Consider the following 103,344-nt stretch of genomic DNA (forward strand, 5'->3'; position numbering starts at 1 on the left):
GAATAGGTTACGAAAGTTCCTGATAATGCAGGCCATTGGTTTCTGTAGTTAACAGCAAATCGTGGACAACCATGACTTCCTGCAAAGGCCGGATTCAAATATATCGGATTCGCATAGAACTGCGAAAACTGAGGGTCTTGAGCATATGCTTTTGAAGATAGTCCGCTAATTGTGAGGACTATAGACAGTAGCAATAGGGTTAATAAATTATTTTTAAGCATAGTTTACTTTTACATAATACACAAACAACTTTCAATTTTACGAAAAAATTCCCTTATAGTTACAAAAAAAACAAAGTTCTTTTAAAATATGTTGACGATGTTTGCGTTTGATTATTGAAATTAACGCTCCACTTTTAAACTTTTTTATGAGCTTTGGCGTTTTGTATTAAATATAGAATAGAATGATGGACCTAATTTATAAACGTTCAATTTGTTTTTGGTTACTACTTTTTTCATTTTACAGTTTCGGCCAACAAGAAGTTGATGTCCAATTGAACTGGAATGAAACTCCAGGAGTGATGACGAGCTCAACCAAAGAGTACCTTTATCCAGGCCTTGAAAATTCATTTGTGAGTGAAAATGAATTTTTATTTCTTCAAGAGTTTAAAAGGTCGAACGCGTCTTCTCAATGGCGTTTTGAAATGTTGAGCTATCAAACTGCTTCAGTCAGTCAGATAACTAAAGATTTTTTGAATACTTTTTCCATTCAGGTTGAACCTGTTCCTGTATTTGAATTAAAAAATAACAGTAGGCAGGGTAAGTCTACTGCGGTTCTTTCTATGGTCCCTTTTGTGATGGTGAATGGTGAGGTGAGGAAAATTACTTCGATTACTTTTAAGCACTCTACTTATTCCTTGAATGTCAATAAAGCTACGACTTTTGCCGCTTCATCAGTTTTAAGAAGTGGAAGTGGGCAGTGGTATAAGGTTTCGGTAAAAGAGGATGGCGTGCACAAGATGGATTATACTTTTTTGAAATCCATTGGAATTGATGTCGATAACTTGAATCCTGACGATATCAATATCTATGGTAATGGTTTTGGAAAACTGCCAGAATTAAATAGTGAATACAGACCTGATGATTTGTTGAAAAACGACATTGTTGTGGTGGGGGATGGAGATGGGTCTTTCGATGCTGGAGATTACATTTTGTTTTATGGAAAAGGTCCCGATAAATGGGAGGTCAGCAGCGGTGCTTTTGTTAGGGTGCTAAATAATTATGCAAGATATTCTGCCTATTATATCAATGTTAACACGAATGAGCCACCGGCTAGAGTTCAAAACGCAGTGCTGACAAATCAACCTGCTTCTCATGTGGTAACTAATTATGATTCTTATGCCATTCATGAAAAAGAAACCATAAATTTAATGAAAACTGGACAGCGTTGGTATGGTGAAACCTTCGATGCTAATCTAACCCAATCATTTTCTTTGAATATCCCGAATTTGAACCCTAGTGAACCCGCTAGAGTTCGAGGATTTATGGCTGCAAAAAACGGCAGTAACAACGGGAATACGAATTTTCAAGTACGCTATAATAATTCCCTTGTAGGAACGGCAATTTTGAACGGTACGAGTGACGATAGTTATTCTAGAGGAGGTTTTGTTTCTGCGCCTGGAGCATTTAATCCTAGCTCTAGTACTTTCTCGCTTCAAGTGAGTTTTAATCGTGTCTCCCCATCTGATGCTGGATATTTAGATTTTTTAGAGGTAAATGCAAAAAGTTATTTGAGGTATTTTAACGGTGTTCAGTTCAGGGATTTAAGTTCGGTTGGAGCAGGGAATGTTGCAGAAATGCAAATATCTAATTTTCCTAATAATGGGAAGGTTTGGGAGATAAGTAACCCTACGACACCTCGATTGGTTTCAGGAACTTTAAGTGGTAGTACCTACAGTTTTAAGGTGAATGCCGATAGCTTAAGGAGTTTTATTGCTTTCGAAGGTACGAATTTTAAAGTGCCTACCTTCGTGGGGCGTGTTGCTCATCAAGATTTACATGGCTTAAGTCAAGCTGATTATCTTATCGTTACACATCAGTCTTTTTTAAGTCAAGCGAATAGATTAGCAGATTTACATAGAAATAATGGGTTGACGGTCCATGTTGTGACGACAAACCAAGTTTACAATGAGTTTTCAGGAGGAACTCAAGATCCAACGGCAATAAAGTTTTTCGCTAAAATGTTTTATGATAGGGCAGGAGGGGATCCGTTATTGCAACCAAAGTATTTAACCTTGTTTGGAGACGGAACTTATGATCCTTTGAATCGAGTGAGCAACAATAATTATATGGTTCCTGTTTATGAAACTGTCAATTCTGAAAATTATACAGCAGCTCTTGTTTCTGATGACTACTTCGGATTTTTAGATGATTCAGAAGAATTTTCACCCAATGATTTATTGGATATCGCTGTAGGTCGTCTGGTTGCCACAACCCAAAAGGATGCTGTAACTTTAGTCAATAAAATCGAACATTACATGAAGAATGGTTCTGAAATTTATTCTGAGGACTTGGCTTGCAGCGAAGACGGTTATATCACAACCCATGGAGACTGGAGATTGAAATACACTTTAATCGCAGATGATGAAGAGAACGGATATTTTGTTAATCTAGATCTAGAACCAGCATCAAATTATGTTGCCACAAATCATCCGGAAATGAATGTGAAAAAGATTTATGCAGATGCGTATACCCAAATTACAACCGCAGGAGGAGAAAGGTATCCAGAAGTGAATCATGAAATCAATAGAAGTATTGAGTCAGGTGCTTTGGTAACATGTTTTGTAGGGCACGGAGGTTCAAAAGGTGCGGCCCAAGAAAGAATTATGACCATTGGAGAGGTGCAAGCTTATCAAAACATTGATAAATTGACCCTTTTTGTTTCGGCAACTTGTGAATTTGCACGTATTGATGATAATGAAATGGTTTCAATTGGTGAGTGGATGGCGTTAAACGAAATTGGTGGTGCAATTGCCCTAATGACAACGACTAGAGCGGTGTATTTTTCAACAAATTCTGTAACAACGGCTGCGTTTTTTAGTAATGTGTATACACGTGACGCAAACGAATCGCCCCTTACCTTTGGTGAAATTATTTTAAGAACTAAAAATGGTGTTTTGGGAGGTTCGAATAATAAAAGAAGCTTCATGCTTCTTGGGGATCCTGCTTTGAAAATTGCATTGCCTTACGAAAAGGTTGTCCTTGACAGTATTAATAATGTGGATGTGAATATCGAAAATGATACCATTCGCGCCTTGTCAAAAGTGAGGATGCGTGGTCATATTGAAGATCAATATGGAAACCATTTGACAGGGTTCAATGGAGTGATTCAACCTTCTGTATATGATAAAGTAAGACAAAGGTCGACTTTGGGGCAAGACGCTACTTCACCTGTTATTCCTTTTGATGTGCAAGAGAATGTGCTCTTTAAAGGGAAGGCGACAGTGAAGAGCGGAGTTTTTGATTATGAGTTCATTGTGCCAAAGGACATAGACTATAATTATGGTAAAGGAAAAGCGAGCTTCTATTCGTGGAGTAATGGAAATGTTAACGCAGGTGGGTACTCTACTGACTTTTTTATTGGTGGAATTGATACCACAGGGTTGAACGACCAAGAGGGACCACAAATTGAACTGTTCCTTAATGATGAAAGTTTTGTGAATGGTGGAATTACGGATGAAACGCCAATTCTAATTGCGCATTTGTATGATGAAAGTGGAATCAATACTGTAGGGAATGGAATAGGACACGATATCACCATGATTCTTGATGCTAATACGAGCGAAGCAAGGGTGTTAAATGAGTTTTATGAGTCTGATTTAGATACCTATAAAAGTGGAAAGCTGCGATATCAAATGAGTCAATTGACACCAGGTTTACATACTTTAACCTTTAAAGCTTGGGACGTCAACAATAATTCTAGTGAAAAAACAATTGAGTTTACAGTGCATGAGCAGAAAGAAATTGCTTTAGATCATGTTTTAAACTATCCAAATCCATTTACAACACATACCGAATTCTTCTTCGAACACAATCAAGTTTGTGCGGCTTTAGAAGCGCAAATCGAAATCTATACGGTGACTGGCCGTTTGGTAAAAACAATCAATCAAACGGTTGAAACTAGAGGGTTTAGAACAGAAGGGATTCCGTGGGATGGAAGAGATGATTTCGGAGACCAATTGGCAAAAGGTGTTTATGTTTACAGAGTAAGCATCAAAAATCCCGATGGAGAGAAAACGCAAGAAATGCAAAAATTATATCTTTTGAAGTAAAACACAATAAATTTTTAGGGTTTACGTATATTTGTAACCTTCAAGTAAAATGTTGTGTTTTGGACTAAAATTTTTGATCAAATCAATAACAATTAAAAGTTGAATAATTTAAATTAAATGATAAAAAAATATTTTCTAACTGGTTTAACAACGTTGGTAACTGCAGTAGCGATGGGTCAAAGTGGAAACACACCAAAAGACGCTTCTGAATTACAGTTAAACACAATCACCACAGCAGTTCCTTTCTTGCAAATTACCCCTGATTCTCGATCAGGTGCGATGGGAGATGTGGGAACAGCAATAAGTCCGTCATCCAATTCTTTTTTCTGGAACACTTCCATGCTTTCCTTCTCAGAAGAAAAGTCCGAAGTCTCACTTTCTTATTCGCCGTGGCTGCAAAATCTTGCTTCTGATATTAATTTATCTCATTTGGCAGGTTTCATTCGTTTGAATGATAGAAACGTGGTTGGTGGATCTTTGCGTTTTTTCAGCTTAGGAGAAATTTTATTTACAGACAATACTGGAGCACCAACAATGCCCCATACTCCAACAGAATTTGAGTTGCTTGGAGGATATGCTTTCCAATTGAACGAAAGATTCTCTTTAGGATTAAACGGAAAGTTTATCTATTCTAATTTGACCTCAGGTGCAATGGTTGATGGGGCAGAAAGTTCTGCAGGATTAGCAGGAGCAGCGGATGTGTCATTCTCTTATTTTAACGATGATATCCGATATGCCGGTAGAAGAGGTTCTTTGGCTTTTGGTGTAACTTTGAACAATATCGGAAACAAAATTTCCTATACGGCTGAAAATGACCGTGATTTTTTACCAACCAATTTGAAAATTGGAACGGCGATGACTATGGATTTAGATAGTTACAACAGTTTGACTTGGGCTATAGATGTTTCTAAGTTGTTGGTGCCTACTACACCGATTAGAAATAACATCAGTGGAGATATTATGTCGGGGTATGACCAAAACATTGGGGTAGTGCCTGGAATGCTACAATCGTTTTACGATGCGCCAGGAGCTTTGGCTAAAGATGAAAATGGGAACTATATCCAAAATCCAGATGGTACATACCAGACTGTTAAAGGAACAAAGTTCAAAGAGGAGTTAACTGAAATTATGATTGGTACAGGGCTAGAGTATTGGTACAATGATTTGTTTGCTGCACGTGCTGGATATTTCTATGAAAACTTAAACAAAGGAGCTCGTCAACACTTGACCTTCGGAATTGGTTTGAAATACAAAATGTTCGGAATTGACTTTTCTTATTTAACTTCCTTAAGAAGAAATAATCCACTTCAAAACACCATTCGTTTTACATTAAGATTGCATTTAGGAGGAAGTGAGAATGATTCTGGATCTGTAAAACCTGAATAATGAAAATAAAAATAGGATTTGGTGTTGATGTGCATCAACTTGTGCCAAATCGCGATCTAATTATTGGAGGAGTTACCATTCCCGCACCATTTGGAGCACTCGGACATTCTGATGCTGATGTACTTTTGCACGCCCTGTGTGATGCAATGCTAGGGGCGCTCAACTTAAGAGATATCGGATTTCATTTTTCTGATACCGACCCAAAATACAAAGACATAGATTCTACAATCTTGTTGAGGGATTCTTTCAAGTTGATTAAAGATAAAGGTTATGCCATTGGAAATATCGATGCTACGGTAATTCTTGAGCAACCTAAGTTGAATCCTCATATTCCTGCCATGCAAAAAATCATTGCTGATATTCTTGAAACAGATCTCGATAACGTTTCTTTAAAAGCAACAACACACGAAAAAGTAGATTCTTTCGGAAACCAAAAGGCAGTAAAAGCTTATGTTGTTTGTTTGCTGACTGGAGTTTAATTAGGGAGTTTTACCCCAATCTTTTGGCACCACAAAACGTACATTGTTGTCGTCAAAGAGCACTAATTCTGGTTGTACAAGAGGTTCGTTAAACGTTGTAGTATGAAAATATCCATTGTTTTTTTTGGGGTTTGTAGCAGAAAGCCAGTTGGGTTTGGGTAAAATTTCTATGGCTTGTGTCCGGAGTTTTTGTACCGCAGGTTGACGAATGAATTGAAAGGTGTTGCCATTGGTGATTAGATTCTCCTCTATTTTGGTTTCGGTAAAAAACAATCCTTTTAAAAAAAGATAAGAAGTATTTACTGTCCCTTGGATTTTTTGTTGAATTTCTTCTCGTTTCCCCAAAGGTAATTGATGATAGATTAATCTGTTTAATTTCAGTCCAAGGTTGTCTTTTAAACGAGGTCCAACCCATTTTGATGCGTCATTTTGTTGTTGTCTGTCTTTTAGCAAATAATACTTTACAGCACATTCGATATGCATTACTTTTCCCTTGTATTCAATGATAAAGTCAACTTCTCCAATTGTTTTCTGGGCATCAATGATTTGAAAGTTCTGAAGCAATAACTCTATTTCACGAAAAGTCTGAAAAAAGAAAGAGAGTAAAGCTTCAGCATAAAACCCCAAACGCTTGTTCTTTTTTCTGTCTACAAATTGATTGATCGAGTGAGGATTTTTATCGAGCTCCAAAAAGTATTCAGTGGATAGCGCCTCCCATTCATTAAGCACTGTTTGCGGAAACAATGCGTAGGGCGATAAATCATAACTCGGGTGAAGTGGGGATTCAGAAAATAAAAGCCAGTATAAATCGCGAACCTTTGGAGAGATTAATCGGTAATAAATCGAATGCTGCATGGATTAAAATTACACATAAATTTTTTAATGCTGATGTTTTACGTCATACTCCTATGAATGATGTTAGAATTAAAAAAACCGTTTCCTTTTGCCAATCCTAATTGAATTGATATTTTTGTGCTGAATTATTCACCAAAAACAGAATAATATGAGAATTGTAGATACAATACCGCATGAGCGGTTCAAAATACAAATTTTTTCGTACAACTCTAAGTACACTGTAAAGATAGAGTTAGGACAATTCGAGCAAAGCTATAAAATAGGAGAACTCGATGTAATGGGGGTAGCAGATGTTAAAGCAATGATCACCCCAGAATTCCTAAGTAACTGCCTTAAGCGCTTTGTTGATATGCGTACAGATTGGAACGAAGCTTTTATAAATAAGAATACTAACATAACAAATCAATAAACCCGATGAAAAGATTTTTATCTATTGCAACTTTAGGATTAGCCTCCTCACTTTTTATTACCGCGTGCAACAATAGTAATGAAACAAAAACTGCTGATGAAGAAGTAGCAACACCTGTTCAAAAGAAACAAATGGGTGATGACGACACCGGTATTGCGATGGCTTTTTATTACCAAGACAGTATTGCAACGCAATTCAATTTCTATAGAGAAATCGATTCAATCTTGAAAGTAAAGGAAACCAACTTCCAAAAAGAATTGGAAGGAAAGTATCGTGCTTATCAAGCTTATGAGGCGGATATTCAAAAAAGAATGCAAGCCAATGAAATTACAGGCTACCAAATTGAAGAAATTCAGCAAACTGCAATTCAAAAACAACAGTCTATTCAACAGTTTGAACAACAACGTGGAGCAGCACTTCAAAGAGAATCAATGGAGTATCAAACGGCTTTGATGAGTAAAATAGCTGAAGCTGGAAAGGAGTTTTCTGATAAAAAGAACATCGACTTATTGTTCTTTTATCAAAAAGGAGGACAAATTACTTTCATCAATAATGCTTATGATGTGACAGAAGTATTTATTCAATTCTTGAATAAAAGAGAAGACGAATTAATGTCTGGTTTTCAAGAAGAAGTTGAAGAAAATCTGAATGAATCAGCGGAGTAAGTTTAAATACATCGATTATTACTTGATAAAGTATGTTTATAGCGCAGGAAAAGTTACAAAGTAATATTGCTGAATACGTCATCTACATGTATCAAGTGGAAGACATGATTCGTGCATATCGTTTCGATATTGATAAGATTCGTGAAAACATCATTCGTCCACAGGTGAAAAGTGAAGCCTTTGAAAATGAAGCAGTAAAATGGTATGAAGAGCTTATTGCTGAAATGAAAAGCAGAGGATTAGAGAAAAAAGGTCATTTACACCGATTAGGAGAAGTTATTACAGAGTTGATTTACCTCCACAATACATTAAAAGATGTTGTTGAAGACAAAAAATACCTTGGGCTTCTTGAAGCAGCCAATGAAAATGTAGAGGCCTTTCAAAAGAAAAGTGACCTGGGCTCATTGCACATGATAGAGGTTTGTTTTCAAGCTTTATACATGAAGCTACTTTTAAAGTTACAAGGTAAAGAAGTTGGTGCAGAATCTGAAGCAGCGTTCGATACCATGAGAATTATTTTAGCTTACCTCACAAAAGCGTATCATCAAATGAAAGCTGGTGATATGAGCATGTTTCAAAAAGAAAAATAGTGGTAAGAAAAGGATTGCCAAGAAGTGTGAATAAATGAGTTCTGTTTTATTGGTCCCGGAAAGAGTTGTAACTATGTTCCCAATTGACCATCGGAATTAGTGCATCTCGCTTTAGCTTCTAAAAATCTGATCACATATTAGGCATTAGATGTTAGACCAAAAGTCTAATGTCTAATGTGTATTTTTATTACACTTAAAGAGTTTTATTCTAAACCTATGGCACGCTCAGTCCATTTTGATTTAGTCTCTCTTTTTAATTTATAAATCCGTGTAATCTACACCCTAAACTTTTCGTTAAACTTCTCAATTTGCTTCTTTCGTAGTCCGTCAAGATCCTCTGGAACTGTTCTTTTCCAACGTTTATGCGACCAAATCCAATATTCAGGAGCTTCATGAATGGTTTTCTCTAGAAGATGTACAAATTGTTCTGTGATTTCTCCATACTTTAATTCTTGTGGGCTTGAAGTAATTTCTTTTAATCGCATGGTGTAGTGACCACGTTTGATTTTGTGCAGACTAAAATAAACCACGGCTTGATTGTATTTGTTGGCCAACATTTCAGGGCCAAAAACAATTCCCGAAGTCTGATTCAAAAACTCCATCCAATAACATTTGTTTGAATCACCTGGTGATTGATCTGCTAAAACTAATGTAGAGGTTGTTTCAGTATTCTTCTTGAAAAAATCATGAACAATCTTCGAATGAATGACTTTCATTCCAAAGCGTGACCTTCTGGCGTTTAGTTTTTTGTCCCAAAATCCATTCGATAAAGGCATTCCGATACCAACAGCTTGGTGGCTAAACAATAAATTTTGTCCAGTAATCAACCATTCCCAGTTGTTGTAATGCCCTGAAACCAATAAAACACTTTTCTTTTGGGCATAAAGCTGTTCCATTACTTCAGGATTTTCAACTTTAAATCGCTTCAATAATTGACGTTTAGAAATACTTAAGTTTTTGGCTCCTTCAGCAAGTAAATCAGTGAGGTGACGGTAAAACCGACGTTCTATCTTGCGTTTTTCTTTTGTGGTTTTATTCGGAAATGAACGTTCGATATTTCCACGCACTACTTTTCTACGGTATGGAATAACTGTAATGAGTAAAAGGTAAAAAAAATCGGTGAATAAGTACATGATCCTTAGCGGAAGTAAGGAAAGTGGATAAATCAATACGTAATAGGCCAATGCGCTAAACATGTACTTTTTTTGGTAAAAATATGAAAATTAAGACGCAATGAACAGTGATTAAATGTTAATTATTGAGGAAAAGGGTGATCTTTTTTAGGCCACCATTCCTGTCTCCGTCCTTTAGTTTGCTTTCTTTTTTTGACTACCAATTCATTTGGCTTAGGCTTCTGTTGTCGCCATGCAAAATGTTTGGTAGGTAGAAAAAAAATCTGCGCAAAGCTATCGGAGCTACACCAGGGTGGAAGTAAATCCTGCTTTCTTAGCGTTTAGCCTTGCAATGACAAGGAATTCTCTTGTCTTTCAATGGTGTGATTAAAAACTTTAAGTAAATAAATCTCATTATTTTAGCATAAGAAAATAATATAGCTATCTTTGCAGCTGTGTTAAAAGTAACACGTACATAAAAATCATTAAAATAATATTGGAATGTATTTATCAACAGAAAAGAAAAAAGAGATTTTCAAAAAGCACGGTAAGTCTGAAAACGACACTGGTTCTGCAGAAGGGCAGATTGCTTTATTCACTTACCGCATCAGCCACTTGACTGAGCACTTGAAGAAAAATCGTAAAGATTATGGAACGCAACGTGCACTTCAGTTGTTAGTAGGTAAGAGAAGAAGTCTTTTGGATTACTTAAAGAAAAAAGACATCGTACGTTACCGTGAGATTGTTAAAGAATTAGGATTGAGAAGATAATTCTCGATCAATAAATTTATAGGAAAAGGGGGGCAGTCGAAGAGATTCGAAGTTCCCCTTTTTTGCTAAAATGAAAGTTAGGGAAACTAAGTTCTTTAATTTTTTGATAAGAAGTTTTTAAAAGGCAAGGCATGTGAAGTCTTTTTAGTGGTGGAATCCCGACTGTAAACGTCTGAATGACCGCAATAAAAAACACTTGTGCTGAGCGTGCCGAAGTAAGTATAACACAGAGTTTGAAAACTTGTTATAAAACAAAAATGTAAATATATAAATATGAATATAGGAATAAAAAAGTCCATCACTATTGGAGGTAAAGAGATCTCTGTAGAAACGGGTAAGCTTGCAAAGCAGGCCGACGGTTCGGTAGTGTTACAAATGGGCAACACAGTTTTATTAGCTACAGCTGTGTCTTCAAAAGAAGCTAAAGAAGGAATTGATTTCCTTCCATTAACAGTTGATTACCGCGAAAAATTTGCGGCAGCTGGACGTATCCCTGGTGGGTTCTTACGTCGTGAAGCGCGTCCTTCTGATATGGAGGTCTTAATTATGCGTTTAGTAGATAGAGCATTGCGTCCATTGTTTCCAGATGATTATCATGCTGAAACGCAGGTGATGATTCAAATGATGTCTTACGATGGTGAACATATGCCAGATACATTGGCTGGATTTGCTGCTTCTGCAGCTTTAGCTGTTTCAGATATTCCATTTAACGGACCTATGTCTGAAGTACGTGTAGCACGTGTTGATGGTGAATTTATCGTTAACCCATTGGTTTCTGAATTAGAGAAAGCAGATATGGAGTTGATGATTGCAGGTACAATGAAAGACGTTGTAATGATCGAAGGTGAAATGCATGAAGCGCAAGAATCTGAATTGATTGAAGCGATTAAAATTGCGCACGAAGCGATTAAGCTACAATGTCAGTTCCAAATCGATTTGGCCGCTGAAGTTCCTGCTTCATCTCCAAAACGTGAGTATAACCATGAAGATAGTAACGCAGATTTTGAGAAGAAAATCCAAGACTTTGCTTACGCAAAATGTCAAGAGGTTGCACGTCAAGGTTCTGCTGATAAAAATAAACGTTCTGAAGGATTCAAAGCAATCAAAGAAGAGGTTAAAGCATTGTTTACCGAAGAAGAATTGGCTGAAAACGAAAAGTTAATCGGTTCGTACTTCTCAAAAACAATGAAAGAGGCTGTACGTGATGTAATCTTAAATGAGCGCATCCGATTAGATGGTAGAAAGTTTGATGAAATTCGTCCAATTTGGAGTGAAGTAGATTACTTACCAATGGTTCACGGTTCTGCTGTGTTTACACGTGGTGAAACACAATCATTGACAACACTTACATTAGGGGGTAAGATGCAAGAGCAAATGATCGACTCTGCAACAAAGCAAGGAACAGAAAAATTCATGCTACACTACAACTTCCCGCCGTTTAGTACGGGAGAAGCTTATCCAATTAGAGGGGTTTCTCGTCGTGAAATTGGACATGGTAACTTGGCATTGCGTGCATTAAAGTATGTATTGCCAGAAGACAATCCTTACACCATTCGTTTGGTTTCTGAAATTTTAGAATCTAACGGTTCTTCTTCTATGGCAACTGTTTGTGCAGGTACTCTTGCATTGATGGATGGTGGTATTCCAATTAAGGCTCCAGTATCTGGAATCGCGATGGGATTAATCATGAACAAAGAAGGAAAATACGCTGTATTGTCTGACATCTTAGGAGACGAAGATCACTTAGGAGATATGGACTTCAAAATTACAGGTACGGCAAAAGGAATTACGGCGTGTCAAATGGACATTAAAGTTGATGGATTGCCATATGAAGTATTGACTGAAGCTTTAGAACAAGCAAAAGCTGGACGTCTTCACATCTTAGGAGAAATCTTGAAAACGATTGCTGAGCCAAGAGCAGAACTTAAACCTTACGCTCCACGTGTTGAATCTATTCGCGTTCCTAATGAAGCGATTGGTGCAATCATCGGGCCTGGTGGGAAAATCATCCAACAAATTCAAAAAGATACAGGTGCAACTGTAATGATTGAAGAGGATGAGAAAACAGGAGAAGGTATTGTTCAAATCTTAGCAGAAGGAGCTGAGCCAATGAATGCGGCAACGAAGGCAATTCGTGATATCGCATTCCCTCCAACTGTTGAAGAAGGTGAAATCTATGAGGGGAAAGTGAAGTCTGTGCAGGCTTACGGAGTTTTCGTTGAAATCTTACCTGGTACAGATGGTTTAATCCACGTTTCTGAATTTGCAAATGAACGTATTACTAAAATGGAAGATGTTGCCAAAGAAGGTGATGTGCTGAAATTTAAAGTAGTGGGTCGTGATCCAAAATCTAAGAAATGGAAACTTTCTAGAAAAGTACTTTTAGAAAAAACAGAAAAGACTGAGGATTAATCCTTATTCTTGATCAAATAATTAACCTCAACAGCAATGTTGGGGTTTTTTTATTCAACCTTTTTGACTTGACTTACGTCTGTATTTCTAAACAGAATTGTTTATATTTATCACAGATTGAAAAACACTACACAAAATAACTTAATGAAATTCATCAACGTCTTCGTTGCTGTCCTCTTTGTTGTTCAGGTTTTTGCACAAGACATTCATTTTTCACAAATGAAATTCGCGCCTCTTAATGTGAATCCAGGTGCCGCAGGATTGAATGGAAAGTACAACGCAATTGTCAATTATCGAACGCAGTGGAATAGTGTGGCCGATCCATTCACCACCATGGGCGCTTCTTTTGATATGAAGTTTGAAGAACCTCGAAGAAATAAAGGCTTTCTAGCAGCTGGTATTAATTTCTATCATGATATTGCTGGAGATTTACGTATGACTACTTCGAATGTTAATCTTTCTGTGGCTTATCATTTGAGAATTAACCGTTCTAGCACTTTTGGTTTAGGGCTTCAGGCAGGATATGGACAGCGCGGTATTGGAAGTGTTGACGGTCTGTATGCAAGTCAGCACAATGGAACAGATTTCGACCAAAATATGATCAGCGGAGAAAGTTTCAGACAAACAAGTTTTGGATATGTTGATGTGGGAGGTGGATTTGTTTACAATCACAATTCACTAACCGAAAACACCTTTCGATCAGATGGCTATAATTTGACCATTGGGGCTGCTGCGTATCATTTAACAAGACCAGATTACTCTTTCTTGCAGGGAGGGAATGATGATTTAGAAATTCGATTTACAGGATTTGTTGAGTCAGAATTTGTTGTTGATCGCTCACCCATTGCGTTAATGCCTGCTTTGTATTATCAACGTCAAGGTACGCACCAAGAAATTTATCTTGGGACTTACATCAAGTACCATATCATAAAATCATCGTCAAGAACAAGCTTGAGAGAAGGTTTTTCTATTGCTTATGGACCATTCTACCGTTTTGGAGACGCCTTCGTTAATAAATTACTGATTGACTACAACGGATATGCTTTAGGAATATCTTATGATTTGAACTTGTCCTCACTTACTCAGGCCAGCAAAGGACGTGGAGGTATCGAATTTATGTTTAGATATACCTTGTTAGAGAAACACCAAACCAGAGCAAGAATCCATTAATAAGCGCTAAGACTTTTCTGTAATTTTATTGCGTAGGTATGATTAAATGAAATGTGTTGTAACTATTTTTCTTTGAATTGGTTATAGTCATTTTTAGAAATAAATCAAAAATAGTATGAAATAAGCAACGCAGACTAAAAGTCTGTCGTTAAACTATATAGAAGGTTGTAATGTTTTTATTACCTTCAACATGTTCTAATCAAAATCTCTACATAATGAAAAGACTACTACTATTTTTTATCCTTTTCGGCAATGTGTTAATTGGGCAGGAAATATGTGATAATGGAATCGATGATGACGGAAATGGTTTAATTGATTTAAACGATACCGCTTGTGATTGTGAGGGATTTGGAGTTCCTCAGAATATTCCTTCCTTAATTCCAAATCCATCCTTTGAAGACCGAAATTGTTGTCCTTCTTCTTTCTCGCAATTGAGTTGTGCAGATACGTGGATTCAAGCAACAACAGCAACTTCCGATTATTTTAATTGTGGATATAACTTCCCTGCTTTTAACAATGCAGGCTTAACACCACCCGATGGTGATGCCTATGTTGGAGCGATCTACTCTGATGGTTGGAAAGAATATATCGGTTCATGTTTAATCAGCCCACTTTTAGCCGGTGAAACTTACACTTTATCTTTTCAAATTGCATCTTTTGGAATAACAGGAATGGGTGGAGCTTGTACTAAAACATATGGTGATGTTGATGTGTCAATATTTGGAGCGGCCAATTGTGGTTCCTTACCTGTAAATACAACCAATTGCCCTTCTTCTAGTGACCCAAGTTGGACGTTAATAGGGTCTCAAACGTATACTCCAATGGGAGCATGGGGGGTGATTACTATTGACATTACCCCAGCTACAGATATTAATGCAATCATGATTGGACCACCATGCGGACCGCTGCCTGGCGATTATGGAGGGGGGTGTTATGCTTACTTTGTGTACGATAACTTGATTTTAGCTTCAAATAATTTCTTTAATACGATAACCATTGAAGAAACAGGTAGTTTTTGTACCAATGACGTTACATTGACTGCTGAAGCAGATAGTGTAGGAGGAACTTGGCAATGGTATTATGAGGGAGTAGCGCTTGTAGGAGAGACAGATTCTATTCTTAATATTTCTGCCAATGGATTACAAGCGGGGGAGTATAATCTGAGGTATACTATTGGTGCACGTTGTGAACGTGTTGATTATGTTGTAGATCCTCCTGTTTATCCAACCGCTCTGTTTGATTTTAATATCGTCTGTGAAGGAGATGTAACACAGTTTTCTGATTTGTCTGTCCCTGGTGATTATCCAATTTATGATTGGGAATGGGACTTTGACCAGGACATGATTGATGATGCCACAATACAAAATCCATCACATATTATTCCTACGTCAGGTGGAAATGATATTCGACTTCGTGTTACTGATAGTATTGGATGTGAACATGATACCATAGTGTCTGTTTTTGTCAATCCTAATCCAAGTGTTGATTTCAATTGGGATGACGAATGCTTAGGAGATACCACGTTTCTTGTGAATCAATCCAGTATCTCAATTGGTCAAATCGATTCTTGGAATTGGGATTTCGATGATGGGAATACTGCAACGCTGTTCAGTCCAAGTCATGTTTATGCAGCAAGTGGAAACTATAACGTTCAGCTAACAGCGGTCTCTGATAGTGGCTGTGTTAACGATACAGTTCATTCAGTGGAGGTGTTTATTAATCCTATTGCTGATTTTAACTTTACTAATGTTTGTGATGAACAAAGTATGTTGATCGAAAGTACTGCCCTTGCCAATGGTGGTACAATTGCTGATTATTTTTGGGACATCACAAGTGATGGAAGTGTAGATTATTTTGTAGATTCATTTAATCACGTTTTTCCAAGTGATGGCTTCTATGATGTAACACATATTGTTGAAACTTCTAACGGTTGTCGAGATACCTTGATGCAACAAGTGACGGTTTATGCATTGCCAGAAGCTCAATTTACTGTTGATGCAGTTTGTGAGGATACAACAACGACTTTTGTTAATCAATCAAACGTTGTTCCCGTAGATGCTGATGCAATTGTCGATTACGCTTGGAGTTTCGGAAATGGAAACACTTCTAATATTGAAAATCCTACTCATAATTATAATGTTGAAAATGTTTATGATGCGCAATTGGTCATCACAACCAATTATGGATGTAAAGATTCGATCACGCATCCTGTAGAGGTTTATCCATTGCCAGTACCTGACTTTACACCAACAAATGTCTGTCTTGAAGACGTTAATGAATTCTTTGATTTGTCTACCGTCTCCAATGATCATACGACAAATAATGTGGTGCAATGGTCTTGGGATTTTGGTGATGGCTCATACAGTGTTCAACAAAACCCAATCAATGCTTATACTGCTGATGGAGCTTATAATGCGACATTGGAAGTAGTTACCAATAACGGATGTCGCGAAGAGATTACAAAAACAGTAACCGTACACCCATTGCCTGTAGTGAGTTTTTCGGGTGTTAACTTGACAGGGTGTTCACCAATTTGTCCAGAAGTCTCGAGTACTACTACGATAAATTCACCTTCTACATTAGATCAGTTTGAATGGACTTTGTCAAATGGAGAAACGCATAATGGACCAGTGTTGAATGATTGTTATAACAATCCAACGGGCGAAAATATTTATTATGGATTGACTCTGACAGTTACATCGAACGAAGGCTGTGTGAGGTCGCATTCTGAGAATAGCTACATAGAAGTTTATCACAATCCGGTGGCTGATTTTTATTATGAACCGAATGATCCTGATGTGATAGATCCTGAAGTAGAGTTTTACAACACTTCTTTATATGCTGATTATTACAATTGGACCTTCGGAAATCAAGGTTCTTCAACTGTAACGAATCCAATCTTCGAATTTAGTCCAGAACCATTAGAGCATAGAGTGAGGTTAATCTCAAGTACAATTGAGGGGTGTATTGATACTGCTTATGCAGTTGTGGATGTAAAGGACAAAATAATATTTTATGTTCCAAATACTTTTACTCCAGATCAGGATAAGTTCAATGAAACATTCAAACCGGTTTTTACCCATGGATTTGACCCTCAAAATTATACTTTGTACATCTTTAACCGATGGGGAGAGCTGGTCTTTGAGTCTCATGATACCGATATAGGTTGGGATGGAACCTACGGAGTAGAGGGCAGGAAAATCGTTAAAGAAGGGACTTATGTATGGAAAATTAAATTCAAAGAAACAATGTCAGATAAACATCATACGCTTACCGGACATGTTAATTTATTGAGGTAAATTACTCAAGGATAAATCCTGTGAGAACAGGAATCAATTCTTCGTGTAAAGGCAACTTAGGGTTTAAGTAGGTTTGAATATTTTCTTCCCTATTCTCAGAAGCAGCTTTAAAAATGTGATTCATTCCATCAATGATTTTTAATTCTGCTTCGGGATTTGCTTCATGCTGTAATACAGCGTCCTCTTCAGAAACTTGAATGTCTGATGTTCCATGCAATATCAATGTTGGAATGTTGAGCTTTTGAATTTCTTCTTGTGGCGAATATTTTAACCAAGAAATTAAATAGGGTTGGACACTCTTACGAAATAAAGAAGCTAAATCTGTATTGAAATCATCTACTTCTTCACCTTTTTTAAGTTTTAATAAAATGCGTTTAACTTCTTCAGTATACCCAGGCGATTGTGCTGTGATTTGTTCAATTAACACTTCATCTATACTTCTACCTGTTCCAGCGAATGAAATGAACTTACTCACTTCGCGTTGTTGGGCTGCCAACATGCCAATCAATGAACCTTCAGAATGACCGATTAAAATAATATTGGTGTATTTCTTCTTTTTTAAATAATCAATGCATGCGTTTACTTGGTCAACATTGTCTTGAAATCGTAGATCACCTTCTGATTTATCGCTTTTACTTTTGCCTACCATTAATTTGTCATAGCGTAAACTAGCAATGCCATGTTCGGCTAATTCCTCAGCCAACATGCGGTAACTATTGGCTTGAACCATCATGCTGTTTCCGTTTCTGTCTGTCGGACCAGAACCTGGAATGATGATTACCACCGGTGCTTTTGATTTTTCAGAAACACTGATTAAACTCCCGTAAAGTATTTCGTCCTCCATTTTAACTTTGACTTCTTTTTCTTTTTGGGCAATTGAAAAAAGAGGAATTGAAAAAATCATGACAACTAGAATGGACCAATTTAAATGCTTCATGTTATTATTTATTACTTTCGTATTTGCATTGTAATAATAAGGAATAATTTTTTTGATGAAAAATATCTTTACCTTTTTAACGAATAACAAAAATGAATCGCTTCTTGCATTTGATCCTATAGAAGTGTTTGAATGTGAAGAAGAAAATTGCCTTGAAAAGACAGCTTCATTTATTGAAAAGTTTGAAGATGACTATCGTTTTGGATTCCTTTCTTACGATTTGAAAAATGACATTGAAAATTTAAAATCTGAGCATTCAGACCGAATTCAATTTCCAACAGTTGGTTTTTTTGTGCCACGTTATGTTGTGAAATGGGACGAAAATGGGAATCCAGTTTTTCTGAAAGGTTCAGCAGATCAAAAAGCCATTGATTTTATTGCCTATTTCCTTAGTCAGCAAGAAGTAAAAGCAGAAAACAAAGTTGAGTTGACAGCAGGTTTAAGCAGAGAGTCTTACATTTCTACCATTGATGAACTCCAAGGAGAAATTCAAATGGGAAATATTTATGAGGTCACATTCTGTCAAGAATTTTATGCTGAAAATTGTAAAATTTCACCTTTACCCACTTATTTTGCTTTAAATAACATAACGAAAGCTACCTTTTCATGTTTTGTTGAATGGGAGGGGAGGTATTTACTTTCGGCCAGTCCAGAACGGTTTTTAAAACGTGAAGGCCATCGCTTAATCACCCAACCGATTAAAGGAACAGCAAGAAGAGGAACTACACCAGTAAAGGATGAACGGCTTAAAACAGAATTGCTAGCCAGTGAGAAAGAACGTGCAGAAAATGTGATGATTGTTGACTTGGTCCGAAATGATTTATCTCGAATTGCTGAACGTAACTCGGTTCAAGTTGATGAACTTTTTGGAGTCTATACTTTTGAAACGGTGCACCAATTGATTTCTACCGTTTCAGCAACAATCAATGAGGAGGTGAGCGTATTGGAAATTCTAAAAGCACTTTTCCCAATGGGAAGTATGACGGGAGCGCCAAAAATCAGTGCAATGAATTTGATTGAAAAGCACGAAACCTTCAAAAGAGGACTTTATTCGGGAAGTGTTGGCTATTTTAAACCCAATGGTGACTTTGATTTCAATGTGATTATTCGCAGTATTTTGTATAATGAAAAGTTAAAAAATATCAGTTGTCCAGTGGGTGGCGCTATTACCTTAAAATCTTCGCCTGAAATGGAATACGAAGAATGTATGATTAAAGTCAAAGCATTAAAAGAAGTACTGAATTCAGATGAATAATGCTCCGACATATTGGGTAGCTTGCAGCGGTGGAGTCGATTCTATTGTGCTGTTGCATCTTATGCTAGAAACAAAGAATAAAAACGAAGTTGGAATTTTACATTGTAATTTCCATTTGCGTGAGCATTCATCGAATGAGGACGAGTTATTTGTGCGAAAACTAGCAAGAGAACTCAATGTGCCAATACGGGTACAAGATTTTGATACGAAGCAATATGCGAAAAGTCATCGTTTAAACACTCAATTAGCAGCCCGTGAATTGAGGTACAATTGGTTTGATCAAATTATTCGAGAAGAGCAGGCGGTGGTACTATTGGGGCACCATTATGATGATCAGCTCGAAACTTTCTTTTTGCAATTGCGCAGAGGAGGTAGGGTAAAAGGACTTTCTGGTATGCCTGAATACAGAGCAGGCTATTTACGGCCATTGTTAAAACACACCAAGGAAGAGCTGATTTCACTAGCTCAGCAACACGATTGGAAATGGCGTGAAGATGTCACCAACGCATCGAATGATTATACTCGAAACTGGTACAGGAATGAAGTATTGCCCTGTTTGCAATCTGAAGGATTCCCAATACATGAACTTGTTCCCTTAATGCATTCTTTTCAATCGGTTCTGTGTTTTTTAAAAAGTATAAAAATTCCTGATTCAATTCTGATTGAAGATTGGAAAAGTTATCCTGTGTGGATTCAACAGCATATTTTGTCAGAACAAGGCCTGGGAGAATATGCAGTAGACGAAATTGTTCGACTCACAAAGTCAGAGAAAGGAAAGTTTATTGGGAATGACCATGCGAAAGCTTGGAATGAAGGAGATGCTCTTGTTTTTGTGAAAGAATCAAGTCAAGCCGTTGAGTATAAGTTAGCCATTTCGAAACATCCAACAGGAACCATAAAACTCAATCCAAGCGATTTATTTTTGGATACATCTAAAGTAAAATTACCACTAACAATACGGAAATGGCAAGCAGGAGATTATTTTCAACCCCTAGGAATGAAAGGGTTGAAATCAGTGGGGAAGTTTTTAAGGGATAGAAAAGTACCTGCGCATCAAAAAGAACAAGTGCGTATTTTATTGGATTCAGAAAATCATATTCTAGGCGTCTTTGGGTTTGGTGTCGATGAAAAATACCGCTTAAATAACAGTACCAAAGAACTTTTTAGGGTTCGATTAATTAAAATGTTAACTAAGATTGTTTAGCTTCTTATAAAGATCAATCAAGCTCTTCAAAAGGCATCAAAGCCAAAAGTTCTTTTTCGATATGGGGTTTAAATACATCATGACCAAAAGGAATTTTCGTTAAGGCTTCTTGCTGGTTAATTTTCTCTAAAAATTGAGTAGCACTTTTCGGGGTAATGATTTTGTCATATTCACCAATAATAAGGTTGAAATGGACATTGTATTTTTCTAAAGTGGCTTTTACTTCTTCATCAGAGGGTCTTAAATCTCTAAAAGCACTCCATGTTTTGTATGCAGTTTCAAACTTCTCATGATCAGAAGTATAGAAATCCAAGAAAGTAACAATTTTCGGGTCAATTATTTTTACTTTGGCCAACCCTCGAGAAATATTCATCAATTCATGCGGTTTATTTACCCAGCGTTGGAATAGTTTTCGTGTAAACCATTGTCGCTGGGTCCAACTGTAAAAGTTTTTATCATCCAATCCATCCGGAGCAATTAAAAACAAACTTTTTACCCTGTGGGCAAAAGCAGGAAAAGCACTTAATGTAAATCGTCCACCTTGAGAATATGCCACCCAGTGAAAACGGTCTACTTTTTCTTTTGTTAATAATTTTTCCAACAATTTTTCAACATCTTTCGAGGTGATTAAGTCTTCATGAATTCTACTGGGAGAAAAGGTGGAGTAGCCATGTAAAAACAAGTGAATGGAAATGATTTTTCGTGTCTTTCTTTCTAAAAATTTAAAGTCTTCTGCGGACCTACCGTTCCCATGAAAGCAAAGGATTACAGTGTTTCCTTCCCCATAAACTTCATAAGAAAGTTTGAGGTCTTGCAAGGTAACACTTTCGATTTTTCTTTCCATTAGTACTGATATCTGAATGCTGAAAAAGTAAAATAATAACTAAAACATTTTTAGGGATTCCAATTTATGTCAAAAAATAGCCATAAATATCCTGTGCATACCTATAAAAGTAGTAAAAATGAATTAAATTTGCGTTCAATTTGTATCACGCTTTTACATCATAAGCATAAAGAAAAATTGGAATGCCTAAGAACGAGAAAATTAAGTCAGTTTTAATTATTGGAAGTGGACCTATTGTAATTGGTCAAGCCTGTGAATTTGATTATTCAGGATCGCAAGCAGCGAGATCTTTGAGAGAAGAAGGAATAGAAGTCACATTGATCAATTCGAATCCAGCGACCATCATGACCGATAAAGTAGTCGCAGATAATATTTATCTAAAACCACTAGAACCTGAGAGCATTCGAGAAATTATAGCCAACCATAACATTGATGCAGTTTTGCCAACAATGGGAGGGCAAACAGCTTTGAACTTAGCCATCAAATGTGATGAGCTAGGAATTTGGGAGGAAAACAATATAGACATCATTGGAGTTGACATTGCGGCTATTGAAATTACTGAGAACCGCGAGGCATTCCGTAACCTGATGGAAGATATTGACGTTCCAATGGCTCCGCAAAAAACAGCGAAATCTTTCTTAGAAGGAAAAAGTGTTGCACAAGAATTTGGTTTTCCATTGTGTATTCGATCTTCCTACACTTTAGGTGGAGCAGGAGCAGGAGTGGTGTATGATGAAAATGAGTTTGATAATTTATTAGACGCTGGTCTTCATGCTTCTCCAATTCACGAAGTAATGATTGATAAAGCTTTAATGGGATGGAAAGAGTATGAATTAGAGTTGTTGCGAGACAAAAACGATAATGTTGTAATTATTTGTTCTATCGAGAATTTCGATCCAATGGGAGTGCATACAGGAGACTCAATCACTGTTGCTCCGGCAATGACAATGTCAGACACCACCTTCCAAAAGATGCGTGACATGGCCATTAAGATGATGCGTTCTGTAGGGAATTTCGCGGGAGGATGTAACGTTCAGTTCGCTGTTTCTCCAGATGCTGAAGAGAAAATCATTGCCATTGAAATTAACCCTCGTGTATCACGTTCATCAGCATTAGCGTCTAAAGCAACGGGTTACCCTATTGCGAAGATTGCTGCAAAATTAGCGATTGGATATACATTAGATGAATTAGACAATCAAATTACGAAAACAACTTCAGCTTTGTTTGAGCCGACTTTGGACTATGTAATTGTAAAGATCCCACGTTGGAACTTTAATAAATTCCCAGGAGCAGACCGTAAATTAGGACTTCAAATGAAATCTGTAGGTGAGGTAATGGGAATTGGTCGTTCTTTCCAAGAAGCACTACAGAAAGCTTGTCAATCCTTAGAAATTGGTAGGAATGGTTTAGGAGCAGATGGAAAAGAAATCACCGATCAAAATCAAATTTTAGAAAGTTTAGAGTTCCCAAGCTGGAACAGACTCTTCCATATTTATGATGCGATTAAACTAGGAATTCCGTTTAAACGTATTCAAGAGAAAACAAAAATCGATGAATGGTTCTTACGTCAAATCGAAGATTTGATCAAATTAGAGCGTAAAATCGAGAAGTTCTCATTGGACAGCATTCCAAAAGAAATGCTCTTTGAAGCCAAGCAAAAAGGATATGCTGACCGTCAAGTAGCGCATTTATTACGTTGCTTGGAGTCAGAAATATATGCCAAAAGAGAAGCGTTTGGAATTCAACGTGTATATAAAATGGTAGATACATGTGCCGGAGAGTTTCCAGCGCAAACACCATATTATTACTCAACATTTGAATTGGAAAATGAGAGTGAAGTTACTGACAAAAAGAAAATCGTTGTTTTAGGTTCTGGTCCGAATAGAATTGGACAAGGAATTGAATTCGATTACTCATGCGTACATGGTGTATTGGCTGCCAAAGAAGCAGGTTATGAAACCATCATGATCAATTGTAACCCTGAAACCGTTTCAACAGACTTCGATACTGCAGATAAGTTGTACTTTGAACCTGTATTCTGGGAACACATTTATGACATTATTCGTCATGAAAAACCAGAAGGTGTGATTGTTCAGCTGGGGGGGCAAACAGCCTTGAAATTAGCGGAAAAACTAGAGCGTTATGGCATAAAAATTATGGGTACGAGTTATGACGCCCTTGACTTAGCCGAAGACAGAGGACGATTTTCACAGTTGTTGAAGGATAATGACGTACCTTATCCACAATTTGGTGTAGTAGAAAGTGCTGAACAAGCATTAGAACTTTCAAACGATTTAGGATTCCCATTATTGGTGCGTCCTTCTTATGTTTTAGGAGGTCAGAAAATGAAAATTGTGATCAACAAAGAAGAACTTGAGCACCATGTTGTAGATATTCTTCATGAAATGCCTGAAAACCAAATTTTATTGGACCACTTTTTAGGCGGAGCAATAGAGGCAGAAGCCGATGCGATTTGTGATGGTGAGAACGTGTACATTATTGGAGTAATGCAGCACATAGAACCTGCAGGAATTCATTCAGGTGATTCGTATGGTGTTTTACCTCCGTACAACTTAGGAGATCTTGTCATGCAACAAATCGAAGACATCACCAAGAAAATTGCAGTAGCATTAGAAACGGTTGGATTAATTAATATTCAATTTGCAATTCAAAACGATAAGGTATATGTAATTGAAGCTAATCCTAGAGCCTCTCGTACAGTTCCTTTCATTGCGAAAGCATACGATGAGCCATATGTGAATTATGCAACCAAAGTAATGTTAGGAGAAAATAAGGTGACAGACTTTGATTTCCGTCCACGTAAAGAAGGTTATGCGATAAAGATTCCAGTTTTCTCATTCAATAAATTCCCTAATGTGAATAAAGAATTGGGACCTGAGATGAAATCAACGGGAGAAGCAATTCACTTTATTAAGGACTTGAAAGATCCTTTCTTTACGAAAATATTTGCTGAACGTAATTTATATTTATCTAAATAACACCGAACATGGTTTTACTTAGCGTGACGGGTACTGTTAGAATGATTTTAATCATCATTGCTGTTTTTGTAATTGTTCGGTTTATTGGACGATTACTAGTAGCAAAACGCAATTTAGATGAAGAAAAGCGTTACAATCAGAACAATGATGCATTCAAAAAGGCGAAAGAAAAAAGCGCGAATGAGAAAGGAAAAGTTCATATTGTAGAAGGAGGTTACCGCGATGCAGAGGATGTCGACTATGAAGAAGTAAAAGAAGATTAATTTTAAAGGAGGTATACTCCATAGAATAAAATCACAAAAGCAGTAGCGAATTTCGTTACTGCTTTTGTATTTTCTAAAGTTAAATTTAATGATGAGCAATTGGGTTTTTCAAATTAGAAATCATTTTATCAACTGTACCATTTGACGTTCATTTGAGGAAAGCATTATAATCGTTTGAAATAACTCAAAAAAAGATAAAACTTAAAAGACTGAATTTCAAGACTCTTTCATGAAAGATAAAAAAAAGATTATTTTTTTTCAAAAAAAGCATTGCGGATGTAAAAAAGTTCTCTATATTTGCACTCGCCTAACGAAACAACACAGGCCCTTACAACGGTAAGGAAAACAAGAAAAGATAAAAAAAGTAAATTGCGAAAGCAAGTGAACAATACAAAATTTAGTAGTTAATTTACATTAACTATAGTTGACTGTCGTCAGCACCTTCGAAAGAAGATATATAGGTTTTGGTCTGGTAGTTCAGTTGGTTAGAATACCTGCCTGTCACGCAGGGGGTCGCGGGTTCGAGTCCCGTCCAGACCGCTAAGTCTCTATTAACCAAGAGCAAAGAAACGAAAAAGCCCCACTTTATGGGGCTTTTTTCATTTACAGGTTTTTGTTTTCACTCCATTTCCACCATTATCTAGTGGTTTAATCGTGGGACTAAAACCAAACTCCAAAAAGTCCCACGAGAATGATTCTTTTGCTTTGTTATTCAAGGTTTTACATTTTATGAAACGAACCGAAAGCTCTAATTTTAACCCATAAAATATAGAGATATGAAAAGAGCAACATTCAACATCCTATTCTTTGCAAAGTGGAAGAAACTATTAAAGAACGGAGAAGCACCAATTTACATGCGCTTAACAATTAATGGTACAGTAGCAGAAATATCATTAAAACGAAGCATAGACCCCAAGTACTGGGATGCACCACGCAACAAAGCAAAGGGAAAATCCCAAGCAGCAAGTAATCTCAACGATTACCTATCAAGTGTACGAGGACAAATCTACACCCACCACCAAACACTCCAGGAGCGAGGGAAAGTAATAAACGCGAAAACCTTACTAAACGTATTCTTAGGAATAGGAGAGAAGCAGTGGTCGTTAGTAGAGTTATATCAGCAGCACAATAATGATATGGAGAAGCTTATCGGTATAGATTACTCTCCATTAACTCTCCAACGTTATAAAGCAGGTTTAAAACACATAAGAACATTTTGTAAACTCAACTATAAAAACGAAGCGCATCCTTTAATGGAAGTAGATGCGAAGTTTGTCAAAGAGTTTGAATTCTACCTCAAGTCAGTAGCGAAGTGTCAGCACAACTCAGCAATGAAACATGTGAAAGCATTAAAGAAGGTCATTCGCATAGCGCTAGCAAATGAATTTATTAAGAAGGACCCTTTCTTTAATTACAAAATCACACAGAAAAATGTTGAGAGAGAAGTTTTAACTGAATACGAACTTACCCAATTGGCTGAAAAGGATATTGATATAGAGCGTATTGATATTATTCGTGACTTGTTTCTTTTCCAGTGCTACACAGGTTTATCTTATAAAGATTTAGCAACCTTAGAAGCAAACCATATCCAAATCGGAATAGATGGAAACAAATGGATTGCTAAGAAAAGAGGGAAGACAGGAGTTTCTTTTCGTGTTCCTTTATTTCCAGTATCGGAAAGAATAATTAAGAAATACCAAGACCATCCGTGCAATTCAATTGAAGGTAAAATCCTACCTGTTCCATCCAATCAGAAAATGAATGCGTACTTAAAGGAGCTTGCTGATATATGTGGAATCAAAAAGAAACTTCACACCCACTTAGCAAGGCATACGTTTGCAACAACTGTAACCTTGGCAAACAATATACCTATGGAAACAGTCTCAAAGCTTTTAGGACATACTAAGATGCAGACAACTCAAATATATGCGAAGGTACTTGAAACTAAGATTTCTGATGATATGGAGGCGTTGAGGCAAAAACTAGGCTAGAATTTTTGTATATTGAGCCTCAAATTTGTGCGTATGTCTAACTTTAATCATTCAATAGATAAAATGGTCAAGGAAAAATTCTTGGCCATTTATAGTGATGCCTTAGATAAAGCTGACAAAACGTTCAATAATGAGTATTTACCTCAAATAACTGATTTATCATTTTATGATCAGATAAAGTTTCTAAATGAGCGAAAGGAAGAGATAAAAAATAAAAAGGATGATATTTCTATTTCAGCTTACTTCAAAAATTCAAATTCAGAAGAATGGCTACTCAAACTTTTTTCTTCTAGGACATCTATATTAAATGTGGATGATTCTAAAGAATTACGACAAGCAGTTTATCTAGGAAACCTAAGAAGCAAGATTACAGAATATCTCGGTTCTTTAAAAGATAAAATCCCTCCTTATTCATATGAGCTTTTTAACAAGGGTATATCTGACCCAATTCTATTTGACTTGAACTACTCTTTTCACGTTGAGGATAGCGATGATTTTTTAAAAATCAGACACTGGCAAGCGCAAAAAGTACTTAAAGTAGTTTCTTTCGAAACCACAAATATCATTAAAGGAGTACAGAATAAATTAAAAGATGATCCAGAAGGTTTGTTGATAATAGAAAATGACGTCAAACATTATGATAAGTGTATTTCGGGAAATTCATTTCACAAGGTAGAAGACTTGATTGAAAAGCTGAAACAATTTTCGTTCATGTCTGAATACGAATTTGATAAAATCGATACTTCAAGTTTGATTGATGATTTTAATAAATTTATCGATGGTGATATGCAATGGTCTAAAATCACACCTGAATACTCCGATCATTTAAAAAAGAGATTAAAGACAAGTAATAAAACGTTTCCTTTTTCTGACAGTCCAATGATTTTCTATACTATCTTTCAAACAATAAGATGGATGAAAACTGTCTTGAAAAATAAGTCTCTTAATGATTCTTTTAAATTTCCTGATTTTAAAGCTTTAGTGGTTAAAGCAATGGAGGAAGCAGAAAAAGAAGCAGTAGATTCAATTGATGATTTCAATGATACAATAAATATTACTAAGATTACAGCAGAACAAGCAGAAGCAAAATACATAGATGCTTTAGAGGGGTTGCGACATGATTATAATAATTCTGAAGATGTTGTCAAAGAATATTTTGCTTCATTACAAAGAGGGGGTCATACAGAACATATTTTTGAATTAAATGCTTTTTTCTTTGATTTAGAAGACCATATTCAATATTTGAAAACCGCCTATATACTTAGAGAGAGAATACACTATTTTATTGCATGTTGTCGTGAATACGGAGGTAAAAACAGAGTGGAATATCCTAATTTAGATGATGGGGCTGGTGTTTCTGAAATAATGTACTTAGCACATAATATGGTTTTGGACAATGATTTACATGAAAGGTTGTCTAAAATCATGGATGATTTTATGTTGTATACTACAGTCTATTGCATGCCCTTTGATATTGCATTGCAAAATGTCCGAGAAGAAATGCATGATCTTTTTATTCAGTGTGTTGATAGACTTCTAAATTATTTAGAGGATGCAGACCCAGAAAACAAAGTAATGTACATTCAAACTAGGTTAAAACAGCTTAAGCATAGAGAATTAAGTTTGAAGAATTTATCAAACAATTATAATGAAGAACGTAAACCCAGATACACTTCTTTACTGAAAGAATACCTAGAAATTGAAGCAGAGTTCATCAAAGAAACAAAAGACATTTCATTCTTCCAGCAAGCCAAACCCATAAAACAAATTCAAGTTGAATCATCTAACACCTCCAAAAAAACGATAGAAAAAACATTCAGTTTTGGTTTTAAATCTTCTGAAGATTCGTTGAAGTCATTCATTTCAGAGCTTAATCGACAAATATACCTACTTAGAGATGATGTAGCTGCAGTAGATGATCTTGTTACAGTTCTTACCGCCGAGGATCTAAATAGTGATTTACCGTCCATTACATTCAACTGCGAAACCACACAACTGTATTATATCTTCAATAAGCTAAAACCATATTTCAACAATTTATCATTTAAAAACATTGAGAAATCTCAATTATTCTTCACTAAAAATGGTAACCTATTGAAAGCACAAAACCTTTCAGCAAGTAAGGTTGATTTCCCAAAGAATTATGAAGAAATTGACAAGGCTTTCACTCTTTTACAATAAAAATCATTGAGAACATTGAGATAACTTAATACCACCTCAATAACTCAATATACACCTGCTTCAAAACTCAGAATTTAGCACCAGAATTAATTATTAAACTTTAAAATTCAGAGTTATGCAAGTGATTACTATTGAATCAGAAGCCTTTCAAAAATTGGTAAACCAATTGGAAGCAATTCAACAAAAGTTGAACCAACAAAAAGAAACAACACCTTTATCTGATGTCTGGATGGACAATCAAGACGTGTGTGCGTTATTACATGTTAGTAAAAGGACATTACAACATTACAGGGATTCGGGAAAACTTCCGTTTTCTCAAATAGGGGCGAAGATCTATTATAAAGCATCTGATGTGGATGATTTTCTTGAAAGTAATTATAAAAAAAAAGTTGGATAGACTCTAATCCCTACTTGAAGGTTCCAGTCGCCATGTCTATTTGGGTGGCAGCAAATAATAAGGAAAATGAATTTCAGTTTTTTCTATTACTAAAGCTCCTGTTTAGGCATGGCAAGATGGAACGTAGCGCAATGGAAACTGAAGCTTTGAAAACAATTTTGGGTTTCAAACAAAAAAAGTCAGTCATCAATTTATTTGAAAGAGTTATTCAATTAGGCTGGATAAGGAAAAATGAAAAAACTGGTTACTACATTATAAAGTCTTTTGACAAATTAAGAATAGAAAATTTATGGGAATCAAGGGTAAGTACATTAATTACATTGAGCGACCTCAATCATCTCAATGCTCATATCGGAGCAAGTTTGTATACTTACCTACATAAAATATTTTGGCACAAAGTAAGGCGAGAGAAAAGCATGCGAATAAAGGGAAGCATCTTTCATTTTCTCTCCCTTACTTTTAATTACCTCAACGAGCCAGCTCCCATTGCAACAACAGGAGTAGAATCACTTTACAACATTTCAAAATCTAAAGCTTCTCGCTTAAAACTTGCAGCATCAAAATTGAAACTCATTGAAGTTAAAAAGAACTACATCAAACAAGATTATTCTGAAGCTGAAATAAAGATAATGATTAAGTATGATTTAATTCCCACATATGTTTCTAAATACAATGATTCGTTTTTTTTGCAGTCAATTGACCTTATTACACCCAAAATAAGTCTTTATAAGCGTTGTTCATTGGGAACATAAAGAAAGGGATATATAAGGGAAAGGGATTATTTCAAATAATAGTATATTGCAATAAAAAAAACAATAATGAGTAAGGATAAAAATATTTTAAACTTTCATATATATAGGTATCACTTGTTACCTATATCGCAAGATTCTGTGCAGACATCATTGTTTCCTAAACAAACTTTCACCCAAAAAGAAATCATTGAACGTAAAAATGAATTTTTCAAAATATCATTAGTTAACATATCTGAAAATAAAAAGATTAGAACACCAATGATTATTCATTGGCAAGATGAAGATTATTTTGTCCTAAAAGTTGCTAACAAGAAAGTTACTACAATTTACAAAGACTTTAAGCCATCTGACCATCCTACAGAACCATTTGTTTATGTATTAATTAATAATGACCCGAAGGTTCAAAAAATTGGTATTAGCGAGAATATTCAAGCTTTTTCTAATCCAATGGTTGTAAAAAATGTTTTAAGTAAAGTTTTTAATAAGGAGTTAGAAGATCTCGGTCTTAGTATCACTATTAAAAATTTATTCGACAAACAGGATTTTTGGAAAATCATTGAAAACAACTCAAACAAAATCACATATATCGATTTTCAATTTGTAAGACCTAACTTGGCTAAAATTTCTAAAAGTTTGAATGAAGTGTTTAGAAACTTTTCAAAAGATTTAAATAGTCATGAAAGTCATCTTTCAGTTAAATCACCTACTAATGGTGTGCTTGAAAACTTGGATAAAGATAACGACACATTGAAAGGTTTAACAGAATATTCTTCAAATGGAGGTGGTAATGTGAAAATAAAGGTAAAAGGAATTAGAAAGTTAATTAACACCAACGAAAAGCCTGTTACAGTTGAAGTAGATGAAGTAAATATTGAGGGAGTAGCAGATCAAATTTTACCAGTAATTAAATCTATAATTGGAGATGGAAACAATTAAAGACATATCAATGTATCTTATTTTGTCCATAGTAGCAACAGTATTCTGCTACTGGCTGGAATCATCTTTTCTATTTGATTACCTACAAAATAATATTATTGGGCTTTTAATAACCCTGTTAGCAATAAATACGGCTACTTCAGGATTGGTGGCCTCAAAAATGCAAGATCTTAAATTACAGAAACCACAGATTGATTTAAAAGAACCAATAAAACAAATGAAATTATCACTAGTTGAGCAAATAATTCTTATTGCTGTAAGTATAATATTCATGACCATTCTGAACAGCTCTTTAGTCAACTTTGATTACAAGGAACATCTGTTCAATGGGGGCTTAATATTTGTATTAATTTATGCATTAGCAATCTTAATGGATACAGGGAAAGCCGTGTTCACAATGATTGAAGGTTTGCAGAATATAGATAAATAGAGTTGTATTTAGAGTAGATGTCAAGCAGCTTTTAATTCCTACAATCAACAACAACAGTTCCCCCTCTATTTATATAAACATCTCTCACTCTATCATCCCCATAATAACTCACCAATCCATCCTTACTGCGTACTTCCCAGTAATTCTCACCATTACTTTTCTTATGATGGACATTCCTGGCAAAAAGCCCTTCTGTTCTTGGTCGGTAAAACATTTTTTCATGTCCTGGAGAAGATTCTTTCTTCACCGGTACTAAATCTTCCGCCCCCGAAAGTATAAACACATCCTGACTATCACTATAAACAGGAATCCCCCTAGAAGTTTTTCGAGTAATTCCCGGAATCCCCAATGCCCATCCCAAACCAAAAGTACCGTTCCCATTCCCCGAGCTATACCCCAAAGTAAGTTCCGGCTGAAAGCCATTCCTTCCCGGAGGTACCGCAATAGGCACACTAAAATTCCCCGTACCCGTAAAAAGGTCGGGAGAAAATTTTTCTCCGAGTCCGCTTTGCGCTCCGCCACCCTGAGGTGCTACTATTGCTGAGGTTCCTTTAGTATTAGACATAGTTTTTATTAATTTTTCATACTTGAATAATCAATTTCCCATTTTAAATTTTTCACTCATCACTTTTCACTTTTCATTTATATTGAGGTTCCTTTGGTATTGGACATTTTGGTTGTTTTTTTAGGTTATTCTTTAGTTAAAATTATCATTATTTTCCTGTCCATTTCACTTACTGAAGATACTATCTTGTATCCTTTTGATAACCAATTGTTTATTTCTTTTTGAATCAAAATGGTATTCTGTTTCAAATGTTCATTGTAGTTTTTTATGTCGGTTATTTTTAAAGGTACAGTTGATGTGTTACCCTCTGGATCTACTGTTAGTATCTGTGAGGTAATTCTGTCAGAAGAACTCGTAGTAATTCTTATTATTACACTAGAAGCCTCTTGAGCCTTCCCTTGAAAACTAACCACGAACATCATCAGTGTAAGCAACGCTATTAAACTTATTTTTTTCATATCAATTTGTTTTTTAATTTAATTTTCATTTTTCTCTTAGTGCTCTTTGCGCCTTTACCTCGGTAAACTCGGTACAACGCTTAGCGCAACTCTGAGGTTAAATATCTACAAAGGATAATTCGGAAGTTCAGCTCTACAACTCATCAACAACAAAATATCCTGTACTTTTTCTTCACTAAACAATTCACGATTGATTACCGTATTATCAAAATACAACCTCAAACTATGATACCCCCAAAGGTTGGACAACTTTTAACAGTTTCTTAGTTTGATGCTAAGATGCTACTTTTTTCTTAAAATACAATTCATCTGGTGGTACTTTTCCTATTTCCGTATGCCTTCTTTCAGAATTGTAAAATTTAATATACTCATGAACATGATTTCTTAAATCAACACCGCCATTTGTTGGGTTTATATAAATTTTCTCATATTTTATTGACCTCCAGAAGCGCTCGATGTAAATGTTGTCTATTGCTCTTCTGCGTCCATCCATTGATATTAATCGCTTCAATAGCCACCTTTGCCTTGAAAGATGCACTAAATGTTCTCCTTTTATTTCTCATATTTATTGTTTAAAATTACAACTTAATATGTTGTCCTAAAAATGGGGAGTACTATAGAAAACATAAGAGGGAATGAACGAGCGTCCAATTCCCTCTTAATAATCAACCTAACTAACCACCTAAATCGGGACCAAACTAATCAAATTATTCAATATTTCAAACCATACATAAATAAACTATTAGACCAGTAGAATAAAAAGTATCGTGGTTTCAATTCTCTTTTTTTCTTATCTTTCCCACTCGAATTAAAACAACCATGTCAGAAGATCAAAAGAAAATACTAGAAACCCAATTATGGGGTATCGCAAACCTATTAAGAGGTAAAATAAGTGCAGACGATTACCGAGATTACATATTAGGATTTATATTTTACAAATACCTATCTGAAAAACAATACCTCTATGCAAACGAGTTACTCGAAGGAGAAAAAATAACAGACTACCGTAAATTAAAAGACCAAGAAAGTTTAGATGCGATAAAAGAAGAATCTTTACTAAAGCTAGGTTACTTCTTGACACCAGATCAGTTATTCTCCGTTATGGTTGAAAGAGGAAATGCCGATACAGAAGAAGAGAGTGATTATATTCTTGAAGACCTAACAGCAGTTTTAAATCACATTGAGCAAAGCACAATGGGTACTGAATCTGAGGATGATTTTAATGCCTTGTTTGAGGATTTAGATTTAAACTCAAGTAAAATTGGTAGAACAGTTGGTGCGAGAAATGAAATCATTGTTAAAATATTAACGCATTTAGATAAAATAGATTTCAAACTAAAAGACATTGAGTCTGATGTGTTGGGGGATGCTTACGAGTATCTTATTGCAAAGTTTGCAGCGGGTGGTGGAAAGTCCGCAGGAGAGTTTTATACTCCTCAACAAGTTTCAAAGATTCTTGCAAAATTAGTAACTACTGGGAAAAAGAAAATCAAAACAGTGTACGATCCAACCTGTGGGTCGGGGTCTCTTTTGTTACGTGTTGCTAAAGAAGCTAAAGTAGGGGAGTATTTTGGTCAAGAACTTACAAGAACAACCTACAACCTGGCACGAATGAACATGATACTTCATGATGTGCATTTCCGTTCTTTTAATATTGTTCAAGACGATACATTAGAAAATCCAAGGCATTTAGATATGCGTTTTGAAGCCATTGTTGCTAATCCTCCTTTTTCTGCACACTGGAAAGGGAAAGACAACCCACTAAACAGTACAGATGAACGTTTTAGTCAATATGGACGTTTAGCGCCTAAAACAAAAGCTGATTATGCCTTCCTTACACACATGCTTTATCACTTAGCTGACAATGGTATTATGGCAAGTGTATTTCCACATGGTGTATTATTTAGAGGTGCAGCTGAAGGAACTATTCGTGAATACATCATTAAAGAAATGAATGCTTTAGATGCTGTGATTGGTTTGCCTGCAAATATTTTCTACGGGACTTCAATTCCTACCTGTATTTTGGTCTTGAAAAAATGCCGTAAACAAGATGATAACATTGTGTTTATTGATGCAAGTGGAGAAGGGAATTTTATTAAAGAAGGAAATCAAAACGCATTACGAAATGAAGATGTAGAACGTATTGTAAAAACCTATCAAAATAGAGAATCAATAGACAAGTACAGTAACGTCGTTTCATTAACTGAAATAGCTGAAAATGATTACAACTTAAATATCCCCAGGTATGTAGATACCTTTGAAGAGGAAGAGCCTGTCAATTTAGAATTAGTTTCAAAAGAGTTAAAATCTATTGATAAAGAATTACTCGAAACAAATAGTAAGATTTCTTCTTTCTGTAAGGAGTTAAATATCCAAACACCTTTTTAATTATGGAAGAATTGAAATTGATTCCCGAAATAAGGTTTCCTGAATTTGAGGAGCCTTTGGCTGCGTTAAAACTTGGGGATATTGCTAAATTTAGTAAGGGTAAAGGAATCTCTAAAGCTGACATTGTTATAGATGGAGAAATTGAGTGTGTAAGATATGGAGAACTTTATACTCATTACAATGAAATTATTGAAGATGTATTGTCAAAAACAAATTTACCGTTAGATGAGTTAGTTTTAAGTGAGAAGAATGATGTAATAATTCCTGCATCAGGAGAAACGGAATTAGATATTGCAACAGCTTCTTGTGTTTTAAAATCAGGTATAGCATTAAGTAGTGATTTAAATATTATAAAAAGCAGTGCGAATGGTGTTTTTTTAGCCTATTATTTGAATAACGCTAAAAAGTTGGATATTGCTAAGTTATCTCAGGGAATTTCGGTTGTACATCTGTATGGGAGTCAATTAAAAACCTTAAAATTAAACCTTCCAATCATTGAAGAACAACAAAAAATAGCCAACTTCCTAACCTCAATTGACGAACGCATCCAACTTCTTGAAAAGAAAAAACTAAGATTAGAAGAATATAAAAAAGGAGTAATGCAAAAAATCTTTTCTCAAGAGGTTAGGTTTAAAGATGAGAAGGGTGATAACTTTCCTGATTGGGAGGAGAAGAAGTTGGGGGATGTGTTCAACGGTCTTAAAGGCACAGGTTTGTCAAAAGATAAACTATCCGAAAAAGGTAAGTATAAATGTGTTCTTTATGGAGAGTTATATACAAAGTACAAAGAAGTAATTACTGATATATTCAGCTCTACGGATACAGAAGAAGGAATATTATCAAAAGAAAATGACTTATTGGTGCCGTGTTCAACAACAACATCAGGTATAGATTTAGCAAATGTTACAGCCTTAAAAGATAGTAATGTCTTAATAGGAGGAGACATAACGATACTCAGAGCTAAGAAGGAGGTTGACAATATTTTTTATGCCTATTACTTATCAAATCATAAAAAGCTTGAATTAGCAAAGTTTGGTCAAGGAACAACAATTGTACATTTGTACTTTAATCATTTTAAAGCAATGTTAATTGATATTCCTTCAGTTAAAGAACAACAAAAAATAGCCAAATTTTTATCCAGTATCGATAAAAACATAGCACAAATAACCCAACAAATAGAGATGAGTAAAAGCTTTAAGAAAGGGCTGTTGCAGAAGATGTTTGTATAAAATATATGTTAAAAGTAAACCTATAGGTTGATAATATGAAGATAGTTGATATATTTGCAGAAGAATACCCTGGGCACTTGCATGCATTTATGTATATTAAATATGACACAAATGAATACGACAGGCTCATGGAACTTTGGACAGATGTTCACTATTTAAGAACATTTGCAAAGAAAAATAAAGTAGAGAATATTAATCAGTTCGTAAAGCAAAGGTTAAGAGATGCAGAGAATATTCAAAATCTTATTGATGAATTACTCCAGGAGTCTCAACCTTTAGAACATTATTTTAGACCTTTACATGATCAAGAAACAGGAATCAAAAAATTATCAAGACAAAAAGGAAAAACATCGTCTAAAGACGGTTTACGTCTTTACGCTATAAAAATTGATACAAATTGCTTTGTTATAACTGGTGGTGCGATAAAAATGAGCCAAACAATGGATGGTCATGAAGGCACACGAGAAGAGTTGAGAAAGATAAACAAAGCAAAGGATTACCTTAAAGAAAATGATGTTTTTGACGAAGACTCCTTCTTTGAGTTTAACCTAGAAAATGAATTATGAAAACGAATCAAGAAAAATTTAAATCTTTAGTTTCTAAAGAGAAAACGAATACAGCTCAAAAAAACAAGGACAGAATAAAGAATAGAATGAGATTAAGAGAATCTCAAGACATTGCAATGAAAGTGCTTGATAAATTAGATGAATTGGGCTGGTCTCAAAAAAGATTAGCTGATGAAATGGAAGTTTCTCCACAGCAAATCACAAAAATAGTGAGTGGTAAGGCGAACTTGACATTGGAGTCAATAGTGAAGATTCAAACGATTTTGGAGATTCCTATTTTAGTTTCCCATTTAGAAAAACAATTGAATGACTTTTTTGAAAAGCTTATTGGTAGTTTCTCAGAGAAGTACACACCTGCAGAAACATCTGCACCTGCAGATTATACCTCTTCCGATAAGAAAGAAATTAAAATGTCTTATGACAAAGAAACCGATGATTACAGTTTTGAATCAGATTATAATCTAAGCGCATAATGGAAGAAAATATAGGATTTGGTTTAATCGGTATTAAAACCGAACAGTTTGCTATTATAGAAGAAGCTTATTCAGAAAGTGGTAAAACAAAGTTTGGTGCTGGTCTTCAATTTAAGATTGATCAGAAGCAAAAGCAAGTTGGTGTTTTTCTAACTTTATCTTTTGAGCAAAAGAAAAGTGTATTTCTGAAAATTGAAGTTAGTGGACATTTTAAAATCAAAGAAGACTCTTGGCAGAGCTTTGTAGCAAATGATAAGCTTAGCTTTCCTAGAAACTTTATGGCACATTTAACCATGATTGTTGTGGGAACTGCAAGAGGTGTACTTCATGCTAAAACAGAAGACACTAAGTTTAATAAGTTTCTTGTACCAACTATTAATGTTAATGATTTAGTAAAAGAAGATGTTGTATTTACAATGGAACCATAATATTAATGGTTGTAAATCAATTATCTTAAATTTAACTTCTTAATTTTGAATTATGTCTAGTAAATCAAATACTCAAAATGATATTTTAATCTTTGTATTAACCTTGTTAGGTATTATAATTCTAATTAAAATTTTCACGAACCTTAAAAAGGATGTTGATAAAAATGTTTCCACTGATATTGTTTCAGGTGAAGGTCGTGAAGTTTTAGCTAACAAAGAAAAGCGTGAAAGCCTAAAAAAAGCAATCGAGCATTATCATAAGGAAGGGAATTGGGATTTGTTATCAAAGATTAATGAATAACCATGTCTATTACTGCGGGCTTACTTTTGGTATTTTTAAATATTTTCCTACCAGGTTTAATTTTTTTAAGATCCTACTTTAAAGGAGAGTTTTCAAAACAGTTTAATACGAGTATTCCTATTGTACGTTTGGGCTTTTACTCATTGATCCCTGGTATAGCCTTGTTTTTATTGTCAGTTTCGGTTTTCTTATGCATAGATTCCGACTTTAAGTTATCAAGTGGTTTAGAAATATATCAAAACCTCTTGTCTGTTGATGAGGAATTAAGCTTTGAATCAATAAACTTCATTGATAACCGCTTATGGGTTTATATCATATTTTTATGTTGTACCTTTTTTTCTGCTGGGGTTTTTGGGCTTTTTTTCCACTACTTAATCCGAAAATTTAACCTTGACAAGAAATATAAAATTCTTCGGTTTAAAAACTATTGGTACTATATTTTTAGCGGTGAAATAACTAATTTCTCAAAGTTTAACAAGGCCATTACATCTATTAAAGTTGAAAACATTGAAAACTATTCTGATGTTTTAATTACATATGCTGATATTTTGGTGGATGAATGTGGTAAGTCTAAACTTTATACTGGTTATATTTTAGATTATGAACTAGATCAGAAGAACATTAATGCACTTGATAAAATTTATTTACTCGATGCTCATAAATACAATTATGTAAATCAAGATATTTTAAAATCTAGATTCCAACCAACTTTTGTAAAGAAATCAGTACCAGGTCATATATTTGTTATTGATTACAAAAAGGTGCTTAATTTGAATTTAACTTACGTGCCGTCGCTCGAATGGAGCTTAAAGAGACATAATAGACAATACTCTATTTGGATTAAAATTGATAAAATATTACAATTTTCATTTCTAATTATCCTTGCTCTTGGTGTATCAGCAATTTGGTTCGATTGGCCATTCGATTCTGAATCGTTACACAACCTTTCAACTTTTAAGCTAATTCTAATTTCCTTTTTTATTAATTATTCTTTAAGTTTATTGTTTTCAACTATAGAATTTATCAATAGTTATGTTTTCTTAAATGGTATTAGGAAATCAAAAAAACATATTGAGCATGTAATTCAAGCAGAGGAAAGTGAATCAATTTTCAACTCTGAATATTTACCTTTAAAGAGTAAGCTTCTAGATATTTTAAAAAATTTAAGAAAAACAAAAAAGACTATATTCACTTCATTATTTCTAATCATAATTATTATTATTTATCTTATATTTTTTTGATTAAATGACATCCCAACCTGAACACATACTCGAACTAAACCTTATTTCCCAACTTGAAAAGTTGGGTTATGAAAAGGCTGTAATCAAAGATGAAAGTGATTTATTAATTAACTTAAAAAGTCAATTAGAAAAACACAACAAAATCAAGCTTTCTGATAACGAATTTAAGCAAGTCCTAAATTACATCAATAAAGGGAATGTTTTTGAGCGTGCTAAAATATTAAGAGACCGCGTACCTTATACAAATGATCAAGGCATTACAAAAACGGTTGAACTCATTAACCAAATCCATTGGTGTAAAAATGAATTTCAAGTTACACATCAAGTTTCTATGGAAGGTTCTCACAAGAACCGTTACGATGTAACTATCTTAATCAACGGTCTACCTTTAGTTCAGATAGAATTAAAACGTCGAGGATTAGAATTAAAAGAAGCTTTCAATCAAACCAATAGATATGAACGTCATTCATTTTGGGCAGGTCATGGTTTATTTCAATTTGTGCAACTATTTGTAATTAGTAATGGTGTAAATACTAAGTATTATGCGAACTCTCCATTAAAGGCAAGGTCATTTAAACAAACCTTCTTTTGGGCTGATGCTAAGAATAAAATCATTACACAGCTTGCTGATTTCTCAGAGCTGTTTTTAGAGCCTTGCCATCTTTCTAAGATGATTACAAAGTACATAGTGTTGAATGAATCGCATAAGATTTTAATGGTGTTAAGACCTTATCAGTTTTATGCTGTAGAAGCAATTGTGGATAGAGTAAAAACGACAACAAAATTCGGGTATATTTGGCACACAACAGGATCTGGAAAAACCTTAACCTCGTTTAAAGCAGCTCAAATCCTAACAAACCTAAAACAGGTTCATAAAGTAGTTTTTGTCGTAGATAGAAAAGATTTAGATTATCAAACCACTAAAGAATTCAATTCATTTAGTGAAGGAAGTATAGACGGAACAAACAATACAAACACTTTAGTAAAGCAATTAGCAGGGGAGAATAAGCTAATTGTTACAACTATTCAGAAGTTAAATACAGCTATAAGTAAAACACGTTATTTGGGGCGAATGGAAGCTTTAAAAAACGAACGTATTGTATTTATTTTTGATGAATGTCACCGTAGTCAATTTGGCAAAACACATGAAGACATCAAGAGCTTTTTCCTAAACAGTCAAATGTTTGGCTTTACGGGTACACCTATATTTAAAGATAATGCTGGTACAAATCAATTCGGTAAGCGCACTACAAAAATGCTGTTTGGTGATTGCTTGCATAAGTACGTTATAACAGATGCTATAAAGGATGGAAATGTTTTAAAATTCTCAGTGGAGTATATCCGTACTTTTCAAAAGAAGGACAGTATTTTAGATATTGATGTTGAAGCAATAGATGAGGCTGAAGTGATGAATGCTCCTGACCGTTTGAATAACATCACAGACTATATTATCAATAATCATAAACGCAAAACACACGATAAACGATTTACAGCGATATTTTGTGTTTCAAGTGTAGATGTATTAATTGAATACTATAAAATATTCCTTCAAAAGAAAAGAGAAGGTCAACACAGCTTGCGCTTGGCAACTATATTTTCTTATCAAGCCAATGAAGATGATAAAGATGCAGTAGGATATATAGATGAAGACGATTTAATGATGGCTGCAGAGCCGCAAGAAGCGTATGCTACTAAGCACACTCGAGACGAGTTAGAAGGCTTTATTCAAGAATATAATTCTGAATTTGGTACTAACTACACAAATAAAGATAGCCAGTCATATTATAATTACTACAACGATATTTCAAGACGTGTTAAGAATCGTCAAATTGATGTGTTAGTCGTTGTTAATATGTTTCTTACTGGTTTTGATAGTAAACATTTGAATACACTTTATGTCGATAAGAACTTAAGATATCACGGATTAATACAAGCGTATTCAAGAACGAATAGAATATTAGACGAGGTAAAATCGCAAGGAAATATAGTTTGCTTTAGAAATCTAAAAGAAGCAACAGATGAAGCCATTTCATTATTCTCAAACAAAGACGCCATTGATGAAATAATCATGGAACCATACGAGGAGTATGTTAAGAAATTTAATACTTCATTCATTTCCTTACTGCAAATTGTACCAACCGTCAATAGCGTAAATGATTTAAAAGACGAAGAAGAAGAGGTCGAATTTATAAAAGCTTTTCGTGAAATCATGCGATTAAAGAACGTGCTTTCAACTTTTACTGAATTCAAGTTTGATGATATATCTATGAATGAGCAAACGTTCAATGATTATAAAAGCAAATACTTAGACTTATATGAAAAGTCAAAAAGTGATAATAGAAAGGAAAAGGTTTCCATTTTAGATGATATAGACTTCGAACTAGAACTTATACACCGTGATGAAATCAATGTATCTTATATTCTGAAGCTCATTGCTAACATTAATATCGCTACCACACAAGAGGAAAAAGATAAACAAAAGAAGCAGATTCTTGAGATTGTTGGCGGAGATACCACATTAAGAAGTAAACGAGAATTAATTGAGAAATTCATTCAAGAAAACCTTCCAATGATTCAAGACTCCGAAGACATTCCAGAAGTTTTTGAAACATTTTGGGATAAAGAGAAAAAGGAAGCCTTAAATCAATTAAGTGAAGAGGAAAGTATTGATCAAGCTAAAGCAGAAAAAGTAATAGGTCAATATCTTTTTACCGAAAAGAAACCATTAAGGGATGATGTTATCAACTTACTAAAAGAACGTCCATCCTTAAAAGATAGAGCTTCAGTAGCCGAAAGAATTACCAATAGGATAGTTGGCTTTGTTGAAACTTTTATTGATGGGATATCACGTTAAAATCACTAACCATGGCAGACATAAAACTATATCAAATTAAAGACGGACAAGCAACATCTAAATCTATTGCAGATTTTAAATATGAAAGTGAAATCCAAAAACTATGTGAACAAAACTTAGAAACATTTTTCGGAATTCGTTTTCTCGCATCTGAATACAGCACAGGAAATAAGCACAGAGGAAGAATAGATTCATTAGGAATAGATGAAAACAATTGTCCTGTAATAATAGAGTACAAGCTAGTCAGCAAAGAGAACGTAATCAATCAAGGTCTTTTCTATTTGGATTGGTTAATGGATCATCAAGCCAACTTCGAATTACTTTGCATGAAAGTATTGAAAAAAGAAGTTGAAGTAGACTGGTCAAATCCAAGATTAGTATGCATAGCCAAAGACTTCACAAGGTACGATGATTATGCCATAGGTCAAATAAACAGAAACATAGAATTAATCCGTTACCGCTTATTTGAAGGAGGGAATATCATATTTGAACAAGCAGGAACATCCCAAGTTCAAGACATATCAAAACCAACATCCCCAGGTATTACTAAATATCGAGACATGGAAGATGCCATAAGCGCATCATCTAGTGAATTGCTTTCTTTATACCAAGAATTAGAAAACTACATCAACTCACTAGGAGACGATATTCAAAAGAAAGAACTGAAATACTATCATGCATTTTCACGCATAAAGAACTTTGTCTGCGTCGAAATCCGCTCCAAAAAACAAGAATTAGTACTCTTCCTAAAACTCAACTACAACGAAATAGAAAATCCACCCAAAAACAGCCGTGACGTCTCCAATATTGGCCACTACGGAACAGGGGACACCGAAGTAACGATTAATTCCATTGAAGAACTTGAAGAAATAAAAGGATTGATTGAAGAGTCTTATGAGAATGGATGATCTTTAGGTTTTAAACTTATAAATTAATTATATTTACTTTTTTAAACCAATATCTTATGCCACATTCGTTTCAACTTGAAATAAAAACATTCACAATAAGTGAAGGGCTGAGAAGAGGAACACTTTCAGCAAGGGAAATATCACAACAAATTTTCGGTATTAATGAAGATAAAATTAATAACTCTTCATTTATCGAGTCTTTTAGCCATTTCATTCAATCAGGTTTTAACAGTAACAAAGCGGAAGATGGATTCATAACAAATGAGGATCTTACAAAGAAATATAAGATTGTAGAAGTCAAAAATAATTTAGATTATAGTTCTTTTTTCTGTGTGTAGATAGGTGGTACGATAGGAGAGAAAGGTAAGTTTAACAAGAAAAAAGACGGTCTATATACTTCACAGATAATGGATATTGAGGATTTCACAGATATACCGTTTCTTTTTTACATTCACTTTCCAATTGATAGCTCTGTAGGTGTTATTATGATGTATAAAACGAGTGCCCGTTCAATGAATAGGGAAGTGAAGTCATTTATAAAGTCCTTATTCTCTTTTAAAGGTTTTACAGTAAGATACAGGCCTTTTATTTCTAAGAATCAAAAGAAAGAATTCGAGTCGTTTTCTACGGTTGAAAAAATAGTAATTTCTCAAAACGTTAGAGGGGGAGATATGGATGATCCTTACGAGTTTTTTGATACTGAAAAAAAATATAAAGTAAAAATCGAAGTTTCAGAAATTAATGAACCAACAAATAAGTTTCTAAAAAGCATAAAGAAAAAAATATCAAAAGCAAATAAAGATAATACTCAAGAATTATTTCCTGAATTTAAAGATGCAGGTATCGATAAAGATAATGCTGATATCAAGACCTATATAAAAGAAAAAGGTGGTTCTAGTGCTAAAGCTGATTTTGAAGATTATGACTCATATTTAGAAAAACTTCTACCTAAGATTACTTTAAAAGAGAAATCCACTGTAGAGTATGGAAATAGCACCGGTGTGTTTATTTACGATGAGCTATTATCAGAATTAAATAGTATCTTAAAGGATGAAGTTATTCCAACTCTGAATGAAACCGATGAAAGCTGATAAGTTAAACATACGAATGATTGTTAGTAAAGGGGAAAAGACCCTTTCTAAGAAGTTTTGGTTAAATTTTTTATCAGCTGCTTTAGGGTTTTTGCTTGTTTTTTTTAACATGTCAATATCTGATTCATATTTATCTTTGATAATAAGTTCACTAGCTATTTTTACTGGATTCTTTTTTACTTTAATCGTTTATATAACTGATAAATCTGTTTCTAAAATTCAGATTATTGAAGAGTCCGAAAAGGATGCTACAAACTTGTCTAAATCACAGTTTAAAAAAGATTATGTGTCCTTTACAAAGAAAATAGTTTCTCAAATAAGCTACTCAATAGTTATGTCTATAGCATTAATAGTTTTATCTTTTCTCACTCAATTAGAACTTTTTTCATTCGAGGTATACAACATTGAAATTGATTTAACTTGTAAGCTTCAAGTAATCACATCTTTTTTATTTTACTATATTGCTTTTAGGCTAGTATACTTTGTGCTTATTATTATAAGTAATATGCAATCATTTTTCTATGGCGAAATTGACCAAGCTCATAAAAAATATGATTAACCCCCGCTTACAGCATCTTCATTCCTTTCGTGCCTCAATCCATTCAGAAGCTTCCAGCTCCCCACAGTCAGAGTATTCCTTCATTCGTTCCTCATTTTGTCATGCACTGACTTTTTGCCAACACACTTTTGGTTCCAATCTTCAAATAATTTTGGTTCCAACTAAAGAATTGATTGGAACAGGAAATAAGGTCTTCGTCCTTGCCTTCACAGCTTCAGCTTTTTTGTCTGCAAGGGTAAAACAAGTTCCGCTACGCTGCACCCTTGCATACACCGTTCCTTAGCCGTTTCCTCAGAATTCGTCAATTCGGCTGTTCACTAAAAAGTCTTCGCCTGTTCAGTCATCGTCCTCAGTCGTGTCTACTTTGCCACCCCAACTTCCTCTCAAGTTCGTCAGCTTCCCCAATAAGGCTGCTCTTTCTCATTCCTCCTCCGTCGTCATTTTCATTCTCGCTCTGTTATATGGGGTGTCATTCGCCACTTCGTGTTTGGCTCGCCTGCTACGTCACTCAGGCTTCGGGCCGATTCCAGTTTTTGGCATTACTCCTAAAATGTGCTAGCCTCCTAAAAAGTCAGCAAGCACCTAAACTCCTCGTTTCAATTAAACATTTGTGCAGTCAAGAGTAGGCTTATTGTTTTTCCTACATTTCATTCCGGAAAACCAAACACCTACACTTGTTTAAGATTATCCCTTCGAATCCAAAAAACTGGAAACGCCCCTCGTGTGCGAAAAGCACAGAGGTTGCAACTTGTCTGCTTCACATCCATTTGTTGCGCCCCCCTTCGTTCCACTCGCAAGACGGCTCGCGTTCTCCGTGTCTAGCTTTATCCTAAAATAAACCATATTCCCTCCGTACTTAGTCTGATTGAAAGCTGAAGGCTCCATTTCCTGTTTATCCTATGAAATTAAATGTGTTCTTAATATTTAAAGTGTTATTTTGCTATTATGTACATAGGAGTAAAAACATACGATTATAAGTTAATTGACTTTATAGAGTTTGAAAACATGTTTTGGGACCTCAATGATTCCAATTACATGAATGCTGCTATGTTGTTTATTGAAGAATACTTTGATCAGAAAACTATTTTTCATTTTAAGTTGAAAACGTTACTTTCCTTAATTCTTGAAAATGTACATGATCATGGTAGCGGTTCCTGTATAATGAAATTCGGTGTATTAAATAATTTTAAAACGATAGAAGTTTATGAACCACTTGGAGGTTTCGATTTAACTAACCTCCCAAATGGAACTGGTGGCTGTGGTTTTAGAGAAATAAAAAGAAGTAAATGTATAATTAGCCATAATCCAAAAGGTGATAAAACCTTTATACTTATTGAAACTAATCTTGTAGATTGAATACCAGCTTCCCAAAAGGTCAGCAGGTATTTTAGTTTTCCGTTCCAATTAAACATTAAGGAAGTCAAGAGTATGTGTTTACTTTTACATCTAAGTTTTGCTTTTTTATAATTCGTTTTTCCTTGTAAATAAACATGTCTTACAATCAAAAGAACACATACACTTGAGTACAAGTAACAACTTCGTACAATCATATAGCATTTCGATTGCGTTTAACGCTTCGATTAAGAAAGGAATCTACCTTATCACTGAGAGAATAAAATAAAAAAATAAAAGCAAAAATAGGGCTTCTCACAGCTTAGTAAAGGTCGAGCCCTTCGGGTTTTGCAATAATAATTTTGGTTAGAGCAAACCACCTCACTTTTACTTTTATAACTGTGCTCACCCATTTTACTAAGCTAAATCCCAGGAATCAAAATTTTTATTGACAAAAACCTTGACAAAGCTGCTCTTTAGCCCTGAAAAATGGGCTTTCTTTTTTCCTTTTTTTTCGGCCTTTTTGGTCGTTTTCTTTGGTTTTTTCTTTTGGAATTAATGGCGGAGCAAAAGCGACGCTGAATAAGACTTAATTTTTAAAACCTAAATTATGTCTAATTTCAAAATGATTACCTATCGAGAGGGCGGTGTGTATACAGGTCCCCACTTCTTCATCCTCAATAAAGGATTAAACAGCGGAAAACCACTCAAAAAGCCATGCCCGAATTGCTTTGTGATAAGCTGCAATTCAGAAAGTGAAAAAGAAAGCTTGTACTGGATAGTTTATTCCCTGCACCAAGGCAAACGATTTCAAATTGCTTTAGTAGGATCTGTGATTCCTTTCATTCGGAAAAATGACCTTATGGAAATAATTTATCAAGCTCAAAGAATAATGATTAACAAGCCTAATGCAGTCCAGAATACTGTTTCATCATTATTGAAGTTAGAGCAGCAGGAGGAGAGCTATAAGCGCATTCAAATTTCAATTAAACAGTTGAAACAGGTGCTTGTGCATCAATTAATTAAATCGTAATTGTTAACCAGTTTGGCATATCTCAGCTGATGGGATGTGCCGAACATAAATTTTATTATCATGTATCACGTAAATTCAGCAGTCATCAAAAGTATTCTTAGGTCAATGCCCAGAAAAGAAATTCCTGTAGAAATGGAGAAGCTCAAACAGAAGATTATTGAAACACCTCCAGGAACCGAAAGAAGTAAGTATTTAAAACTTTATCGATGGTGTCAAAAACTGACCTCCTAGCGATAGCAGAGAATCAAATAACACAAACGGGTTCATTGGTTGGCCCGTTGGGTTCATTTGTTTCTCTCAGTAGCCCGCTTCGGCGGGCTTTTTTGTTTATATTAGTCAAAACAAAATAACTTAAATTTGAAATGGATTAATGAAATTAGAAACTTTCTAGAGGATTACTCTGGTGTTCATGCTGATGATCCTGATATGGATATATTCAAAGACATGGGAATAGTTGGTGACGATTTTCACGAAATGATAGAAAAATATTCTGAGCAGTATGATGTTGATATGTCTGGTTATTTGTGGTATTTCCACACCGATGAAGAAGGAAATAATTTTGTAGGTAATTTTATTAAACCTCCGAATGACAGAGTCAAAAGAATACCTGTAACGCCTAAAATGCTATCTGATTTTATAGAAACCAAAAAATGGCAGGTTGAATACCCAGAACATGTAATCCCAAAAAGGCGTACAGATCTATTAATAAATCAGGTCATTGTAATCGCTCTGTTAGTTGGTTTAATAGTTTGGGGTATTATTAGCTTTTTCGATAAGTAAAAAAAACAGCGCCTTTCGGCACTGTCTTAATTATCCAATTACTAGAATTGAAAAGAGCATCTTTACTTACTGGAAGGACAAACCTCAGAAGAGATTTTCATTTCAAGAGAAATCGTCTCTGAATCTTCACAAGTCTCATGATCCACATCAACCATAATTGAGTTTACTGAGTTTGCTAAATCTGTTCCTGCCTTAAAACGAGGTTTCTTTTTTGCTCGAACTTTGATGATTAAACCATCTTCTTTACAATCTTTCATTTTATTTGTTTTATTGGTTATTAAATTTCGTTTCCCTCAACTACTGCTTGGGCAACGGCTGTTATTACGGTTCCTCCAATTATGAGGTATTCACCCAATCTTGAAAGAAACACAGGGAGTTCATAATCTGAAGCCACAAGCGTTCCTCCAATAGCGAGTAGGATTAAACCTATGTTTCTGAAGTCCCTGAAGAACTTTGGGGTCTTTGTGCTTATTCTTTTGATATAGTTCATCTTTTTAAAAATTGATTGAAACACTAACTTGCAACCTTTGCAAGCTTTGCAAATTGGTTAGCTAAATCACTTCAACCACCCTTAAAGCATTGTAAGCTCCATTTTTCAAAGTGTACTGATTCCCATTTACGTCTTGAAAGAACTCCAAACGAAGAAGCACCATGCTTAACCCAGATGGTGAAGGTGTTCCTGTTGGTGTTAACGTAACGTTATTTGGAGTCATGTCAATCGGTAAGTTTTCAATGTTGGAAAGATGAAGCTCCTGTTCGCCAGTTGCAAAATCAACACCTAAAAAACCACCTGTCAAGCTGATATGTGTCGCTCCTTGTGGAATCACAATATCATTTTGCGTGATAAGGTTGTTTATAGTAATCTCACCAGTTGAAGTGTTCACACTATATGGTTTGAAAAGAATAGAACTGAGAACGGCTTCTTTATTAAAGTCAAAGCCCTTAATAATATTAGCAGCTGCAGGATCCTGCAAACCTTGAACAATATTTCTTTGACCTCTTGCACTCGTAGTGTCTAAGTTTTTGATTTTAGTCATCACTTGCGTAAAGCGAGAAACTAACCTTGAATCAGATGCAGTCATTGATAGCGCACGAGCCCCATCTCTAACCAACTTACCTGCCTTTGCAGAAGTTCCAAACTCAGCATTGTTTTCACGTGTACGCTCAAACGCTGGATCATTCTTAATACGGTCCTTATCAACCGATGTTTTCATTCGTGCCAAGTCACCATCCTTGGTCTTGTAAAAGCTAACGTTATCTAACGTTCCTTTCAATTTAATTAAGCCGCTTTGTCGTGCCATAGTTATAGTATTTATTTATCAATATTACAATTGTTATAAATATACGCTATAATAGTGGGATAGTTGGCTATCTCGTTGCTGTTGCTTTGATTCTCTACTTTTTGCTAATTATTAAGTATTTTGGTCGAATTAATTTTATTTATTTGAAAAGGTTAGTGTGTCGAAACGCACTGGATGTGATTTGTAAAAAAAACATTATATTTGAACCATTAAGCACTACTCTGTAGATCGCATATCTAAAATGCATCTGATGAATCAGGCTCAAAAAAGTAGTATGTGAGTTTAGTTATGCGTAACCATATTTATAATGACAATAAGCTTTATAATAGAATGCATCGATTGTTCTGAGAACTACAGGATAAGATACGGAATGGGTAATAATTTCCCGCAATCGGCATCATTCCAATGTTCTGAATGCTCAAAAAAAATTAAAATTGGGTTCAAAAGTATAGGAGAAGATAGAATTATTGAAGGGTGTAAGGTTATCAAGGATGGTGGATTTGAAATGGATGTTAAAGTAGTAAATTTACATCCAGAAATTCCAACCGATAAAAATCGTCTTCATGATCCTTCCTTGTTTCAAACAATGGGAGTGTTTCAACGTTTGGATAAATCCAATGCTGACTTATTCGAATTCAAAGAGCTCCAACACATTTGGACTCAGTTTCGCACTGAATGGACAAATAATATAGAATCTTCACTTCGTATCCTAGCTAAAAAAGGTAAGAGTGAACTTAAAAGGTTGAAGAAATTAGATTTTGATGTTTTTGCAGATAAATTTCATCAATGGTTAGCTATCTTTCTTAGCGGTAAAAAGGATAATAAATTCGATAAAGTAAACATTGAATTTCGATCCATTAATAGTTCAGAAATTAAAAGTTATCTCAGTAAAGATGGTAAGTTACTTAAACAGGTATATTCTCTCTGCAATATTTATATGCAACATTCTGAAAACTTTCAGAGCACAGTGTTTTATCAAAAGTATGGATGGGAATTAACATCAAAAATGACGGCAAATGTACACTGGGAAGATATTGAATCTGTCTACGGTGATTTATATGAAATCGTTGGAGATTTATTAATCATTCCAACAATGATGAATAACATAAAACAAAGTAGAAAATTTGATCAATTCAGTACATCTGGATTTACATTGGAAAAATATTTAATAACAGATAAAGCTGGTAGAGGTACAAATTTCCAATCCAACCCTAATCTAGAGCATTTAACCGATTTTTATTTTCCATGGCTACGAAATGGAACCCACCATAAAAACTCCACTTTCAACCCAGAAACACATGAAATAACATTAGGAGTTGGCAAAGGTGGTGGTACCGAAAAAAAAATAGGCCTAATAGAATATATTAAGGCTTGTAACGAATTATTTGAAGTTGGAATTTTATTATCAAGTTTAATCCTACACTTAAAAAAGTAAAAGATGATTAAAAGTGTTGCTGATTTATTAAAAGGTTTTTTAGAAAAAGAGACTCAACTTTTGAAATCCTATGATATTGTAAAACACCCTGGTATTATCGGAGATATGTATGAAGGTTTAACTAAAGAAATACTTCATAAAAGTATTTTTGATGGATTAGATTTAAGAATATGTGCTGGAAAAATTAAAAATTCAAAAAATAATTTTAGTGGGGAAATTGACTGTATGTTAGTTGTCGGGGATGGAGAAAAAATACCATACACTGATAAATTTATTTATGACTCCTCAAAAGTTGTAGCCGTTATTCAAGTTAAGAAAAACCTCTATTCTAAAGATTTAAAGGATTCATTTACTAATTTAAAATCTGTTGTTGATATAACAGAAGAAAGGGATGGAGAAAAATTCCACTCAAATTTACTAAGGACAGCATATAGAGCGATTTGCCAAACAGAGTTGCCTAACCGTTCTGACTTAGAGAAGCTACCGTTTGAGAAACAAATGTTATTTCATATTCTCACATTAGAGGCTTTTTATCCGGCAAGAATAGTGTGGGGGTATAATGGTTTTAAATCAGAATATTCACTTAGAAACTCTATGATTAATTTTCTTGAAAAGAATATTTCAACAAAGGATGAAAAAATTAGAGGCTTCGACCCTTTAGGATTTCCAAACCTCATAATCTGTGAAAATAATTCATTGATTAAAAATAATGGTATTCCATTTGCATACCCAATCGATAAAGATTTGTGGTGGCCATTTCTCGCATCTTCACCTGAAAACCCAGTATATTTCTTTCTAGAAGTAATATGGACACGCCTTCATTTTATGTATGGTATATCTTCTGAAATATTTGGAGAAGATTTGAAAGTTGATGAATTGCACGGTTTTCTGTTAGCAAAAGCAAAAAAGACTAAAAAAAATGTGGGTTGGGAATATATGCATATTGATTTAACAAAAGAGGAGTTAGAAAAACCATTAGATGAAACTGAATGGGAACCTTCATTCCTAGATAATTGTCAGTTTGTAATTATAAATAAACTTTGCAAAAAAGAAGAACTCAAATATTTTGATGATAAAGAGTTGGAGGAGTTTGTTAAGAAATCAGGCTATACACTTAAGTCATTTGCTGAATCATTAAAGGCAACAGGACTTGTTGATATTGAAAATGGAACTTTTAAATTAATAACGGATCAGTGTCTTTGTGGCATAAGCTCCACTGGAAAATACTTTGCTGGAGAGAATAAAACAGGTAGAGTTGAAAGATGGTCAAAAAACGAAATGAAAAAGCAATCTATGAACAAATAAGCGACACTATCAGATCCACCTATTTGTAAACCGTAATTGCTCTTATTTTCTTTTAATACGTACATGCTTTATATTTATCCATTAAAAAGAACTAGATCCTCCAACCATTACCCATAGATACTATATGAAAAGCGAAAAAAGAGTGAAAAAAACTTCATTAGATTTCATAAAAGCTATGGTATATCGAATATTTAGCAGTATCTTTGACGCAAATAAGAGCAGAACGTTCATTGATTATCATGTAATACCAAGAAATAACCCAGTGGGCTATTCGTGGGACTTAGTTAAATGCTAAGTGTAACTACTTGATAAATAGATATTATGCGTTGGGTAGGCTAGTCCCGTCCAGACCGCATTTACAAAACGCCTCTATGGCTGGAGGAATAGAGACCCCTAAGATGTATCAATGTCTTAGGGGTTTTGTCTTTTATGGAAGTTTGTCTTTAGATGGTTTTTATGTGAGTTTTTTGTTTATCTTAAATAGAGAACCATAAATCACCACCATGAATCAATATTGCACGTACATCTTATTCAGTCCAAAGTTTAATAAATATTACATTGGACAAACACAAAATCTTGAAAATAGAATTTCAACGCATAACTCAGGAAAAGTAAAGTCCACCAAACATTATTTACCTTGGGTGAAAGTTTTAATTCTAGAAAAAAATACGCGTTCAGAAGCTATTGTTTTAGAGAGAAAGCTAAAGAATTTAAATAGAGAACGATTGTTAGAGTTTATAGATAGATATAAGGTGTGAATTTTAACGCCTCTATGGCTGGAGAGTTCCGACGCTTCGGTCGGAATTCAGACTGTAACGTCAGAAAAACCCCTAAGATGTATCAATGTCTTAGGGGTTTTGTCTTTTATGGGGTTTTGTGTTGTATAGCCTCTATAGCGGATCAAGATGAATCAAGACCAATTGTTGTGGATTAAGCACAAATACTTGTCAATCTGAGTTAGGATTATTCAACGTTTTAAGTATAAAAGTGGTTAAAAACATCAATCACCTATTGATGCGGGATTCATCCCACATTCAATAATTTAAAACATTATAAGCTTAGCCGTTTTAACGGCTTCTTTCAACAATTAGAACAAACCTTTTTAATGTAAAGGATAAGCACTCTTCCTTTTATCAAAGATAAAATGGCGTGAAAAATTATTAAGAAGGGGAGAAGGCCTAATTCTATTGAATTCCCCAAGACGAATATAGCCTCCTCATTACAATCAATAAGCATACTTTTATTGATCTACAATCCTTGCTGTTTTAAAGAACTGGATCCACTTATCTTGAAGTTCTGTTGGTATTTTGGCTTCTTTTATAGCTCTGAAATTCATGAACAGGGAAGTTTTTCCTTGAACGACATACCAGAGTTGAGATTCTGGTTTTTTGTCAATGTTGTATTCTGGAGATTCAATGATGAAAATAATCCATGGGTATTCGGCCGATTCATCTTTCTCAATGAACGTTAACTTTGCCTTCGGAGCCATTTTCTTGGCCTGTTCAATCATCATGTTCATGGCCTTGTCCATAGGAACGTTTTTTGCTCCTTTAACGGTCATCATACTTCCAAACTCAGTCCAATCTTCTAAGGATTCATCAGCATGAATGTACTCAACTAACGTTATCTCACTAGATTCTTGCTCGCTGCCTACTTTCCAATTCTCTTCTTCGGGCCATTCAAGCAATAAAGTTTCGGTAGATTGAACTTCACCCCCACAAAATTGAATCAAATACTGTTCAGCTTGTGCTTCACCTAGTTCTAAAGCACGTTTAAAATCTAGGCATGCTTCTTCTTGTCTACCAGTTTGTGCACGAATCTGTCCTCTCAAAGTTAAAGCGTTTGGAGTCGACGGATCCAATGCTATCGTTTTGTCCAAATCCGGTAATGCTTCTAGGTACTTTTGTTGACTCGCAAAAACAGTTGCACGACTATAATAAGCCTTAACAAAATTGGGGTCCAACTTAATCGTTTTGTCAAAATCAGCCATTGCTGACTTATATTCTTTGAGCGCCAACTGACAAGAACCCCTGTTGTAATACGCGAGTTTGTTGCTTTTATCTGCTTTTATGGCCTTAGAATATTCTTTAATAGCGCCTTTGAAATCTTGTTTTTCATGCTTTTCTATGCCCTTTTCCAAGTATTCTTCCGCAGTTTGTCCGTAAATTGTAAACGTAAAAATCAGTAATAATACTGTCAGTATTCCTTTCATAATATTTGTTTTTTTTGATCAACTCCTTTGGCATTTTCTCACCAAATGAATGCCTCTAGGCGCTTTGCCCCAAGAGTATTAGTTCCATCATTGTTAATTCATGACAATATAAGAACTATTCTGTGATCTCGTATAGCTAAAATACATAGGAACTAAAGCTGCACATTTTATTCAAAACCATGCTCTCTTCAACCACTCTAAAATATCGAAGATTCGGTTTTTGTTGTAAACTCTTCAAGAAAGCGCATTCCTTTATATGAATTTCCTTTGGCGTTTAATTTCGGACTCCAAACAGCAATGGCGTATTGTTTTGGATGTACTGCCACAATTCCACCGCCGACGCCACTTTTTCCAGGAAGGCCAACTTTGAAAGCGAAATCTCCTGATTCATCGTAAAAGCCGCAGGTTTGCATTAATGCGTTTATTCTTTTGGTTTGACTTCGGGTAAGTATTTGTTTTCTTTCCGTTAAGGTAAAGCCGTCATTGGCTAAAAATAAAAACAGGTTGGAGAGTTCTTCGCAACTCATTTCAAGTGAACAAAGATCATAGTAGAAGTCAAGTACATCAGAAGGTTCGTTTTCTATGTTTCCGAATGACTTTATTAAATTGCATAAAGCAGCATTTCTGTATCCGACTTCCCTTTCAGAATTGGCTATTTTTGATGAATAAGCAATGTCTTTGCTATCGGAAAGGTTTCTTACAAAATTCAGGAAATCTTCTTTAGGGTTCTTTAAGTTATTTAATAGAACATCAGCAATAACAAGCGCTCCAGCATTTATGAATGGGTTTCTCGGAATTCCATTCTCTACTTCAAGTTGAATCAGTGAGTTAAAAGGTGTTCCAGAAGGTTCCACTTTTACCCTTGTCCATAATTCCTCACCGAGTAAGTCATACGCCATAATAAGCGATAATACCTTGACAATGCTTTGAATAGAAAACTTGTCATAGTAATTTCCCACTCCAAAATTTGAATTGTCAATCGTTGAGATGTGTACCCCAAAAAGCGTTGAATCTATATTTTCTAATTCAGGAATGTAAGATGCTAAGCTTCCTTTGTCTTCACTGTTCTTTATCTGTTCGTAAAGATTTTGAACTATATCGTTCACATCTACATTTGTATTCATATTTCTAATTTTAAGGGGATAATTTTAGACATGTTATTCACTGTTTTCACTCTGCTCCAAAGTTAACTTGATAAACATAAAATTCAAGAAAGTAGTAATTTAATTGTAGAGAGCTGATCTATAACTTTAGGCAGAGTGGAGAGAAAATGATAACAATATAAGTCAGGTAAGATAGAAACGCCATAATTCAGTTGGTAATATAGATTCAGTCAGCGGCGGTACTCTAACTGACGTGCTGTATCGTTCCCGTCAGTTCGAGTGAATTTTGAAATGTGGTGTAGATTTTTGTATCGCTCTCGTCAGTTCGAGTGAATTTCACAACGCAGTGGAGAAATTTGTATCGAGAACAAAGGGAACCTCAACAGAAACAGAAGTAATTTATCATCTATTTTTTTTTGAGCCTATTTCCGCCTACACCGCCAAGTTGCCTCCCCAAATCCTTTTGAAACAACCCAAACAAAGGAGCTTCTAAAGTCGCTCTTTCTTTGCGTGTTCAAATAGGTTTTGTGTTCGCCAAGCTTTCTGGTTTCGTCGGGGCAGTAGCTGATATTCCAATTTTAGAAGAAATTAGGAAGGCGCAAAACCAATGTCTATAAACTGGGAGTTGGCCGAGCCGATACCGCATTATTTGTGGAAGGAAAGTGCGAAGTTGGCGGTGGGGTAGGGCTATTAATACCCCTCCAACATTCGCCCAGCCCTCTCCTTAACCTCCTTCACCAACCACTCAGGTTCAATAACCCGAACAGTATCCATTTGCATAAACACCCGCTGAACGAACTCATAATTTGGCTTCAATCTTAATTCAATAAGATCCTTACCATCTTCAACTTTGATAAACTTTTGAGAAGAGTGGAGTGGGGCAGACTTGAGGTATGGAACCTGACTCTTTTGTACAGCTATGACTACTTTTTCAACTTCAATTCCTGTGTAAACAAGTCCAACCACATCATTAAAACGTTCTTTTAAGTTCAGATCCGCATCAGGAACAAATGTTTTGGTAAGAATTTCTAATTCCGAAATTCGATCCAATCCAAACGTTCGAATTTCATGCATTCCAGCAACAACCCCCACAACATACCACCTCCCTTGGTATTCTTTAATGAGATAAGGCTTCAATTGATACCTCTTTGATTTTCCTGATTGGTAACTCTCATGTTTAAATCGAATCCGTTGATGATTTCGAATAGCCACTAAAATATCTTGTAAGAATTCAATCCCAGAAACATTTCCCTCGTGTTCAAAATCAATATAATTCAAAGTTTCTTTGCTTTCTTGGAGACTTTCCTGAAAAACATGCGCTGTTTCTACCAACTCCAGCAAACGCAAAAAACTGTCAATCGGTAAACTTTTTTCTTTATTGATAAAATACCCTCGTTTACTTTGATTGTATTCAATTTCCACATCAAATTCATTCCGAATCGCCTCAAAATCTCGCTCCAGTGTTCGCTTAGAAGCTTTCAATCCAATACGTTCATTGTATTCCATGATTTTTTCCATAGAAGGAAATTGACCAGTTTCTAGTAAATCGATAATGCGTTTGTAACGACGAATGATGGCTTGTGCTGACATGGGGTTTTTAGGCGAATATAAGAATATTGATTTTTTTAAACATTTTTAGAGGGAGGAATTCCTACTTTATCAATGTTAGACTTTATAATCTGTTGGAAAAGATATAGAGTTCAACTGAAGGTTCTCAACTATTACTACAAACCTCATTAAGTGTCTTCATTATTTTATTAAATCGATACTCTTGATTTTCATGGAATAAATTTCCTAGAATCGCTTCATGTTGACTGCTGTTTTCTATTATTTTATTAAAACGGTGAATGAGATATTTTTTGACTTTACTCTCGCTAGATAATATTTCTTTTTTAAGCCTTGATGTATGATTTAGAATATACACAATATCCTCAAAATCATGACTTGTTCTAGGGTCTTCTCCACCTCGATTTTCAAAAGCTGTAAATTTTGTTGCTAAAAAGTAAGGAAGTGACAAACATCTAACAGTAATATCATCAATTTCGACTTCAATTAAATCTTTAAATCCAGATTCAAACCACTGATTTGCTGGTGCCCATCCTACTTCTTTTGTGGACATAACATCTACTTTTATGTCTTCAAATCGAAAACGACAAACAACCTTGTCCTCATGTGATTGATAAAACCCCTTTTGTTCTAGGCGATTTCTTATTTTTTCCAGCTCTCCAACAGTTGTAATTTCCAAACTTATATCTATATCTTTTGTTGGTCGAACATCATCAGCTGATTTATCATCAATATATAAACTCACCACTGCGCTTCCAACGAAAACAGCATCATTATTAAGCTCCTCTAACGCATAAGCGATTTTTTTAGTAGCAGCCCTATTAATCAAAGTGTTTTTCATAATAATCGATTTTTCAATTCCTCCTTTGCCATATTAACTTCACGCGCTTTACCAACCCTCAATGTATCACACAAAGCCATGAACTCATAAAATAATGGATCTTTTAAACAAGCTTCAGGAACTTTTGGGTGAAGTGGCTCGATAGACTGACCTCTTATTGTACCCTCGCCGTAAGACCATACGAAAGACTCATTACTAATAATTTCCTTACTTAAAGGCGAAGCAGAATGTGCGGTAGGAATACCTCTAAGAATAGAACCCGGCTTTTGTGGATAAACATATTTTAAACCATGCACTAAGAATTCTAATATAGATAATCTCATTAAAGTCTTTTTATTCTGAGTTATTAACCCTGCAAATGCTGAACGACTTAAGCTTTCACTCACCTCACTTGCGCTAATCCCCAATTCATGGGATAGTTCCTTCATCAACCATGGTTTATTTTCTTTCGCTGCAATTTTTAATAGAATCACTATATCGTGGGGACGCATTCCATTGTGCTTTTTCATGAGATATAATTTTCATACAAATATAACAATTAATCCTTGATTCGCAATTCGCGAATCGCGAATTAAAATAAAGTTCTTATTGCATAAAATATTTAAAACCACTCACCGACACCTTCTGTCAGTGCCTACTCCGACATTTGTCTTAAATCAAATAAAAAACAACTATGAATAAAGAATTAACAGACTTAAAAAATGGTTTTAATGAAAAAGTTAATCGCTTGGAGGAAGTGCGCATCCAACTCAAAACAGAATTCACTGGAATTGACAGCGCCATTGACGAAGTCATTGACTATATGTATTCTTGGTACACCTTAGCCGAGATTCAAATGCAGCCCACTGTGGTTAATTTATGGGGACTTACCGGCGTTGGAAAAACTTCTTTACTGCTAAGAATTGCAAAATTGCTCGAAATAAAAGATAAAGCTTTTCGGGTTGATTTAGGTGTAAAACACGGCAGTAATTCTTTTAACTCCACCATAAATGAAGTGGCTACGATGTCCAACGATGAACCTGTGATGATTATTCTCGATGAATTTCAACACGCAAGAACAATCAGAAACACCATGACAGGTAAGAAAGAAATTGATAGTGGATTACAGCGTCAGCTCTGGGACTTGCTTGATTCTGGTAAAATTATTCAAAATAAATGGAAGCATATTATCATCGAGTTGGTTCAGTACATAAGAAGTATGAATATGCTTGTCAATAGAGGTGTGTCTGTCAAAAATGGTCACGTTACAGAAGAGAAAGAACTGTTCGAGAATGAAATGAAAGAGTTGTTGTTGATAGAATCAGAAACTGAAAAAAGTTGGGCTATTCCCAAAAGCTTGCATTATGGTTTGTTGGAGTATATTCCTGAACGATACGAATGTGAAAGTGTGGAAGATCTAAAAGACTACTTAAAAACTTTGGACGGCCAGCAAACAATTAACTTTATGGAAGAGGTTTTATTGAAGGCCAAACAACCGACTGAAGTATATTTTCATAAATCCATCATTTTTGTTGTGGGTAATTTGGATGAAGCTTATGAAATCAATAAAAATCTCAATGCCGATATTTCTGCAGATGAATTTCATGAAACGAGTCTGAAAATCACCATTCCTGATGTGAAAACTGCTTTGCAAGACCGTTTTAGAGATGAGCAAATTGCTAGATTAGGAAATAACCACATTATTTATCCTGCGCTGAATAAAAAAGCTTATCGCCAACTTATTCAAATGAAATTGGATGCCTATTTTGAAATGTTGGAAAATCGCTATGCGGTAAGTTGGACTTATGATGCGACTTTAATCGATAAGATTTATGAAGAAGGGGTTTATCCTACACAAGGTGCGCGTCCTGTATTGACCACAATTTATCAAATGGTGAAATCAAAAACAGCCCTTATTTTTCAATCTTTAATGCAAGAAGAAAAGCAAGTCAGTAGAATATCTTTGTCCGTTGTCGAGAATCAGTTGGTCTGCCAACTTTTTAATCTGGATACAGAAATTAAAACGATAGCTATCCCCTTGCAGTCAAAACTAGGTGAATTGCGGAAACCAAAAGATAATGAGTCGCAAGCGATAACGGCTGTTCATGAAGCAGGTCATGCGGTGTTGATTGGGCATTTATTAGAGGAAGCGCCACAAATGATTACTGCAACTGCCACCGATAAAAGCGAAGGATTTGTATACAACCGTTCTTATGAAGACTTTACCTCCAAAAAATACCTCATTCATAGAACAGCAGTTCAACTCGGTGGATTGCTGGCAGAGAAATACATTTTCGGAGAAGAAAATATTACCATGGGTGCGAGTTTAGATATAAAAAATGCCTACTCGATGATTGACAACGCCTTTAAAAATGCAGGAATGGGAAATAAAATTTATCATTACGCACTTTCATCTGAAGAAGCATCTCCCACTTTTCATCAAATAAAAGATGTAGAAAAAGAAATCACCAATGTTATCGATGCTGCCCAAGAATTAGCAGAAAATGGTCTTAGAAAAGAAAGAAATCTGCTTTTACAATTAGCAAAACGATTGCAAAACACTTCAAAAATAGAACGAGATGAATTCATCCAACTCTACAATAAATATGGAGCTAAAAGCATTGACTTTGAACGCAAATCAACCTTTTATAGAGACCGCATAGCAGAAGCTTTGGAGGCTGACGATAATAGAGCAGAAATAGCCAGACATAGGGCGGTTGTGCTGAATAGAGGTAAATCAAAAAGCGATATTTTGAAAGATTTATAAAACTGCAAGTATTTATGTTTTCAGTCCGCTTGAAAATCTATTCAAAATAAAAACAAAGTAAAATACCGCCCTGTAAGGGCAACTTATTCCAACCCAAGGCAGCGTCCTTGGGTTGGAATACATCTAACTCTTCAGCGCCCTGAAGGGGCAAGTCAAAAAAAGGACATAACTAATCCCAATTCATCACTAATAATCTACCCCGTCATCTTCTGACGGAGCTCTTTCTCACCTTTGTATCAAATCAAAAAAATCATGAAAACAATAAACACACTTTACCATCACCTCAATAAAATTCTTGCACCATCGGTAGATGGCTTTGTCTCGTCTTCAATAAATACGGGGTTCTCCAACATAGACCAACAATTGAATGGACTTCAACTGGGAGAACTTTATGTTTTGGGTGGTGCAGCAGCGATGGGAACAAAAACAATGGCAAAAGAATTGGCTTTAAGAGTAGCTAATCATTCTGGTGTTCTGTTTTTACCTCAGGTAGAATCCTTAGATGAATTAACGAAAAAACTACTTTGCATTGAAGGAGATATTCAATCGTGTAGTATAGAAAAACAACCTTGGGACGCTAAATTGGCTAGTAAAGTCTCTAAAACCATGAAAGCTTTCAAACAGAAAAATTTTTATTTGAAAAATGTATGGCAATATAATGAAGATGATTTCTTTCAGCTACTTGAGGATTATATCACTCAAAGTGATGTTAAATTAATCATTATAGATCATGAGGAAAGGCTATTCAAAAACTTGAAAGGTTCATTTAGTGCGGAGGAAAAATATCTTTTCGTATTAAAAATGAAATTACTCCTCAACCGTCTAAATTGTTGTGGGATAATCTTGAGAAAGTTGAACGCACCCGAACCTACCGAAGAAAATCCATATCAAATCCCAAGCTTAGAGGACATTCAATCAGAATATGATATAACAAGATTAGCCAACCACCTGTGGATCATGCACCGATTAGATTACTACGGAATTGAAGAAGATGAAGTAAATAACGACACTAAAAACCGTATAGATTTATTCGTTATGGATGAAGATGAAGGGTACTTAGACAATCTGTACTTTCAATTTAATGAACGTTTTACCGGGTTTGAGGTGATGGAGGAGTTGAGGAAAACGAAGTAAATAACTCAACCAAAAACCGTATTGATTTGTATTTGATGGATGAGGACGATGGGTACTTGAGTAGTTTGTATTTTAGGTTGAATGGAAGGTTTACGGGGGTGGAGGTGATGGAGAATTGGTGAAAGTGAGTGGAAAAGATTAATGTGATTGAGATACTTACGCTGCTCTTCCTCGTTGCAATAAAATCCCTATATTTGGATTTTTACAAAACTAAAATAAACACTCATTTTAATTAACCACTAATTCTGAAATTACAATGACAAAATATAGCGTACATCAACAACCCGTAGAAACTTTATTAAGTTGGATAAAATCAGGAGATATTGCAATTCCTGAAATTCAACGTCCTTTTGTTTGGAAGGCTGCAAAAGTAAGAGACCTTATAGATTCGTTATATCATGGTTACCCTGTTGGATATATCATAACCTGGCGTAATCCAGATGTGAAATTAAAGAATGGAGAATTATCAGCAGGTAAGAAAGTGCTAATTGATGGACAACAAAGAATTACTGCATTGACAGCTGCTATTGTTGGACAAAGGGTTTTAAATAAAAACTATAAAGAAATCAACATCCGAATATCATTCAACCCAATTAATGAAAGATTTGAGGTATGGAACAATGCCTTTGAAAAAAGTCCTGAGTGGATCAGTAACATTCATCCTATTGTAAATGATGAAATTTCTATAACCAAAGCGATTAGAAAGTACCTTAAAGACAATCCAGATGCTGATGAAGATCTTATTGAGGATAGAATTGAAAAGCTGAAGAAAATTAAAAGTAAACAAGTAGGGATTATTGAATTAGATGCTAGTCTAGATATTGATACGGTTACAGAAATTTTTATTCGAATAAACCAAAAAGGAGTGGTTTTAAGTAATGCTGACTTCGTAATGTCCAAAATTGCTTCCGACGAAGCGCATGGTGGAAATAAAATGCGAAAAATGGTAGATTACTTCTGTCGTTTATTAGTGGATAAAGACTTCAATAAGCATATTATTGATAATGATTCTGAATTTTCAAAGAGTGACTACTACAAAGGAATTAAATGGATGGCGACAGGTTCGGATGATTTATATGTTCCAGACTATATAGATATGCTTCGTGTAGCATTCACTTTCAAATTTAGTCGAGGAAAGTTCAGTGATTTGGTAGCGTTATTGTCTGGTCGTAACTTTGAAGCAAGGACCTACGAATATGAAATTTCAGAAGCAAGTTATAAAAAGCTATCTGATGGTTTAGAAGCGTTTGTTAATCAGACCAATTATCAACGTTTTATCATGATTTTAAAGTCAGCCGGCCTTATCGATTCAAAGTTAATCTCATCTAAAAACACACTAAATTTTGCCTATGCATTGTACCTTAAGTTACGCGATGAAGGAAAAGGGGAGGCTGAGGCACAGGTTTATGTGAAAAAATGGTTGGTTATGTCAATGTTAATTGGTCGTTATTCTGGTTCAGCAGAATCTAGAATAGACGAAGATATTAAACAAATTAATGAGAAAGGAATTGAAGTGTACTTTGAGCAAATGGAGAAAGCGAACTTAGGTGAAGGTTTTTGGGATTTCAAAATTATCAATGATCTAGAAACTTCTAGTGTGAACAATAATGCGTATAATCTTTATTTAGCAGCCCAAGTTAACGCGAATGCACCTGCTTTCTTATCAAAGAGTATGAAAATTAGCAGTCTAATTGAACAACGTGGAGATATTCATCATCTTTTTCCAAAAAAATATTTAATGGATAATGGGGTTGCACAAAAAGCTTATAATCAAGTTGCAAATTTGGTTTATACTGAGCAAGCCTCTAATATTAAAGTAGGTAAAATGCCTCCGAATGAATACTTGGCAAAAATAAAAGGAGAAATATCTAAAGGTAAGAACGAAATAAGTACAATAGATTCAGAAACAGGATTACGTGAAAACATGAGGTTAAATGATATCCCTACCTTTTTTGAATCTGCTACTCATCAAGATTACAAACAATTCCTTATAGATAGAAGACGATTGATGGCTGATAAGCTTAAAATATACTATGAGCAGTTATAATGATGAAAATTCAACTGTTTTATATCTCTCAACCTCTCTTTAAAAAAAAAATCAATACCCCCAATCATTATGCACCACAGGTAAACTATTCAATTCATCTCGGTGCAATCTCCATTTGGGCATAAATTTATTCATGTATTTAATGAATCTATCGTTATGATTTCTTTCTAGTAAGTGGACAAGTTCATGGACGATAATATATTCTAAACAAATTGGAGGTTTCTTAGCCAATTCAAGGTTGAGCCAGATACGCTTGTCTTCAATGTTACAGGCTCCCCATTTGGTTTTCATTTGCTTAACTCCCCAATCATTGCATTGAACGCCAATTACTTTCTCCCATTTTTCAATGAGTGACGGAATAACTGCTTTTAGTTCCTTTCTGTACCATTCTTTCATCACTTTAGATTTCTCTTCAGTGCTTGCATTGGGTTTTATTCTTAGAACAATGTGCTTAGTCCCTTTCAATTGCACTTTAGAATAGCCGTCGTGTTCTTCTAACTTTAGCAGGTAACGTTGGCCCATAAAATAATGACTTTCGCCATTCACATAAGTGCGTTTAGATTCTCTGGGTTGATTCTTAAAATTCTTGACATGTTTCTTGATCCAACCTAATTTAGAAATAGCAAATAAGCGCACAACTTCTTCATCTGCTGCTGTAGGTGCAGATATTTTCACTTTTCCATTTGGAGGATAAACCGCTAAATGCATATTTTTAATGTCCTTTCGAATGACATCGATTTCTACATTTGCGATATTCAATGTTTCCTTTTTAGTACTCATTTTGTGCTTTGATAATATCCATTAATTCCAAAGTCTTATCTGGATCATCAATTACTGTATTTACAGCCAACATCAACTTCTTTTCTTTAATTCCACCATCCCTCCAACCATCGAGTTTATTGTCTTCAATCACTAAATGTAAAGTATTGGCAAGTCCTTCTTCTTGATTGAGATTATCATATAAGGCTTGTTTGGCTCTTGTATCAATAGATTTCGGATAACTATTGCTCTCACTTCGTCTTGATGCTTTTGCTGCCAATTCTTTGATTTCTTTCAAATACGCTTCGTATGCTAAAGTTTCACTCCTTCTTAGCTCAATAATTTCATCCAATAACTGAGATAATTTTTCGTAGTATTTTGGATTCGTTTGTGCTTCTTCATTGATCACTTTACGCACATTATTTTCAATCGTCTCAGCAACCGCTTCTTGTTTTTTAGAGCTCCCATATTCTGCTTGGGGTTCACTTGTCAAATTGACAATCAAATCGGTTAAAGATTCATTCTCAAAATCAGATAGTTTTTGACTTGAACTAGCATCAATATATCGATCCATTAATTGACGCATTCCTGGTTCAAATCTTTTTAAATCTAGATGATCTCCACTCGCTCTTTTGATTGTATCTCTCAAGTCTGAATAGAACTTAACCTCATCTTTTATCTTCTCAGCTTGAACATCTGTATAACCCAATGCATTCATTTCATTGGCAACATTTGAATAGGCCCTAATCAATGAAACGACAGCTTTGTATAGTGTAAGTCTTTTCTCTTCATTCGTTTTTAAATCATAGGAATTCTCTGGATTGCCACAGAAATAACGAATAAAATTGGGTTCGTCTTTTGGATGAACAGGTTCACAAATTGCACGTACCCTTTCTAAACTGGTTTCTAACCTATCTTTTGACTCCTCATGCCTATCTTTCAACAATCCTTGAACATCTGCTTCGTCAAATCCATCAAATACCTCTGATGTGTAATCTTGAATCGATCTTTCTAAACTTTTAAATAAATCTTTATAATCGATAATGTATCCATACTCTTTATCCTCTGAATCTACTCTATTTACACGACATATTGCTTGAAATAAACCATGATCTTGCATTTTCTTATCGATATAAAGATAAGTTGCCGATGGTGCATCAAATCCTGTCAATAGCTTATCCACTACAATTAAGAGTTTCATTCTATTGGGTTCATTGATAAATTTCGCCTTTACCTCTTTCTCGAACTGTTCTGCAGATTTTCCGTTGAGCATTTCTGTATAAACTTCATACTTCAATAAACGGTCTGTTAAACTTCCTTCTCCTGTTTCTTCTCCTTTAATATCTGCGTGATGCGGTTCATAAGAAGTGATAATGGCACATTCTTTAAAGCCTGCTGATTGAAATAATTCATAATATTTACACGCTTGATAAATACTTCCAGAAACTAACATCGCATTTCCTTCTCCTGTATATAACCGTGGCTTAGTATCAAAATCATGCACAATATCATTCACGATTTTTGCCAATCTTGACTTAGAACCCAAAACTTTTTGCATGGTTCCCCATTTTCTTTTTAACTCAACTTTGGCAACATCCGTTAACCCTTTGGTTTTGGTGTTAAACCATTCGTCAATCTTATCTTGATCTGTAACAAACTGAGCTACATCTCTGGCCTCATACAATAAATCTAAAACGACACCATCTTCAACCGCTTCATCAAATTTATAAGGCGTACCAATATAAGGGCCGAAAACCTCGATACTTTTTTGCTTGTCTTTTTTCAATAAAGGAGTTCCCGTAAATCCAATAAACATAGAGTCAGGAAGTATCATTTTCATAGCGTCATGAAGTTTTCCACTTTGTGTTCTGTGACATTCATCCACAAAAACATAAACGTCTCCTTTGGCTTTAAAATCCGTAGCGATATTTGATTTGACCTCAGCAATAAAGCTATCAAAATCTCCTTCTTCAGATTTACGTCCAAACTTATGAACAAGACTACCAATTAGTGAGTGTTTTTTTTCATTGAGTACTTGGATTAACTCTCTACCACTTTTGGTTCGGAAAATACCTTCATCCACACCCACAAACAATTTTTCAATTTGCTCATCTAGTTCTTCACGGTCTGTAATGATTAAAACGCGGCTGTCTTTTACATTCTCACGGATCCATTTGGCCAACCAAACCATGACTAAACTTTTTCCTGAACCTTGTGACATCCAGATCACACCACCTGTTCGCGAAGCAATGTTTTCTTGTGCTGCCTTTACACCAAAGTATTGGTTCGGTCTGGCTAACTTCTTTGTGCCTTTATCAAAAACCACAAAATCATTGATTAATTCAAGTATTCGTTCTTTATTACACAATTGTACAACATGCTTATCTAGAACATAATCATACTCTTTAGCTGAAATTTCTTTCCACTTTAAGTAATATTTTTCAGTTGTTTTAATGGTTCCATAGCGAATTCCTTGGGTGTCATTTCCTGCCATGACCAATTGCATCGTTGTATAAAACTTCTGGATGAATTCTGGTTTTTGATTGTCTAAGTTTTGACGGATTCCCTCTTCAACACCTACTTTACTTCGTTTTAACTCAATAACCCCAATAGCAATTCCGTTAATATAAATAACAATATCAGGTCGTTTATCATGATTCCCTTGAACAGTAACCTCTTCAGCAATAGCAAAGTCATTATTCTCGATTTCCTTCCAGTCAATTAGCCAAACGGTTTCATTGGGTTTCCCCAACTCTTCTTTTACAGTGACACCATAACGAAGCAGTTTATAGACTTTTTTGTTGGCTTCATACAATCCTTCAGAAAGATTATTCACCGCTTGCGTAAAAGCATGAATTGCCTTATTGGCCAAAACATTTGAATACCCTTGGTTTTGTGTAAGAAACTTAAAAAGCAATTGCTCTTCAACAGGCTGCGTGCGTTCTTGATCTTGCCAATCACCAAGATATTCATAGCCTAGCTCTGTTTGAAATAGCTTTATAATTCTATTTTGTGATGTTCTTTCTGATTTACCGATTGTGTTCATGTGAGTTTGTGTTGATGGTTAGTTTTTTTTTGAAAAAACTATCTGTAGTCTTTCGATTTATACGTTTTAACAAATATAGCCTTATTTTAGTAAAATAATTAAAACCTAAAAGTTGCATTTATTAGTTGAATCTAAGATTTCTTAATAGTGTTTATAGATATTTGTATAGTATTTTATTATTGCTACTCTAATCTCGCTAAAAGTGTTTAATAAGACTATATATCTTTTAATTTATCACAAAGAATATTTAATTCTGAAACAACCTTCTCGTCAGCTAAGTGAGTATAGAAGAAATTATGTTTTCCTTCAAGTAAGAAATTATGTTCTCCTAAAATTCTCTTCATATCTTGACAGTAACTATCTGTTTCTTTGTGGAAAAACTTGATAAAAAATAATTGACTATCGTAAGAATACGAAATGTTTATAGCATATTCTCTGTTTTTATATTTCCATCCATTTATATAGGTTAACGGAACATCTTCTTTACTATTTTTAGGAGCGCTATGATAGCCACTGTTTGTAAATGGTTTAAAAACCTTACCTTCAATACTTTTTAGATAAAGGTCTAAACTATACAACTCGTAATGAGCGCCAATATAAGTCTTATAGTGATCCATAATAATTACCCAGCCATGATTCTCTATTTTTCTGATATATCTTTGATTTCCTATTTTTTCAAACAAATCATGATTTTCAATAAAAACTCTTCTCCACCTCTTTTTAAAGTAATTCGGTTCATTTTGGCTAATATAATTCCTGAAAGAAGTTTGGACATCATCGAAATCTAAATTGAAAATTTCTTTTAATGTTTTGTTTGTTTCAGATGAATTTCTATCTCTTAAAAACAATCTTTTCCAGCTTACATCACGACCAACTCCTCTACAAAAGCACTTATATTTTTTTTCACTGAGTAAATAGTCTGAGCCAGATAATAAAGCTCTTTCAAGTATATAGTTTTCGAAGCCGTCTTTTCTATTTAAATGGCCGTCTTTAAATAATAAGTTTAGTTTGTAGCTAACTTTAAAGAAAGCATCTTTTTTAACTTTATCACTTAAAATATTTTTATCAAAATCATTTTTTTTAATAGAAGTGTCAATATGAAAGAACCAAAAGTTCAATTGACCGTTAAAATATTTATTTTCTTCTGCCTCAAAAATCAACACTTTCCAATCATTATCCTTTAATAGCCTAACCTTTAAAACCTCCTCTAAGACTTGGTGTTCACTGAATGACGATAAAGAATCAATTTCAAATGTTTCAATCCATTGATCAATATCATAATCAAGCTTTTTAAAGTCAGTGTTCAAATTATCAATTTGAATCATTGTATTTTTATAAAGCTTAGGGTTATCCATTATAGAGTTGTTGAACATATTAAACATAACTCTTTGATACGAATTCAACTGATCCCAATCATCTTTAGAATATATACTTAAGCTCTTGTTTTTATGTATAATAAAGGCAAGAGTTATATAATTACTTAATAGTTTTTGCCACGATGGTTCAAGTCCATCTGAGCTGAAAACAAAGTTGAAGAGTTCTTTTAAATGTTGGTTTTCCCTTACTTCATATTTTTCACAAATAGATAGTAAATTAAAATACTTAGGAATATTTTCAAAGAAATCATTGCATCCAAATGTTTCCTCCCAATCAAATGCTTTATTTTTTAAGACGTTCTCAATAAAAGCATGCTCTTTGGTTTTATCTTCAAAAGTATTTTTATTAAGCTTGGCTCTTTTTACATTATCATAGAAAAACAATAGTTTGAAAAAATTAAAATAAACTGAATCGATTCTATATTCTCCTTCTTTTTTGTAATTCCAAAAAATATCATTCCATTCAATATCTATTTTATGATTATACCTTTTACTATTCTCATTAGTTATAACCTTCCGTTTTACTAACTCATTAACTAACCAAGCTTTAAAGTTTTCAAATGGAGTTAGCTGCTTTCCTCTGGCATTCATTTTAACATAAAGCTCGTCAGATAAATTGAAGTCTTTTAGGTTTAAAAAATCGAACCAAATTACTTTATCCTTCACTAGTCTATGCCAATACTTTGTTAAATCATCTGACTTTACTTCTTTTAAGCATTCATGAATCTCATTTAGCATTACCAACATACTATCTACAGTAGGGTCGTCCAACCACGAACTAGAAAAAAATTCTAAATCAGTTATTTCTAGCCTTAAATTATCCTTAAATCCAAAAATGGAATCTGAAGCCGTTAAAAGCTTTAAAAAAGCAGTTGAACTTCGTCTAGTCTTATATCGAAATCTTTTTAAAACCTCCAGCCCATCTTGATATCCTATTCTTTTTGCTATATACCAATGAATTAAAAATAATGTTGTTAATCTCTGTTGTCCATCAAGTGGTACAAGGTAAATTAATTCCGTTTTATCGTTTGATTTGTCTTCGATATTAACTTCGGGAATTCTTAAATCTACACTTAAAGCATAGTCACTTACATTTTTTAAAAGAGATTTTAGTGCTAATTTATTTCTTCTATGCTCTTCTTCATTTTTTAATCCATTGATCTTTCCATATACAAAGTCTAGATGCAATTTTTCTTTTTCCCTAAGTGAATATAACAGTGCGCTTAGAAATTTATTTCTGACCTTCTTTACATGAACAGTTTCTCTACCTTGGGCATAATCTCTTTGTATAGGTGGCACCTCAATTCCATAATTATCTAATATATCCCAAAGGGTTTTTATTTCTTTCATTTCAAATTTGATGTTTAATTTTTAGGTAAGAACTTCATCAACCTTTCTTGAATGGATTTGGTATAATTATCACCATCTTCTTTAGTCCAGTTTTCAATATTAATTTTATCTCCATTCACTTTATTGAAAGCGTTTAATGTTTCAATTGGTATAAAGACGGGATCTCCTTTGTCATTAACACCATTTTTATCAAATTTCAAAACAGTATTTCTTTTGTCTGAAAAGAGTTTATTTCCTAAATAGCTATTTGTGTTCTTGTCCAATAGCAATAAGTTACTCATTAAGTGAGTTATATCTTTACTTTCAATTACTAGTTTATCTATGGCGGACTTGAGTTCTTCATTGTTAGCAATTTCTTTTATGCTACTAATATTTTCAAGATCCCTTAAAATGTTTAATGGAAAGGTTATTTTAGTATATTCGATAACATCTTTAACCCATTGTTTGTAAAGTTTAACATCCGTAATATCTTTGGGGTTTTGAGGGATTATATGCTCAATACTCCATTTTTCTTTAATAAACAATTCAAAGGGGAACTTAAAGCCAGCCATATTATTAATATAGTATAGGACGTTGTATAACAATAGAATTTCTCGGCACTCCGTGTAATTGTCGTCATAATTAACCGTTTTTAAATTATATACATTTGGGGAGTGAGGGTTCTCTTTATCTTGTTTTTTAGAGAATCTCAATTGAATTACCTCCTCTAACTCTTGTTTAAAATCGGTTTGACTTTTTCCTTTATATTCACTTAATAATGTATTTATTTTTTTTATTTTAGAATTTGTTATAAAACCTACTAAATGATAGGTCATAGGATCATTGTACCAATTAAGTAGCTTATAATAAAGTTGAAGAACATCCTCCCATGTATCAGTAAAAACGGCTTGTGCATTATATTTATTTTCTAATTGTCGATAAGCATAATGATCATCACTTTTATCTTTCTTTTTAAAATGTAAGTCAAATAAAAAATCTATTCTTGTTCCTTCCACATACTTGGCTTCATTCGGTTGAATAAAATACCAAAAAGAGTCATTTTGTAGTTGCTTTTCAATCATGTCCCATTCGGCAGCAAATTGATTAACTTTGATTTCAAATAAACTAGAAGTCTCTCTATTTTTTATATCAAGGACAAACAAGGCTTTAATTAATTCGGAAGATGTCAAACCGATTTTACCCTTATTGTTATTTAAAAAAACTTCAACTACCTTATTGTCTTGCACAGCATTGTTTATTGAATACCAAATGATCTTAACATTTCCCAATAATTTTTCTAAAAATTCTTTTCGTTTATTTTCATCATTAAGAATAGTGTCTATCCATTTTCTTAAATAGCAACTAACTGTAAAGAAGTGATATACATCAACATTGTTGTAATCATTATTTTTAATAATATACTCATTCCAAAGTAGGTGTAAGCTTTCTAAATCTTCATAGTTTTTTTCAGTTAACTCCTTTTCCTTGATGATTCCAATGTTTAGATTAAATAGTTCTTCTATATGCTTTTCTAAAAAAACACCACTTCTTATTCTCGTTTGAAAATTGATTTTATATAGGTAATCATCCTTGATGTATTTTTTAAAAACTAGGTATTTTAAAATTAGGAACAAAGTAGTTGTCCTTTGCTGACCATCAACGATTTCATTTTTTTCAGACAATATATGCTCTTCACCATCAATAGTAATATTATGCGTGACGTCATCAAGTGGCTTTAAAATTAAAGGTTGTAAACAATAAGGTCCATTTTCTTGCTTGTGGGCATCTATATCATTTAATAGTTCTAAAATTTCTTTTTTACCCCATTTATATCCTCGTTGGTAACTCCCAATAAGAAACTCTTTGCCTTTCAATTCACCTATTGATAAGAGAGTTAAGGTATTATTCTTTATCTCTTTGTCTAAAATTAAATTCTCACTCATACCAATCTCGTTTTACCCGTTAACAATTCCTGCATCATCCCTTGCTTTATCTCCTCGTATTTCTCCTTCTTTTTTTCTAAAGATTCAATCTCTAAATCCATGTCAGAAAGGATTTGTGCTATTCTATTTTGATCAATAATATTAGGGTAAGAAACCTCAAAGCTAGAAAGTGCTTCTTTTGTGATTGTTTTTATAATTCCTCCAGGAGCTTTTTCTTTTTCTATTTCAAATTTTTGATGAACAATTGTCATAAAAAAGTACTTATTGAATTCTTCCAGCAAAGATTCGAAAATCAAAAGAGTCCTATCAACATATGCGTCATATTGAGTAATACATATTCTACCTATTGAACCTTGTATAGTAAGGATAATCGAACCTTTTTTTACAAAAACACTCATTTTTGCGCCTTCTTCACTAATTCTTTGCTTTGTTTCTGTTTTAAGTTTTCTGTTTTTTGCTACATCCACAACCTGCACAAAAGGCATTCCTGAGATATCATCATACCATTTTGGAAGACCATAAGGCTGTGGAAAGCTTCCTCTTCTAAAAGTAGATACCTCTTTAATTGTTTTGGTTTTCCATCCATCTTTTGGCGTCAACAACTCCTGCATTGCGCCCTGTTTAATCGCTTTCTTTTTGGCAATTAAGGCATCCAAAGATTGGATTAATGCATCAACATCACTTAAAGCGGTGGCTATGGCTTTTTGTTCGTGGAGGGGAGGAAGAGGGATTTGAATTGATTTAACATTATTCGGACTTATTTCTAAAAAAGTACTTCCACTAGCTTTTTTCAAGAGTTGTTCTTTAGATATTAATATTAAATAATAAAGAAACTCATTACTTGTATTTTCTTTTGCAGTTAATGATTGAAATCCTTGATTTGTACTACTCTCTAACTCTAAGATTGCTATATCACCTATACCAGCCCTGCTTGTTAATAAAACTGTACCTTTTGGCAGTATTTTTGCCGAGCTCTTATTAAGTCCCTCATGTGTGATTTTCCTTTTACTTTCATTTACATATTTACTGTATCCTATTTCAGTAGGAGTAAACCAATTAATTGATCCATTCCAAAATTCTGATATTGTAGTACTAGGAGTTCCTCCTCCATTGACATCAGCAATTTCATCTATAGTTTTAACCTCCCAATCCTCAGGAATCAGCCCCACTTCTGTTTGTTTAAAACCAGTTTTCGTCTTCATAGTTGCTAGTTCATTCATTTTCTTTGTCTTTTCTACTGTTTATGAATTGACGTTTTAGTTTCACCTTTCGTTTTGGCATATCATCGCATAGAATTCAGGTTTTAACTCATCTTTAATTGGAATTAAAGCAATAAAATGCGTCCAACTTAATTGTCGTGCTAACGATACGACAATTTGCTTCCCATACTCAGCTCGCTCACCATCAAGAAGTTCGTTGTTAATGCGCTCACCTATTTTCCAATACATCAAAGTGAGCGATGCATTAGCAGACTGTGCAAGTTGTGATTTGGCATTTGATACCAAACTACAAACATCAGCATACAATTGCTTTTCATTTTGATTCTCTAACTCCATACCAATCCCATTTTTTCAAAGTGAGTAGCTACTTTGGCTTCCAGTTCTTCTGTTTCTGCGGATAATGTTCCCAACTTATTTTCATAGCGTTCTGCTAATTCTTTAACCCGCGTGGTTAAACGTTGAGAAATTCCGTCAATTTCAGATTGAATGTCATTTTTGATAGCAATTAACCATTTGTCATCCACCACTAAAGTTCTCACTTCAGCTTCCGTAAGTTTTTGGAATTGTTGAAGCGTCAATAGATCCAATTCTTTTTCTTTGGCTTTAATGTCTTTCTTTAACGCAGAAACTTCTTCATGTAAGCCAATAAAATCGTGTATTATTTTCAAATCAACGATATGTTCTTCTTGGACGTTGTTTTGAATCTTTTCCATTAACTTCTGGTCCAAAGTCTTTGTTATTTTACCTAGTTTTTTTCTAGTCTGAGCAATTCGTTTGGTTCTGTCTATCCACTGGTTTAATGTTTTAGCTTCTTCTGAATCTTCGTTAAGTGTTTTAAGACTTCGCTTTACATTGGTTTGTGTAACTTGTCCACGAGCATTCTTTAAAGAACTAAAGTAGCTTATTTCCTCAAGATTAATTAAAGCCTTTGATTTCTTATCAATAGTCTCCAGTAGGCTTTGAATTTCTTTATATTCTTTAGGGTAATAATGATTATAGGCCGCTTCACTGTATTCTACAAAACTCTCCTTAGCTTCACCAATTTTAATAACTTCATTAAGAACCTGCTCTTCACCTCCATTGTTTTCAATCATTTCCTGAATTTCACTTTCTTTGGACTCTAATTCATTTTCCAAATCATTCAGTTCTGCTTTATCAGATAAGAGATATTTATTTACCACTAATTCTTTCGGAATAAGATCTGTTGTCCAGCTCTCTACCTTAGTGTTGCCTTTTTTATCTTTCTTTTCATTAATTTTCACTGTTGCTTTCCAACCTTCTTCAATAATCAAGTAAGTATCATCCTTCATGGTCTCATTCCAATAATTCATCAAATACTGGTAAATATCGTATTGACTAATCAAGGCTTTTCCTGCATATTGGTTGAGCAATGCCGTAGAAATATGTTTAATAAACTTTTTAGGAGCAGTATTGATATCTATTCCTTGTAAATCCTCATAGATTTCATTTTTCCAATTTTCAAATGCTTTCCCAATACTCACACTGTAGGCGTCAAACTCTGGATGATTGTATATGGTCTCTTTAACCGCACTCGGTTCTACATTCAACTGCGCATAGCCTTCTCGTAAAGGAGAAAATAATTCTTTTCTCAATGTTGGATACACCTTCCAGAAACCTTGTAAACCATCAATATCTTTTGTTGGAATACCACCATTTAAGTGCGCATCCAAATCTTGTATATCTTCTTCCTCTTGTGTATCGATATAACGCGGAATATTTAGGTTAAACTCGTTTTTTTCAATTTCTTCAAATGGAACAAAACGCGAATATTTTTCTACTTCTTTTTGATGATTAAAGACATCCACAATTTTATGCATGTCTTGTTCACGCAAACGATTTTTGTTTCCGTCTTTGATAAATCCTTTCGAAGAATCAATCATAAATATTCCTTTGCGTTCTTCGGCGTTTTCTTTGTCAATCACAATAATACACGCTGGAATTCCCGTTCCGTAGAACAAGTTGGCAGGTAAACCAATAATTCCTTTGATCCACTTACGTTCAATAATGTTTTGACGAATTTCCGCCTCCGCATTTCCTCTAAACAAAACACCGTGCGGTAAAATTATCGCTCCTTTTCCAGTGCTTTTTAAAGAAGCCAAGATGTGCAATAAGAAAGCATAGTCACCATTCTTTTCTGGTGGCACACCATATTCCGCAAAACGATTAAACTCATCGTCCATCGGTACAATTCCGCTGGTCCAGTTTTTTACTGAGAATGGAGGATTGGCGACTACAAAGTCAAAACGCTTTAACGAACCATCGTCTTCTTTAAATTGAGGATAAGCAATCGTGTTTTTTCCTGCAATTTCTGCTTCTGGATAACCGTGCAACCACATATTCATAATGGCCAAACCACGTGTTGCAATATCTTTTTCTTGTCCGTAAATCGTCAATCCATTCTGAGATTCTTCAGCAACTTTCATCAACAAAGATCCCGAACCACAGGTTGGGTCATAAGCAGTAAATGAAGGTTTATCTGCTTTATGAACATCAATAACTCTTGCCAAAATTCGTGATACTTCCGCTGGCGTATAGAACTGTCCTTTCGACTTTCCTGATTCCGTAGCAAAGTGACGCATTAAAAACTCATAGGCATCTCCTAGGATATCATCGTCTTCTGCACGGTTATTCTTAAAGTTCAAGGCAGGATTTTCAAAAATGGCAATCAATTTTGTCAATCGATCCACTTTTTCCTGATCACTTCCTAATTTATCATCATCGTTAAAGTCAGCCAATTCCATTGAACCCTCCAAACCATTTGCTGCAAACAGTGGTTTCAGAATTTCCTTATTGATTCTATCCCCAATATCCTTCTGACCTTTCAATGCTACCATATCTTCAAAAGAAGCGCCTTTTGGAACTTCAATCAAACTCATTGGATCTCCGGCATTCTTATCAGAAACATATTTAACGAACAACATCGTCAATACATAATCTTTGTATTGCGAAGCATCCATTCCACCTCTCAGTTCATTACAACTTGCCCATAACGAGCTATATAATTCGGATTTTTTTATTGCCATAGTTTTAGTTTTGTTTGTGATTGATGGGGTTTCAGGTTGTTAATTTTAATGTCTTAATTCGGTTTGTAAATCACTAAATATAAAAGAGGTCTTAAAGTTAATAAATTTAATCAGGTAGGGGGTGTGTTGAGGAGTATTTTAAGAAGCGTAAATAGTTTTATTGGGACTGTAAAGAATTTAGTAATATTCAGAATTGTTGAAGCGAAAAACCTAAGTTAAGGGGTAATGTTTTTTAATCGGACGATAGTGATTTCTAATGACACACTTTTCTGAACAGACTCTAATCAATTCGTTTATCATCTTTATTACTCCCCAACCACCATCACCACAAACAACTCATCCTTTATCGTTTTTAACTGATCCAGAAACAGCGTATCTTTAAACGCTTTATCCTTGCCTTCATATTCTCCCAATCCTACCAAGTCAAGTCCTTTTATAAACGCAATCTCATAGTTATACTTTTGTTTTAATCGTCTCAAAAAAGCACGTAATTCAAAAATAGACAGCGATATGTTCTGCTCTTTAAAAGCATGAAGATCAACTTTAATATGTGTCACTTCATCAATGTCAAAAGTGGGGGAGAAGTTGTTATAAATTCCACCTCTTTTGTATCGCTTTTGATTGAGCTCCGTAAGTAATTTCTCTCCACTATGGACTGGAACCAATTTAACGAATTGAGCAGTTGGAATGTCTTGAATTTTGTATTCTAGATCTTTTTCAATGGCGATGAATTCAGCTTGGTTGTTATTGAGAAAGTTGAGGTTTTTTCTGATGGTGTGCTTGGTGAGATTCATGGGGATGTTTTTAGTTCTGATAATGTAACAAAATTAGAATAGAGCGCCGACAAAACGTGTCGGGACAATGGAAGTCTTAATAAGAGAAGTTTATAATTCCTTACTTTTATTCCTCATCCAATTCCTCATCATAAAACGGCAAACTATCCATTTCTGCTCTTATTTTTGCAATACTTTCGGGTAAAACATGTTGAGTATAAAACAAATCATTAAATAGTGTAAGAAACTCAACTGTGTACTTAAAATCTTCATGATCAATATAAAGTTCAAATTCTTTAATGCGGTAAATATTAACATTCAAATGTTTTGCATTTACATCATAATCTAGATAATCAACAAGAAAGTATGCATAATCCTGAGTTGCTAATACTTCATGTTTTGCAACCCAATCTTTCACATCGGAAGGAGAATGTTTGATTTCACGATATATATGCAATTCTTTCTCGAAGGAACTTTCGCTTCTATGAAACTCAGAAATTGTTTCTAATTCTGAATATAAGTTTAAAAACTTAAGTTCAGATTCGGTGAGTACTTCTTTTAAAGGTGGAAACCTACTTATACTGCCGTCCTCGTGTTCAAAACTAGTATATTTACTTTCTTGGTATGCTATAATTTGCTTTTGTGCGTCTGAATGTTTTAAGAGCCACCATTCAATCTTGTCCAAGCTCATAAATGGCGTGTCAATAAGTGATTCGAAGTCGTTTAGGTATTTTCCAAGGTGGTCATTTCTCATGGTGGTGATTTTAGGTTTTAGTCTATTGTTTAAATGAAAATACAAAAAAAACATGAAATTCGCCAGCTTATTCCCCGGAATTAAAATCCATTTGAAAAGGGTGGAGAAAATAAAATCAAAAAATTATTCACTGACATAAAGGGCGCTTGTGTAGATAAATAAAACACCCCTCAAAACTCATAACCAACTTCCCAAAAGACGAACCGTCGGTAATTTCTAATTCATAATTATTATATTTACCAGCATGAATACTACTCTTATAATTTCAACCTTGATTGTCATCCTTTTGATTTTCATTTGGGTGATTTACAATCAACTCATTACTGCAAGAGAATCGATCAATGAAGCATTGGCAGGAATTGATGTGCAATTGAAGAAACGTTTCGAATTGATTCCGAGGTTGGTGGAAATTGTGAAAGGATACACCAACTACGAAGCGGAAACATTTGAAAAGGTGACAGCTTTGCGGTCGGAGGATGGAAAAGATATGGTGCAAAAAGAAAAAGAAGATGCTGGACTGAATTTGGTGAGTCAATCCATTAAAGTAACCGTCGAAGATTATCCCGAGTTGAAGTCCAACACCCATTTTCTGGAGTTGATGAAAGAACTTTCTATAGTTGAAGATGAGTTGGCCATGTCAAGACGATATTTAAATGGAACCATCCGAGATTATAATACCAAAATTGGTGTTTTTCCTAATTTGATCATTGCCGGACCTTTTGGTTTTAAAGAAAGACCGTTTTATGAAATAGAATCCTTTGAACGTGAACCTCATAAAATTTTTGAATAGAAATGAAACGACTATTACTACTATTTTTATTGCTTATTTCATATAATCTCTCGGCACAGACCGAAAAGATCCATGTTTTTGAAAGTGATATTAAAATTCAAGAGGATGGAAGTGTAATTGTGCATGAGAAAATCTCGGTAGAAGTTCATAATGCTAGGATAAAAAGTGGGATTTATAGAGCAATTCCCTTAGACTTCTATGTAAATGACGAGAGAAGAAGACAAAAATTGAAGGTTGTTGATGTTATGCGAAATGGGTATCCAGAGCCATATTTCATTGAGTCTTATGAGGGTGGACTTCGAATAATGGTTGGACAAAAAGATTTTATGATCGACCCTGGAAGGCATGTTTATGAAATTGTTTATGAATTAGATAGAAGTGTTGTTTGTGACGATAAAAACAGCAGCTGTGAATTAATGTGGAATGTCAATGGGAATGATTGGGATTTAGGAATAGATTCTTTAGTTGCTAAAGTTTATTTACCAAATAATTCCAAAATAGAGAACTTCAATGCATGGGTAGGTAAATACGGTTCTGAGGAGAGTGAAGATTTTGAGTCTTACGCTATAAATGAATCTGCACATACTTTTTATTGTACAAATTTAGGTCGCAATGAAAACCTAACTTTTTCAATTGATTTTGAAAGCAGCGTTATGACTCCTGCATCATTTAATCAAAGGGTAAATTACTTTTATAGAGATAAAGGACTTTTTTTAATTGGAGGTCTTGCTCTTGTTTTATCATTTCTGATTAACTTTTTCTTGTGGTTAAAGTTCGGTAAGGATCCAAAAGAGGGAACTATTATTCCGCAATTTTACCCTCCAGAGAATATGAGTCCTGCTGAGGTATCATATTTAAAAAATAAGGCAAAACCAGATAAAAATATATTTGCAGCTCAGTTAATTCAATTGGCCGTTAAAGGGCATGTAAAAATCAATTCAAATGGTGACGAAGGGCGTGGTTGGTTTAAAAAGAAATCATTTACTGTAGAGCTTATAGAGGATAACAAAGATAAAAAAAAGTTGAACGAAATTGAAGAGAACTTCTTATCTAAATTGATGAAAGGAGCTAATTCAATAACAATAAGTGGTAAAACAGATAAACGAATTAGTCTTGCTTTTCAACAATTGATGAAGGACTTAGAAAAAAAGCAAAAAGGAGTTTTTTATAAAAAGAATAGTGGACTCATTTTACCTCAAATAATCATCTTTTTTAGCAGCTTTTTTTTGATGTTATATACTTCTAATGTGTTTGGTGGGCCATGGTGGACAATGCCTTTAGTGTTTGTTTCTTTGATCGTTATTATGGTTGTTTTTTTGAAGCTAATTTATCGCCCTACAGTTCGAGGTAGGCAGGTGTTGGATCATATTTTGGGTTTTGAAAGGTTTATAAAGTATGCGGATGAATTAAGAATTAACGCTTTGAATCAACCTGATATGAACTTTACTTGTTATGAAGAAAACCTTCCTTATGCTATTGCATTTGGACAGTCTGAAAAGTGGAGCCAACACTTCCCGGCTGAGGTGCTGGATGATGGTTTTAAAACGAGTAGTCGTATAGGCCGATTTACTTCTTCTTCAGTTGCTTTAGGAGCTATCTCCTCAGTTTCTTCAGTTGCTGCATCATCACAGAAAAGTTCAATTGCTTCGAGCAGATCCGGAGGTGGCTCTAGTGGTGGCTTCTCTGGTGGTGGCGCTGGAGGAGGTGGAGGAGGAGGTTGGTAGCTTCTACATTCTCAATCAAAGTGTTGTGCTTGAGCAATAACCTTGATATTTTGTACCAGCTTCCTGCTTTTAATGATTAACTCCTGTTCCGTAATTCACATTGAGCAAAGTGTATTTACTTCTTGGTCTTTAAATACTGAGGATTGATATACAATTTTCCATCCTTTAACTTCTGCCAATACGCCTTCATATCTGCATTGATTTCTGGAGCCATAATGTAAAGTCCAATGATATTAGGAAAGGACATGGCTAAAATCATCATATCGGCAAAACTAAGCACTGCCCCAAGGCTTACTGAAGCTCCTAACACAACAAAAAGCAGGTACATTACTTTGTAAATCATTTCAATTTTTTTGCTTTTCCCGAAAAGGTAAGTCCAAGAACGCATACCGTAATATGACCAAGAAACCATGGTTGAAAAAGCAAATAAAAATACGGCAATGGCAAGTACAGTAGGAAACCAAGATACAACACTCCCAAATGCATCGGCAGTGAGTTCTACACCTCCTAATCCAGTGTTGGTTTCATGCATTCCTGTGAATATCAAAACAAGTGCAGTCATGGTACAAACAAGCATGGTATCAATGAAAGGTTCAACCAAGGCTGTAAATCCATCTGCAATGGGATGATTTGTTTTTGAAGCACTATGTGCAATGGCGGCAGAACCTACTCCTGCTTCACTTGAAAAAGCAGCACGTTGTAAACCGATAATTAATACACCAATAAATCCACCTTTTAATGCATCGGCAGAAAATGCTCCTTCAAAAATGGCGGCAAATGCTCCACCAATGTATTCGAAGTGATAACCGATTACGACCAAGCAACCTATGACATAAAAAATTGCCATGACAGGAACAACTTTCGCCGTTACTTTTGCAATACTTCTAATTCCTCCAATAATCACGGCTCCTACCAGCAAGGCGAATAAAACCCCGAACATAAATCCATGGCCTTGTAACGCTGGAATTTGCTCAGAAACAATTTTAAAAGCTTGGTTGGACTGCAACATGTTTCCTCCTCCGAAGGATGCACCGATACCTAAAACAGCAAAAAATGCAGCAAGAAACTTACCTAATCGTTTGAGGTTTTTCTTTTCTAATCCATAGCGCAAATAATTCATCGGCCCACCAAAAATTCGACCTCCTTCATCAATGTCACGGTATTTTACCCCGAGTGTACACTCTGCGAATTTCAAAGACATTCCGAAAAATCCTGCGAGAAACATCCAAAAGGTTGCTCCTGCACCTCCCAATGAAATGGCAACGGCAACTCCGGCAATGTTCCCTAATCCTACAGTTGCAGATACGGCTGTAGCCATGGCTTGAAAATGAGTGATGGTTCCTGGTGCATTTGGATCGTCATATTTCCCTTTGGCCAAATCAATGGAATGTTTAAATCCACGTATGTTGACAAACTTTAAGCGCAAAGTGAAAAATATGCTTCCTAATATTAACCAGATCACAATGAAGGGAATGGTGTTGGTTTTTACATCTCCGTTGGGATGCTGTAACGCTTGGGGCTCATCAAAGTGAATGACGCCCAAAGGTGGAGACTTAAATGAACCTGTCTCTGGTTTTCGGGAAACACTTTCTCCTTGTTGAGCAATGTGTTCTAATTTTCCAGCAGCATCCGCATAAATGATATACTCTTTTTGCTCTTTGTTTTCTAAAATTGCGATTTTTTGACCTTTTTCGACTTGTGTTTCATGGTCTACCAACCAACTTTTAACTAAAAATGATTCTTGTGGTGCTTTACTTATTCGTGGTAATAAAACATCTTTGTGTGAGGCGTAGACTACTGGGTCATAGAGGCCAATACTTGCAAACGCATCCCAAAATAATACCGCACCTAAAACGTCAACTGCTGGTTGAACTCCACTGTTGAAAATTTCGGTAATGGATTCTGCAGGAATTTTAAATGTTTTAGAAACTGAATTTCCTTCGGCATCGGTTACAAGAACTGAATGCTTCATTCCCTCAATTAATCCATGGGATTCATCTGATGCTAAGGGAGTTTCCACATTACTCCACTTGTATAGATAAGGTGCTGTTCCTCCTTTGACAATAACTTTTGCTGTTCCGTTGTTTATTTCTGAATCTGGATTGGTCCATTCTACTTGTACTTCAAAGGCTTCTTTGGTAGAGTGTTGAGCTGAAGCAAATGAACCTAAAATGAATATAAAAAGCGATAAAAGACTGTATTTTGTCATAAAAAGTTTGAAATTTCGTTGTTTTTTGTCAAAAATCACAAAATAATGATATTGCTAAACCCACCCAAGGTATTTCCAGTTTTTCTTGAGTTGGACCATATATAAATTGTTGATTTTAGAATTTAAAGGTGAGTATTGTTTCTGTGAATTTGTCTCGTTAAATTATCCTAAGAGAATTGGTGGTGAGCTTGTTTTTCATTAGCTTGGTACTCGAAATCAAAAACTATAAAATTATGAAGAAGACCATAAAATTTTTAGTACCTGCATTGTTTATTTTAGCATTGACTTTTGCATGTAAGAAGGAAGAACAGGGTCAGCTTAAAGTCCTATTAACGGATGCACCAGCTGATTTCACAGAAGTGAATGTAAACATTACAGAAGTTTGGGCTCATTATTCAGGAGGCTGGGTCGAATTGAATGCCAATACAGGATTCTATGATTTGTTGCAATTGCAAAATGGTGTAACGGATGTCCTTGCAGATCCAACAGCTTTGCCAACAGGGAAAATCAATCAGATGAGGCTTGTACTTGGAGGAAATAACTATTCTGTTGAGGTAATTGACTCGGTTAGCGTTCAACATCCATTGTTGCTTTCAAGTCAAGACAAAACAGGATTGAAAATCAATTTGAACTCTGAAGTTTTGGCCAATCAAACGATGGTAGTGACTTTAGATTTTGACGCAGGAAGTTCAATTGTAGAAACTGGAAACGGTGAATACAAATTAAAACCAGTCATTAAAGTAGCTGATGTTACTTACGTACCTTAAAAAAACAAGCCAGAAAATGATTTTGGCTTCAAGTTTGCAAACCCATGATAAAACAAAAATAAAATGATGAAAAAGTTAGTATTAGTATGCGCAGTTCTAGGAGGAATAAGTTTATCCGCTGCGGCACAAACAGAAAAAGCACCAAAGGTGGAAAAGAAACCTCAAGTTGAAAGTGAAAAAGAAGTGAGAAATCCTTCTGAGCAACCTATTCAGATGGAAACCGTGAGAAAAGCCCCGCCAACTAGAGAAATTCAAGTCAGAAAAGTGGAAGTAGAAAGTACGGAGGCGAAAAAACCAGCTAAACTTTCTGAAAAACCGTCTGAAGTTCAAAAGGAAACAAAAGCCGTAAATAAAAGAGCACACGCCGAAGAGAAATCAAAGGGAAATGCTTTTAGCGGAAAAGGAAAAGGAGGTGATAAAAACCTTGTTGATCCAGAAAAGAAAGAGAAGAAAGCCAAGAAAGCCAAAAAGTTGAAAAAAGCTAAAAAGGTGAAATAAAAATTTGATTCCCCCGCTATTGAGGCATTAACAATTTTACAGGCAAAACTGTTGTCCATTTACTTTAAAGTAAAGGCTACGATCTTTGAATTTTAAAATAGCCTTTAGTTGATGGATAATGATTTCCCGAAACCTCATTAAAAAATTACGTGAATAATAGTGGGGAATCATAAGAAAGGCGTTTCTCAATATATATTTAAACCGATTGGAATTTTCTAGTCGGTTTTTTTTGTTGCTTGTTCGTCTTGCCAAGCGGCCACTTTTTTATCATAGCTTTCTTTAAGGTGCTAAGGTTTTCTGACTCCGTTTGTTGAGCAGTAAACTCAGCAATGCAAAAGCGGTAAAGGCAAAGAATCCAATTTGAATACTGGATTGATTGGTGGTCAGAACTTCTACTTTTGAACTCAAGCCCTCTATTTGACTCAGTTGTTCGGTGAGGATTCCTGAAAAACCTATGTAGGCCATGAATATAGCAACAACCATAACGTCAGCCATGGACCATTTTCCTGTTTTGTAAACCAAAAATAAAGCAATTTTGTTGGATTTCATACGAGGAAGTAAGACCATACACACTGAGGTGATTAACTTGGACAATGGAAACAACACACTAAATATAAAGACTAAAAGTCCGACCATAAGCAAGTCAAATCCGCCTTGTTGAATCATGAGTTGTATGACTTCGATGATGCTTTTGCTTTTGTAATAAATGACTTGCTGTTGAAAATTGATTTGCTCTCCTAATAAGCTAATTTTAAAATCTGATATTCGGGCGTCAATCTCTATCATGGGTAATGTCAACCCAAGGACTAAAAACAATAAGCAAACTAAGGTCAGTAAAATGAATTCCATTTTGCTAAAAACTTGAGATAAAAAAATAAACACAGCTGTCAATACGGCAATTACCGCCAAAATGTATTTGTACAAGTTTGATTGCTCTTGAAAATCATTAAGCAAAGTTCTTAGCCCCGCGATAGTTGCAGGACGATCTCCCCACGGGTACTTTTTCAATACCGCATTGTGGGCTGAATAATCGACTTCAGAAAAGGTGTTTTCAGCATACTCATTGATTTTAGCAGTGATGTATGCTTTTAAGTTTTTTTTGTTTTCAGGGTCGTCAAGAAATTCAACAATTTGCTTAGAGAATTCTGGAATTCTAATTTTCATTGAGCCGAATATATCGAAAGCCGAAGCGCCAATGTTTTTTATTATACCTGAAAAACTATCCCTGTTTTTATCGTAGTAATCTTTTTCAAAATCATGAATAACATTCTTAAGAAAGTCGGCTATTTTCTTTTCTAATATGACTTTGTCTTTTCCTTGAACTTCTAGTTCATCAATTTTTTTGGCAATTATTTCTGAAACAATATCGCGCCACTCATCCACATTAAATAAACCGTATTTTATGTCAGAAATTTCGATCAAATCTTCTTTAATCAGTCTTTTCTGATGGTTGGTTTGGTAAATCAATACAGCTAATGTGCCCAAACTTAGCAATAGTGAAATGATCAGTAGTAAACGTATATTTTTCAAAAGGTGTTGTGTTTGAAAGTCCGTGAACGATGACTTGTTTTCATAAAAAGAGTTCTAATTAAACACGATTTACATACGAACAAGTATTGGTCTCTAAAATTGTGTTGACATCAAACTTAAGAAATATAAATATTATTCACTTTGAATTTTTGTGTTTTGTTTGATGAGGCCTATTTTGACTACGAAGTACTGTTTTTTTATAGATAAATGAAATAAGTGGTTTGAAATCAGTGTGTTTTGTTGTATATTGAAGGTCATTATTAATCTAAAATAAACACAAAATGGCAGTATTAAAAGTTATTGAAGTATTAGCAAACTCAGAAAAAAGCTGGGAAGACGCAACAAAAAAAGCAGTTAAACATGCAGCAAAAAGCCTTAAAAACATTCGTTCTGTTTACGTGAATGAACAAAGTGCTAGCGTAAAAGGCGATGACATTACAGAATTTAGAGTGAACGTAAAAATCACCTTCGAAGTGGAATAAAACAAATCGATTTTATTGAAAAAAACCTGAATTATATGATTCAGGTTTTTTTGTTTCTTATTTATTCTAAGCGACTGCCTTCATATTCTGATTGGTCTTTTTTTGGCTACCCCTTTCACGATGATGTAGATGTATACACTGATCAATGAAGCAAAGAAACACCATACAGAAAGCACATGATTTTCATAGAAATACAAAGCAGATCCGTAAGAAATGGCTATGAATACGCCGAGTATCCACATGCGTTTTACATTGGAGAAAAACAAAGAAAGAAGGGTTGCAGCTGCATAGAGAATAGCTCCATATTTATAAATTGTTTCAGGATAATTATTCGAATATGCAATGTGATGACCAGAAATACTGGCTTCCATATCATAAGCAATAAGGAAAAAAGCTAAAGTCCCACTTACAAGTATTCCAACGCCCGCAAGTATTTTCTGAATTAACTTCCGATCACTTTTTTTGTCGAGCATAAGCACCCCAAAGGGGACAATAAAAGGCCAGATAATTTGAGCGAAAAAAATAAATATATATGTGGCGACGCGTTGTATTTGAATCATTTCAGGGTCGGGGAGGGTTAGCCATAAAACACCTTCAGCCAACTGTTGCACTCCAAATACCAAAGGAATACTAGCAAACCATAGTTGAGATTTATGCGTAGTCTTTTTTATTGTAGCTACTCCAATTACTGTAAGCGCTGCTCCTGCGATAAAACTTGCTTCTGCTGAAAAACACATAGTAGATTCTTTGAGTATTATAAGTTTTTACAAAACGAGATCGATATTCAACTAAATCAATGTAGTTCGCAATAAGCAACAAAAGCCTATTTGAAAATCGTATATCCTAAGTTCAATTGCAGTTGAGAATAACGTATACTAAAATTTGTATTGGTGTTTTCATTCATGAAATTGGTCTGGAATCGAACACCTGCGCGAAGTCCAAATGCAAATTCATATTGAACCCCTGCAATAAATCCTAAATTGATTCCTCTGTAATCAATCGGACTTTCTGTAAGCTCTTCTGTTTCTATAGATTCCTGGTTGTATACTGTTTTTCTATATCCCGAACTCCTGTAATAACTATCACTAAGATGCATCATAAAGACAGGGCCTGCAAAACCACTAATGGTCTTTTTATCTCCGTACCTTCCTTTTCTGAAGTCCTTTTTTACAGAAGCCAATATCGGAAGCTCGAAATTAACAGTACCAACACTCGAGAAATGCTCTTCATAAAAGGTTAAACCATTTTTTGATTTCTCTACAATCAATGTAGAGTTATGATGTCTTCCTGAAATTAAAAGCTCAGCCATTAATTCAAAATTGTCGTGGAGCTCATAACTTCCAAAGAGTCCTCCAGAAAATGACTTTCCAGACACTGTTTGATTGTTTAAAGAATCTCCTAATGTTTCATATTTCGGCATATTGTGATTAAAGCCAACAAGTGCTCCGAATTTAATTTGAGCCTGTGCTAAAAATGAACAAGATATAATTGCGATACTGAATACTAATTTCATCATGGCCTTATCTATTTAGTAAATGCATTTACGAATTTGTAAGTCCCTCCAACTCGCTTAAAGAGCACTAAAGCAAAAGAAATATCCTCTTCTGTCCAATCTGGATTTCTATAGACTTCAAACTCTAAGTTGATTTGATAGCCTTTTTCTATTTTTCCTGTAGCTACTTTATAAGCCCATGGATCCTTGAACTGCGTATTGATCGGATGGGCAAGATTAGCAACGAAATTGGGGTGAACCGTATTGGGACCATCAGGATGACCGTTTTGTTCTCCGACTTGATTGCTAACAATTAAAAAAGGTGAAATAACAAAGTCTCCTTCTGCAGCTTTGAAAAATTTCGTCGTTGTTTTTAAATGAATTTTTTCATCAGATAAGGTGTATTCATAATTTGCACCGGCCAATACCTCTGCGTCAATATGTTGTGCAATACTTCCGATTCCTGCATGATTAACACCGTTGATGGTATCAAAGTTAAAGAAGAAACGCGGGGTTCCTCCTCCAATTCCAAACAAGTCGTTCACCCTGTCGTAATACGTATTCCCTTCTGGAGAAACATAGGTGAAGGCCGTTTTAAAGGCCATAAAAACAGCTTCGTCTTTGTATTGTTGTTTTAAATCGGCAAATAAATCAAAACCCCAACCACCACATGGTCCACACCAAGTTGCAGTTCGTTTGGCAACTACGGACATGTTTTTTTCTTCAACATTTAAGAAATTGGAATCTTGTAAATTGGTGACTTCTTTCTTACATGAAAAAAGTGCTAAGGATAGTACTGTGATAGTAAGGACAATTTTTGACATGACTAGATTGTGTTAATGTTTTGTAATAGACGTACAGGAATGAAAATTAGTTGCTTAACAGATGGGATTGCTTTGTTTTATCGTTGAATTGTGCATGATTAAACATTAAGGTTGTTACCTGGACCTATGGTATAAAAGGCATTAAATAGATACAGGTGTTTTTAAAAGATATTAACAATTCAATGATGATAGACCTTTTTGTCTTATTTTCGCCGAAGTTAGCTATACTCTTATGAAAAAAATACTTTTGACTTTAGGTGTGCTTTTTGTCACAACCCTCTCGCTATTTTCTCAATCCATTACTGTTGTGCAAGCCAATGGAGGAGAAGAACTCTACGCATGTGAAACGTATCCAATCACTTGGAATTTTTCGGGTGGCGTCTCGAATTACTTTGATATTGATTATTCACTCGATGGAGGAACCATTTGGGCTTCTGTTGCAAGTTCGTATTTCTCAAATACTGGTGTCTACAATTGGACAGTGCCAAATGTGCAATCAAGTACCGTACTGTTTCGGGTGAAAGATGCGCAAGATGGAAGCATCGTCGATGAAAGTGATAATTATTTTACAATTGGTGTTCCTGTGAATATCTTATCTCCAAATGGAGGTGAAGTTTTTTTAGGCAATACGGTTGAAACCATTTCTTGGGATGCCCAAGGAATGAGTAATTCTTTTAACCTTTATTATTCGGTAAATAATGGCGTTTCTTGGTCAACAATTGTGACGAACCATTCAACGGTTTCTGGAACTTACGATTGGACAGTACCCAATTTGTCTTCTACCACTTGTTTGATTCGTGTGGCCGATTATGCACAAAACTGTAAGCAAGATCAAAGTGATGCGGTGTTCACGATTAATCCCGCAACTCCTGTCTTGACCTTTCCCAATGGAGGGGAAGACTTATTGTCCTCGTGTAACGAAACAATAACTTGGGACCCCTCAACTTTTTATTCTTCAGTTCGTTTAGATTATTCGGTTGACAATGGCGCTACGTGGAATGTAATTACAAACTCAACGAGCAACGACGGTTCTCATACCTGGTCAAACAAGCCTTCTGGACCGTTTTCATCTTGTTTGATTAAAGCTTCAAATACCGCTGACTTATCTGTTTTTGATGTTTCAGATGCGGTGTTTAGTATCAAAGCTCCACTAGAAATAACAAGCAATTTCACAGACACTTTATATGGTTGTACAAGTTTTCCTGTAACATTCGATTATGCCAAAACCTGCGAAAGTTATACTTCTTATTTCTATTATTCCATCGACAATGGAACCAATTGGATCAGTTTTGGGAGTTTCAGTAACAACAGCTACTCAACTTCAGGAACACGCTCTTTTAGTGTGCCGAATGGTATAAACAGTGCGAATTGTTTGTTCAAGGTATGTACTGAAAGTAATCAGGGGGGATATTGTGACATTTCAGATAATCCTTTTACCATTTTACCCGCGCCCATTGATGTGGAGGTTACCGCTTTAAATGGTGGCGAATCCATTTTACCTGATGATGTGGTAACACTGTCATGGGTAAATACCAGCGGATTAATGGGCGTTTATGATGTCTATTACTCTACGAATGGAGGAAGCACTTATACTTCTATTGCGAATGATTTAAATTCTTTAAATTACAATTGGACAGTTCCAAATATTCCAACAAATAACGCATTAATTAAAGTAGTTTTCAATAATCAATCCTGTAATTTTGATGTCAGTGACGCTACTTTTACCATTGGAAAAAGAACGCCTGTTTTAACTTATCCCAATGGAGGAGAAACATTGACTTCGGGGTGTCAAATCAATGTAACTTGGGATGCAAGTACATTCTATTCTTCTGTTCGAATTGATTACTCCTTAGATAACGGAGTGACTTGGATTCCTGTGGTAACAAGCACCTCCAATGATGGGTCCCATCCTTGGTCTCTTCCAAACGGCCCAGAAAGCAATGTTCAAGTCAAGGTGACTCAAACCAATGATTTATCTCAATTTGATATTACAGATGCTAGTTTCTCTATTGACCCTGTAGTAGAACTCACGACACAATTCACAGATACGCTCTATGGATGTTCTAACTTCACTGTAAACTTTAACTATTCTAAAACTTGTGTAAACTACAACACCTATTTGTTTTACTCAATAGACAACGGTGCAAATTGGGTTAGTTTTGGATCCATTTCAAACAACTCCTATTCAACCTCAGGGGCAAGAAACTTCAATGTTCCTAATGGTATCACTTCTGAAGATGCTTTGTTTAAAGTGTGTACAGAAAGTGACGGAACAGGATATTGTGATGTTTCTGACAATCCTTTCACTATTTTGCCTGCTCAAATAGATGTTGAAGTCAATGCCCTGAATGGAGGAGAAACTATCCAACCAGATGCTACCACTTTATTAACGTGGACCAATACTTCAGGTTTAATTGGTACCTATGACTTGTACTATTCAACAAATGGAGGAAGTTCATATACCCAAATTGCGAATGATGTGAATGGAACAGCTTACAATTGGACGGTACCGAATACACCAACTTCGAATGGTTTGTTTAAAGTGGTCTTTAATAATGAAGCGTGTAATTTCGATGTGAGCGATGCTGTTTTTACCGTTGGTAAGCGTCCTGCATTAGTGACCTTTCCAAATGGAGGTGAAGTGTTCGAATCTGGATGTAGTAATACCATCACATGGGACAATACTACATATTACGGAAATGTAAGAATTGATTACTCAACTGACAATGGAGTGAGTTGGAACATGGTGGTTGCTTCAACTTCCAACGATGGTTCACATTCGTGGAGCTTTCCAAGTGGTCCGGAGAATGATTTTTTAATTAAAGTCTCTGAAGTTGGAGATTTAGGCCACAACGATCAAAGTGATGCAGTAAATACCATTCGTCCACCGGTTGAATTAACAACTGTGTTTACGGATACTTTATACGGTTGTGAAAACTTTACTGTTCAATATAATTATTCAAAGACTTGCGAAAGTTATACGACATATTTGTATTATTCTATTGACAATGGTGCGACCTGGACGAACTTTGGATCTAGCTCAAATTCTTCTTACAGCACTTCGGGTGCACGTAATTTTAGCGTCCCCAATGGAATCACAAGTGATGAGTGTATGTTTATGGTGTGTACTACTAATGACGGAACTGGATATTGTGATACAACGGCTTACACGTTTACTATTCTTCCTTCTCCAATTGACGTAACTGTCAGCACACCAAATGGAGGGGAAACCTTTATTATTGGAGATGTTGAAACCATTACCTGGACAAATACACCCAATTCAACAGGCGTTTATGATTTGTTCTACAGCACGAATGGAGGTTCGACTTTCTCGAGTTTAGCCTCAAATATATCAGGGAACTCATACGATTGGACAGTACCCAATATACCGAGTACCAATTGCATCATCAAAGTGCAAATGGATGGAGCACCATGTAATTTTGATCTTTCGGATAATGTTTTTGAAATTTCACCACAACCTGCTGTTTTACTTTATCCAAATGGAGGAGAAGTACTGGAGTCTAGTTGTCAGGTTAACATCACTTGGGATCAAAGTACTTACTATTCTAGTGTTCGTATTGATTATTCAATAGATAATGGCGCAACATGGAATAACATTACCAATTCCACTTCGAATGATGGAAGTCACCCTTGGACACCACCAACAGGTCCGCAGACACAAATGAAAGTACGTGTTTCTCAAACCAACGACTTAACCCGATTTGATGAAAGTGACGCTGTATTTTCTCTTAAGCCACCAGTTGAATTAACTACAGTATTCACCGATACTTTGTATGGTTGCGAAAACTTCCCTGTTCACTTTAACTATTCAAAGGTATGTGAAAGCTATACTTCTTATTTCTATTACTCTGTTGATAATGGTGCGAATTGGATCAGTTTTGGATCGTTTTCAAATAGTAGCTATTCCACAAGTGGTATTCGAAATTTCAATGTCCCAAATGGAATAACGAGCAACGAATGTAAGTTTATGGTCTGTACGACAAACGATGGTACAGGTTACTGCGATACTTCAGCGTATACTTTTACTATTTTACCCGCAAAAATCGATGTGGAAGTAGTCGCATTGAACGGTGGAGAAACGGTTCAACCTGATGATGTGGTTTCTTTATCATGGTCCAATACTTCGGGATTAGTTGGAACCTATGACGTTTATTATTCTACCAATGGAGGAAGTTCTTATACTTCAATTGCGAATGACCTGAATAGTACAAGTTTTAATTGGACTGTTCCCAATTCACCAACAAGCAATGCGAAAATCAAAGTGGTATTCAACAATCAATCGTGTAATTTTGATGAAAGTGATGCTGTTTTTACCATTGGCAAAAGAACACCTGAATTAACTTATCCTAATGGTGGAGAAGAGTTTCCTTCGAGTTGTAGTATAAATATTACTTGGGACAATTCGACTTTCTATTCAAGTGTTCGATTAGATTATTCGACAGATAATGGAGTAACTTGGAGTCCAATCGTAACGAGCACTTCAAATGACGGTTCACATACTTGGCATAGCGTTCCTTCTGGATTGATTCAGAATACATTAATCAAAGTCTCACAAACCAATGATCTTTCTCACTTTGATATCAGTGATGCACCTTTCACAATAAAACAGCCTGTTGAAATCACAACGGTGTTTACCGATACTTTGTATGGATGTGAAAACTTCCCGGTTGAATTCAACTATTCTAAAGTTTGTGAAGGCTACACTACTTATTTGTATTATTCAATTGACAACGGCGCCAATTGGGTCAACTTTGCGAATCATTCGAATAGTTCGTCTTATACAAATGCCACACGAAATTTCAATGTTCCCAACGGCATAAGCAGCAACGAATGTAAATTTATGGCGTGTACTACAAATGATGGAACAGGATTTTGTGATACAACTGCATATACTTTCACCATTCTTCCAGCTAAAGTGGATGTAGAAGTTACAACACCCAATGGAGGAGAGTCTTTTGTTGCTGCCTCATCAACATTGATTTCATGGACCAATACAGCCAATACTTCAGGTCCGTATGATGTTTACTCATCAATCAATGGCGGATCTTCATGGTCACTAGTTGCGAATAATGTCATTGGAAATAATTACAACTGGACAGTTCCTAATACTCCTTCCAATAATGCGATGATTGAAGTGCGTGTGGATGGACAATCATGCAATAGAGATGCAAGTGACAATGTCTTTACGATTTCTCCTAAAAACCCTATCGTTTTATTGCCGAATGGAGGTGAAGAATTCTATTCTGGAATGTCAACGACAATTACATGGGACAATTCAACCTTTTATGGAAATGTTAGAATTGAATATTCAATAGACAATGGCTTATCATGGAATAACATTGTGACTTCTACTTCAAATGATGGAAGTCATTCATGGACACTTCCCAATGAGAATTCTGCACTGTGTTTAATTCGCGTTTCTGAAACTTCAGACGTGAGTCGTTATGATGTTAGTGATAATGTATTTAGAATTAAACCGGCAGTAACGATTATCACTCCTAACGGAGATGATGGAATAACCAATTGGGGAGGCTGTACAGTAACCTCAATTTCCTTTGACCGTTCTCCAGCTTGGAACCGATACAATATCTATTATTCTATAGATGGAGGAACCAATTGGACCACAATTGTTACCAACTGGGTATCGAATGCCAGTACTGCAACTTACAACTGGACAATGCCCAATATTCCTACTAGTCAAGCACTAGTAAAAGTAGAACCTTATTACCAAACGGCTTACTTTGATGAAAGTGATGCTACCTTTACAATTACGAAACCTGTAACACTTACGCAACCGAATTTTGGGGGAATTATGCAGGTCGGAAGTGTGTATAATATCGAATGGGATTCTGATGGGATCTCTAATATCTATGACCTTTATTATTCGTCTGACAATGGAGTGACTTGGAATACGATTATTATCGGACACAATACTTCCACAAACACTTACGCTTGGACAGTTCCAAATGATTTGTCAACACAATGTTTAATAAGAGTTCAAGACAACATTGATAACTGTAAGCAAGACGTAAGTAATGTTCCGTTTACCATCACCAATACTGCACCGCCAATTACCATCACAACACCAAACGGTGGAGATACTTTAATAGGATGTGCGACGTATACCATCGATTGGTCAGAAGAATCTACTTTCGGAATGTACGACCTATTCTACAGTACAGATGGTGGAACAAGTTGGACGACCATCATTGAAGATTACCCAACGACAAGCTCTTCCTACGACTGGGTGGTTCCAAATATTGATGAAAATGGTGTTTTAGTGCGTGTTCTCGTTTCGGGAACGATTAAGGAAGACATTAGCGATGCACTCTTTGTTATTGAAAGTAATTCAGTAGAAATTTCAACACCCAATCAAACAGTATGTTCTGGGACTTCAGTATCGCTCTCTGCTTCAAATGGAGTCAATTATTCATGGACACCAACTGTCGGATTGGATGACCCCAATAGTGCTACTCCAATTGCAACGCCAAATACCACTACGACGTATTATGTAAATAGTACAAATGGTACTTGTGTATCCACAGATAGTGTAGTCGTTACTGTTGAAAATAATCCTTCACTTGTGGCTTCTGTTGCTATTTCTGCAGATCAACCTTCAGTGATTTGCGCTGGAACAACTGTGAACTTTACGGCTTCTCCAACAAATGGAGGAAGTACACCTGTTTATGATTGGATGGTGAATTCAGTTTCTACTGGAATAAGTACTGCAAACTTTTCAACGAATTCTTTAAATCATGGAGATGAAGTAAGTGTAATCATGACTTCAAATTTAGCATGTGTTACTGGAAGTCCAACAACTTCAAACACAATGACGTTTACAGTAAATCCACTATTGACACCAACAGTTTCTATAACAGCATCCAAAGACACGATTTGCGTAGGGGAAACAGTTAACTTCTCAGCCTCTGTGAGTAATGAAGGTGGAAGTCCAAATTATGATTGGAAAGTCAATGGAGTTTCTACTGGTTTTACTGGAAGCACAGCGAATTTTTCAACCCTCTCGGATGGTGATGTGGTTAGTTTAGAATTAACATCAAGTGAATATTGTGTTTCAACCTCTACGGTTACCTCAAATGGAATTACGATTCATGTTTTTGATGTTCCAGCGGCACCAACAGCAATTGCTGGAAACAATGAAGTTTGTGCTTCAACTTTGAATAATTACTCTGTTGTGGCTGATCCGAATGTAACAGCTTATTCTTGGAGTATTCCTGGTTCTTGGTTGGGAAGCAGTACAAGTAATCAAATTGGAATTACCCCAGATGTTTCTGGAATGATTTCCGTTCAAGCGCAAAATCAATGTGGAAACTCTGTTACCTCTGATCTTAATATTACCGTAAATGCTACACCGTTGGTTACCGCTAGCGCAACGAGTCTTGCAGTTTGTAAAGGAGAGTCAGTAACACTCTCAGGAAATGGTGCCGCTACTTATGTTTGGAACAATGGAGTGTCCGACGGAGTAGCTTTTGTACCTACATCATCGGATGATTATACGGTCATTGGAACAGATGCAAATGGCTGTCAATCTACAGATACCATCAATATCCAAGTGACACCACTTCCTAACATTACCATCGCAGGGAATTTAGAAATCTGTAATGGAGAAACGACAAACTTGATTGCAAATGGTGGATTGAGTTATGTTTGGGATGATCTTTCTACGAACGCCACACAAACGGTTTCGCCAACATTAACGACTTCATATCAAGTTACAGGAACAGATGTCAATGGATGTTCTTCTATAGCATCAGCAACGGTAACTGTTGAAACTACTCCTAACGTCTTCATTTCTGGAGCAACTTCGATTTGTCAAGGTGAATCAGTTACATTAACTGCTTCAGGAGCGTTAAATTATAATTGGAGTAATGCCTTTTCAGGTGCAAGTCAAACCATTACACCAACGGGAGATACTACTTTAACAGTAATCGGGGCAACTGCCAACGGCTGTTCTTCGAGTAGTTCCATTACAATTACAGTAAAACCAGAAGCGAGTGTCAATATAACCGGACCAAACACGCTGTGTAATGGCGAAAGCATTGTATTGACAGCAAGTGGAAGCAGTAATTATTTATGGTCTACTGGAGAAACTACAGCAAATATTGTTGTTTCACCAACTTCTACGACTGTTTATAGCGTTACAGGATCTTCTCCAGGAGCATGTGATGTAACAGTGGACCATGTTGTAAATGTTCATTCCGGGCCAGCAATTTCAGCAACTGCAGACCTTACTATTTGTGAAGGTGAATCAGCGAACTTAACAGCAACAGGAGCAACTTCTTATTCATGGGATAATGGAGCAGGAGTAGGAGCAACAGTTAATGTTACGCCAACTGCAACAACCACTTATACCGTAACAGGAACCAATGCTAACGGTTGTACATCAACCGATGAGGTTCAGGTGACTGTGGTGACTTCTCCAGTACTTGCAGTTTCGAATAACGCGACCATTTGTTCTGGAGAATCAATTGATCTTTCTGTTTCAGGAGCTTCAACTTATACATGGGACAATGGTGCAGGAAGTGGAATGCTAGTTACCGTTGCTCCAACAAACTCTACAGTATATACCGTAACAGGAACAAATGCCAATGGTTGTTCAGCAACAGCTCAAGTAGCAGTAACTGTAAATCAGGCACCGACTTTAAGTTTTACAGGTAATACAGAATTATGTCAAGGTGGTTCAACAGTGTTGAATGCTTCAGGAGCGGCAACATACATGTGGGACAATGCCCTGGGAACCAATTCAAGTGTTGCCGTTTCACCAAGTATCTCAACTATTTACACAGTAACGGGAACTGCTAATAATGGATGTTCAACTGAACTGCCAATTACAGTAAATGTAAACGCTTTGCCTAACGTACAAGCTTCAGCAGATGTTGCAGTTTGTTCTGGTGCATCTACTTCTATCTCTGCGGTTGGAGCAGATTCTTATGTATGGGATAATGGTGCTGGAGCAGGAAGTTCGGTTAGTGTTGCTCCAATGTCGACTACAACTTACACCGTAACAGGAACAGATTTGAATGGATGTTCTGCTACAGATGAGGTGATTGTAACAGCGAACGCTGTACCAACGGTTACGGCCTCGAATGATGTGACGATTTGTGAAAACGAAACGACAAGTTTATCAGTAAGTGGAGCATCAACTTATTCTTGGAGTAATGGTGCAGGAACAGGCTCAACTGTAAATGTGAGTCCGACAAGTACTACAGAATACACTGTAACAGGAACAGATAATAATGGATGTACTTCAACGGATGTTGTATCTGTAAATGTAAATGCTGAACCTGTAGTTTCTATCAGTGGGAATACTTCAATTTGTGAGGGAGAAACTACTTCCCTAACTGCAAGTGGAGCGGCTACATATACCTGGTCGAATGGTTTAGGAACAGATGCAATGGTTTCCGTAGCACCAACTTCGACAATAACTTACGAAGTTACCGGAACGGATGTCAATGGTTGTAGTGCGACACAAACAGAAACAGTTACCGTTAATTCTGTTGATTTAAGTATTTCAGTAACAGGAACTACCTTAACAGCTTTGAATACTTCGGCAACAAGTTACCAATGGATTGATTGTGATAATAACAATGTCTTTATTGGTGGAGCCACAAGTTCATCTTATACGGCAACCAGCAATGGGAATTACGCTGTGATCATTACAGAAAATGGCTGTACCGATACTTCCGCTTGCTACATGATTTCAACAGTTGGTATAGAAGACGAAGAATTGGTTTCAATAAGTGTGTACCCCAATCCAACACAAGGACAAATCACAGTTGATGGAATTCAACAAAATCAAACCTACAGAATTCTAAACATCAATGGGAAACTATTGAAAGAAGGTGAGTTTGTAGCTGGCCAAAACCAAGTCGACATAACAACATTTGCAAAAGGGATGTATATGTTGAAAGTAGGTGAGGAGACCTTTAGAATTGTAAAGCAATAAAATATAATAGAGGGCCGAGAAATATAATTGAATAAAATGAAGGGTTACAAGTTCCGACTTGTAACCCTTTTTTAATGAATTTCACCTACAATATTAATAAATGTGCAAAAGAAAAGTGAAAGCATTTCGCCATGCTGAATAATATTTATACATTTAAACTATGTCATTTCGCCTTTCCAAAATATTGCCTATCTTATTCCTATTTATTTCGCTTCAATGGAGTTGGTCACAATCACCTACCACTTATTTTGATGAAAACAACCCCAATGTGAAGTATTTGGAGCACCTGATCAAAAAAGGAATTGATGAAGTGCGTGTCGAAAAAGGGTTAAATCCTTTGGTTAACGATTCCATTTTATACCTTGCTTCAGCGGATCATGCGCAATTTTTAAAACAATATGGAAGGCTTTCGCATTATCAATCTCAAAATAAGGAAAAGAGAACCCCCCAATTGCGCGCTGAACTTTATGGTGCTGTGAATTATAATGTAGGAGAAAATGTCGCATCTATTTCTTATGGTGCATCTTCAGAAACGTATGGAAGTATAGCAAAATCATTCGTAACTAATTGGGTGAATTCACCAGGACATTATCAAAACATTATTTCATCTGATTATGAAATTACGGGAGTGAGTGTTAGTGTACATAATGAGAAAAAAGCAATTTTCGCTTGTCAAAAATTCGCTAAAGTTGATTTTCGATTCGTTTTTGAAGAAAGTTCAACCTTTTTTCCCTACTCCAATTATGCACCTCCGCAACAAATCAATAGTTTTGATGGAGTTCCTCAGGGATTGATTCCTAAATATAAATACCCTTATAAATTAAGACATGATAAGTTAGAAGTTTGCGCAAGTTGTCCTGATAAACATAAAGAATCACCAGATATTTCTTTGGCTTATGATGAACGCAAGGGATTTGTTTTACGTGTTGAAAATTCAGCGTATGTCAATAAACTCATTCGCAACAAGTGGGACGGTTTTGCAGTAGAGTTGGTCGATTATGAAGATTATGCTTGTGGAAGTCCATTTTATTATGAAAAACCAAGTCGTAGGAATGGACAGTTGCGTTTGAACGGGATGTTGTTGGAACCGAAGTTTAGGAAAGATTTAGAGCGTGGATTCCGCAAAAGGAAAGCCAATAAGGAAGTTAAGTTTTTCCCTTATATTTTCAGGAAAGATTCGGTGAAGTTTTTCAAGCGCTTTGGACAATATCGATTAGACAAATACACGAGTGAATACTTTGAAATTCGATTGGGAAAACCGCCCAGAAATGGACCGCGTTTTTTTAATCATAATTTGATTGTGATCAAAGACAAACAGATTTGCGATGTATATTATTTTACCAATTATTGTGGTGATGTATACGAAGAATATAAAAGCACAGATTTTATTCCTTTTCAACCCGATACGGTAGATTATTTATTTCAAATCAGCCCTGATCAACTGTCCTTTTCTATTCCATTTCAACAAGGTCAGTATAATTTCGAAAAGGAAACGGTACTCAAAAATATAAGTACGCTCTCTGAGTATGATTTTATTATCGATTCGGTGAAAATAAAAGCATTTTCTTCCGTAGAAGGTGATTCAGCTATTAATGCACAATTGCAAATCAAAAGAGGGGAAAACATAGCTGATATTTTTCAAGGAATTCAAGAGAAGGAAATTGAAAAATCTATTAGTACCGCGATCAATTGGACCGATTTCAGAAGAGCAATCAGAAGAAATCACGAAACACGTCCGCTCAGTCAATTGAATAACAAAGAATTGTTGAAGGAAGTGAATCGGAATTCTACACAGTTAGAGCCTCAGTTAGCGGCTTCAAGGAAAGGAGATGTGATGGTCTATTTTCATGTCATTCCCAATCTGAAATCGTTGAAATACTACATCAAAAAGGAATTCATTCGTTTAAACGAAGACATCCTTCAAAAGTACAAAAGCAGAATTAATTTTGAGTCTGAATTGAATTCAATGGCTGACCTGTACAAATACACCTATGCCATGATTCAGAAAGATTTTCTTCAACCGGATATTTTTTTGGCAATGGAACCGCCACCTGTCATGGAACAGAATCCACGTTTGGTTCAGTATTACTTACTTTTTGGTAAAGAATATCCAGAAGTGTTTTCAACATTTGACGATTATGAGAAGAACAGGTCTTATTATTTCAATAATTATAAGAATTCCACAAAAATTGATTTTATTCCAGAGTTCAATTATTGGATGTTGAAGATGATTTCAGAAGAATTGATTGAGCGTAAAAAACTTACCCAGCAACAATTGGAAGTATTAAAACCACGAGCAATTCAATTGAAAAGCTATTATGAAGATTTTGAAATGGCCAAAAAGAATATCGATAAGGTGAACTTCAATTTAAATATGCTTGCCTTGAATCACCATTTCAACTCAAATCCAGAAGGCGAACAAAAGAATGCCATTATGGCTTTATCTCAGGTTCATCAGTATTATTCCGATAACGAATCACTGAATGACTCATTGATGTTGCACCTTGCCCGAATGGCTATATTTTATCAAAATCCAGAGTTAGCCCTGAATATGGTCATGCCTTTTCATAACACTAATGATGAAATTCGTGCCTTTGTAAACGAAGTTGCTTATCAACACAAGACTGCACCATTCTCTGAAGTGTATTACCAGAAATTGATTGATGACAGTAAGATTTTACCTCCAGAAATATGGTGTAATATGTTTATCAAACCCTGTGGAATTCCATTTCAAGTTTTCGATCATGAAGCATTGAGAAAACTCTACTGTAGTCAATGTGAAGGAAAAAACGATTATTTGAATGGTATTTACTATGGTGAAGAGTAGGGTGATGAGGGAGTTAATTTTTTAATTTCTGCGAAAATTCCAGTCTTACCTTAATGTCTTTGCAATATTCACGATACCATTCTTCATTTTCTAATGCAATTGCCTGATCAATCATTTTTATCGCTTCAAAATAGTTTCCTTCTTCTTCATAAATTTGGGATAAAAGGACATAGTCAGTACTTTGTAATTCACCATAGGAAAAGATAGATAGAAGTAATTCTTTAGCTTTTTTAGCGTTTCCTTCTTTGTAGTAATAGTGTCTTGACAACTGATTGATTGCATAATAACTACTCCATCCAATAGTGTTGCAGGAGATTATATTTTCATAGAATGGAATCGCTTTATTATTGCTTCTCCAAAATTTGGATTTATGTAAATAAGCAAGTCTGTAATTGGAGTTGGGATTACATCCGTAAAATTCTAGGGCTTTCCTGTGCGCTATTAATGATTTTCTCTTTTTCCCCAAAAAGGTGTAATACCAAGCAATTCTGTTATAGTATTTACTCTTAAGTAAAGTTCCATCTTCATTGGTGATATAGAAATCGTATACTGAATGAAAACTTGGAGGGTATGAATTAGATCGATATACTGAATTGGTCGTATCAACCATCTCAATTGCTAGGAATAGGGTTTCAATTCCCTCGTTTATTTGCTGGTTTTCCGCTTGAAATATAGAGTAATAATAAAATCCTTCTGAAGGAATGTTAGAAATATAGTATTCAGGTTCTTTTTTTAAGACCTCTCTGACAAGTGAATCTTTTAGTTTGTCTATTTTGAACAGGTCTAAGTAATCAAGAAAAAAATGCCTGCTTTCAATGTCTTTCTTTCCTCTAAGCTCAATGTTTTTTCTCAATGTATGAAGGGCAGAAACAGTATCATTGACATTCGTATAGGTATTCATGAGACTTTGTAAATGCTGCATCTTATTGGTTAAGTCATAGAGTTTATGATATGTTTGTGAAGCTTCTTTGAATTGATTTAGAGCAAATTGTGATTTGGCTTTTCTTTCCATCCAAATCTCATTATTTGGCTTGTAAATAAGAATACTATCACAAAACCCAATAATTGTTTTATATTTTCTATTGGAATAGAGTAATCTAAAGTAATTGTCAACTATACTATTATATCTCCAGATTTTCCTTTTGGTATTTAGGTAATCGTCAATGTTAAAATTAAAAACTTCTTCAAGGTATTTTAACGATTTTTGCGGATTACTATAGTAGTAATAATCCGAAAGTTGTTGACCAGCTAGATTTCGATTCTTATTGCTTTTGGCCTTCATTAATTCATATGTCGATTCGGCTTTTAAAGAATCGTCATCATAAAGGTTGATTTTTAAAGAAAAAAACAAAGAGTCTTCCTGCAGTTCTTCGTTTGGAAAAGAGGTTTTATTAAATATGATCTTGTAATTTTCTATGTCATAAAGAGATAAAAATTCATAATACCAAAGTATATAAATGTTGACTACATTATAATTTAAATCTGTTTCACTATAGGCAATGGCCACTTTTGTTTTTTCTTTCCATTCTAATGAGTCAAAATGTTCTAGCTTATAAATTAAACTGTCGTTTTCTTGTGAAAAAGAGGATGAAGTAAAGATTAAAGAACAAATAATAAGTCCTAAGACAAAAAAGAATTTCTTTAAAAACATTATCGTTCGACTGTGATTTACCTTCAACATAAGATTAGCATCTGATCATAAAAATAGACAAAAGTTTATTGTTCCCCGGCATTACGCAACTATTAATTTATAGGATACAGAATTCTAGTTAAAACACCAGACCCTTTATGAATTTTTGTGGATGAGATTAAAAAGAGTTAGTTCTTTTTGTTTTGATTCTTTGTCTTACAACAACTAAATATGCTTAAATTCACTATTCTCCTGTCTTTAAAAATAAACCATTATTTGAAGCCTTTTTATTGCGTTTGAAAGGTTTAGTGCGTCGATTGCAATAATGAATGTCATAGCACTTAAACAAAAAGTGCCGAAGGTATGGCATTTTTCTAGCCAAGAACGGAAGTCCTTGGTGTGTAAAATAAATAAAAAGCCAAATCCTAATTATTGTGGACGGACTGAAACCAGAAAGCCATGTCTAAGTCAAGGTGACTCAAACCAATGATTTATCTCAATTTGATATTACAGATGCTAGTTTCTCTATTGACCCTGTAGTAGAACTCACGCCACAATTCACAGATGCACTCTATGGATGTTCTAACTTCACTGTAAACTTTAACTATTCTAAAACCTGTGTGAATTACAACACCTATTTGTTTTACTCAACAGACAACGGTGCAAATTGGGTTAGTTTTGGATCCATTTCAAGCAACTCCTATTCAACATCTGGGGCAAGAAACTTCAATGTTCCTAATGTTTTTACTTCAAAAGATGGAGTAATCTATGAACAAGATGCAAAATACTTCTATTACGACCACGGACCTTTAGCCAGAACAGAAATTGGTCACAGTAAA

At 35.1% G+C, this 103,344-nt stretch carries 81 protein-coding genes and 1 tRNA gene; 51 read left to right on the forward strand and 31 right to left on the reverse strand.

The genetic code is table 11. The features are described from left to right. A partial coding sequence (locus ACN0U3_RS09730; RefSeq protein WP_417266065.1) for a type IX secretion system membrane protein PorP/SprF occupies nt 1–221 on the reverse strand: 221 nt, incomplete at its 3' end. A 182-nt stretch (nt 222–403) separates the two neighbouring features. Between ACN0U3_RS09730 and porU the strand changes: the two genes are divergently transcribed. The 3 genes from porU to ispF all read left to right on the forward strand — a co-directional run bounded on the left by porU (nt 404) and on the right by ispF (nt 6,135). Next, entirely contained in the window at nt 404–4,270 is a 3,867-nt protein-coding gene (porU, locus tag ACN0U3_RS09735; protein WP_417266066.1) for a type IX secretion system sortase PorU, read from the forward strand. 117 nt (nt 4,271–4,387) lie between these two features. After that, nucleotides 4,388–5,656 (forward strand): type IX secretion system outer membrane channel protein PorV, encoded by a 1,269-nt coding sequence (porV, locus tag ACN0U3_RS09740; protein ID WP_417266067.1) that lies wholly within the window; start codon nt 4,388–4,390, stop codon nt 5,654–5,656. Continuing rightward, the gene (ispF, locus tag ACN0U3_RS09745; RefSeq protein ID WP_417266068.1) at nt 5,656–6,135 is read left to right on the forward strand and encodes a 2-C-methyl-D-erythritol 2,4-cyclodiphosphate synthase; all 480 of its coding nucleotides are present in this window, start codon (nt 5,656–5,658) and stop codon (nt 6,133–6,135) included. Before porV ends, ispF begins: the two co-directional genes overlap by 1 nt. On the opposite strand, the gene ACN0U3_RS09750 is transcribed toward ispF, so the two are convergent. Beyond that, complete coding sequence (locus ACN0U3_RS09750; RefSeq protein ID WP_417266069.1) at nt 6,136–6,990, reverse strand: DUF1853 family protein; 855 nt, start codon at nt 6,988–6,990, stop codon at nt 6,136–6,138. A 148-nt stretch (nt 6,991–7,138) separates the two neighbouring features. Here ACN0U3_RS09750 and ACN0U3_RS09755 point away from each other — a divergent pair, with 148 nt between their 5' ends. Genes ACN0U3_RS09755 through ACN0U3_RS09765 form a run of 3 tightly spaced genes read left to right on the forward strand, consistent with a single transcriptional unit; the run spans nt 7,139 to nt 8,654 of the window. Beyond that, nucleotides 7,139–7,399: a hypothetical protein gene (locus ACN0U3_RS09755; protein ID WP_299203305.1), complete on the forward strand. Its 261-nt coding sequence runs from the start codon at nt 7,139–7,141 to the stop codon at nt 7,397–7,399. A gap of 5 nt (nt 7,400–7,404) precedes the next feature. After that, nucleotides 7,405–8,064: an OmpH family outer membrane protein gene (locus tag ACN0U3_RS09760; protein ID WP_417266070.1), complete on the forward strand. Its 660-nt coding sequence runs from the start codon at nt 7,405–7,407 to the stop codon at nt 8,062–8,064. A 32-nt stretch (nt 8,065–8,096) separates the two neighbouring features. Continuing rightward, nucleotides 8,097–8,654 carry a DUF4924 family protein gene (locus ACN0U3_RS09765; RefSeq protein ID WP_417266071.1) on the forward strand — a complete coding sequence of 186 codons (558 nt, stop codon included), beginning with the start codon at nt 8,097–8,099 and terminating at the stop codon, nt 8,652–8,654. A gap of 275 nt (nt 8,655–8,929) precedes the next feature. Here the strand turns inward: ACN0U3_RS09765 and ACN0U3_RS09770 are convergent, their stop codons facing one another. Next, nucleotides 8,930–9,850 (reverse strand): lysophospholipid acyltransferase family protein, encoded by a 921-nt coding sequence (locus ACN0U3_RS09770; RefSeq protein WP_417266072.1) that lies wholly within the window; start codon nt 9,848–9,850, stop codon nt 8,930–8,932. 417 nt (nt 9,851–10,267) lie between these two features. Between ACN0U3_RS09770 and rpsO the strand changes: the two genes are divergently transcribed. The 4 genes from rpsO to ACN0U3_RS09790 all read left to right on the forward strand — a co-directional run bounded on the left by rpsO (nt 10,268) and on the right by ACN0U3_RS09790 (nt 17,418). Further along, complete coding sequence (gene rpsO, locus ACN0U3_RS09775; RefSeq protein ID WP_299203294.1) at nt 10,268–10,537, forward strand: 30S ribosomal protein S15; 270 nt, start codon at nt 10,268–10,270, stop codon at nt 10,535–10,537. A gap of 273 nt (nt 10,538–10,810) precedes the next feature. Further along, nucleotides 10,811–12,949: a polyribonucleotide nucleotidyltransferase gene (locus tag ACN0U3_RS09780; protein ID WP_417266073.1), complete on the forward strand. Its 2,139-nt coding sequence runs from the start codon at nt 10,811–10,813 to the stop codon at nt 12,947–12,949. Between the two features lie 144 nt (nt 12,950–13,093). After that, nucleotides 13,094–14,119 (forward strand): PorP/SprF family type IX secretion system membrane protein, encoded by a 1,026-nt coding sequence (locus ACN0U3_RS09785; RefSeq protein ID WP_299203288.1) that lies wholly within the window; start codon nt 13,094–13,096, stop codon nt 14,117–14,119. Nucleotides 14,120–14,334: 215 nt separating this feature from the next. Then, entirely contained in the window at nt 14,335–17,418 is a 3,084-nt protein-coding gene (locus ACN0U3_RS09790; protein ID WP_417266074.1) for a PKD domain-containing protein, read from the forward strand. Nucleotide 17,419: 1 nt separating this feature from the next. On the opposite strand, the gene ACN0U3_RS09795 is transcribed toward ACN0U3_RS09790, so the two are convergent. Beyond that, nucleotides 17,420–18,355: an alpha/beta hydrolase gene (locus ACN0U3_RS09795; RefSeq protein WP_417266075.1), complete on the reverse strand. Its 936-nt coding sequence runs from the start codon at nt 18,353–18,355 to the stop codon at nt 17,420–17,422. Nucleotides 18,356–18,410: 55 nt separating this feature from the next. On the opposite strand from ACN0U3_RS09795, the gene ACN0U3_RS09800 reads away from it, so the two are divergent. Next, nucleotides 18,411–19,610: an anthranilate synthase component I family protein gene (locus ACN0U3_RS09800; protein ID WP_417266076.1), complete on the forward strand. Its 1,200-nt coding sequence runs from the start codon at nt 18,411–18,413 to the stop codon at nt 19,608–19,610. After that, nucleotides 19,603–20,814 (forward strand): tRNA lysidine(34) synthetase TilS, encoded by a 1,212-nt coding sequence (gene tilS / locus ACN0U3_RS09805; protein WP_417266077.1) that lies wholly within the window; start codon nt 19,603–19,605, stop codon nt 20,812–20,814. Before ACN0U3_RS09800 ends, tilS begins: the two co-directional genes overlap by 8 nt. A 13-nt stretch (nt 20,815–20,827) precedes the next feature. Here the strand turns inward: tilS and ACN0U3_RS09810 are convergent, their stop codons facing one another. Continuing rightward, complete coding sequence (locus ACN0U3_RS09810; protein ID WP_417266078.1) at nt 20,828–21,658, reverse strand: alpha/beta fold hydrolase; 831 nt, start codon at nt 21,656–21,658, stop codon at nt 20,828–20,830. Nucleotides 21,659–21,840: 182 nt separating this feature from the next. On the opposite strand from ACN0U3_RS09810, the gene carB reads away from it, so the two are divergent. The 9 genes from carB (at nt 21,841) to ACN0U3_RS09855 (ending at nt 31,607) form a co-directional block, all read left to right on the forward strand. After that, nucleotides 21,841–24,657: a carbamoyl-phosphate synthase large subunit gene (gene carB / locus ACN0U3_RS09815; protein ID WP_299203270.1), complete on the forward strand. Its 2,817-nt coding sequence runs from the start codon at nt 21,841–21,843 to the stop codon at nt 24,655–24,657. An 8-nt stretch (nt 24,658–24,665) separates the two neighbouring features. Next, on the forward strand, nt 24,666–24,920 hold the full coding sequence (locus ACN0U3_RS09820; protein ID WP_299203267.1) for a hypothetical protein: 255 nt from the start codon (nt 24,666–24,668) through the stop codon (nt 24,918–24,920). Nucleotides 24,921–25,386: 466 nt separating this feature from the next. After that, nucleotides 25,387–25,460, forward strand: a tRNA-Asp gene (locus ACN0U3_RS09825). A gap of 236 nt (nt 25,461–25,696) precedes the next feature. Continuing rightward, complete coding sequence (locus ACN0U3_RS09830; RefSeq protein ID WP_417266079.1) at nt 25,697–26,911, forward strand: phage integrase SAM-like domain-containing protein; 1,215 nt, start codon at nt 25,697–25,699, stop codon at nt 26,909–26,911. 33 nt (nt 26,912–26,944) lie between these two features. Continuing rightward, nucleotides 26,945–29,092 (forward strand): DUF6617 family protein, encoded by a 2,148-nt coding sequence (locus ACN0U3_RS09835; protein ID WP_417266080.1) that lies wholly within the window; start codon nt 26,945–26,947, stop codon nt 29,090–29,092. A 115-nt stretch (nt 29,093–29,207) separates the two neighbouring features. Then, the gene (locus tag ACN0U3_RS09840; protein ID WP_417266081.1) at nt 29,208–29,489 is read left to right on the forward strand and encodes a helix-turn-helix domain-containing protein; all 282 of its coding nucleotides are present in this window, start codon (nt 29,208–29,210) and stop codon (nt 29,487–29,489) included. 116 nt (nt 29,490–29,605) lie between these two features. Next, nucleotides 29,606–30,241, forward strand: a complete 636-nt coding sequence (locus ACN0U3_RS09845; RefSeq protein ID WP_417266082.1) for a hypothetical protein — start codon at nt 29,606–29,608, stop codon at nt 30,239–30,241. Nucleotides 30,242–30,307: 66 nt separating this feature from the next. After that, on the forward strand, nt 30,308–31,177 hold the full coding sequence (locus ACN0U3_RS09850) for a hypothetical protein (protein WP_417266083.1): 870 nt from the start codon (nt 30,308–30,310) through the stop codon (nt 31,175–31,177). Beyond that, nucleotides 31,164–31,607, forward strand: a complete 444-nt coding sequence (locus tag ACN0U3_RS09855) for a hypothetical protein (protein ID WP_417266084.1) — start codon at nt 31,164–31,166, stop codon at nt 31,605–31,607. The genes ACN0U3_RS09850 and ACN0U3_RS09855 overlap by 14 nt, the downstream gene beginning before the upstream one ends. 31 nt (nt 31,608–31,638) lie before the next feature. On the opposite strand, the gene ACN0U3_RS09860 is transcribed toward ACN0U3_RS09855, so the two are convergent. From ACN0U3_RS09860 to ACN0U3_RS09870, 3 genes are all read right to left on the reverse strand, one after another. Further along, nucleotides 31,639–32,172: a SpvB/TcaC N-terminal domain-containing protein gene (locus tag ACN0U3_RS09860; protein WP_417266085.1), complete on the reverse strand. Its 534-nt coding sequence runs from the start codon at nt 32,170–32,172 to the stop codon at nt 31,639–31,641. 125 nt (nt 32,173–32,297) lie between these two features. After that, nucleotides 32,298–32,630 (reverse strand): hypothetical protein, encoded by a 333-nt coding sequence (locus ACN0U3_RS09865; protein WP_417266086.1) that lies wholly within the window; start codon nt 32,628–32,630, stop codon nt 32,298–32,300. 274 nt (nt 32,631–32,904) lie between these two features. Beyond that, nucleotides 32,905–33,141 carry an integrase core domain-containing protein gene (locus tag ACN0U3_RS09870; RefSeq protein ID WP_417266087.1) on the reverse strand — a complete coding sequence of 79 codons (237 nt, stop codon included), beginning with the start codon at nt 33,139–33,141 and terminating at the stop codon, nt 32,905–32,907. A gap of 308 nt (nt 33,142–33,449) precedes the next feature. On the opposite strand from ACN0U3_RS09870, the gene ACN0U3_RS09875 reads away from it, so the two are divergent. The 16 genes from ACN0U3_RS09875 (at nt 33,450) to ACN0U3_RS09950 (ending at nt 47,813) form a co-directional block, all read left to right on the forward strand. Beyond that, nucleotides 33,450–35,018 (forward strand): type I restriction-modification system subunit M, encoded by a 1,569-nt coding sequence (locus ACN0U3_RS09875; protein WP_417266088.1) that lies wholly within the window; start codon nt 33,450–33,452, stop codon nt 35,016–35,018. Between the two features lie 2 nt (nt 35,019–35,020). Next, nucleotides 35,021–36,247 carry a restriction endonuclease subunit S gene (locus ACN0U3_RS09880; RefSeq protein WP_417266089.1) on the forward strand — a complete coding sequence of 409 codons (1,227 nt, stop codon included), beginning with the start codon at nt 35,021–35,023 and terminating at the stop codon, nt 36,245–36,247. Between the two features lie 35 nt (nt 36,248–36,282). Then, a complete protein-coding gene (locus tag ACN0U3_RS09885; RefSeq protein WP_417266090.1) occupies nt 36,283–36,813 on the forward strand; it encodes a hypothetical protein in 531 nt (176 codons plus the stop codon). Then, nucleotides 36,810–37,286 carry a helix-turn-helix transcriptional regulator gene (locus ACN0U3_RS09890; RefSeq protein ID WP_417266091.1) on the forward strand — a complete coding sequence of 159 codons (477 nt, stop codon included), beginning with the start codon at nt 36,810–36,812 and terminating at the stop codon, nt 37,284–37,286. The genes ACN0U3_RS09885 and ACN0U3_RS09890 overlap by 4 nt, the downstream gene beginning before the upstream one ends. After that, entirely contained in the window at nt 37,286–37,714 is a 429-nt protein-coding gene (locus ACN0U3_RS09895; RefSeq protein ID WP_417266092.1) for a hypothetical protein, read from the forward strand. The genes ACN0U3_RS09890 and ACN0U3_RS09895 overlap by 1 nt, the downstream gene beginning before the upstream one ends. 52 nt (nt 37,715–37,766) lie before the next feature. Further along, on the forward strand, nt 37,767–38,015 hold the full coding sequence (locus ACN0U3_RS09900) for a hypothetical protein (protein ID WP_417266093.1): 249 nt from the start codon (nt 37,767–37,769) through the stop codon (nt 38,013–38,015). 2 nt (nt 38,016–38,017) lie between these two features. Next, nucleotides 38,018–39,256 carry a hypothetical protein gene (locus ACN0U3_RS09905; protein WP_417266094.1) on the forward strand — a complete coding sequence of 413 codons (1,239 nt, stop codon included), beginning with the start codon at nt 38,018–38,020 and terminating at the stop codon, nt 39,254–39,256. A 4-nt stretch (nt 39,257–39,260) separates the two neighbouring features. Further along, nucleotides 39,261–42,110, forward strand: coding sequence for a type I restriction endonuclease subunit R (locus ACN0U3_RS09910; RefSeq protein ID WP_417266095.1), 2,850 nt, complete (start codon nt 39,261–39,263; stop codon nt 42,108–42,110). 11 nt (nt 42,111–42,121) lie between these two features. Continuing rightward, the gene (locus tag ACN0U3_RS09915; RefSeq protein ID WP_417266096.1) at nt 42,122–43,018 is read left to right on the forward strand and encodes a DUF5655 domain-containing protein; all 897 of its coding nucleotides are present in this window, start codon (nt 42,122–42,124) and stop codon (nt 43,016–43,018) included. Between the two features lie 56 nt (nt 43,019–43,074). Next, nucleotides 43,075–43,356, forward strand: coding sequence for a hypothetical protein (locus ACN0U3_RS09920; RefSeq protein WP_417266097.1), 282 nt, complete (start codon nt 43,075–43,077; stop codon nt 43,354–43,356). A 69-nt stretch (nt 43,357–43,425) separates the two neighbouring features. Then, entirely contained in the window at nt 43,426–44,109 is a 684-nt protein-coding gene (locus tag ACN0U3_RS09925; protein ID WP_417266098.1) for a hypothetical protein, read from the forward strand. Next, a complete protein-coding gene (locus ACN0U3_RS09930) occupies nt 44,099–44,668 on the forward strand; it encodes a hypothetical protein (RefSeq protein WP_417266099.1) in 570 nt (189 codons plus the stop codon). Before ACN0U3_RS09925 ends, ACN0U3_RS09930 begins: the two co-directional genes overlap by 11 nt. Before the next feature lie 945 nt (nt 44,669–45,613). Beyond that, nucleotides 45,614–46,024, forward strand: coding sequence for a hypothetical protein (locus tag ACN0U3_RS09935; RefSeq protein WP_417266100.1), 411 nt, complete (start codon nt 45,614–45,616; stop codon nt 46,022–46,024). Nucleotides 46,025–46,610: 586 nt separating this feature from the next. Next, nucleotides 46,611–47,033: a DUF6943 family protein gene (locus ACN0U3_RS09940; RefSeq protein ID WP_417266101.1), complete on the forward strand. Its 423-nt coding sequence runs from the start codon at nt 46,611–46,613 to the stop codon at nt 47,031–47,033. A 60-nt stretch (nt 47,034–47,093) separates the two neighbouring features. Next, complete coding sequence (locus ACN0U3_RS09945; RefSeq protein WP_417266102.1) at nt 47,094–47,264, forward strand: hypothetical protein; 171 nt, start codon at nt 47,094–47,096, stop codon at nt 47,262–47,264. A gap of 126 nt (nt 47,265–47,390) precedes the next feature. After that, entirely contained in the window at nt 47,391–47,813 is a 423-nt protein-coding gene (locus ACN0U3_RS09950) for a DUF1493 family protein (RefSeq protein ID WP_417266103.1), read from the forward strand. Between the two features lie 62 nt (nt 47,814–47,875). On the opposite strand, the gene ACN0U3_RS09955 is transcribed toward ACN0U3_RS09950, so the two are convergent. The 3 genes from ACN0U3_RS09955 to ACN0U3_RS09965 all read right to left on the reverse strand — a co-directional run bounded on the left by ACN0U3_RS09955 (nt 47,876) and on the right by ACN0U3_RS09965 (nt 49,114). Then, nucleotides 47,876–48,070 (reverse strand): hypothetical protein, encoded by a 195-nt coding sequence (locus ACN0U3_RS09955; protein ID WP_417266104.1) that lies wholly within the window; start codon nt 48,068–48,070, stop codon nt 47,876–47,878. A gap of 20 nt (nt 48,071–48,090) precedes the next feature. Continuing rightward, the gene (locus ACN0U3_RS09960; RefSeq protein ID WP_417266105.1) at nt 48,091–48,303 is read right to left on the reverse strand and encodes a hypothetical protein; all 213 of its coding nucleotides are present in this window, start codon (nt 48,301–48,303) and stop codon (nt 48,091–48,093) included. A gap of 61 nt (nt 48,304–48,364) precedes the next feature. Continuing rightward, entirely contained in the window at nt 48,365–49,114 is a 750-nt protein-coding gene (locus ACN0U3_RS09965; RefSeq protein ID WP_417266106.1) for a hypothetical protein, read from the reverse strand. A 370-nt stretch (nt 49,115–49,484) separates the two neighbouring features. Here ACN0U3_RS09965 and ACN0U3_RS09970 point away from each other — a divergent pair, with 370 nt between their 5' ends. The 3 genes from ACN0U3_RS09970 (at nt 49,485) to ACN0U3_RS09980 (ending at nt 52,612) form a co-directional block, all read left to right on the forward strand. After that, the gene (locus tag ACN0U3_RS09970) at nt 49,485–50,549 is read left to right on the forward strand and encodes a hypothetical protein (protein ID WP_417266107.1); all 1,065 of its coding nucleotides are present in this window, start codon (nt 49,485–49,487) and stop codon (nt 50,547–50,549) included. A gap of 3 nt (nt 50,550–50,552) precedes the next feature. Beyond that, on the forward strand, nt 50,553–51,854 hold the full coding sequence (locus ACN0U3_RS09975; protein WP_417266108.1) for a DUF6602 domain-containing protein: 1,302 nt from the start codon (nt 50,553–50,555) through the stop codon (nt 51,852–51,854). A gap of 503 nt (nt 51,855–52,357) precedes the next feature. Continuing rightward, the gene (locus tag ACN0U3_RS09980; protein WP_367182430.1) at nt 52,358–52,612 is read left to right on the forward strand and encodes a GIY-YIG nuclease family protein; all 255 of its coding nucleotides are present in this window, start codon (nt 52,358–52,360) and stop codon (nt 52,610–52,612) included. Between the two features lie 482 nt (nt 52,613–53,094). Here ACN0U3_RS09980 and ACN0U3_RS09985 read toward each other — a convergent pair whose 3' ends face one another. The 5 genes from ACN0U3_RS09985 to ACN0U3_RS10005 all read right to left on the reverse strand — a co-directional run bounded on the left by ACN0U3_RS09985 (nt 53,095) and on the right by ACN0U3_RS10005 (nt 58,085). Beyond that, nucleotides 53,095–54,066, reverse strand: a complete 972-nt coding sequence (locus tag ACN0U3_RS09985; protein ID WP_417266109.1) for a tetratricopeptide repeat protein — start codon at nt 54,064–54,066, stop codon at nt 53,095–53,097. A gap of 197 nt (nt 54,067–54,263) precedes the next feature. Beyond that, nucleotides 54,264–55,190, reverse strand: coding sequence for a glutaminase (locus ACN0U3_RS09990; RefSeq protein WP_417266110.1), 927 nt, complete (start codon nt 55,188–55,190; stop codon nt 54,264–54,266). A gap of 669 nt (nt 55,191–55,859) precedes the next feature. Continuing rightward, nucleotides 55,860–56,759 carry a helix-turn-helix transcriptional regulator gene (locus tag ACN0U3_RS09995; protein WP_417266111.1) on the reverse strand — a complete coding sequence of 300 codons (900 nt, stop codon included), beginning with the start codon at nt 56,757–56,759 and terminating at the stop codon, nt 55,860–55,862. A 124-nt stretch (nt 56,760–56,883) separates the two neighbouring features. Continuing rightward, the gene (locus ACN0U3_RS10000; RefSeq protein WP_417266112.1) at nt 56,884–57,576 is read right to left on the reverse strand and encodes a nucleotidyl transferase AbiEii/AbiGii toxin family protein; all 693 of its coding nucleotides are present in this window, start codon (nt 57,574–57,576) and stop codon (nt 56,884–56,886) included. Beyond that, the gene (locus tag ACN0U3_RS10005) at nt 57,573–58,085 is read right to left on the reverse strand and encodes a hypothetical protein (protein WP_417266113.1); all 513 of its coding nucleotides are present in this window, start codon (nt 58,083–58,085) and stop codon (nt 57,573–57,575) included. Before ACN0U3_RS10005 ends, ACN0U3_RS10000 begins: the two co-directional genes overlap by 4 nt. Before the next feature lie 164 nt (nt 58,086–58,249). On the opposite strand from ACN0U3_RS10005, the gene ACN0U3_RS10010 reads away from it, so the two are divergent. From ACN0U3_RS10010 to ACN0U3_RS10020, 3 genes are all read left to right on the forward strand, one after another. After that, nucleotides 58,250–60,322: an AAA family ATPase gene (locus ACN0U3_RS10010; protein ID WP_417266114.1), complete on the forward strand. Its 2,073-nt coding sequence runs from the start codon at nt 58,250–58,252 to the stop codon at nt 60,320–60,322. Between the two features lie 252 nt (nt 60,323–60,574). Beyond that, complete coding sequence (locus tag ACN0U3_RS10015) at nt 60,575–61,456, forward strand: DnaB-like helicase C-terminal domain-containing protein (RefSeq protein WP_417266115.1); 882 nt, start codon at nt 60,575–60,577, stop codon at nt 61,454–61,456. Between the two features lie 256 nt (nt 61,457–61,712). Further along, nucleotides 61,713–63,503, forward strand: a complete 1,791-nt coding sequence (locus ACN0U3_RS10020) for a GmrSD restriction endonuclease domain-containing protein (RefSeq protein WP_417266116.1) — start codon at nt 61,713–61,715, stop codon at nt 63,501–63,503. Nucleotides 63,504–63,554: 51 nt separating this feature from the next. On the opposite strand, the gene ACN0U3_RS10025 is transcribed toward ACN0U3_RS10020, so the two are convergent. The 9 genes from ACN0U3_RS10025 to ACN0U3_RS10065 form a co-directional block, all read right to left on the reverse strand. Next, nucleotides 63,555–64,283, reverse strand: a complete 729-nt coding sequence (locus ACN0U3_RS10025; protein WP_417266117.1) for a M48 family metallopeptidase — start codon at nt 64,281–64,283, stop codon at nt 63,555–63,557. Next, entirely contained in the window at nt 64,273–67,308 is a 3,036-nt protein-coding gene (locus ACN0U3_RS10030) for a type I restriction endonuclease subunit R (RefSeq protein ID WP_417266118.1), read from the reverse strand. The genes ACN0U3_RS10025 and ACN0U3_RS10030 overlap by 11 nt, the downstream gene beginning before the upstream one ends. A 215-nt stretch (nt 67,309–67,523) precedes the next feature. Further along, nucleotides 67,524–70,034 carry a GmrSD restriction endonuclease domain-containing protein gene (locus ACN0U3_RS10035; RefSeq protein ID WP_417266119.1) on the reverse strand — a complete coding sequence of 837 codons (2,511 nt, stop codon included), beginning with the start codon at nt 70,032–70,034 and terminating at the stop codon, nt 67,524–67,526. A 14-nt stretch (nt 70,035–70,048) separates the two neighbouring features. Then, nucleotides 70,049–71,956 carry a DUF262 domain-containing protein gene (locus ACN0U3_RS10040; protein WP_417266120.1) on the reverse strand — a complete coding sequence of 636 codons (1,908 nt, stop codon included), beginning with the start codon at nt 71,954–71,956 and terminating at the stop codon, nt 70,049–70,051. Beyond that, nucleotides 71,953–73,176, reverse strand: coding sequence for a restriction endonuclease subunit S (locus ACN0U3_RS10045; protein WP_417266121.1), 1,224 nt, complete (start codon nt 73,174–73,176; stop codon nt 71,953–71,955). The genes ACN0U3_RS10040 and ACN0U3_RS10045 overlap by 4 nt, the downstream gene beginning before the upstream one ends. Nucleotides 73,177–73,218: 42 nt before the next feature. Then, a complete protein-coding gene (locus ACN0U3_RS10050) occupies nt 73,219–73,512 on the reverse strand; it encodes a DUF1016 N-terminal domain-containing protein (protein ID WP_417266122.1) in 294 nt (97 codons plus the stop codon). Beyond that, nucleotides 73,503–76,220 carry a type I restriction-modification system subunit M gene (locus tag ACN0U3_RS10055; protein ID WP_417266123.1) on the reverse strand — a complete coding sequence of 906 codons (2,718 nt, stop codon included), beginning with the start codon at nt 76,218–76,220 and terminating at the stop codon, nt 73,503–73,505. Before ACN0U3_RS10055 ends, ACN0U3_RS10050 begins: the two co-directional genes overlap by 10 nt. A gap of 305 nt (nt 76,221–76,525) precedes the next feature. After that, nucleotides 76,526–77,014 carry a hypothetical protein gene (locus tag ACN0U3_RS10060; RefSeq protein ID WP_417266124.1) on the reverse strand — a complete coding sequence of 163 codons (489 nt, stop codon included), beginning with the start codon at nt 77,012–77,014 and terminating at the stop codon, nt 76,526–76,528. 106 nt (nt 77,015–77,120) lie between these two features. Next, nucleotides 77,121–77,747 carry a hypothetical protein gene (locus tag ACN0U3_RS10065; protein ID WP_417266125.1) on the reverse strand — a complete coding sequence of 209 codons (627 nt, stop codon included), beginning with the start codon at nt 77,745–77,747 and terminating at the stop codon, nt 77,121–77,123. A 244-nt stretch (nt 77,748–77,991) separates the two neighbouring features. Between ACN0U3_RS10065 and ACN0U3_RS10070 the strand changes: the two genes are divergently transcribed. Together ACN0U3_RS10070 and ACN0U3_RS10075 are read left to right on the forward strand one after the other, a co-directional pair. Beyond that, on the forward strand, nt 77,992–78,537 hold the full coding sequence (locus tag ACN0U3_RS10070; RefSeq protein WP_101334529.1) for a LemA family protein: 546 nt from the start codon (nt 77,992–77,994) through the stop codon (nt 78,535–78,537). 2 nt (nt 78,538–78,539) lie between these two features. Continuing rightward, nucleotides 78,540–80,261 carry a DUF2207 domain-containing protein gene (locus ACN0U3_RS10075; RefSeq protein ID WP_417266126.1) on the forward strand — a complete coding sequence of 574 codons (1,722 nt, stop codon included), beginning with the start codon at nt 78,540–78,542 and terminating at the stop codon, nt 80,259–80,261. Between the two features lie 115 nt (nt 80,262–80,376). On the opposite strand, the gene ACN0U3_RS10080 is transcribed toward ACN0U3_RS10075, so the two are convergent. Next, nucleotides 80,377–82,470 (reverse strand): amino acid carrier protein, encoded by a 2,094-nt coding sequence (locus ACN0U3_RS10080; protein ID WP_417266127.1) that lies wholly within the window; start codon nt 82,468–82,470, stop codon nt 80,377–80,379. A gap of 233 nt (nt 82,471–82,703) precedes the next feature. Here ACN0U3_RS10080 and ACN0U3_RS10085 point away from each other — a divergent pair, with 233 nt between their 5' ends. Both ACN0U3_RS10085 and ACN0U3_RS10090 read left to right on the forward strand, forming a co-directional pair. After that, nucleotides 82,704–83,237: a DUF4382 domain-containing protein gene (locus ACN0U3_RS10085; RefSeq protein ID WP_417266128.1), complete on the forward strand. Its 534-nt coding sequence runs from the start codon at nt 82,704–82,706 to the stop codon at nt 83,235–83,237. A gap of 66 nt (nt 83,238–83,303) precedes the next feature. Then, complete coding sequence (locus ACN0U3_RS10090; protein WP_417266129.1) at nt 83,304–83,735, forward strand: hypothetical protein; 432 nt, start codon at nt 83,304–83,306, stop codon at nt 83,733–83,735. A 279-nt stretch (nt 83,736–84,014) separates the two neighbouring features. On the opposite strand, the gene ACN0U3_RS10095 is transcribed toward ACN0U3_RS10090, so the two are convergent. Further along, nucleotides 84,015–85,265: a paraquat-inducible protein A gene (locus ACN0U3_RS10095; protein WP_417266130.1), complete on the reverse strand. Its 1,251-nt coding sequence runs from the start codon at nt 85,263–85,265 to the stop codon at nt 84,015–84,017. Nucleotides 85,266–85,546: 281 nt separating this feature from the next. On the opposite strand from ACN0U3_RS10095, the gene ACN0U3_RS10100 reads away from it, so the two are divergent. After that, nucleotides 85,547–85,747 carry a dodecin family protein gene (locus ACN0U3_RS10100; RefSeq protein WP_299203223.1) on the forward strand — a complete coding sequence of 67 codons (201 nt, stop codon included), beginning with the start codon at nt 85,547–85,549 and terminating at the stop codon, nt 85,745–85,747. 80 nt (nt 85,748–85,827) lie between these two features. Here ACN0U3_RS10100 and ACN0U3_RS10105 read toward each other — a convergent pair whose 3' ends face one another. The 3 genes from ACN0U3_RS10105 to ACN0U3_RS10115 all read right to left on the reverse strand — a co-directional run bounded on the left by ACN0U3_RS10105 (nt 85,828) and on the right by ACN0U3_RS10115 (nt 88,063). Next, nucleotides 85,828–86,484, reverse strand: a complete 657-nt coding sequence (locus ACN0U3_RS10105) for a DUF6629 family protein (protein ID WP_417266131.1) — start codon at nt 86,482–86,484, stop codon at nt 85,828–85,830. 86 nt (nt 86,485–86,570) lie between these two features. After that, the gene (locus tag ACN0U3_RS10110) at nt 86,571–87,263 is read right to left on the reverse strand and encodes an outer membrane beta-barrel protein (RefSeq protein ID WP_417266132.1); all 693 of its coding nucleotides are present in this window, start codon (nt 87,261–87,263) and stop codon (nt 86,571–86,573) included. A gap of 8 nt (nt 87,264–87,271) precedes the next feature. Further along, entirely contained in the window at nt 87,272–88,063 is a 792-nt protein-coding gene (locus tag ACN0U3_RS10115; RefSeq protein ID WP_417266133.1) for a hypothetical protein, read from the reverse strand. Nucleotides 88,064–88,295: 232 nt separating this feature from the next. Here ACN0U3_RS10115 and ACN0U3_RS10120 point away from each other — a divergent pair, with 232 nt between their 5' ends. Then, complete coding sequence (locus ACN0U3_RS10120) at nt 88,296–98,048, forward strand: T9SS type A sorting domain-containing protein (protein WP_417266134.1); 9,753 nt, start codon at nt 88,296–88,298, stop codon at nt 98,046–98,048. Nucleotides 98,049–98,208: 160 nt separating this feature from the next. Next, on the forward strand, nt 98,209–100,875 hold the full coding sequence (locus tag ACN0U3_RS10125) for a CAP domain-containing protein (RefSeq protein ID WP_417266135.1): 2,667 nt from the start codon (nt 98,209–98,211) through the stop codon (nt 100,873–100,875). 13 nt (nt 100,876–100,888) lie between these two features. Here the strand turns inward: ACN0U3_RS10125 and ACN0U3_RS10130 are convergent, their stop codons facing one another. Next, entirely contained in the window at nt 100,889–102,526 is a 1,638-nt protein-coding gene (locus tag ACN0U3_RS10130) for a tetratricopeptide repeat protein (RefSeq protein WP_417266136.1), read from the reverse strand. A 452-nt stretch (nt 102,527–102,978) separates the two neighbouring features. On the opposite strand from ACN0U3_RS10130, the gene ACN0U3_RS10135 reads away from it, so the two are divergent. Further along, the coding region (locus ACN0U3_RS10135) for a hypothetical protein (RefSeq protein WP_417266137.1) at nt 102,979–103,344 on the forward strand (366 nt) is incomplete at its 3' end.

It is taken from the genome of Brumimicrobium sp., from assembly GCF_048268645.1.
GTDB lineage: Bacteria > Bacteroidota > Bacteroidia > Flavobacteriales_D > Crocinitomicaceae > Brumimicrobium > Brumimicrobium ulvae.

What these genes read in the sequence shown, in the direction of transcription:
- porU (WP_417266066.1), top strand. Translation starts at nt 404, where the DNA reads ATGATGGACCTAATTTATAAACGTTCAATTTGTTTTTGGTTACTACTT.
- porV (WP_417266067.1), top strand. Translation starts at nt 4,388, where the DNA reads ATGATAAAAAAATATTTTCTAACTGGTTTAACAACGTTGGTAACTGCA.
- ispF (WP_417266068.1), top strand. Translation starts at nt 5,656, where the DNA reads ATGAAAATAAAAATAGGATTTGGTGTTGATGTGCATCAACTTGTGCCA.
- ACN0U3_RS09750 (WP_417266069.1), bottom strand. Translation starts at nt 6,990, where the DNA reads ATGCAGCATTCGATTTATTACCGATTAATCTCTCCAAAGGTTCGCGAT.
- ACN0U3_RS09755 (WP_299203305.1), top strand. Translation starts at nt 7,139, where the DNA reads ATGAGAATTGTAGATACAATACCGCATGAGCGGTTCAAAATACAAATT.
- ACN0U3_RS09760 (WP_417266070.1), top strand. Translation starts at nt 7,405, where the DNA reads ATGAAAAGATTTTTATCTATTGCAACTTTAGGATTAGCCTCCTCACTT.
- ACN0U3_RS09765 (WP_417266071.1), top strand. Translation starts at nt 8,097, where the DNA reads ATGTTTATAGCGCAGGAAAAGTTACAAAGTAATATTGCTGAATACGTC.
- ACN0U3_RS09770 (WP_417266072.1), bottom strand. Translation starts at nt 9,850, where the DNA reads ATGTTTAGCGCATTGGCCTATTACGTATTGATTTATCCACTTTCCTTA.
- rpsO (WP_299203294.1), top strand. Translation starts at nt 10,268, where the DNA reads ATGTATTTATCAACAGAAAAGAAAAAAGAGATTTTCAAAAAGCACGGT.
- ACN0U3_RS09780 (WP_417266073.1), top strand. Translation starts at nt 10,811, where the DNA reads ATGAATATAGGAATAAAAAAGTCCATCACTATTGGAGGTAAAGAGATC.
- ACN0U3_RS09785 (WP_299203288.1), top strand. Translation starts at nt 13,094, where the DNA reads ATGAAATTCATCAACGTCTTCGTTGCTGTCCTCTTTGTTGTTCAGGTT.
- ACN0U3_RS09790 (WP_417266074.1), top strand. Translation starts at nt 14,335, where the DNA reads ATGAAAAGACTACTACTATTTTTTATCCTTTTCGGCAATGTGTTAATT.
- ACN0U3_RS09795 (WP_417266075.1), bottom strand. Translation starts at nt 18,355, where the DNA reads ATGAAGCATTTAAATTGGTCCATTCTAGTTGTCATGATTTTTTCAATT.
- ACN0U3_RS09800 (WP_417266076.1), top strand. Translation starts at nt 18,411, where the DNA reads ATGAAAAATATCTTTACCTTTTTAACGAATAACAAAAATGAATCGCTT.
- tilS (WP_417266077.1), top strand. Translation starts at nt 19,603, where the DNA reads ATGAATAATGCTCCGACATATTGGGTAGCTTGCAGCGGTGGAGTCGAT.
- ACN0U3_RS09810 (WP_417266078.1), bottom strand. Translation starts at nt 21,658, where the DNA reads ATGGAAAGAAAAATCGAAAGTGTTACCTTGCAAGACCTCAAACTTTCT.
- carB (WP_299203270.1), top strand. Translation starts at nt 21,841, where the DNA reads ATGCCTAAGAACGAGAAAATTAAGTCAGTTTTAATTATTGGAAGTGGA.
- ACN0U3_RS09820 (WP_299203267.1), top strand. Translation starts at nt 24,666, where the DNA reads ATGGTTTTACTTAGCGTGACGGGTACTGTTAGAATGATTTTAATCATC.
- ACN0U3_RS09830 (WP_417266079.1), top strand. Translation starts at nt 25,697, where the DNA reads ATGAAAAGAGCAACATTCAACATCCTATTCTTTGCAAAGTGGAAGAAA.
- ACN0U3_RS09835 (WP_417266080.1), top strand. Translation starts at nt 26,945, where the DNA reads ATGTCTAACTTTAATCATTCAATAGATAAAATGGTCAAGGAAAAATTC.
- ACN0U3_RS09840 (WP_417266081.1), top strand. Translation starts at nt 29,208, where the DNA reads ATGCAAGTGATTACTATTGAATCAGAAGCCTTTCAAAAATTGGTAAAC.
- ACN0U3_RS09845 (WP_417266082.1), top strand. Translation starts at nt 29,606, where the DNA reads ATGGAACGTAGCGCAATGGAAACTGAAGCTTTGAAAACAATTTTGGGT.
- ACN0U3_RS09850 (WP_417266083.1), top strand. Translation starts at nt 30,308, where the DNA reads ATGAGTAAGGATAAAAATATTTTAAACTTTCATATATATAGGTATCAC.
- ACN0U3_RS09855 (WP_417266084.1), top strand. Translation starts at nt 31,164, where the DNA reads ATGGAAACAATTAAAGACATATCAATGTATCTTATTTTGTCCATAGTA.
- ACN0U3_RS09860 (WP_417266085.1), bottom strand. Translation starts at nt 32,172, where the DNA reads ATGTCTAATACTAAAGGAACCTCAGCAATAGTAGCACCTCAGGGTGGC.
- ACN0U3_RS09865 (WP_417266086.1), bottom strand. Translation starts at nt 32,630, where the DNA reads ATGAAAAAAATAAGTTTAATAGCGTTGCTTACACTGATGATGTTCGTG.
- ACN0U3_RS09875 (WP_417266088.1), top strand. Translation starts at nt 33,450, where the DNA reads ATGTCAGAAGATCAAAAGAAAATACTAGAAACCCAATTATGGGGTATC.
- ACN0U3_RS09880 (WP_417266089.1), top strand. Translation starts at nt 35,021, where the DNA reads ATGGAAGAATTGAAATTGATTCCCGAAATAAGGTTTCCTGAATTTGAG.
- ACN0U3_RS09885 (WP_417266090.1), top strand. Translation starts at nt 36,283, where the DNA reads ATGAAGATAGTTGATATATTTGCAGAAGAATACCCTGGGCACTTGCAT.
- ACN0U3_RS09890 (WP_417266091.1), top strand. Translation starts at nt 36,810, where the DNA reads ATGAAAACGAATCAAGAAAAATTTAAATCTTTAGTTTCTAAAGAGAAA.
- ACN0U3_RS09895 (WP_417266092.1), top strand. Translation starts at nt 37,286, where the DNA reads ATGGAAGAAAATATAGGATTTGGTTTAATCGGTATTAAAACCGAACAG.
- ACN0U3_RS09900 (WP_417266093.1), top strand. Translation starts at nt 37,767, where the DNA reads ATGTCTAGTAAATCAAATACTCAAAATGATATTTTAATCTTTGTATTA.
- ACN0U3_RS09905 (WP_417266094.1), top strand. Translation starts at nt 38,018, where the DNA reads ATGTCTATTACTGCGGGCTTACTTTTGGTATTTTTAAATATTTTCCTA.
- ACN0U3_RS09910 (WP_417266095.1), top strand. Translation starts at nt 39,261, where the DNA reads ATGACATCCCAACCTGAACACATACTCGAACTAAACCTTATTTCCCAA.
- ACN0U3_RS09915 (WP_417266096.1), top strand. Translation starts at nt 42,122, where the DNA reads ATGGCAGACATAAAACTATATCAAATTAAAGACGGACAAGCAACATCT.
- ACN0U3_RS09920 (WP_417266097.1), top strand. Translation starts at nt 43,075, where the DNA reads ATGCCACATTCGTTTCAACTTGAAATAAAAACATTCACAATAAGTGAA.
- ACN0U3_RS09925 (WP_417266098.1), top strand. Translation starts at nt 43,426, where the DNA reads ATGGATATTGAGGATTTCACAGATATACCGTTTCTTTTTTACATTCAC.
- ACN0U3_RS09930 (WP_417266099.1), top strand. Translation starts at nt 44,099, where the DNA reads ATGAAAGCTGATAAGTTAAACATACGAATGATTGTTAGTAAAGGGGAA.
- ACN0U3_RS09935 (WP_417266100.1), top strand. Translation starts at nt 45,614, where the DNA reads ATGTACATAGGAGTAAAAACATACGATTATAAGTTAATTGACTTTATA.
- ACN0U3_RS09940 (WP_417266101.1), top strand. Translation starts at nt 46,611, where the DNA reads ATGTCTAATTTCAAAATGATTACCTATCGAGAGGGCGGTGTGTATACA.
- ACN0U3_RS09945 (WP_417266102.1), top strand. Translation starts at nt 47,094, where the DNA reads ATGTATCACGTAAATTCAGCAGTCATCAAAAGTATTCTTAGGTCAATG.
- ACN0U3_RS09955 (WP_417266104.1), bottom strand. Translation starts at nt 48,070, where the DNA reads ATGAAAGATTGTAAAGAAGATGGTTTAATCATCAAAGTTCGAGCAAAA.
- ACN0U3_RS09960 (WP_417266105.1), bottom strand. Translation starts at nt 48,303, where the DNA reads ATGAACTATATCAAAAGAATAAGCACAAAGACCCCAAAGTTCTTCAGG.
- ACN0U3_RS09965 (WP_417266106.1), bottom strand. Translation starts at nt 49,114, where the DNA reads ATGGCACGACAAAGCGGCTTAATTAAATTGAAAGGAACGTTAGATAAC.
- ACN0U3_RS09970 (WP_417266107.1), top strand. Translation starts at nt 49,485, where the DNA reads ATGGGTAATAATTTCCCGCAATCGGCATCATTCCAATGTTCTGAATGC.
- ACN0U3_RS09975 (WP_417266108.1), top strand. Translation starts at nt 50,553, where the DNA reads ATGATTAAAAGTGTTGCTGATTTATTAAAAGGTTTTTTAGAAAAAGAG.
- ACN0U3_RS09980 (WP_367182430.1), top strand. Translation starts at nt 52,358, where the DNA reads ATGAATCAATATTGCACGTACATCTTATTCAGTCCAAAGTTTAATAAA.
- ACN0U3_RS09985 (WP_417266109.1), bottom strand. Translation starts at nt 54,066, where the DNA reads ATGAAAGGAATACTGACAGTATTATTACTGATTTTTACGTTTACAATT.
- ACN0U3_RS09990 (WP_417266110.1), bottom strand. Translation starts at nt 55,190, where the DNA reads ATGAATACAAATGTAGATGTGAACGATATAGTTCAAAATCTTTACGAA.
- ACN0U3_RS09995 (WP_417266111.1), bottom strand. Translation starts at nt 56,759, where the DNA reads ATGTCAGCACAAGCCATCATTCGTCGTTACAAACGCATTATCGATTTA.
- ACN0U3_RS10000 (WP_417266112.1), bottom strand. Translation starts at nt 57,576, where the DNA reads ATGAAAAACACTTTGATTAATAGGGCTGCTACTAAAAAAATCGCTTAT.
- ACN0U3_RS10005 (WP_417266113.1), bottom strand. Translation starts at nt 58,085, where the DNA reads ATGAAAAAGCACAATGGAATGCGTCCCCACGATATAGTGATTCTATTA.
- ACN0U3_RS10010 (WP_417266114.1), top strand. Translation starts at nt 58,250, where the DNA reads ATGAATAAAGAATTAACAGACTTAAAAAATGGTTTTAATGAAAAAGTT.
- ACN0U3_RS10015 (WP_417266115.1), top strand. Translation starts at nt 60,575, where the DNA reads ATGAAAACAATAAACACACTTTACCATCACCTCAATAAAATTCTTGCA.
- ACN0U3_RS10020 (WP_417266116.1), top strand. Translation starts at nt 61,713, where the DNA reads ATGACAAAATATAGCGTACATCAACAACCCGTAGAAACTTTATTAAGT.
- ACN0U3_RS10025 (WP_417266117.1), bottom strand. Translation starts at nt 64,283, where the DNA reads ATGAGTACTAAAAAGGAAACATTGAATATCGCAAATGTAGAAATCGAT.
- ACN0U3_RS10030 (WP_417266118.1), bottom strand. Translation starts at nt 67,308, where the DNA reads ATGAACACAATCGGTAAATCAGAAAGAACATCACAAAATAGAATTATA.
- ACN0U3_RS10035 (WP_417266119.1), bottom strand. Translation starts at nt 70,034, where the DNA reads ATGAAAGAAATAAAAACCCTTTGGGATATATTAGATAATTATGGAATT.
- ACN0U3_RS10040 (WP_417266120.1), bottom strand. Translation starts at nt 71,956, where the DNA reads ATGAGTGAGAATTTAATTTTAGACAAAGAGATAAAGAATAATACCTTA.
- ACN0U3_RS10045 (WP_417266121.1), bottom strand. Translation starts at nt 73,176, where the DNA reads ATGAATGAACTAGCAACTATGAAGACGAAAACTGGTTTTAAACAAACA.
- ACN0U3_RS10050 (WP_417266122.1), bottom strand. Translation starts at nt 73,512, where the DNA reads ATGGAGTTAGAGAATCAAAATGAAAAGCAATTGTATGCTGATGTTTGT.
- ACN0U3_RS10055 (WP_417266123.1), bottom strand. Translation starts at nt 76,220, where the DNA reads ATGGCAATAAAAAAATCCGAATTATATAGCTCGTTATGGGCAAGTTGT.
- ACN0U3_RS10060 (WP_417266124.1), bottom strand. Translation starts at nt 77,014, where the DNA reads ATGAATCTCACCAAGCACACCATCAGAAAAAACCTCAACTTTCTCAAT.
- ACN0U3_RS10065 (WP_417266125.1), bottom strand. Translation starts at nt 77,747, where the DNA reads ATGAGAAATGACCACCTTGGAAAATACCTAAACGACTTCGAATCACTT.
- ACN0U3_RS10070 (WP_101334529.1), top strand. Translation starts at nt 77,992, where the DNA reads ATGAATACTACTCTTATAATTTCAACCTTGATTGTCATCCTTTTGATT.
- ACN0U3_RS10075 (WP_417266126.1), top strand. Translation starts at nt 78,540, where the DNA reads ATGAAACGACTATTACTACTATTTTTATTGCTTATTTCATATAATCTC.
- ACN0U3_RS10080 (WP_417266127.1), bottom strand. Translation starts at nt 82,470, where the DNA reads ATGACAAAATACAGTCTTTTATCGCTTTTTATATTCATTTTAGGTTCA.
- ACN0U3_RS10085 (WP_417266128.1), top strand. Translation starts at nt 82,704, where the DNA reads ATGAAGAAGACCATAAAATTTTTAGTACCTGCATTGTTTATTTTAGCA.
- ACN0U3_RS10090 (WP_417266129.1), top strand. Translation starts at nt 83,304, where the DNA reads ATGAAAAAGTTAGTATTAGTATGCGCAGTTCTAGGAGGAATAAGTTTA.
- ACN0U3_RS10100 (WP_299203223.1), top strand. Translation starts at nt 85,547, where the DNA reads ATGGCAGTATTAAAAGTTATTGAAGTATTAGCAAACTCAGAAAAAAGC.
- ACN0U3_RS10105 (WP_417266131.1), bottom strand. Translation starts at nt 86,484, where the DNA reads ATGTGTTTTTCAGCAGAAGCAAGTTTTATCGCAGGAGCAGCGCTTACA.
- ACN0U3_RS10110 (WP_417266132.1), bottom strand. Translation starts at nt 87,263, where the DNA reads ATGATGAAATTAGTATTCAGTATCGCAATTATATCTTGTTCATTTTTA.
- ACN0U3_RS10115 (WP_417266133.1), bottom strand. Translation starts at nt 88,063, where the DNA reads ATGTCAAAAATTGTCCTTACTATCACAGTACTATCCTTAGCACTTTTT.
- ACN0U3_RS10120 (WP_417266134.1), top strand. Translation starts at nt 88,296, where the DNA reads ATGAAAAAAATACTTTTGACTTTAGGTGTGCTTTTTGTCACAACCCTC.
- ACN0U3_RS10125 (WP_417266135.1), top strand. Translation starts at nt 98,209, where the DNA reads ATGTCATTTCGCCTTTCCAAAATATTGCCTATCTTATTCCTATTTATT.
- ACN0U3_RS10130 (WP_417266136.1), bottom strand. Translation starts at nt 102,526, where the DNA reads ATGTTTTTAAAGAAATTCTTTTTTGTCTTAGGACTTATTATTTGTTCT.